The organism is Streptomyces sp. NPDC047525 (assembly GCF_040643025.1).
Classification (GTDB): Bacteria; Actinomycetota; Actinomycetes; order Streptomycetales; family Streptomycetaceae; genus Streptomyces; species Streptomyces durmitorensis.
Genome location: NZ_JBEYTL010000004.1, coordinates 284,424 through 396,866, shown reverse-complemented (window position 1 = coordinate 396,866; position 112,443 = coordinate 284,424). Strand labels below are relative to the sequence as shown.

The 112,443-nt window shown below is 70.9% G+C and carries 105 protein-coding genes and 2 riboswitches (1 of these 107 cut by a window edge); of the genes, 56 read left to right on the top strand and 49 right to left on the bottom strand.

What is annotated here, in order from left to right:
* Together ABZ833_RS14205 and ABZ833_RS14200 are read right to left on the bottom strand one after the other, a co-directional pair.
* Positions 1-980, bottom strand: the 5' portion of a protein-coding gene (locus tag ABZ833_RS14205) for an NAD(P)/FAD-dependent oxidoreductase (RefSeq protein ID WP_361045700.1). Its footprint begins 361 nt before the window's first position; only the first 980 of its 1,341 coding nucleotides appear in the window; its start codon is at positions 978-980; the stop codon falls past the left edge of the window.
* 257 nt (positions 981-1,237) lie between these two features.
* Positions 1,238-2,173 (bottom strand): TIGR01777 family oxidoreductase, encoded by a 936-nt coding sequence (locus tag ABZ833_RS14200; RefSeq protein ID WP_361045697.1) that lies wholly within the window; start codon positions 2,171-2,173, stop codon positions 1,238-1,240.
* A gap of 62 nt (positions 2,174-2,235) precedes the next feature.
* Here ABZ833_RS14200 and ABZ833_RS14195 point away from each other — a divergent pair, with 62 nt between their 5' ends.
* A complete protein-coding gene (locus tag ABZ833_RS14195; RefSeq protein ID WP_361045694.1) occupies positions 2,236-2,724 on the top strand; it encodes a GNAT family N-acetyltransferase in 489 nt (162 codons plus the stop codon).
* A gap of 119 nt (positions 2,725-2,843) precedes the next feature.
* Positions 2,844-4,019 (top strand): PP2C family protein-serine/threonine phosphatase, encoded by a 1,176-nt coding sequence (locus ABZ833_RS14190; protein WP_361045691.1) that lies wholly within the window; start codon positions 2,844-2,846, stop codon positions 4,017-4,019.
* A 53-nt stretch (positions 4,020-4,072) separates the two neighbouring features.
* Here the strand turns inward: ABZ833_RS14190 and ABZ833_RS14185 are convergent, their stop codons facing one another.
* A complete protein-coding gene (locus ABZ833_RS14185; protein WP_361045689.1) occupies positions 4,073-4,759 on the bottom strand; it encodes a TetR family transcriptional regulator in 687 nt (228 codons plus the stop codon).
* 144 nt (positions 4,760-4,903) lie between these two features.
* Here ABZ833_RS14185 and ABZ833_RS14180 point away from each other — a divergent pair, with 144 nt between their 5' ends.
* From ABZ833_RS14180 to ABZ833_RS14170, 3 genes are all read left to right on the top strand, one after another.
* A complete protein-coding gene (locus ABZ833_RS14180) occupies positions 4,904-5,689 on the top strand; it encodes an SDR family NAD(P)-dependent oxidoreductase (protein WP_361045686.1) in 786 nt (261 codons plus the stop codon).
* Positions 5,690-5,742: 53 nt separating this feature from the next.
* Positions 5,743-6,615 carry an SDR family NAD(P)-dependent oxidoreductase gene (locus ABZ833_RS14175; RefSeq protein WP_361045684.1) on the top strand — a complete coding sequence of 291 codons (873 nt, stop codon included), beginning with the start codon at positions 5,743-5,745 and terminating at the stop codon, positions 6,613-6,615.
* A gap of 84 nt (positions 6,616-6,699) precedes the next feature.
* Entirely contained in the window at positions 6,700-7,566 is an 867-nt protein-coding gene (locus tag ABZ833_RS14170) for a peptidoglycan recognition protein (protein ID WP_361045681.1), read from the top strand.
* Between the two features lie 87 nt (positions 7,567-7,653).
* On the opposite strand, the gene ABZ833_RS14165 is transcribed toward ABZ833_RS14170, so the two are convergent.
* On the bottom strand, positions 7,654-8,181 hold the full coding sequence (locus ABZ833_RS14165; protein WP_361046307.1) for a DUF4240 domain-containing protein: 528 nt from the start codon (positions 8,179-8,181) through the stop codon (positions 7,654-7,656).
* A gap of 199 nt (positions 8,182-8,380) precedes the next feature.
* Here ABZ833_RS14165 and ABZ833_RS14160 point away from each other — a divergent pair, with 199 nt between their 5' ends.
* Positions 8,381-9,340: an SDR family oxidoreductase gene (locus ABZ833_RS14160; protein WP_361045679.1), complete on the top strand. Its 960-nt coding sequence runs from the start codon at positions 8,381-8,383 to the stop codon at positions 9,338-9,340.
* Between the two features lie 49 nt (positions 9,341-9,389).
* A complete protein-coding gene (locus ABZ833_RS14155) occupies positions 9,390-10,361 on the top strand; it encodes a YafY family protein (RefSeq protein WP_361045677.1) in 972 nt (323 codons plus the stop codon).
* A gap of 71 nt (positions 10,362-10,432) precedes the next feature.
* Here the strand turns inward: ABZ833_RS14155 and aceE are convergent, their stop codons facing one another.
* From aceE to cobS, 6 genes are all read right to left on the bottom strand, one after another.
* Positions 10,433-13,138, bottom strand: coding sequence for a pyruvate dehydrogenase (acetyl-transferring), homodimeric type (aceE, locus tag ABZ833_RS14150; protein ID WP_361045674.1), 2,706 nt, complete (start codon positions 13,136-13,138; stop codon positions 10,433-10,435).
* A 313-nt stretch (positions 13,139-13,451) separates the two neighbouring features.
* The gene (locus ABZ833_RS14145) at positions 13,452-14,075 is read right to left on the bottom strand and encodes a GntR family transcriptional regulator (RefSeq protein WP_361045671.1); all 624 of its coding nucleotides are present in this window, start codon (positions 14,073-14,075) and stop codon (positions 13,452-13,454) included.
* Between the two features lie 137 nt (positions 14,076-14,212).
* Complete coding sequence (gene sucB, locus ABZ833_RS14140; RefSeq protein WP_361045668.1) at positions 14,213-15,994, bottom strand: 2-oxoglutarate dehydrogenase, E2 component, dihydrolipoamide succinyltransferase; 1,782 nt, start codon at positions 15,992-15,994, stop codon at positions 14,213-14,215.
* A gap of 62 nt (positions 15,995-16,056) precedes the next feature.
* Positions 16,057-17,445: a dihydrolipoyl dehydrogenase gene (gene lpdA / locus ABZ833_RS14135; RefSeq protein ID WP_361045666.1), complete on the bottom strand. Its 1,389-nt coding sequence runs from the start codon at positions 17,443-17,445 to the stop codon at positions 16,057-16,059.
* Positions 17,446-17,745: 300 nt separating this feature from the next.
* Positions 17,746-19,269 (bottom strand): leucyl aminopeptidase, encoded by a 1,524-nt coding sequence (locus ABZ833_RS14130; protein WP_361045664.1) that lies wholly within the window; start codon positions 19,267-19,269, stop codon positions 17,746-17,748.
* Positions 19,270-19,477: 208 nt separating this feature from the next.
* Positions 19,478-20,260, bottom strand: a complete 783-nt coding sequence (gene cobS, locus ABZ833_RS14125) for an adenosylcobinamide-GDP ribazoletransferase (RefSeq protein WP_361045662.1) — start codon at positions 20,258-20,260, stop codon at positions 19,478-19,480.
* Between the two features lie 67 nt (positions 20,261-20,327).
* Here cobS and ABZ833_RS14120 point away from each other — a divergent pair, with 67 nt between their 5' ends.
* Positions 20,328-21,086: a hypothetical protein gene (locus ABZ833_RS14120; RefSeq protein WP_361045660.1), complete on the top strand. Its 759-nt coding sequence runs from the start codon at positions 20,328-20,330 to the stop codon at positions 21,084-21,086.
* Here the strand turns inward: ABZ833_RS14120 and ABZ833_RS14115 are convergent.
* Genes ABZ833_RS14115 through cobT form a run of 3 tightly spaced genes read right to left on the bottom strand, consistent with a single transcriptional unit; the run spans position 21,032 to position 24,705 of the window.
* Positions 21,032-21,748 (bottom strand): hypothetical protein, encoded by a 717-nt coding sequence (locus ABZ833_RS14115; RefSeq protein WP_361045658.1) that lies wholly within the window; start codon positions 21,746-21,748, stop codon positions 21,032-21,034. The two genes, ABZ833_RS14120 and ABZ833_RS14115, sit on opposite strands and share 55 nt — an antisense overlap.
* Positions 21,745-23,493 carry a phosphatidylglycerol lysyltransferase domain-containing protein gene (locus ABZ833_RS14110; protein WP_361045656.1) on the bottom strand — a complete coding sequence of 583 codons (1,749 nt, stop codon included), beginning with the start codon at positions 23,491-23,493 and terminating at the stop codon, positions 21,745-21,747. The genes ABZ833_RS14115 and ABZ833_RS14110 overlap by 4 nt, the downstream gene beginning before the upstream one ends.
* A 60-nt stretch (positions 23,494-23,553) precedes the next feature.
* Positions 23,554-24,705 carry a nicotinate-nucleotide--dimethylbenzimidazole phosphoribosyltransferase gene (cobT, locus tag ABZ833_RS14105; protein WP_361045653.1) on the bottom strand — a complete coding sequence of 384 codons (1,152 nt, stop codon included), beginning with the start codon at positions 24,703-24,705 and terminating at the stop codon, positions 23,554-23,556.
* Between the two features lie 189 nt (positions 24,706-24,894).
* Between cobT and ABZ833_RS14100 the strand changes: the two genes are divergently transcribed.
* Positions 24,895-25,626, top strand: a complete 732-nt coding sequence (locus tag ABZ833_RS14100) for a class I SAM-dependent methyltransferase (protein ID WP_361045650.1) — start codon at positions 24,895-24,897, stop codon at positions 25,624-25,626.
* A gap of 16 nt (positions 25,627-25,642) precedes the next feature.
* Here ABZ833_RS14100 and ABZ833_RS14095 read toward each other — a convergent pair whose 3' ends face one another.
* On the bottom strand, positions 25,643-26,842 hold the full coding sequence (locus ABZ833_RS14095; RefSeq protein ID WP_361045648.1) for a bifunctional adenosylcobinamide kinase/adenosylcobinamide-phosphate guanylyltransferase: 1,200 nt from the start codon (positions 26,840-26,842) through the stop codon (positions 25,643-25,645).
* A gap of 90 nt (positions 26,843-26,932) precedes the next feature.
* Between ABZ833_RS14095 and ABZ833_RS14090 the strand changes: the two genes are divergently transcribed.
* Entirely contained in the window at positions 26,933-27,154 is a 222-nt protein-coding gene (locus ABZ833_RS14090; RefSeq protein WP_249590346.1) for a hypothetical protein, read from the top strand.
* Between the two features lie 71 nt (positions 27,155-27,225).
* Here the strand turns inward: ABZ833_RS14090 and ABZ833_RS14085 are convergent, their stop codons facing one another.
* The 3 genes from ABZ833_RS14085 to ABZ833_RS14075 all read right to left on the bottom strand — a co-directional run bounded on the left by ABZ833_RS14085 (position 27,226) and on the right by ABZ833_RS14075 (position 29,826).
* Positions 27,226-28,278 (bottom strand): trypsin-like peptidase domain-containing protein, encoded by a 1,053-nt coding sequence (locus tag ABZ833_RS14085; protein WP_361045644.1) that lies wholly within the window; start codon positions 28,276-28,278, stop codon positions 27,226-27,228.
* Positions 28,279-28,417: 139 nt separating this feature from the next.
* Positions 28,418-29,125 (bottom strand): class I SAM-dependent methyltransferase, encoded by a 708-nt coding sequence (locus ABZ833_RS14080; RefSeq protein WP_361045642.1) that lies wholly within the window; start codon positions 29,123-29,125, stop codon positions 28,418-28,420.
* 74 nt (positions 29,126-29,199) lie between these two features.
* Positions 29,200-29,826, bottom strand: coding sequence for a DUF3043 domain-containing protein (locus ABZ833_RS14075; protein ID WP_361045639.1), 627 nt, complete (start codon positions 29,824-29,826; stop codon positions 29,200-29,202).
* Between the two features lie 267 nt (positions 29,827-30,093).
* Here ABZ833_RS14075 and ABZ833_RS14070 point away from each other — a divergent pair, with 267 nt between their 5' ends.
* The 5 genes from ABZ833_RS14070 to ABZ833_RS14050 all read left to right on the top strand — a co-directional run bounded on the left by ABZ833_RS14070 (position 30,094) and on the right by ABZ833_RS14050 (position 36,594).
* The gene (locus tag ABZ833_RS14070) at positions 30,094-30,885 is read left to right on the top strand and encodes a PspA/IM30 family protein (protein ID WP_351159509.1); all 792 of its coding nucleotides are present in this window, start codon (positions 30,094-30,096) and stop codon (positions 30,883-30,885) included.
* 41 nt (positions 30,886-30,926) lie between these two features.
* Positions 30,927-31,205 carry a hypothetical protein gene (locus tag ABZ833_RS14065; RefSeq protein ID WP_361045637.1) on the top strand — a complete coding sequence of 93 codons (279 nt, stop codon included), beginning with the start codon at positions 30,927-30,929 and terminating at the stop codon, positions 31,203-31,205.
* A 177-nt stretch (positions 31,206-31,382) separates the two neighbouring features.
* Positions 31,383-32,624 (top strand): sensor histidine kinase, encoded by a 1,242-nt coding sequence (locus tag ABZ833_RS14060; protein WP_361045635.1) that lies wholly within the window; start codon positions 31,383-31,385, stop codon positions 32,622-32,624.
* On the top strand, positions 32,621-33,301 hold the full coding sequence (locus tag ABZ833_RS14055) for a response regulator transcription factor (RefSeq protein WP_249590352.1): 681 nt from the start codon (positions 32,621-32,623) through the stop codon (positions 33,299-33,301). The genes ABZ833_RS14060 and ABZ833_RS14055 overlap by 4 nt, the downstream gene beginning before the upstream one ends.
* 152 nt (positions 33,302-33,453) lie before the next feature.
* On the top strand, positions 33,454-36,594 hold the full coding sequence (locus ABZ833_RS14050) for an efflux RND transporter permease subunit (protein ID WP_361045631.1): 3,141 nt from the start codon (positions 33,454-33,456) through the stop codon (positions 36,592-36,594).
* 419 nt (positions 36,595-37,013) lie between these two features.
* Here ABZ833_RS14050 and nadA read toward each other — a convergent pair whose 3' ends face one another.
* Positions 37,014-38,201, bottom strand: coding sequence for a quinolinate synthase NadA (nadA, locus tag ABZ833_RS14045; RefSeq protein ID WP_361045629.1), 1,188 nt, complete (start codon positions 38,199-38,201; stop codon positions 37,014-37,016).
* A 308-nt stretch (positions 38,202-38,509) separates the two neighbouring features.
* On the opposite strand from nadA, the gene ABZ833_RS14040 reads away from it, so the two are divergent.
* A complete protein-coding gene (locus ABZ833_RS14040) occupies positions 38,510-38,866 on the top strand; it encodes an iron-sulfur cluster assembly accessory protein (protein ID WP_249590357.1) in 357 nt (118 codons plus the stop codon).
* Between the two features lie 62 nt (positions 38,867-38,928).
* On the opposite strand, the gene ABZ833_RS14035 is transcribed toward ABZ833_RS14040, so the two are convergent.
* Positions 38,929-40,440 (bottom strand): hypothetical protein, encoded by a 1,512-nt coding sequence (locus ABZ833_RS14035; protein ID WP_361045626.1) that lies wholly within the window; start codon positions 40,438-40,440, stop codon positions 38,929-38,931.
* 195 nt (positions 40,441-40,635) lie between these two features.
* The gene (locus ABZ833_RS14030) at positions 40,636-40,863 is read right to left on the bottom strand and encodes a hypothetical protein (protein WP_361046387.1); all 228 of its coding nucleotides are present in this window, start codon (positions 40,861-40,863) and stop codon (positions 40,636-40,638) included.
* A gap of 135 nt (positions 40,864-40,998) precedes the next feature.
* On the opposite strand from ABZ833_RS14030, the gene ABZ833_RS14025 reads away from it, so the two are divergent.
* Positions 40,999-41,973, top strand: a complete 975-nt coding sequence (locus ABZ833_RS14025; protein ID WP_361045623.1) for a carbohydrate kinase family protein — start codon at positions 40,999-41,001, stop codon at positions 41,971-41,973.
* On the opposite strand, the gene ABZ833_RS14020 is transcribed toward ABZ833_RS14025, so the two are convergent.
* Positions 41,974-43,353, bottom strand: coding sequence for an aminotransferase class V-fold PLP-dependent enzyme (locus tag ABZ833_RS14020; protein ID WP_361045621.1), 1,380 nt, complete (start codon positions 43,351-43,353; stop codon positions 41,974-41,976). It lies immediately after the preceding gene.
* Between the two features lie 345 nt (positions 43,354-43,698).
* On the opposite strand from ABZ833_RS14020, the gene coxB reads away from it, so the two are divergent.
* The 4 genes from coxB (at position 43,699) to ABZ833_RS14000 (ending at position 48,181) form a co-directional block, all read left to right on the top strand.
* Positions 43,699-44,661 carry a cytochrome c oxidase subunit II gene (gene coxB, locus ABZ833_RS14015; protein ID WP_361045618.1) on the top strand — a complete coding sequence of 321 codons (963 nt, stop codon included), beginning with the start codon at positions 43,699-43,701 and terminating at the stop codon, positions 44,659-44,661.
* On the top strand, positions 44,658-46,394 hold the full coding sequence (gene ctaD / locus ABZ833_RS14010; RefSeq protein ID WP_361045615.1) for a cytochrome c oxidase subunit I: 1,737 nt from the start codon (positions 44,658-44,660) through the stop codon (positions 46,392-46,394). Before coxB ends, ctaD begins: the two co-directional genes overlap by 4 nt.
* A complete protein-coding gene (locus tag ABZ833_RS14005; RefSeq protein ID WP_249590363.1) occupies positions 46,391-46,789 on the top strand; it encodes a cytochrome c oxidase subunit 4 in 399 nt (132 codons plus the stop codon). Before ctaD ends, ABZ833_RS14005 begins: the two co-directional genes overlap by 4 nt.
* A gap of 144 nt (positions 46,790-46,933) precedes the next feature.
* Positions 46,934-48,181 (top strand): Ig-like domain-containing protein, encoded by a 1,248-nt coding sequence (locus ABZ833_RS14000; protein ID WP_361045613.1) that lies wholly within the window; start codon positions 46,934-46,936, stop codon positions 48,179-48,181.
* A gap of 69 nt (positions 48,182-48,250) precedes the next feature.
* Here ABZ833_RS14000 and ABZ833_RS13995 read toward each other — a convergent pair whose 3' ends face one another.
* Positions 48,251-48,652 carry a hypothetical protein gene (locus tag ABZ833_RS13995; protein WP_249590365.1) on the bottom strand — a complete coding sequence of 134 codons (402 nt, stop codon included), beginning with the start codon at positions 48,650-48,652 and terminating at the stop codon, positions 48,251-48,253.
* Positions 48,653-48,831: 179 nt separating this feature from the next.
* Here ABZ833_RS13995 and ABZ833_RS13990 point away from each other — a divergent pair, with 179 nt between their 5' ends.
* The 6 genes from ABZ833_RS13990 to ABZ833_RS13965 all read left to right on the top strand — a co-directional run bounded on the left by ABZ833_RS13990 (position 48,832) and on the right by ABZ833_RS13965 (position 56,018).
* Positions 48,832-49,452: a heme-copper oxidase subunit III gene (locus ABZ833_RS13990; protein WP_249590366.1), complete on the top strand. Its 621-nt coding sequence runs from the start codon at positions 48,832-48,834 to the stop codon at positions 49,450-49,452.
* Positions 49,453-49,533: 81 nt separating this feature from the next.
* The gene (locus ABZ833_RS13985; protein ID WP_361045610.1) at positions 49,534-50,343 is read left to right on the top strand and encodes a c-type cytochrome; all 810 of its coding nucleotides are present in this window, start codon (positions 49,534-49,536) and stop codon (positions 50,341-50,343) included.
* Positions 50,340-51,395, top strand: a complete 1,056-nt coding sequence (locus tag ABZ833_RS13980; protein ID WP_361045606.1) for a Rieske 2Fe-2S domain-containing protein — start codon at positions 50,340-50,342, stop codon at positions 51,393-51,395. The genes ABZ833_RS13985 and ABZ833_RS13980 overlap by 4 nt, the downstream gene beginning before the upstream one ends.
* Positions 51,392-53,023 (top strand): cytochrome bc complex cytochrome b subunit, encoded by a 1,632-nt coding sequence (locus tag ABZ833_RS13975; protein ID WP_361045603.1) that lies wholly within the window; start codon positions 51,392-51,394, stop codon positions 53,021-53,023. Before ABZ833_RS13980 ends, ABZ833_RS13975 begins: the two co-directional genes overlap by 4 nt.
* 168 nt (positions 53,024-53,191) lie before the next feature.
* A complete protein-coding gene (trpD, locus tag ABZ833_RS13970) occupies positions 53,192-54,256 on the top strand; it encodes an anthranilate phosphoribosyltransferase (RefSeq protein WP_361045601.1) in 1,065 nt (354 codons plus the stop codon).
* A 74-nt stretch (positions 54,257-54,330) separates the two neighbouring features.
* A riboswitch (SAM riboswitch) is annotated at positions 54,331-54,447 on the top strand.
* 164 nt (positions 54,448-54,611) lie between these two features.
* Positions 54,612-56,018, top strand: a complete 1,407-nt coding sequence (locus ABZ833_RS13965) for an aminotransferase class V-fold PLP-dependent enzyme (RefSeq protein ID WP_361045598.1) — start codon at positions 54,612-54,614, stop codon at positions 56,016-56,018.
* Here the strand turns inward: ABZ833_RS13965 and ABZ833_RS13960 are convergent.
* From ABZ833_RS13960 to ABZ833_RS13930, 7 genes are all read right to left on the bottom strand, one after another.
* Positions 55,970-57,178 (bottom strand): glycerate kinase, encoded by a 1,209-nt coding sequence (locus tag ABZ833_RS13960; RefSeq protein ID WP_361045596.1) that lies wholly within the window; start codon positions 57,176-57,178, stop codon positions 55,970-55,972. The two genes, ABZ833_RS13965 and ABZ833_RS13960, sit on opposite strands and share 49 nt — an antisense overlap.
* Before the next feature lie 31 nt (positions 57,179-57,209).
* Positions 57,210-58,622 (bottom strand): SLC13 family permease, encoded by a 1,413-nt coding sequence (locus ABZ833_RS13955; RefSeq protein WP_361045593.1) that lies wholly within the window; start codon positions 58,620-58,622, stop codon positions 57,210-57,212.
* Positions 58,623-58,705: 83 nt separating this feature from the next.
* Complete coding sequence (locus tag ABZ833_RS13950) at positions 58,706-59,371, bottom strand: response regulator transcription factor (protein ID WP_361045590.1); 666 nt, start codon at positions 59,369-59,371, stop codon at positions 58,706-58,708.
* On the bottom strand, positions 59,368-60,747 hold the full coding sequence (locus ABZ833_RS13945; RefSeq protein ID WP_361046305.1) for an ATP-binding protein: 1,380 nt from the start codon (positions 60,745-60,747) through the stop codon (positions 59,368-59,370). The genes ABZ833_RS13950 and ABZ833_RS13945 overlap by 4 nt, the downstream gene beginning before the upstream one ends.
* A gap of 58 nt (positions 60,748-60,805) precedes the next feature.
* Entirely contained in the window at positions 60,806-61,141 is a 336-nt protein-coding gene (locus ABZ833_RS13940; protein WP_361045588.1) for a small secreted hydrophilic protein, read from the bottom strand.
* A gap of 115 nt (positions 61,142-61,256) precedes the next feature.
* Positions 61,257-61,538 carry an Lrp/AsnC ligand binding domain-containing protein gene (locus tag ABZ833_RS13935; RefSeq protein ID WP_361045586.1) on the bottom strand — a complete coding sequence of 94 codons (282 nt, stop codon included), beginning with the start codon at positions 61,536-61,538 and terminating at the stop codon, positions 61,257-61,259.
* A complete protein-coding gene (locus ABZ833_RS13930) occupies positions 61,535-62,266 on the bottom strand; it encodes a rhomboid family intramembrane serine protease (RefSeq protein WP_361045583.1) in 732 nt (243 codons plus the stop codon). The genes ABZ833_RS13935 and ABZ833_RS13930 overlap by 4 nt, the downstream gene beginning before the upstream one ends.
* A gap of 138 nt (positions 62,267-62,404) precedes the next feature.
* Between ABZ833_RS13930 and ABZ833_RS13925 the strand changes: the two genes are divergently transcribed.
* The 5 genes from ABZ833_RS13925 (at position 62,405) to ABZ833_RS13905 (ending at position 67,935) form a co-directional block, all read left to right on the top strand.
* On the top strand, positions 62,405-62,644 hold the full coding sequence (locus ABZ833_RS13925; RefSeq protein WP_160504588.1) for a hypothetical protein: 240 nt from the start codon (positions 62,405-62,407) through the stop codon (positions 62,642-62,644).
* A 34-nt stretch (positions 62,645-62,678) separates the two neighbouring features.
* On the top strand, positions 62,679-64,028 hold the full coding sequence (locus ABZ833_RS13920; protein ID WP_361045580.1) for an NYN domain-containing protein: 1,350 nt from the start codon (positions 62,679-62,681) through the stop codon (positions 64,026-64,028).
* 339 nt (positions 64,029-64,367) lie between these two features.
* Positions 64,368-65,399 (top strand): NlpC/P60 family protein, encoded by a 1,032-nt coding sequence (locus tag ABZ833_RS13915; RefSeq protein ID WP_361045577.1) that lies wholly within the window; start codon positions 64,368-64,370, stop codon positions 65,397-65,399.
* Positions 65,400-65,671: 272 nt separating this feature from the next.
* On the top strand, positions 65,672-66,700 hold the full coding sequence (locus ABZ833_RS13910; protein ID WP_249590380.1) for a C40 family peptidase: 1,029 nt from the start codon (positions 65,672-65,674) through the stop codon (positions 66,698-66,700).
* 38 nt (positions 66,701-66,738) lie between these two features.
* Complete coding sequence (locus ABZ833_RS13905; RefSeq protein ID WP_361045574.1) at positions 66,739-67,935, top strand: hypothetical protein; 1,197 nt, start codon at positions 66,739-66,741, stop codon at positions 67,933-67,935.
* Here the strand turns inward: ABZ833_RS13905 and ABZ833_RS13900 are convergent.
* Positions 67,892-69,160 (bottom strand): glycosyltransferase family 87 protein, encoded by a 1,269-nt coding sequence (locus tag ABZ833_RS13900; RefSeq protein ID WP_361045572.1) that lies wholly within the window; start codon positions 69,158-69,160, stop codon positions 67,892-67,894. The genes ABZ833_RS13905 and ABZ833_RS13900 overlap by 44 nt on opposite strands.
* A 114-nt stretch (positions 69,161-69,274) precedes the next feature.
* On the opposite strand from ABZ833_RS13900, the gene ABZ833_RS13895 reads away from it, so the two are divergent.
* Positions 69,275-70,417 carry a glycosyltransferase family 4 protein gene (locus ABZ833_RS13895; protein ID WP_361045569.1) on the top strand — a complete coding sequence of 381 codons (1,143 nt, stop codon included), beginning with the start codon at positions 69,275-69,277 and terminating at the stop codon, positions 70,415-70,417.
* Positions 70,418-70,586: 169 nt separating this feature from the next.
* Here ABZ833_RS13895 and ABZ833_RS13890 read toward each other — a convergent pair whose 3' ends face one another.
* Complete coding sequence (locus ABZ833_RS13890) at positions 70,587-72,383, bottom strand: AMP-dependent synthetase/ligase (RefSeq protein WP_361045566.1); 1,797 nt, start codon at positions 72,381-72,383, stop codon at positions 70,587-70,589.
* Between the two features lie 318 nt (positions 72,384-72,701).
* Here ABZ833_RS13890 and ABZ833_RS13885 point away from each other — a divergent pair, with 318 nt between their 5' ends.
* The 6 genes from ABZ833_RS13885 to ABZ833_RS13860 all read left to right on the top strand — a co-directional run bounded on the left by ABZ833_RS13885 (position 72,702) and on the right by ABZ833_RS13860 (position 77,632).
* Entirely contained in the window at positions 72,702-73,472 is a 771-nt protein-coding gene (locus ABZ833_RS13885; RefSeq protein WP_361045563.1) for a metallophosphoesterase, read from the top strand.
* Positions 73,473-73,562: 90 nt separating this feature from the next.
* Positions 73,563-74,006, top strand: coding sequence for an SRPBCC family protein (locus ABZ833_RS13880; protein ID WP_249590386.1), 444 nt, complete (start codon positions 73,563-73,565; stop codon positions 74,004-74,006).
* 78 nt (positions 74,007-74,084) lie between these two features.
* Complete coding sequence (locus ABZ833_RS13875; protein WP_361045560.1) at positions 74,085-75,230, top strand: ArsA-related P-loop ATPase; 1,146 nt, start codon at positions 74,085-74,087, stop codon at positions 75,228-75,230.
* 71 nt (positions 75,231-75,301) lie between these two features.
* Complete coding sequence (locus ABZ833_RS13870) at positions 75,302-75,772, top strand: DUF5304 domain-containing protein (protein WP_249590388.1); 471 nt, start codon at positions 75,302-75,304, stop codon at positions 75,770-75,772.
* Between the two features lie 54 nt (positions 75,773-75,826).
* Positions 75,827-76,768 (top strand): ROK family glucokinase, encoded by a 942-nt coding sequence (locus tag ABZ833_RS13865; protein ID WP_249590389.1) that lies wholly within the window; start codon positions 75,827-75,829, stop codon positions 76,766-76,768.
* Positions 76,769-76,876: 108 nt separating this feature from the next.
* Positions 76,877-77,632, top strand: a complete 756-nt coding sequence (locus ABZ833_RS13860; RefSeq protein ID WP_361045556.1) for an endonuclease/exonuclease/phosphatase family protein — start codon at positions 76,877-76,879, stop codon at positions 77,630-77,632.
* Between the two features lie 18 nt (positions 77,633-77,650).
* Here the strand turns inward: ABZ833_RS13860 and ABZ833_RS13855 are convergent, their stop codons facing one another.
* Together ABZ833_RS13855 and ABZ833_RS13850 are read right to left on the bottom strand one after the other, a co-directional pair.
* The gene (locus ABZ833_RS13855; RefSeq protein ID WP_361045554.1) at positions 77,651-78,271 is read right to left on the bottom strand and encodes a hypothetical protein; all 621 of its coding nucleotides are present in this window, start codon (positions 78,269-78,271) and stop codon (positions 77,651-77,653) included.
* The gene (locus ABZ833_RS13850; protein WP_361045551.1) at positions 78,264-79,043 is read right to left on the bottom strand and encodes an alpha/beta fold hydrolase; all 780 of its coding nucleotides are present in this window, start codon (positions 79,041-79,043) and stop codon (positions 78,264-78,266) included. Before ABZ833_RS13850 ends, ABZ833_RS13855 begins: the two co-directional genes overlap by 8 nt.
* 147 nt (positions 79,044-79,190) lie before the next feature.
* Between ABZ833_RS13850 and ABZ833_RS13845 the strand changes: the two genes are divergently transcribed.
* From ABZ833_RS13845 to ABZ833_RS13825, 5 genes are all read left to right on the top strand, one after another.
* The gene (locus ABZ833_RS13845; RefSeq protein ID WP_361046303.1) at positions 79,191-79,937 is read left to right on the top strand and encodes a lysophospholipid acyltransferase family protein; all 747 of its coding nucleotides are present in this window, start codon (positions 79,191-79,193) and stop codon (positions 79,935-79,937) included.
* Positions 79,938-80,004: 67 nt separating this feature from the next.
* Positions 80,005-81,282: a DUF5931 domain-containing protein gene (locus tag ABZ833_RS13840; protein ID WP_361045548.1), complete on the top strand. Its 1,278-nt coding sequence runs from the start codon at positions 80,005-80,007 to the stop codon at positions 81,280-81,282.
* Positions 81,279-81,962, top strand: a complete 684-nt coding sequence (locus ABZ833_RS13835; protein WP_249590394.1) for a response regulator transcription factor — start codon at positions 81,279-81,281, stop codon at positions 81,960-81,962. The genes ABZ833_RS13840 and ABZ833_RS13835 overlap by 4 nt, the downstream gene beginning before the upstream one ends.
* A gap of 132 nt (positions 81,963-82,094) precedes the next feature.
* Entirely contained in the window at positions 82,095-83,123 is a 1,029-nt protein-coding gene (locus ABZ833_RS13830) for a 6-phosphofructokinase (protein ID WP_249590395.1), read from the top strand.
* Between the two features lie 85 nt (positions 83,124-83,208).
* Positions 83,209-84,216 (top strand): 2-hydroxyacid dehydrogenase, encoded by a 1,008-nt coding sequence (locus tag ABZ833_RS13825; RefSeq protein ID WP_361045544.1) that lies wholly within the window; start codon positions 83,209-83,211, stop codon positions 84,214-84,216.
* Here ABZ833_RS13825 and ABZ833_RS13820 read toward each other — a convergent pair.
* The 3 genes from ABZ833_RS13820 to ABZ833_RS13810 form a co-directional block, all read right to left on the bottom strand.
* A complete protein-coding gene (locus ABZ833_RS13820; protein WP_361045542.1) occupies positions 84,213-86,063 on the bottom strand; it encodes an anthranilate synthase family protein in 1,851 nt (616 codons plus the stop codon). The genes ABZ833_RS13825 and ABZ833_RS13820 overlap by 4 nt on opposite strands.
* A gap of 110 nt (positions 86,064-86,173) precedes the next feature.
* Positions 86,174-86,230 (bottom strand): trp operon leader peptide, encoded by a 57-nt coding sequence (locus ABZ833_RS13815; protein WP_361046300.1) that lies wholly within the window; start codon positions 86,228-86,230, stop codon positions 86,174-86,176.
* Between the two features lie 10 nt (positions 86,231-86,240).
* A complete protein-coding gene (locus tag ABZ833_RS13810) occupies positions 86,241-86,828 on the bottom strand; it encodes a TetR/AcrR family transcriptional regulator (RefSeq protein WP_361045540.1) in 588 nt (195 codons plus the stop codon).
* Positions 86,829-86,879: 51 nt separating this feature from the next.
* On the opposite strand from ABZ833_RS13810, the gene ABZ833_RS13805 reads away from it, so the two are divergent.
* The 3 genes from ABZ833_RS13805 to ABZ833_RS13795 all read left to right on the top strand — a co-directional run bounded on the left by ABZ833_RS13805 (position 86,880) and on the right by ABZ833_RS13795 (position 89,585).
* Positions 86,880-87,809 (top strand): DUF2867 domain-containing protein, encoded by a 930-nt coding sequence (locus ABZ833_RS13805; RefSeq protein ID WP_361045538.1) that lies wholly within the window; start codon positions 86,880-86,882, stop codon positions 87,807-87,809.
* A 35-nt stretch (positions 87,810-87,844) separates the two neighbouring features.
* Positions 87,845-89,197, top strand: coding sequence for a class II 3-deoxy-7-phosphoheptulonate synthase (locus ABZ833_RS13800; protein WP_361045535.1), 1,353 nt, complete (start codon positions 87,845-87,847; stop codon positions 89,195-89,197).
* Between the two features lie 136 nt (positions 89,198-89,333).
* Positions 89,334-89,585 (top strand): (2Fe-2S)-binding protein, encoded by a 252-nt coding sequence (locus tag ABZ833_RS13795; protein WP_249590401.1) that lies wholly within the window; start codon positions 89,334-89,336, stop codon positions 89,583-89,585.
* 18 nt (positions 89,586-89,603) lie between these two features.
* Here the strand turns inward: ABZ833_RS13795 and bfr are convergent, their stop codons facing one another.
* On the bottom strand, positions 89,604-90,083 hold the full coding sequence (bfr, locus tag ABZ833_RS13790) for a bacterioferritin (RefSeq protein WP_160504564.1): 480 nt from the start codon (positions 90,081-90,083) through the stop codon (positions 89,604-89,606).
* A 174-nt stretch (positions 90,084-90,257) separates the two neighbouring features.
* Between bfr and ABZ833_RS13785 the strand changes: the two genes are divergently transcribed.
* The gene (locus ABZ833_RS13785) at positions 90,258-90,890 is read left to right on the top strand and encodes a sulfite oxidase-like oxidoreductase (RefSeq protein ID WP_361045532.1); all 633 of its coding nucleotides are present in this window, start codon (positions 90,258-90,260) and stop codon (positions 90,888-90,890) included.
* Between the two features lie 47 nt (positions 90,891-90,937).
* On the opposite strand, the gene ABZ833_RS13780 is transcribed toward ABZ833_RS13785, so the two are convergent.
* The 6 genes from ABZ833_RS13780 to thiO all read right to left on the bottom strand — a co-directional run bounded on the left by ABZ833_RS13780 (position 90,938) and on the right by thiO (position 96,828).
* Positions 90,938-91,486: a DUF4396 domain-containing protein gene (locus ABZ833_RS13780; protein WP_361045530.1), complete on the bottom strand. Its 549-nt coding sequence runs from the start codon at positions 91,484-91,486 to the stop codon at positions 90,938-90,940.
* Positions 91,487-91,575: 89 nt separating this feature from the next.
* Positions 91,576-92,475, bottom strand: a complete 900-nt coding sequence (locus ABZ833_RS13775) for a deoxyribonuclease IV (RefSeq protein ID WP_361045527.1) — start codon at positions 92,473-92,475, stop codon at positions 91,576-91,578.
* A 75-nt stretch (positions 92,476-92,550) separates the two neighbouring features.
* The gene (pknB, locus tag ABZ833_RS13770; RefSeq protein WP_361045525.1) at positions 92,551-94,524 is read right to left on the bottom strand and encodes a Stk1 family PASTA domain-containing Ser/Thr kinase; all 1,974 of its coding nucleotides are present in this window, start codon (positions 94,522-94,524) and stop codon (positions 92,551-92,553) included.
* A 91-nt stretch (positions 94,525-94,615) separates the two neighbouring features.
* The gene (locus ABZ833_RS13765; protein WP_361045523.1) at positions 94,616-95,410 is read right to left on the bottom strand and encodes a thiazole synthase; all 795 of its coding nucleotides are present in this window, start codon (positions 95,408-95,410) and stop codon (positions 94,616-94,618) included.
* 6 nt (positions 95,411-95,416) lie between these two features.
* A complete protein-coding gene (thiS, locus tag ABZ833_RS13760) occupies positions 95,417-95,635 on the bottom strand; it encodes a sulfur carrier protein ThiS (protein WP_361045521.1) in 219 nt (72 codons plus the stop codon).
* Positions 95,632-96,828: a glycine oxidase ThiO gene (thiO, locus tag ABZ833_RS13755; protein ID WP_361045519.1), complete on the bottom strand. Its 1,197-nt coding sequence runs from the start codon at positions 96,826-96,828 to the stop codon at positions 95,632-95,634. The genes thiS and thiO overlap by 4 nt, the downstream gene beginning before the upstream one ends.
* A riboswitch (TPP riboswitch) is annotated at positions 96,826-96,938 on the bottom strand. It overlaps the preceding gene by 3 nt.
* A 129-nt stretch (positions 96,939-97,067) precedes the next feature.
* Here thiO and ABZ833_RS13750 point away from each other — a divergent pair.
* The 5 genes from ABZ833_RS13750 (at position 97,068) to ABZ833_RS13730 (ending at position 101,387) form a co-directional block, all read left to right on the top strand.
* The gene (locus tag ABZ833_RS13750; protein WP_361045516.1) at positions 97,068-98,288 is read left to right on the top strand and encodes an FAD-dependent oxidoreductase; all 1,221 of its coding nucleotides are present in this window, start codon (positions 97,068-97,070) and stop codon (positions 98,286-98,288) included.
* Positions 98,289-98,342: 54 nt separating this feature from the next.
* Positions 98,343-98,708 (top strand): Rv2175c family DNA-binding protein, encoded by a 366-nt coding sequence (locus ABZ833_RS13745; protein ID WP_361045514.1) that lies wholly within the window; start codon positions 98,343-98,345, stop codon positions 98,706-98,708.
* An 88-nt stretch (positions 98,709-98,796) separates the two neighbouring features.
* On the top strand, positions 98,797-99,447 hold the full coding sequence (thiE, locus tag ABZ833_RS13740; RefSeq protein WP_361045512.1) for a thiamine phosphate synthase: 651 nt from the start codon (positions 98,797-98,799) through the stop codon (positions 99,445-99,447).
* Positions 99,448-99,536: 89 nt separating this feature from the next.
* Positions 99,537-100,457, top strand: coding sequence for a methylenetetrahydrofolate reductase [NAD(P)H] (gene metF / locus ABZ833_RS13735; RefSeq protein ID WP_361045509.1), 921 nt, complete (start codon positions 99,537-99,539; stop codon positions 100,455-100,457).
* A gap of 45 nt (positions 100,458-100,502) precedes the next feature.
* Positions 100,503-101,387 (top strand): hypothetical protein, encoded by an 885-nt coding sequence (locus ABZ833_RS13730; protein WP_361045507.1) that lies wholly within the window; start codon positions 100,503-100,505, stop codon positions 101,385-101,387.
* A gap of 34 nt (positions 101,388-101,421) precedes the next feature.
* On the opposite strand, the gene ABZ833_RS13725 is transcribed toward ABZ833_RS13730, so the two are convergent.
* The 5 genes from ABZ833_RS13725 to ABZ833_RS13705 all read right to left on the bottom strand — a co-directional run bounded on the left by ABZ833_RS13725 (position 101,422) and on the right by ABZ833_RS13705 (position 107,520).
* Positions 101,422-102,948, bottom strand: a complete 1,527-nt coding sequence (locus ABZ833_RS13725; protein ID WP_361045505.1) for an NAD(P)/FAD-dependent oxidoreductase — start codon at positions 102,946-102,948, stop codon at positions 101,422-101,424.
* Between the two features lie 45 nt (positions 102,949-102,993).
* Positions 102,994-103,608: a DUF4126 domain-containing protein gene (locus ABZ833_RS13720; RefSeq protein ID WP_249590415.1), complete on the bottom strand. Its 615-nt coding sequence runs from the start codon at positions 103,606-103,608 to the stop codon at positions 102,994-102,996.
* 405 nt (positions 103,609-104,013) lie between these two features.
* The gene (locus tag ABZ833_RS13715; protein ID WP_361045502.1) at positions 104,014-104,631 is read right to left on the bottom strand and encodes a TetR/AcrR family transcriptional regulator; all 618 of its coding nucleotides are present in this window, start codon (positions 104,629-104,631) and stop codon (positions 104,014-104,016) included.
* Positions 104,632-104,681: 50 nt separating this feature from the next.
* Positions 104,682-106,766 (bottom strand): YhgE/Pip domain-containing protein, encoded by a 2,085-nt coding sequence (locus ABZ833_RS13710; RefSeq protein ID WP_361045499.1) that lies wholly within the window; start codon positions 106,764-106,766, stop codon positions 104,682-104,684.
* The gene (locus ABZ833_RS13705) at positions 106,738-107,520 is read right to left on the bottom strand and encodes an ATP-binding cassette domain-containing protein (protein WP_361045497.1); all 783 of its coding nucleotides are present in this window, start codon (positions 107,518-107,520) and stop codon (positions 106,738-106,740) included. The genes ABZ833_RS13710 and ABZ833_RS13705 overlap by 29 nt, the downstream gene beginning before the upstream one ends.
* Before the next feature lie 161 nt (positions 107,521-107,681).
* Here ABZ833_RS13705 and ABZ833_RS13700 point away from each other — a divergent pair, with 161 nt between their 5' ends.
* From ABZ833_RS13700 to ABZ833_RS13690, 3 genes are all read left to right on the top strand, one after another.
* Entirely contained in the window at positions 107,682-108,209 is a 528-nt protein-coding gene (locus tag ABZ833_RS13700; RefSeq protein WP_249590419.1) for an SAV_6107 family HEPN domain-containing protein, read from the top strand.
* A gap of 136 nt (positions 108,210-108,345) precedes the next feature.
* On the top strand, positions 108,346-109,122 hold the full coding sequence (locus ABZ833_RS13695; protein ID WP_249590420.1) for a methyltransferase: 777 nt from the start codon (positions 108,346-108,348) through the stop codon (positions 109,120-109,122).
* 274 nt (positions 109,123-109,396) lie between these two features.
* The gene (locus tag ABZ833_RS13690) at positions 109,397-109,810 is read left to right on the top strand and encodes a DUF3040 domain-containing protein (protein ID WP_249590421.1); all 414 of its coding nucleotides are present in this window, start codon (positions 109,397-109,399) and stop codon (positions 109,808-109,810) included.
* A 153-nt stretch (positions 109,811-109,963) separates the two neighbouring features.
* On the opposite strand, the gene ABZ833_RS13685 is transcribed toward ABZ833_RS13690, so the two are convergent.
* Positions 109,964-112,396, bottom strand: coding sequence for a DUF3488 and transglutaminase-like domain-containing protein (locus tag ABZ833_RS13685; RefSeq protein ID WP_361045492.1), 2,433 nt, complete (start codon positions 112,394-112,396; stop codon positions 109,964-109,966).
* Between the last annotated feature and the right edge of the window lie 47 nt (positions 112,397-112,443).

Genomic DNA, 112,443 nt, shown 5'->3' with positions numbered 1-112,443 from the left:
CTGATCACGGCCGTGTGTGCGACCGGCCCCGAACGGTCGGCGTCGAGCAGCAGGGCGGGTTCGGCGAGCGGCGGCTCGGGGGCCGCGTGGTGCAGCACCGTCACCTGGTGGAAGGGAGGCACGCGCAGGCCGGGCAGCAGCTCGGCGGCGGCGCGCGCGTCGGTGGCCAACAGGACGGCGCGGCAGCTCACTTCGCCGTGCTCCGCGGTCGTGACCGAGGTCGTGGAGACGGCTGTGGCGCGTACGCCGGTGCGCACCGTGCCCGGTGGCAGCGCGGCCGAGAGGAGCTCGGGAAGCGCCTCGGCGCCGCCCTCCGGCAGGCACAGACGGCCGCGCGCGAAGGAGTGCAGGGCGAGGTCGGCGCACCGGCTCGACGTCGTCAGGTCCGGGTCGCACAGGAGTGCCGAGAGCAGCGGGCGCAGGAAGCCGTTGACGGTGCGCGCGGGCAGACCGCGGTCGAAGAGGGCTTGTGCCGCCGGGAGTTCGGGGCGGGCGAGGAGGCGCTGCGGGGGTGTCGCCGCGATCCTGGCGAGCGCCGCGCCGAGGCGGGCCTGGTCGAGCGCGCCGCCGAGAGGGGTGGTGCGGGGCGCGGTCCGAGCCGTGCGCGGACCCCTGGGGGCGCTTGCGAGGGCGCGTGCGGCGGTGAGTGCGCCCCTTGCGCGCCGGGGGCTCGTGGGCTCGACGGCGCGGTGGTGCCGGCCGTCGCTGTGCACCAGGACACCGGGCACGAAGGGCCGCAGTACGAGGGCGTCGAGCCCCGGTGTGTGGCGCAGCTCGGGATACGACGTGGTGAGCAGCTGCCCGATCCTGTCGAGCCGGAACCCGTCGACCTTCTCCGTCGACATGCGCCCGCCGACGTAAGGGGCGGCTTCCAGGACGACGGTCGTTACACCGGCACTGGTCAGCTGGTGGGCGGCGGAGAGTCCCGCGACCCCCGCTCCCACGATGACGACATCCGCATGGTGCGCAGGCTCTAGCACGGGCCCCTCCCCGGGGTTGCGCGGCTGCTGGGGACGTCATGCCCTCAACAGGGCTTCGGAATCACCGAGTTCCGCACGAGGGTAGGAGCCGAAACGTATCGAGGCAGTCGCGCATCGACCGAGCACGGTCGCACGCCGGTCGCACGGCGATCGCAGACGCGAAGAAGGCGATCGGAAGACGTCAGGGCAGATGTGCCGGGAGTGGTTTCGCGTTCACCGAAGCACTGTTCACCGCGGTGTCGGCCGCCGCGTGCCGTTCACCGCAACGCGGCGCGGATCGACTCCTCGATGCCCGGGAACGCGAACGAGAAGCCCGACTCCAGGAGCCGGGTCGGCAGGACCCGCTGGCTGCCGAGCACGTCACCGGACATCTCGCCGAGCACGACGCGCAGCGCGGGCCGCGGTGCCGTGAAGAGCGTGGGCCGGTGAAGCACCCGCCCCATCGCCGCCGTCACCTCACGGTTGGTGAGCGGATCGGGCGCCGTCAGGTTCACAGGACCCGACAGCGTCGGCGTGTCGAGCAGGTGCCGCAGCGCGGCCACCGCGTCGTGCAGCGAGATGTAGCTCCAGTACTGCCGGCCGTTGCCGAGGCGTCCGCCGAGCCCCGCCTTGAAGAGCGGGAACATCCGCGCCCAGGCCCCGCCCTCGCGCGCCACCACCAGGCCGTTGCGCGAGAAGACCGTGCGGACGCCCGCCTCATGCGCCGCGGCCGCCGCACCCTCCCACTCCACGCACAGGGAGGGCAGGAAGCCCTCTCCGGCAGGTGCGCTCTCGTCCACCGCGCGCTGACCGGTCTCTCCGTAGTAGCCGATCGCGCTCGCGCTCAGGAAGACGCGCGGCGGCTCGTCCAGCGAGGCCGCGGCCTCGGCGAGCGCGGAGGTGCCGAGCACCCTGCTGTCGCGGATCTCCTGCTTGTAGGCGGCCGTCCAGCGGCGATCGCCGATCCCGGCTCCCGCCAGGTTGACGAGCGCGTCACAGCCCGCGAGCCCCGCCATGTCGACGTAGCCCTCCTTGGGGTCCCATCGCACCTCGTGCTTCGTACGAGGTGTACGGCGCACGAGCCGCACCACCTCACGGCCGTCGTCGGTCAGGGCGCGGGTCAGGGCCGTCCCGATGAGGCCGGACGCGCCGGCCACGGCGATACGGGACGGCCGCGAGGACAGGGCTGACTGCTCGGGCTCGGTGGGCTCCATGACGCCATCCTGCCCCGGAAACCCGCCGTGAGGCGCGCGGCGCCCGTCGTACAGTGACGCGCATGCCGGACACGCACATACGTACCGCTCTGCCGGACGACGAAGAAGCCCTGGGCCGCATCGACCGCGTCACCTGGTCCACCCTGCACGCGGTGCAACCGGCTCCGCAGCTCCCGTACCCGCCGTTCTTCAGCGACCGCTTCGGCCCCCGCGACCACTTGGTCGCAGAGCTCGACGGCGTGGTGGTCGGCTACATACGGCTCGGTTTTCCCACCTCCCTCCTCGCCAACGCCCACGTGCGCCAGATCCTGGGCTTCGCCGTCGCGGACGAGGCGCGCGGCAAGGGAGTGGGCCGCCGGCTCGTCAGGGCCGCGGTGGAGGAGGCCCGCCGCCAGGGCGCGCGGCGCGTCACGCTGCGGGTGCTCGGCCACAACACCCCCGCCCGGACGCTCTACGCCTCCGAGGGCTTCGTGGTCGAGGGGGTGCTGCCGGGCGAGTTCTTCCTCGACGGCGCGTACGTGGACGACGTGCTGATGGGACGCGTGCTCTGACCGTCCCGGGCCCGCGATGACCCCCGCCCGGGGTTCGGCACCCGACGGACCGGCCCGGCGTGCGGTGGGCACGCGCGCGTAGGAGCGTGGGAAGGCCGACCGGAGGGAGGAGCGAACCGATGTTCAGGGTCGCTGCTGCCAGTCGGCGGGACCGGGAGGAGCCGGGCTGGCTGCGCGGCGCGCCGAGGCCACGCTGGGTGCGCTGGCCCCCGCCCGTGCTCCTGGCCGTCATGTGCGTCATCCAGCTGGCCACCCCGGAGACGGTCGACCTCAGCTTCCTGCTCGCCGCCGTGCCACCGCTTGCCGCGCTGTCGTACGGCGCCTCCGCCACGGCCCTCTTCGGCGGCGCCGTGGTGCTGCTGCTCGCCCTGCCGGACGTCGGACTCGGCCGCCCCGGGGACAGCGATCTGCTGACGGTCGCCTTCGTGGCGCTCCTGAGCATCCTGTTCGCCTGGGTACGCAGTCGGCGCGACGCCCAGCTCGTCACCGTCCGCACCGTCGCGGAGGCCGCCCAGTTCGCCGTCCTCCCTCCGCTGCCCGAGCGCGTGGGCCCGGTGCGCTGCGCGGGCCTCTACCGCGCCGCACAGGGCGGGACGCTGGTCGGCGGCGATCTCTTCGACGTACGCAAGGGCCCCTGTGGCGTACGGGCGCTGGTGGGCGATGTGCAGGGGCACGGTCTCGCGGCCGTCGGGACCGTTGCCGCGCTGCTCGGCGCCTTCCGGGAGGCGGTGCTCGACCAGCCCGATCTGGAGGGGGTGGCCGCCCGCCTCGACCGGCGCCTGGTGGTCGACTCCGAGGAGGCCGAGCACGCCGAACTCTTTGCCACCGCCGTGCTCCTGGAGTTCCGGGAGGACGCCCCCGAGCTGCGGATCGTCTCCTGCGGCCACCCGCCCCCGCTGCTGCTGCGCGGGGGAGCCGTCGAGGAGCTCGCCGTGGCGCCGGGCGCTCCGCTGGGCCTGGGAATCGCCGGTGTCGCCCCGCCCGAAGAGGTGACGGTGGGCCTGAAGCCCGGCGACCGGCTGCTCGTGGTGACCGACGGCGTGACCGAGGCGCGGGACGCGTCCGGCGCCTTCTACCCGCTGGCCGAGCGCCTCTCGGTGCTCTGCGCCGACCTGCTGGACGACCCGGCGGCCATGACGTCCGCGGTGTGGAGGGACCTGATGCGGTTCTCCGGCGGGGTCGGGGACGACGTGGCGCTGCTGGCGTTCTCGCTGGACCTGGGGCTCGATCTGCGGCTGGAGCGGGGGCCGGAGCTGGATCCGGAGCTGGATCCGGAGCCGGATCCGGGGACGTAGCGGGGTACTGCGGGGGAGTGGGGGCGCTGCGGGAGCGGGAGGGGGTGCTCGCCTCAGCGGTCGGCGCGCCGGGCGTGCAGGAGCCGGAGCCCGCCCGTGAGTTCGCGCAGACAGCGCACCGCCAGGACGGCGGGCGAACCGGGCCCCTCGGCGGGCGCGTCCGTGGCGGCCCAGGTCTCCAGGGCCAGGCGGATGGCGTCCGTGGCCGCCGCGGCGGCCAGGCGCACGTCCAGCGCGTCGGCGTCGTCCCCGGCCAGGCGGGCGAGCACGGGCACGAGCTGCTCCTCGGACTCCTGGTTCACGCGGTACCAGACGGCGCGCAGCGCCGGATCGTCCTGCGCGGCGCGCAGCAGGCCGCGGGTCCACTCCAGGGACTCGGCCGCGCGGTCGTCCGCCGCGGTCAGTGCGTCCGCGATGGACCGCTCCAGGGCCGTCGGCACTCCGGCGGCCGGGTCGAGGCCCGCCAGGTGGGCCCGCCACTCGGCGGCGCCCCCGGCGAGGAGCGGCGCGACTGCGTCCTGCTTGTTGCGGAAGTACCGGTAGAAGGTGCGCAGCGCCACTCCGGCCCGGCCTGCGATCTCCTCGGCCGTGGTGCCGTCCGGGCCGCGCTCGGCGAAGAGTTCGGCCGCGGCGCGGGCGATGTCGAGCTGCGTGGCCGCTTTGCGGCGCTCGGTCAGCGACGGCGGCGGTGACTGCGGTGACTGCGGTGACTGCGGTGACTGCGACGGGTGGGTGCTCACGTTCGCAGCCTACGCGCGATTCTCACCCTGATACATGAATTGTCGGCATGGCAAAACGTGCCAGAGAGGCGTACATTGAAATCAGACCGGGAAGGCCGGGTCCATGGGCGGATCCGGGAGCCCGGAGTTGATCGGAGGCATTTCATGAACCGCTACGCAGGCCGTCGTGCACTCATCACCGGCGGTGGCTCGGGCATCGGGCAGGCCACCGTCCTGCGGATCCTGGAGGAGGGCGGCAAGGTCGTGGCCGCCGACGTCAGCGAGGCGGGCCTGAAGGACACCTCCGAGAAGGCGGGCGCGGCGGCCGACCGTCTCACCACCCTCGTGGTCGACATCGCGGACGAGACCTCGGTGCGCGAGGGCGTCGCCACCGCCGTCACCGCGCTCGGCGGCCTGGACGTCCTGGTGAACGCGGCGGGCGTGCTCCGCTCCTCGCACACGCACGAGACCAGCCTGGATTCCTTCAACCGCGTCATCCAGGTCAACCTGGTCGGTACGTTCCTGGTGATCCGCGAGGCGATCCCCGCGCTGCTCGACGGCGACGACGCCGCCGTCGTCAACTTCAGCTCCACCTCCGCGACGTTCGCCCACCCGTACATGGCGGCGTACGCGGCGAGCAAGGGCGGCATCCAGTCCATGACGCACGCGCTGGCCGCCGAGTACGGCAAGCAGGGCATCCGCTTCAACTCCGTCCAGCCCGGCTCCATATCCAGCGGCATGACCGACGGCAGCGGCGCCAGCAAGCAGAGCGTCGGCCCCGGCCTGCCCGAGGACGCCGACATGAGCCTCTTCATGAAGCTGGCCCCGGCCATCGGCCAGGGCTTCGCGGGACCGGAGTCCGTGGCCTCTGTGGTCGCCCTGCTCGGCTCGCAGGACGGCAAGTTCATCACCGGCACCGAGGTCCGGGTCGACGGCGGCACCCACTTCTGACAGACAGACGAGGACGCCGTCCGGGACAGGGCGCCGCCCGAGAGGAGAGCAGCATGAGCAACGCAGGCCAGACCTTCGCGGGCCAGACCTTCGCAGGCCGGACCTTCGCGGGCAAGGTCGTCGTCATCACCGGTGCGTCGGCGGGCATCGGATCGGGATTCGCCCGGCACGCGGCGGCCCTTGGCATGAGGCTGGTCCTCGCGGACATAGCCGCCGACCGCCTCTCGGCCCTGGCCGAGGAGTTGCGCGCCGCCGGGGCCGAGGTCGAGCCGGTCGTGACGGACGTGTCCGACCCGCTCTCGGTCGACGCCCTCGCCGACCGTGCCTATGCCCGCTTCGGCACCGTCGACATGCTGATCAACAACGCCGGGATCATGGCCATGGGCTACTCCTGGGAGATCCCCGCCGAGCGCTGGGACGCCGCCCTGCGGATCAACATCGGCGGCTATGTGAACGGCATACGCTCCTTCGTGCCGCGCCTGCTTGAGCAGCCGACGCGCAGCTGGGTGCTCAACGTGTCCTCGGTGGGCGGACTGCTGCCGAGCCCGCTGATAGCGCCGTACAGCGTGACCAAGTTCGGGACACTCGCGCTCACCGAGTCCCTCGCCCACGAGATGCGGATGAAGCAGGCGCCGGTGCAGGTCTCGGTCGTGCTGCCGGACTCGGTCAAGAGCGAGATATTCAGGGCCGCGCTGCCGGGGGACGGCACACCGCCGGAGATAGCGGAGTTCAACGAACAGCTCCAGCAGCGCGCCGACACCCAGGGGATCACGCCCGAGGAGCACGCCCGCCGTGTCTTCGAGCAGGCCGCGGAGGGCGGTTACTGGATCACTCCGCAGCCCGAGATGATCGACGCGGCGCTCCAGCCGCGCACGGACATGATCCTTTCCCGGACGAACCCGGGGCTCGGCCTGGGCGGGGTCTGACCGCGGCCCGGGGAGAGCTGCTCAGGTTCAGCCGAGTGGCGGACCACGGTCGCGGGCGGTGCGGGTGGGCCGGAGAGTCGGACCATGCGTGTCTTCCGTGGGATGTCCGCGGCGCGCGTGCCGTCGGCGGTGCGTGCGGTGCTGTGCTGTGTCCCCGGTGCCGTGGCCGTAGGGCTTCTGCTGATGTGTGCGCTGTTCGCCGGGCCCGGGGCTTCGGGGGCGCCGGGGCGGGCGGGTGACGGCCCGGTGGCGTTCGCCGGGCTCGGTGAGCGGGCAGGCGTGACCGGGCGGCACCCCATGATGCCGGCGGCCGCGGCGCCGGTGCGGCGGGCCGTGGGGCATCCCGCGGCGCAGCCTCGCGTCGTGCCGCGCGCCCAGTGGCTGGCCGGTGCGGTGCGGGAGCCGCCTCCGGCCCGGTATGCCGACCGGGTCCAGGCGGTGTTCGTGCACCACACGGACTCCCCGAACAGCTACGACTGCACCGATACGCCGCGCATCATCCGTTATCTGTACGCAGGCCAGGTCGAGGGCAGACAGTGGGACGACATCGGCTACAACTTCCTCGTCGACCGGTGCGGGACCGTCTACGAAGGGCGTGCGGGCGGCATCGACCGGGCCGTGGTCGGCGCGCACACGCAGGGCTTCAACCGGGAGTCGGTGGGGATCGCGGCGATCGGGACGTTCACGGCGGGGGTTCCCGTTCCCCGGGCGATGACCGATGCCGTGGCGGCCCTCGCCGCATGGAAGCTCGGGCTCTCGGACGTGGACCCGCGCTCCACGGTGGGGCTGGTCTCCTCGCACAGCCTCAGCAAGTACCCGGCGGGCACGAGCGGGCATTTCAGCGCGGTGTCCGGGCACAACGACGGCTACTACACGCACTGCCCGGGAGCGGCACTGACGGCGGCGCTCCCCGCGATCAGGCAGGCGGCCGCACGGCTGCAGAACCGGTAGCGAACCGGCAGGAGAGGCGGAATGAGCACCCCGTGGGCCCGTGCCTCAGTCGACTGGACCCGTGTCTCGGTCGACCGGGCCCGTGCCTCAGTCGACGGCCCCGCCGAAGCGTTCCCACAGCTTGGGGTAGCGCTGGGACATCGCCGCCTCGTCCTCGAAGTCCAGCGGCGTCCCCTCCGGTTCCTGAGGGGCGGGAGCGATGCCGAGGTCGGGGGTGACGACGCCGGTGAGCTGCTCGTAGGCCTCGTCCGCCGCGTAGCCCAGCTCCTCGCCGTCGCCGTCGATCTCCTCGTCGAAGTCGTCGAGGAGATCCGCGAGCGAGTCGGGGTCGTGCAGGGCCCCCTCGAAGACCTCACGCCCCTGGCCGATCAGCCAGCAGCGGAAGTAGTCGAAGGCGTCGTCGCTCGCGCCGCCGAGGATGACCCAGGAAGCTCCCCAGAGGTCCCAGCGGTACGCACGGTTGTAGCGGGCCTCGAAGTGACGGGCGAAGTCGAGCACCATGTCCGGCTCGAGCTCCAGCAGCCTCTCGGTGAGCAGGTCGGCGTGGTCCTCGGGGTCGCCCTCGGCGGCCACGCGGGTGCGGTCCACGATCTCCCAGAACTCCGTCTCGTCCATCACGGGACAAGCATCGGTCCTGGGGGGTGGGTACGCACGCGGAGTGCGGCGGATGCGGCTGTGTCGTTATGCGTGCACATGCCCGTGGAAAACCCGACAGCAGGTGTCGGCATTGGGTGGCAGCCTCGAAGACATGAGCAGCGACAGCGACAGGGACAGAGATATGAGCGGCGACAGGGACAGGGAGACGGGCAGGGACATGGACAGCACCCACGACGCACTGGCTCAGCCACTGGCGGGAAAGGTCGCCCTCGTCGCCGGTGCCACCCGCGGCGCGGGCCGGGCCATGGCTGTGGAGCTGGGCCGCGCCGGAGCCACCGTGTACGCGACGGGACGTACGACCCGCGCGCACACCAGCGAGGTCGGCCGCACCACGGAGACCATCGAGGAGACCGCGGAGCTGATCACCGCCGCGGGCCGTGAGGCGGGCGGAGCCGGCACGGGAATCGCCGTACCGACCGATCATCTGGAGCCCGAGCAGGTCGAGGCCCTCGTCGAGCGCATCGACCGCGAGCAGGGCCGCCTCGACATCCTGGTCAACGACATCTGGGGCGGCGACGTCCACGTCGAGTGGGACAAGAAGATGTGGGAGCACGACCTCGACAAGGGGCTGCGCCTGATGCGCCTCGGCATCGAGACCCACATCGTCACCAGCCGGTACGCGCTCCCGCTGCTCATCAAGAACCCCGGCGGCCTGGTCGTCGAGGTCACCGACGGGACCGAGGAGTACAACGGCCCCAACTACCGCAAGCCCTTCTACTACGACCTCGCCAAGGCGGCCCCGCTGCGGATGGCGAAGGGCCTGGCCGAGGAGCTCGGGGAGTGCGGCTGCACGGCGCTCTGTCTGACCCCCGGCTGGCTGCGCTCCGAGGCGATGCTCGATACGCACTTCAAGGTGACCGAGGAGAACTGGCTCGACGGCCGTGAGCAGAACCCGCACTTCGCGATCTCCGAGACCCCGACGTTCGTGGGCCGGGCCCTGGTCGCGCTCGCCGCCGACCCCGAAGTGGCCCGCTGGAACGGGGCATCGCTCTCCAGCGGCGGCCTCGCCAAGGAGTACGGCTTCACGGACGTCGACGGTTCGGCGCCGGACGCCTGGCGCTACATCGCGGAGGTCGAGCAGAAGGGCAAGCCGGCGGATGTGACGGGCTACCGCTAGTCACTCCGACGAGCACGGGCGGGCCACCGGCTAGCGGCATCATGGGGGCATGCGCGCTGCACGCCTCATCAAGATGGTGCTTCTGCTCCAGGCCCGCCCCTCCATGACCGCCGCCGAGCTCGCGGGCGAGCTCGACGTGTCCGAGCGGACCATCACGCGGGACGCCCAGGCGCTTTCGGAGGCCGGGGTCCCGGTCTACGCGGACCGGGGCCGCACCGGTGGCTACCGCCTCATCGGCGGCTACCGCACCCGCCTCACCGGGCTCGGACGCAGCGAGGCGGAGGCGCTGTTCCTGTCCGGAGTCCCGGGCGCACTGCGGGAGATGGGCCTGGAGGATGCCTCGTCCGCGGCCCGTCTGAAGGTGTCGGCGGCCCTGATGCCCTCCCTCCGGGACGCCTCGCAGAACGCCTCGCAGCGGTTCCACCTGGACGCGCCGGGGTGGTTCCAGGAGACTCCGGCGCCCGAGCTGCTGCCCCCGCTCGCGGACGCGGTCTGGGACGACCGGCGCGTCACCGCCCGCTACCGGCGCCAGGACGCCGAGGTGGAAAGGGAGCTGGAGCCCTACGGCCTCGTGCTCAAGGCGGGCGTCTGGTATCTGTGCGCGCGGGTTCCCGACACGGGTTCGTTCCGGGTGTACCGCATCGACCGCTTCACCGCGATCGCCACCGGCGAGGACCGCTTCGTACGCGACGAGGAGTTCGACCTGCCGGGCTTCTGGGAGGAACGGGCCGCGCAGTTCGCGCGGGCCATCCTGCGGTCCGAGGTCGTGCTGCGGCTCTCCGAGGCGGGCGTACGACAGCTCCCGTACGCCACTGACGCCGTCTCGGTGCGTGAGGCGCTGGAGGAGGCGAGCGAGCCGGACGACCAGGGCTGGGTGACGCTCACCCTGCCCGTGGAGAACGAGACGGTCGCGTACACCCAGCTCATGTCACTGGGCCCGGAGGTGGAGGTCCTGGAGCCGACGACACTCAGAGAGCGGTTCGCGGAAGCGGCAACGCAAATGGCCAGCCGCTACAAGTAACCCCCCCCGTAAACGAAAGCGGGCCCCCACCACCCGGTAGGGACCCGCATCAAGCCGAAGGCAACAGACGGCTACAGACCGTACTTGGCCCGAGCCTCCTTCACCGCGGCAGCGGGAACCTCGCCCCGCCGCGCCAGCTGCGCGAGAGCGGCCACGACGATCGACTCGGCGTCGATGCCGAAGTGGCGACGCGCCGCGTCACGCGTGTCGGAGAGGCCGAAGCCGTCCGCGCCGAGGGACGAGTAGTCCTGTTCGACCCACTGCGCGATCTGGTCCGGCACCTGCCGCATGTAGTCGGAGACCGCGAGCACCGGGCCCTGCGCACCCTCAAGTGCCGTACGCACGTAGGGAGTGCGCTCCTCGCCGCGCAGGATCGCCTCGTCCGCCTCGAGGGCGTCGCGGCGCAGCTCGGTCCAGGAGGTCGCGGACCACACGTCGGCGGCCACGCCCCACTCCTCGGCGAGCATCTTCTGCGCGGCCAGGGTCCAGTGGATGGCCGTGCCCGAACCGATCAGCTGGATGCGCGAGGCGTTGGCGGCGGGGGAGTGGCCCGCCGTCTCGGCCGTGTTGAAGCGGTAGAGGCCCTTGACGATGCCCTCGTCGACACCCGCGGGCTTCGCGGGCTGCGGCATCGGCTCGTTGTAGACGGTGAGGTAGTAGAAGACGTTCTGGTCCTCACCGGGGGCCGCCTCGCCGTACATCCGGCGCAGACCGTCCTTGACGATCGCCGCGACCTCGTAGGCGAACGCGGGGTCGTACGACATGGCGGCGGGGTTCGTCGCGGCGATCACCGGCGAGTGGCCGTCCGCGTGCTGGAGACCCTCACCCGTCAGCGTCGTACGCCCTGCGGTGGCGCCGACGAGGAAGCCGCGGCCGAGCTGGTCGCCGAGCTGCCACATCTGGTCGGCCGTGCGCTGCCAGCCGAACATCGAGTAGAAGATGTAGAACGGGATCATGGCTTCGCCGTGCGTCGCGTACGACGACGACGCGGCGATGAAGTCCGCCATCGAACCGGCCTCGGTGATCCCCTCGTTGAGGATCTGGCCGTCCTTGGCCTCGCGGTAGTACATCAGCTGGTCGCGGTCGACCGGCTCGTACGTCTGGCCCTTGGGCGAGTAGATGCCGAGCGACGGGAAGAGCGACTCCATGCCGAAGGTGCGCGCCTCGTCGGGGACGATCGGCACCCAGCGCTTGCCGGTCTCCTTGTCGCGGATCAGGTCCTTGACGAGGCGTACGAAGGCCATGGTCGTCGCCATCGACTGCGAGCCCGAGCCCTTGTCGAAGGAGGCGAACGACTTGTCGGCCGGGGCGGGCAGCGGCGCGAGCGGCTGCGTGCGGCGGGCCGGGGCCGGGCCGCCGAGCGCGGCACGGCGCTCCTGGAGGTAGCGGACCTCGGGGGAGTCGGCGCCGGGGTGGCCGTAGGGCACCTGGCCGTCGACGAAGTCGCTGTCCGAGATCGGCAGCTCCAGGAGGTCGCGCATGTCCTTGAACTCGTCCACCGTGAGCTTCTTCATCTGGTGGTTGGCGTTCTTGGACTCGAAGCCCTTGCCGAGCGTGAAGCCCTTGACCGTCTGCGCGAGGATCACGGTCGGCGCGCCCTTGTGGGTGAGCGCCGCACGGTAGGCCGCGTAGACCTTGCGGGCCTCGTGGCCGCCGCGCGAGAGGTGGAAGCACTCGCTGATCTTGTCGTCGCTCAGCAGCTTGCCCAGCTCGACGAGCGCGGGCTCGGAGCCGAAGAAGTGCTCACGGATGTAGGCGGCGTCGCGCGTCGCGTACGTCTGGAACTGCGCGTCCGGCACCTCGCGCAGGCGGCGGACCAGGGCGCCGTTGGTGTCGAGCTGGAACAGCTCGTCCCAGGCGTTGCCCCACAGGACCTTGATGACGTTCCAGCCGGCGCCGCGGAACTGGGCCTCCAGCTCCTGGACCACGCGGAAGTTGGCGCGGACCGGGCCGTCGAGGCGCTGCAGGTTGCAGTTGATGACGTACGTGAGGTTGTCGAGACCCTCACGGGCGGCGAGCGCGAGGGCTGCCGTCGACTCGGGCTCGTCCATCTCGCCGTCACCGAGGAACGCCCACACGTGCGAGGCGGAGACGTCCTTGATGTTGCGGTTGGTGAGATAGCGGTTGAAGCGCGCCTGGTAGATCGCCGACAGCGGGCCGAGGCCCATCGATACGGTCGGGAACTCCCAGAGCCAGGGCAGACGGCGCGGGTGCGGGTAGGACGGCAGGCCGTTGCCACCCGCTTCCTGGCGGAAGTTGTCGAGCTGCGCCTCGTTCAGACGGCCGTCGAGGAAGGCGCGGGCATAGATGCCGGGGGAGGCGTGGCCCTGGATGTAGAGCTGGTCGCCGGAGCCGGCGGCCTCCCCGGACTCCTTGCCCTTGAAGAAGTGGTTGAAGCCGGTCTCGTACAGCCAGGCGGCGGAGGCGAAGGTGGCGATGTGGCCGCCGACGCCGTGTTTGCTGCCCCGGGTCACCATCGCGGCCGCGTTCCAGCGGTTCCACGCGGCGATCCGCTGCTCCATCGCCTCGTCGCCCTCGACGGCCGGCTCGGCGGAGGTGGGGATGGTGTTGACGTAATCGGTCTCAAGGAGCTTGGGCAGCGCCAGGCCCGCGCCCTCGGCGCGCTCCAGCGTTCGCCGCATCAGGTACGCGGCTCGGTGCGGCCCGGCCGCCTGGGTAACGGCGTCCAGGGAGGCCTGCCATTCGGCGGTCTCCTCGGGGTCGCGGTCCGGGAGCTGGTCGAGCTCGCTCGGCTGGATTGCGGAGGGGTCGGTCATGTCGCCGCCTTCCTGAGTCGGAGGGGGTCCCCTGTTCGGTAAGGGGTGGGGGTGCCCTAGGTCTTTGGCAGGACAGGGCGTGAGGCTCTGGTACGGAGTCGTTGTGCGGCTCCGCCAGAACCCCGTCGGAGACTCTAACTCCGTGATCGATGATCGATCAAAGGGTTGAAGGCGAAAACTCCTTCATATTCAGAAAGTAGGCATCCGGTGCCAACAAAACGGGCACGCGGTGCCTTCGATTTAAAGGATCGATGCAGGTGAGAGCACGTATGAGCGCCCTCGTGCTCCTACGGTGCCCGGTGCCACGGGAGCGTCAGGGGCGGGGCGCGCAGCCCAGGACGTGGGCCTTCACCAGCTCCGCGATCGCGGGATCGCGCCGCCGGAAGGCCGAGACGAGGGCCTCGTGCTCCTCCGCGTACGACTGCTGCACCGTCCCGAGCCACCGGATCGAAAGGGCGGTGAAGACCTCGATGCCGAGGCCCTCCCAGGTGTGCAGCAGCACGGAGTTGTCCGCGGCCCGCACCAACTCCCGGTGGAAACCGACCGTGTGCCGCACCTGAGAGGTGCCGTCGGCGGCACGGTCCGCCTCGTACAGGGCGGCGACATGGGGTTCGAGGGCCGAGCAGTCCTCGGCCAGGCTCTCGGCCGCGAGTTCGGCGGCGATGGCCTCCAGGCCCGCGCGGACGGGATAGCTCTCTTCCAGGTCCGCCGCGGTCAAGTTCCGTACGCGGACGCCCTTGTTGGGCGCGGACTCGATGAGCCGCAGCGTCTCCAGCTCCCGCAGGGCCTCCCGTACGGGTGTCTGCGAGACCTCGAGCTCCACGGCGATCCGCCGCTCCACGATCCGCTCGCCCGGCTGCCAGCGCCCGCTGACGATCCCCTCCACGATGTGCTCGCGGATCTGTTCGCGCAGCGAGTGAACGACGGGCGCGGTCATGTGGGCTCCTCCGGCGGGGGCAGCGCCCCCAGGGCGTTGTGACCCCTAGACAATACGGCGACGCCCCCGCTCGGAAACCACCGAACGGGGGCGTACGCGCTGATGAGACGAGTCTTACAGCCCTACGGGCCGCAGAACTACAGGCCGAGCTCGACCTCGAACTCGCCGGCCTCGAGGATCGCCTTGACCGTGGTCAGGTAGCGGGCAGCGTCCGCGCCGTCCACCAGACGGTGGTCGTAGGAGAGCGACAGGTACGTCATGTCACGGACGGCGATGGTCTCGCCGAGGTCCGGGTGGTTGATGACGACCGGGCGCTTGACCGTGGCACCGATGCCGAGGATGGCGGCCTGGTTCGGCGGCACGATGACCGTGTCGAACAGGGCACCGCGCGAGCCGGTGTTGGAGACCGTGAAGGTGGCACCGGACATGTCGTCCGGGGTGAGGCCACCGCCACGGGCCTTGCCGGCCAGCTCGGCGGTCTTCTTGGAGATACCGGCGATGTTCAGGTCGCCCGCACCCTTGATGACCGGCGTCATCAGACCCTTCTCGGCGTCAACGGCGATGCCGATGTTCTCCGAGTCGAAGTACGTGATGGTGCCTTCGTCGTCGTTGATCCGGGCGTTGACGACCGGGTGGGCCTTCAGCGCCTGGGCGGCGGCCTTGACGAAGAACGGCATCGGGGAGAGCTTGACGCCCTCACGGGCCGCGAACGAGTCCTTCGCCTTGGCGCGCAGCTTCATCAGCTTCGTGATGTCGACCTCGACGACCGAGGTCAGCTGGGCCTGCGAGTGCAGCGCCTTCATCATGTTGTCGCCGATGACCTTGCGCATGCGGGTCATCTTGACCGTCTGGCCGCGCAGCGGGGACGCCTCGATGGCCGGGGCCTTCGAAGCGGCCGGGGCCGCGGCGGCAGCCGGAGCCGGAGCGGTCTTCTTGGCCTCGGCGGCCGCGATGACGTCCTGCTTGCGGATGCGGCCACCGACGCCGGTGCCCTTGACGTCCGAGAGGCTCACGCCGTGCTCGTTGGCCAGCTTGCGGACCAGCGGCGTGACGTACGCGCCGTCGTCGGCCGGGGAGGCCGGTGCGGCGGGCGCCGACGGGGCCGGGGCGGCGGGCTGAGCCGGAGCGGGCGCCGGAGCAGCCGGGGCGGCCGGAGCCGCGGGCTGAGCCGGAGCCGGAGCGGCAGCGGCGGGCGCCGCCGGGGCTGCGGGAGCCGCGGCGGGGGCGGCCGGGGCCGCGGGAGCCGCCGGAGCAGCGGCCGGAGCGGCCGGGGCAGCCGGAGCGGCAGCGGCCGGAGCCGCACCGGGAGCGCCGATGACGGCGAGCTTGGCGCCGACCTCGGCGGTCTCGTCCTCGCCCACGACGATCTCGAGCAGCACGCCCGCGGTCGGGGAGGGGATCTCGGTGTCGACCTTGTCCGTGGAGACCTCGAGCAGGGGCTCGTCCTCCGCGACCTCCTCGCCGACCTCCTTCAGCCAACGAGTGACGGTGCCCTCGGTGACCGACTCGCCCAGGGCGGGCAGCGTGACGTCGGTACCGGAGGCGCCACCGGCCGGCGCGGCCGGGGCGGCAGGCGCCTCGGCGGCGGGAGCCGGAGCCGCGGGGGCCTCGGCGGCCGGGGCCGGAGCCTCGGCCTGAGCGGGCTCGGCGGCCGGGGCGGACTCGGCGGCGGGGGCACCGCTGCCGTCGTCGATGACGGCCAGCTCGGCGCCGACCTCGACGGTCTCGTCCTCGGCGACCTTGATGGAGGCCAGGATGCCGGCGGCCGGGGAGGGGATCTCGGTGTCGACCTTGTCGGTCGAGACCTCGAGCAGCGGCTCGTCGGCCTCGACGCGCTCGCCCTCGGCCTTCAGCCAACGGGTGACAGTGCCCTCGGTGACGCTCTCGCCGAGCGCCGGAAGGGATACGGAAACCGCCATGGTTTCAGTTGCTCCTTACGAATTGCGGAAGTCTGTGGTCGTCGCGCCCGATGACTGAAGGGTCAGTCGTGGGAGTGGAGAGGCTTGCCTGCGAGGGCCAGGTGAGCCTCGCCCATCGCCTCGTTCTGCGTGGGGTGGGCGTGGATGAGCTGGGCGACCTCGGCCGGCAGCGCTTCCCAGTTGTAGATGAGCTGGGCTTCGCCGACCTGCTCGCCCATGCGGTCGCCGACCATGTGGACGCCGACCACGGCACCGTCCTTGACCTGGACGAGCTTGATCTCGCCCGCGGTCTTGAGGATCTTGCTCTTGCCGTTGCCCGCCAGGCTGTACTTGAGGGCGACGACCTTGTCCGCGCCGTAGATCTCCTTGGCCTTGGCCTCGGTGATGCCCACGGAGGCGACCTCGGGGTGGCAGTACGTCACCTTCGGCACGCCGTCGTAGTCGATCGGGACGGTCTTGAGACCGGCCAGGCGCTCCGCCACCAGGATGCCCTCGGCGAAGCCGACGTGCGCGAGCTGGAGGGTCGGCACCAGGTCGCCCACGGCGGAGATCGTCGGGACGTTGGTCTGCATGTACTCGTCGACGAGGACGTAGCCGCGGTCCATCGCGACGCCCTGCTCCTCGTAGCCGAGGCCCTGCGAGACGGGGCCGCGGCCGATGGCGACGAGGAGAACCTCGGCGTCGAAGGTCTTGCCGTCGGCGAGGGTCACGCGGACGCCGTCCTGCGTGTACTCGGCCTTCTCGAAGAAGGTGCCGAGGTTGAACTTGATGCCGCGCTTGCGGAACGCGCGCTCAAGAAGCTTCGAGGAGTTCTCGTCCTCGACCGGCACGAGGTGCTTGAGGCCCTCGACGACGGTGACCTCGGACCCGAAGGACTTCCACGCCGAGGCGAACTCGACGCCGATGACGCCGCCGCCCAGGATGATCGCGGACTTCGGCACGCGGTCCATGACCAGCGCGTGGTCCGAGGAGATGATGCGGTTGCCGTCGATCTCCAGGCCCGGCAGCGACTTCGGCACGGAGCCGGTCGCGAGGAGCACGTGGCGGCCCTGGACGCGCTGGCCGTTCACGTCCACCGAGGTCGGGGACGAGAGCTTGCCCTCACCCTCGATGTACGTCACCTTGCGCGAGGCGATGAGTCCCTGCAGGCCCTTGTAGAGGCCCGAGATCACGTCGTCCTTGTACTTGTGGACGGCCGCCATGTCGATGCCCTCGAAGGTGGCCTTCACGCCGAACTGGTCGGCCTCGCGTGCCTGGTCGGCGATCTCGCCGGCGTGCAGCAGCGCCTTCGTCGGGATGCAGCCGTTGTGCAGGCAGGTGCCGCCGACCTTGCCCTTCTCGATCAGGGCGACGTCCAGGCCCAACTGCGACGCGCGCAGTGCCGCGGCGTAACCGCCGCTACCGCCGCCGAGGATCACTAGGTCGAAAACGGTGCTGGCGTCGTTCGCCACGTCACGTCCTCCATGCATGTGCGCCGTACGCCGGTCGGCGATGACCGGTCGGCGGCTGGTATCGGCCGCTCTTGTTTCGGCCCTGTGGTGGGGGCCCTGTCCTGCCGAGAACCCATCTTCGCACTTGTCGGCGGGAGGTGGGACGGCGGGCCGGGCTGTGAGACGTCTGATTCGCCACGTCGGGGCGTTACCCAGGCGTATGAACGTACGGATTTCGTTGAGGGCGAAATCAGACATGTGCAGACCGGGGCCCGGACATCTGGACGTCCGGGCCCCGGTCTGCGTACGAACGATCTGCCGTCAGCCGAGGTCGCCCGCGGCCGTGCGCTCCGCGAGGCGGACCAGGGTGCGGACCGCGGTGCCGGTGCCGCCCTTGGGCGTGTAGCCGAACGGGCCGCCCTCGTTGAAGGCCGGGCCCGCGATGTCCAGGTGCGCCCAGGTGATGCCCTCGCCGACGAACTCCTGGAGGAAGAGACCGGCCACCAGACCGCCGCCCATGCGCTCGCCCATGTTGGCGATGTCGGCGGTGGGGGAGTCCATGCCCTTCTTCAGGTGCTCGGGCAGCGGCATCGGCCAGGAGGGCTCGCCCGCTTCCTCGGAGGCGTCGTGGATCGCGGCGCGGAACGCGTCGTCGTTGGCCATGATGCCGAAGGTGCGGCTGCCGAGCGCCATCATCATGGCGCCGGTCAGCGTCGCCACGTCGACGATCGCGTCGGGCTCGTCCTCGGAGGCCTTGGCGATCGCGTCGGCCAGGACCAGACGGCCCTCGGCGTCCGTGTTGAGCACCTCGACGGTCTTGCCGCTGTACATGCGCAGGACGTCGCCGGGGCGGGTCGCCGAGCCGGACGGCATGTTCTCGGCGAGCGCCAGCCAGCCGGTGACGTTCACCTCGAGGCCCAGGCGGGCGGCCGAGACGACGGCGGCGAAGACGGCCGCGGCACCGGCCATGTCGCACTTCATGGTCTCGTTGTGACCGGCGGGCTTCAGCGAGATGCCGCCCGAGTCGTACGTGATGCCCTTGCCGACGAAGGCGAGGTGCTTCTTCGCCTTGGACGACGTGTACGAGAGCTTGACCAGGCGCGGCGGCGCGTCCGAGCCGACGCCGACGCCGAGGATGCCGCCGAAGCCGCCCTTGGTGAGCGCCTTCTCGTCCAGGACCTGGACCTTGATGCCGTGCTCCTTGGCGGCCGCGGTGGCGACCGCCGCGAAGGCCTCGGGGTTCAGGTCGTTCGGCGGGGTGTTGACCAGGTCGCGGGCGCGGTTGAGCTCCTCGGCCACGGCGGTGGCGCGCTCGACGGCGGCCTTGTACGCCTTGTCGCGGGGCTTGCCGCCGAGCAGGGCGACCTCGCCGAGCGGGCCCTTGGCGTCCTTGCCCTTGGCGGAACCATTTTCCTTGTACGCGTCGAAGGAGTACGCGCCCAGCAGGGCGCCCTCGGCGATCGCGCCGGTGTCCTCGGCGTCCTCTGCGGGCAGCGCGAACGCGGCCTTCTTCGAGCCGGACAGGGCGCGCGCGGCGGTACCGGCGGCGCGGCGCAGGGCGTCGGTGCCGTACGTCTCGTCCTTCTCCGGCACCGTGCCGAGGCCGACCGCGAGGACGACCGGAGCCTTGAAGCCGGAGGGCGCAGGCAGCTTCGTCACCTCGCCCTCGCCGCCGGTGGCGCCGAGGGTCTCCAGGACGGACGCGAGCTTGCCGTCGTACGCCTTGTCCACGGATTCGGCGCCGGGCGCGACAACCGGGCCCTTGGCGCCCTTGGCGACGCCGACGACGATCGCGTCGACACGGAGGCCGGACGCGGCGGCGGTGCTGAGAGTCAGAGCAGTCACGGTGGTGAATTCTCGCTTCCGTTGAGTTCCTTGGCCGATGGGGTGGGTCGACCCGCCCGGCGCCAGCCTAGAACGGGCCGGAAAGGCACCGAACATGAGCCTACGCGCGTCGCGCCCATTCGATCGTGTCGGTCGAGATTCATCCGAACGCGTCGCCGCATTTATGTTTCAACGCGGCATGGGGTGATGCGATTACGGGCGACGCGGTTCAGCCGAGGGCCAGGACGACCAGGGCCGCCGTGGCCGCGGTCTCGGCGAGCGCGCCGAAGACGTCGCCGGTGATGCCTCCGAAACGGCGGACACAGTGCCGCAGGAGGAGTTCGGCGGCGCAGACCGCGAGGACGACGGCCGCCGCGTACTGCACGGTCTCGTACGCCCCGAAGGGCACGGCGGCGAGCGCGGCCACCACGGTGACGAGCGCCGCCGCGAGCAGGGCGGCGCCCCGGGGAACCGTCCCGGCCACCGCCGCCCCGAGCCCCTCGGGGCGGGCCGGGGGGACGCCCTTGCGGGCGGCCAGGGTGAGGGCGAGGCGCGCGGCGGCCGCCGAGACGGCCGCGGCGAGTGCGCCCCGGATCCATGAGGCCTCGTACAGCTGGAAGAGGACGGCCACCTGGGCGAGCAGGGCGAAGAGCAGCGTGATGACGCCGAAGGGGCCGACGTCGGACTGCTTCATGATCTGGAGCGCCTGCTCGGCGGGTCGGGCGCTGCCGAGGCCGTCGGCGGTGTCGGCGAGGCCGTCGAGGTGGAGGCCGCGGGTCAGCGCCGCGGGGACGGCGGCGCTCGCCACGGCTGCCAGGAGGGGGCCTGCGCCCAGGGCCATGAGCGCGGCGCCGAGTGCGGCCGCGCAGAGGCCGATCACCAGGCCCGCGAGGGGAGCGCAGAGCATCCCGCTGCGGGCGGCCTCGCGGTCCCAGCGGGTGACTCTGACCGGGAGCGCGGTGAGGGTGCCGAAGGCGAAGCGGAGGCCGTCGGCGGGGGAGGATCGGGGCACCGCGGAAGGTTACCCCGCAGGCTCTTCCCGCCCTGCGGAACCCGGTACGGCACCGCAGGATGGGCCCATGGGTGACTGGTGGTACCGGAACATCGTGGAGCCGGGAAAGCTCCCGCTCCTGCTGGCCCTGCTCTCCTTCGTGGGCTGCTTCCTCGTCACCCGCACCATCACCCGCCTCATCCGCGCGGGCAAGGGCCCCTTCCGGAACATCAGCTCGGGCGACGTCCACATCCACCACGTGGTGCCCGGCATCTTCCTGATGCTCGTCGGCGGATTCTGGGCGGTCGCGGCCGGCAGCCACAGCCTCGGCGCGATGTTCGCGGCGGTCATCTTCGGCATCGGCGCCGGTCTCGTGCTCGACGAGTTCGCGCTGATCCTCTACCTCGACGACGTCTACTGGAGCGAGCAGGGCCGCAAGAGCGTCGAGGTCGTGATGCTGACGACGGCCCTGGTGGTGCTCATCCTCACCGGGTTCACCCCGTTCGGGGTGAACGACCTGACGCCCGAGGAGCGGAGCAACCGCGCGGGCCTGGCCCTGAACGTCGCCGTCAACTGCTGCTTCGCCCTGATCGCCCTCGCCAAGGGCAAGCTCCAGACGGCCCTGATCGGCATGGTCGTCCCGCTGGTCGCCCTGGTGGGCGCGATCCGCCTCGCCCGCCCGGGATCGGCCTGGTCCAGGCGCTTCTACCGCAACCGGCACCGCACCCGTGCACGGGCGGCCCTGCGCGCCTACCACCACGACCGCCGCTGGGCAGGCCCACGCCGCAGGGTTCAGGACTGGATCGGCGGCAAACCCGACCCGGAGCTGGCGCGCCCACGCCGCTGAAGCACCGCCGAGCAGGCGCACAGGACCAGCACCGCCGCGATCGCCGCCAGGTGCTCCTTGCCCGCGAGGTTGTTCTTGACGAACACCTCGACGACCATCACGGCGATCACGAGCCCCGCCGTGAACCAGGCCCGGTAGCGCCAGCACACGTAGACCGCGAGCCCGACCACCGCGGCGGAAGGACCGGTGTCGACGACCTGCGCGTCGGACGCGGGGAGCCCCAGCGGGTTGCCGGGACCCCACTCGATGCCTACGCGCGCGTAGAGCGTGCCCGCGAGGGTGGCCGCGTAGCCGATGACGAGCGTGCGCCACCAGCCGATACAGATCTCCGCGATGCCGAACACCAGCAGGATCTGGGCGAGCGCGCCCCAGACGGGCAGGTCGAGCGCCGGTACGAAGAGCGAGAGCGGGGTGCGCAGCAGGGCGAGCCAGAGCGGGTCCTCGGCCCGTACGGAGCCGATGTTCTGCACGAACTGATAGCCCCAGGACTGGTTCTGCACGAACTGCAAGAGGGCGGTCAGGCAGACGGCGGCCAGCGTCATGGGCGCCGCACGCCACCGCCGCTCCGCGATGCCGTCGCGCACGGTGGCGTACAGCGGCCCCCACTCGGTGCGCGCCAGACGGGTCAGGCGGGTCAGACGGCCTGTGGCCAGGGAGCTCATCGTCGGGACTCCAGATGCTTGCGGTGCAACCACTTCGGCAGGCCCGGCGCCTCCAGGAAGCCCTCCGCGCGGGCCGACGCGATGCCGATGCGCGGCAGGTCGCCGCTCTTCTCGAAGAGAAGGAAGCGCGGCTCCCAGATCGGGCGGTACTTCGCGTTGGCGCGGTACAGCGACTCGATCTGCCACCACCGCGAGAAGAAGGTGAGCAGCGAGCGCCACAGCCGCAGGACCGGGCCCGCGCCGAGCCGCGAGCCACGCTCGAAGACCGACCTGAACATCGCGAAGTTGAGCGAGACCTGAGTGATCCTGATCTCGGCGGCGCGCTGGAGCAGTTCGATGACCATGAACTCCATCAGGCCGTTCTCCGAGTCGCGGTCACGGCGCATCAGGTCGAGCGAGAGCCCGCGCGGGCCCCACGGAACGAAGGAGAGCACCGCCCTCAACTCCCCTTCCCCATCGGTGCATTCGAGCATCACGCACCGCCCGTCCGTAGGGTCGCCGAGCCGCCCGAGCGCCATGGAGAAGCCGCGCTCGGTGGCCCCGTCGCGCCAGTCGTCGGCCCGCTCGAGGAGGTAGGCCATCTCGTCGGCGGGGATGTCCTCGTGACGGCGGATCCGCACCTCGTAACCGGCTCGTTTGACCCGGTTGTACGCCTGGCGGACCGTCCGCATGGCCCGCCCCTCCATCGTGAACTCGGCCGTCTCGACGATGGCTTCGTCGCCCAGTTCGAGCGCGTCGAGGCCGTGCCGGGCGTAGATCGTGCCCGCCTCCTCGCTCGCGCCCATCACGGCGGGGATCCAGCCGTGCACGCGGGCGTCGGCGAGCCAGGGCTCGATGGCGCCGGGCCAGGCCTCGGGATCCCCGATCGGATCACCGGAGGCCAGCGAGACGCCCCCGATCACCCGGTAGGCGACCGCGGCCTTGCCGCTCGGCGACCAGACGACGCTCTTCTCGCGGCGCAGCGCGAAGTAGCCGAGCGAGTCGCGCTCGCCGTACTTGTCGAGGAGCCCGTGCAGCTTGCGCTCGTCGTCCTCGGTGAGCGGGTCGACCGCCTTGCGCGAGCGGAACGCGGCGTACAGGACGGCAAGGAGGAGCAGCGTGCTGAGCACGTTGATGGAGACGTTGACCCAGCCGGGCGTGGTGATGCCCTCGAACCGCTTGTCGTCGGCGGCCAGCGAGACCAGGCGCATCGTGCCGTAGCGCCAGCGGTCGAGGAAGGTCGAACGGAACTCGTCGTGCGCGCGGTTGGTGACGGTGACCAGGAACGCGGCGATCAGCGAGGTCACCAGGAGTCCGCCGACGGCGACGGCCGCGGCGAGCTTCGGATTGGAGCGGTCGCCCTTGGCGTAGAACTCCCGGCGCCCGACGATCAGCGCGGCGACGAACGCGGCGGTCAGTACGAGAGAGATCCAGTTCTGCGCGTACCTGCGGATCTCCGGGAAGATCATCGCGAACGCGAAGAGGAGTAGAAAGAGCCCGCTGAGCACGAGGTTGAGGATCCAGGCAGCGCGTTTGCGGCGGCGCATCGTGATCGCCAGGAACATCGTGAAGGCGCCGGACGCGAAGCCGGCGGTCAGCAGATACGGCGTGAAGTAGTTCTCGGTGTTGTGCCGCCGCAGATCCTGTCCCAGGGAGACCCAGACCGCGCTCAGAAAGTTGATGAAGGTGACGGCGCGGAGGTACCAGACACTGAAGGCCGCGGCGAGACGCTGACGGCGCCCGGCAGCAGATTGCTCATCTCCCATGAAAAGGGATCATATGGGGCATGCCGGGCCGTCTTCGGCTGTGACCAGCCGCGCCGTCGCCTACTCCGCTTCGGGCGCCGCCGTCCCGAGCTTGTTCTCGGCCTTGTTCTCGGCCTCGGCGTCGGCCGGGGACTCCGGCTCGGCCTCGGGCTGCGGCTCGGGTTCCGGCTTCCGCTCGGGCAGTTCGGCGGAGAGCGCCGCCGCGGCCCGCACCAGCGGCAGCGCGAGCAGCGCCCCCAGGCCCTCGCCCACCTGCACGCCCTGCTCGAGTACGGGGTCGAGTGCCATCCGGTCCAGGGCCTTGGCCTGCGCGGGCTCCCCGCTGTTGTGCCCCGCGAGCCACCAGTCCGGCGCCCGGAAGGCGACCCGCTGGGCCACGAGCGCCGCGGCCGACGCCACGACGCCGTCCAGGATGACCGGCGTACGCCGCACCGCGCACTGCAGCAGGAACCCGGTCATGGCGGCGATGTCCGCACCGCCCACCGCCGCGAGCAGCTCCAGCTGATCCCCGAGCACGGGCCGCGCCCGCCGCAGGGAGTCCCGGACCGCCGCGCACTTGCGCATCCACGCGAGGTCGTCGATCGGCGCGCCGCCCCGGCCGGTCACCACGGACGCGTCGGTCCCGCACAGCGCGGCGACCAGCGTCGCCGCGGGCGTCGTGCCGCCGACGCTCACGTCGCCGAGCACGATCAGGTCGGTGCCGGAGTCCGCCTCCTCGTCGGCGACGGCCATCCCGGCCCGCACCGCGGCCTCGGCCTCGTCGGCCGTCAGGGCGTCCTCGATGTCGACGCGCCCGGAGCCGCGCCGCACCCGGTGCCCCGCGACCTCCGCGGGCAGCTCGGCCGGGTCGCAGTCCAGGGCCATGTCGACGACCCGGACGGGCACGTCGAGGCGGCGCGCGAGGACGGAGACGGGGCTCGCACCGGAGAGCACGGCACGGACGAGGTCGGCCGCACTGCCCGCGGGCCGCGCGGAGACGTCGAGTCCCGCGACCCCGTGGTCACCCGCGAAGAGGATCACGCGCGGCCGCTCGATCGGCTTGACCGGCACCGAGGACTGGGCCGCGGACAGCCATTCGCTCAGCTCGTCCAGGCGGCCGAGCGCCCCGGGCGGCACGCTCTGCCGTTCCCTGCGCTCTTCGGCGTCACGGCGCACCCCGCCGTCGGGCCGCTCGATCAGGTCGGTGAAGTCGTCGAGATTCAGCGAGCTCATTCGCCGAACAGTACCGGCAGGGCCTGACCTCGGTTCGGACGGCCCGGCAGCAGGCATCCCCCCGCGCGCGGCACCGCGGAACGCGGCACCTCCACGGTGTCGTTGCGCCGGTGCTGATGATCCTTTACGTACCGTTTGGGGCGGTTGTCGTGTCGCTCGTACCGTCCGACGAAGGAGCCCGCCACGCCCATGGACGCCGCCAAGGCCGCAGCCGCCCAGGCCGAGAAGATCTTCGCCGTCCCGAACTCCACCCGCCGCCACCAGGCACGGGCGCGGGCGATGGGCCGGTTCATCGAGCCCGAGAGCTGGCTGGACATCGACACCGGGCACGGGCACTTCCCCGCCGTCGCCCAGCAGGTGCACCCGTACACCGCCTTCGACGGCCTCGACCTCACCGAGCGCGTGACGGAGGGCCGCAGGGCGGGCCGCGTGGAGGAGGCCCACCGCGGGCTCCTCACCGACCTGGCGCCCAGGCTCGCGGGGCGCTACGACGCGCTGAGCATGTTCCACTACCTGGAGCGCAGCGCCGATCCGCGCATCGAACTCATCGCCGCCCGCACGGTGTTGCGGCCCGGCGGCCATCTGATGATCGAGGTCCCCGTCCCGGAGAGCCGGTACGCCAGGCTGCTGGGCAAGGGGTGGCTCCGCGCCGAGCCCTACCACCGCATCCCGCTCGCCGCCCTCCGCCACGAGCTGGAGAGCCTCGGCTACACCGTCGTGGCCACCGACCGGCGCGAGCCGCACATCCCCTTCGACCTGACCGCGGGCCTCGCCTTCGCCCTCGGCCGCGTCCGGGCCGCGGCCCGCGTCGCGGCCCCGCTCCTCGCCGCGGCGGCCCTGGCCGACCGGATCCTCGCCCCCGTGGTCAGCCGCACCCGGTTCTCCAACGCCTACCGGGTCATCGCGAGGCGGAACCCCTGATGCGTGAGGCCCCGGCTCAGCCCCGCAGGACGAGCGCCTGGCCCGCCACGACGAACAGCACGTGCTCGCACTCCGTCGCGAACGCCGCGTTCAGACGCCCCAGTTCATCGCGGTAGCGGCGGCCCGAAGCGGTCGCGGGGACGATGCCGGAGCCGACCTCGTTCGACACGGCGACGACCGTGCGCCGGGTCGCGCGCACCGCGTCCGTGAGCTCGGCGACCCGCTTGCGCAGCGCCCGCTCGCCGCCGCCCGCCCATTCGTCGTCGTCCCACGCGTTCACCTCGTCCATGGCGTACGTCAGCCACAGCGACAGGCAGTCGATGAGCAGGGGAGGGCCGTTCTCGGCGAGCAGCGGCACGAGGTCGCAGGTCTCGGCGGTGCTCCACGACCCGGGCCGCCGTTCGCGGTGGGCGCTCACCCGGTTCGCCCACTCGGAGTCGCCGTTCCTGGTCCCGCCCGTGGCCACGTAGAGCACCTCGGGGAAGGCCTCCAGGCGCCGCTCGGCCTCCACCGACTTCCCGGACCGCGCACCGCCGAGCACGAGCGTGCGGCGCGGCACGTCCGGTACGTCCTCATAGGCGCCGACCACCAGCGTCGTCCCGTCCGGCACGGCCCGCGCACCGGCGGCGGCCAGCCTGCGGGTCAGCTCCGCGCCCGGCGGCACCTCGTGGCCCAGATGGACGGCGACGACATCAGTGGTCGGCCCGATCGCACCCGCCGCCCGCAGCCGCGCGAGCCCGTCGGGGCGCCCGACGACATCGGCGAGGACCATCTCGTACGCGGGATGCCCGTCCGGCAGCCCGGAGGGCGCACCGTCCGGCGGCAGGTACAGGAGCCGCTCCCCGTCGGGGCCCACCACCTCGTATCCCGTGCCGGGGTGGTCCATCGCCACCGCGCGCACCCGGTGTCCGGTGAGCAGCGCGAGCTCCCGGCCGTCGGGCACCCGGCCCGGCTGCGGAAGTCCTGCCGGTACCTCCACCGAGGGGCCGTCGTGCGGATGGGAGAGCAGGACCTGGCGTACGCCGCCGAGCGAGTGCCCGGAGCGGGCGGCCGCGAAGGCGGCGCCAGGGGTGAGGTCCAGGAGCAGGACGCCGTCCACCAGAAGCGCGGTGGCGGCGCGTGCGGCGCCGCCGAGCGCGGTCGCGCAGGCCGCGCAGGGGCAGCCGGGACGGGGCAGGCCTTCGGGATCGCCGGTGCCGAGCAGAGTCAGTTCCACAGGAAGATCCTCCCGCGTCGCCGCGAGCGCCGCTCGCCCGGCTAGGCTTCAAGCGGCTTCACACAGCTGTCGGACCATCGGGAGGCTGGCATGGCGGCATGGACGTGGCGGTTCGAGAAGACGGACGGGACGGAGGTCCAGCCCGCTCTGACGCCCGAGGAGTTCACGACTCAGGGGGACGCGGAGTCGTGGGTCGGCGAGTACTGGAAAGAACTCGCCGAAGGCGGCGCCGACCAGGTGTCGCTCTTCGAGGACACGAACAAGATCTATGGGCCGATGAGCCTGCACGCGGAGGACGCGGCGCAAGGTTGAGCGACGCCTGAACGTGAGGGGGTGGCCGCAGCAGCGGCCACCCCCTCACGGCGTGTCACGACATGCCGTGCCTAGATCTCGCCCAGCGTGACGTCGGCGGTCTTCTCGGAGCCGTCCCTCACGTACGTCACCTGCGTCTTGTCGCCCGGCTTCTCCCCGGCGAGCGCCTCGGAGAGCGAGGTGATCGTGGTGAGCTCGGTGTCGCCCAGCTTGGTGATGATGTCGCCGGGCTCGATGCCCGCCTCGGCCGCAGCGCCGTCCTTCTGCGCCTCGACGACGGCGACGCCCGCGGGCTTGTAGTCGTCACCCAGGACCGTGCGTCCCGTGATGCCGAGGGCGGCCCGGCCCGAGTCGGTGACCTTGCCGTCCTTGACGATCTGGTCGGCGACGGTCTTCACCATCGAGGACGGGATCGCGAACCCGATGCCGGGCGCCGCGCTGTCGCCCATGTTCGGGTCGGTCGCGGCGAGCGTCGGAATGCCGATGACCTCGCTGTCGAGGGTGACCAGGGCGCCGCCGCTGTTGCCCGGGTTGATCGCGGCGGACGTCTGCACCATGTTCGCGATGGTGGCCCCGGTCGCACCCTCGGAGCGGCCCTCGCTGACGGTCCTGCCGGTGGCGGAGATGATGCCCTGCGTGACGCTGGAGGACAGGCCGAGCGGCGAACCCATGGCGAGCACGATCTGCCCGACCTCGGCCTTCGTGGAGTCCGCGAACTTCGCGGCCTTGAGTCCGCTCGGCGGGTTGTCGATCTTGATGACGGCGAGGTCCTGCTCGGGGTAGGAGGCGACCAGCTTCGCGGTGAGCGCCTGCTCCCCGGTGGCCGTCGTGACCTTGAAGGTCTCTTCCTTGCCCACGACGTGGGCGTTGGTGACGACATGTCCCTTGTCGTCGTAGACGACGCCGGAGCCAAGGCTCTCGGAGGCATCGATCTGGACGACCGACGGCAGGACGTCCTTGATCACCTGCTGATAGTCGTCCTGCAGGTCGCTGTCCGCCATGGGCGCGGCCTGGGTGGTGGATTCACCGGAGTCCCCGGAGCCGGAACTGGAGCATCCGCTCACGAGAAGCCCGGCGGCGATGAGGGCGGCGGCGGTGACGGTACGGGTACGCGAGACAGTCATGTCCCGAGTGTCACGTTGGCCCCGATATGCCGCCCTGAGTTAGAGGGCCGATCAGGGGGCGCCGGTGGGTCCCACCCAATCCGCTGCGGGGCAATCGGGTGGGTGGGCGGGAAACATCCGCCGCGAAGCGGCGGTCCAATCAGTCCCGCACGCCGCAGACGTGCAGCAACGCGGCCACCCGCCGATAGGGATCCGTACGCCCGGCCCGCTCCTCGGCGGCAAGCAACGCCGCCAACTCCCCGTCCTCCGGCGGAACCGCATCGTCCGCCGCCTGGTCGGTGAAGACCCGCACGCCGTACCAGGCGTGCAGCGGCGCGGCGATCCCCGCCAGCGAGGCGGAAACCGCGTCGAGCCGGTCCGCACGCGCCTGCAGCCCGATCCGGTTGCGGTACACGGTGGAGTCGAAGGCGGCCATCGCCCCCGGCCAGTCCCCGGCGAGCCCCGGCCGCATGGCCAGCGCGTCCGCGTTCCGGACGAGGAGGGAGAGCAGCCCTCCGGGAGCCAGCATCCGGGCGAGGCCCGCGAGCAGCGCGTCCGGCTCCTCGACGTACATCAGTACGCCGTGGCAGAGCACGACGTCGAAGCTGCCCGGCAGGAAATGCACCCCGGTCTCGCGCCCGTCGCCCTCGACGATGCGCACCCGCCCCTGGATCCCCTCCGGCTCGGAGCCGAGCGCGGCACGCGCCGCGGCCACCATCGCCGGATCCTGCTCGACGCCCGTCACCTTGTGCCCGGCACGGGCGAGCCGCAGGGCCTGCGTGCCCTGGCCCATGCCCACGTCGAGCACCCGCAGCCGCTGCCCCACGGGGAAGCGCCCGGCTATCTGCTCGTCGAGCTGCCGGGTCACCAGCTCCTGCCGTACGGCATTGCGCAGGCCGCCCAGCTTCTCTAGCCACGCGGCCGCCCCGCCGGCGAAACCGCTCAGGGCCGCTCTCCGCGCTTGACCTGCGGCTTCGGCAGCCTCAGGCGGCGCATCTGGAGCGTACGCATCAGGGCGTACGCGACCGCGCCCTTCTTGCTCTCGCTCGGGAAGCGCTCGTTCAGGCGCTTCTTCAGGCGGACCGCCGTCGTCACCGAGTCCACGATGATCAGGACGATCACGAAGAGCCACAGCAGCAGAGCGATATTCTGCAGCTGCGGAATCCGGACCATGCTCAGTACGAGGATGATCACGGCGAGCGGCAGGAAGAACTCGGCGATGCAGAACCGCGAGTCGACGAAGTCGCGCGCGAACTTGCGCACGGGGCCCTTGTCGCGGGCGGGCAGATAGCGCTCGTCACCGCTGGCGAGCGCCTGACGCTGCTTGTCCATCTGGACGCGGCGTTCACTGCGCTGCCGCTTGGCCGCCTCCTTGCGCGTCACAGGCGTGTTGGCCACGCTGCGGCGCTGGGTCTGGGCCTCACTGCGCTTGGGCGTGGGGCGGCCCTTCGGGGCCTGCGGGTCACGGGGCTGCTGGGAGTCGGTCACCGGGGCCTTGCTCGCCGGGGCCTTCTCGTCCTTGGATCGGCTACGGAACACAAAACCCAAGGGTACGGGGTGCGGACGCATGGACCCCCGCCCGATGGGGAACGATCCGGCAACACCGGGCGTCTTGATTGTGTGCCTAAGGGGACGTTCCGTGTGGTTTACAAGCGGTTTTCGGGCGGTTCCCGGGGGTGCACCTACTCCCTACGCCTGAGCCCGGCCGGACACAGTCGTCCTTGGGGATGAGCGCATCCGCACGCGAACAGTGCGGTAATGGATGCAGGGCCCGTACTGTGGGTTCTGAGCAGTACCTGGAGCTGGAAGTCCGTCAGAAGGGGGCGCGCGAAGCCCATGAGCGGTGTCATGAAGCGTATGGGGATGATCTTCCGCGCGAAGGCGAACAAGGCCCTTGACCGGGCCGAGGACCCGCGCGAAACCCTCGATTACTCGTACCAGAAGCAGCTCGAGCTGCTGCAGAAGGTGCGCCGCGGTGTCGCCGATGTGGCGACCTCGCGCAAGCGCCTCGAGCTGCAGCTGAGCCAGCTCCAGAAGCAGTCCTCCACCCTTGAGGACCAGGGCCGCAAGGCCCTCGCCCTCGGCCGTGAGGACCTGGCCCGCGAGGCGCTCTCGCGCCGTGCGGCCCTGCAGCAGCAGGTGACCGACCTGGAGACGCAGCACCAGACGCTCCAGGGCGAGGAGGAGAAGCTCACCCTCGCGGCGCAGCGCCTCCAGGCCAAGGTCGACGCCTTCCGTACGAAGAAGGAGACGATCAAGGCCACGTACACCGCGGCCCAGGCGCAGACCCGGATCGGCGAGGCCTTCTCCGGCATCTCCGAGGAGATGGGCGACGTCGGCATGGCGATCCAGCGCGCCGAGGACAAGACCGCGCAGCTCCAGGCGCGGGCCGGCGCGATCGACGAGCTCCTGGCCTCCGGCGCGCTCGACGACTCCTCCGGGCTCGCCAAGGACGACATCCAGTCCGAGCTGGATCGCCTCTCCGGTGGTACTGATGTAGAGCTGGAACTGCAGCGGATGAAGGCCGAGCTGGCCGGCGGCTCGACGTCGAAGCAGGCCATCGAGCCGGGTCAGGGACAGCCCCAGGCCCAGCAGCCGCAGGACACCCCGCGCTTCGACAAGCAGTAGCAGCCCTACGCACTACACCGCTCACGTCCGAGGAGGGCGACATGATCGTACGGATCATGGGGGAGGGGCAGGTGAAGCTGGCCGACAGCCACTTCGCCGAACTGAACAAGCTGGACGACGAGTTGCTCGAGGAGATCGAGAGCGGTGACGAGTCCGGCTTCCGCAGGACGCTGGGCGCGTTGCTGGACAAGGTCCGGGAGCTGGGTGAACCCCTCCCGGACGACGCCCTCGAACCCTCCGAGCTGATCCTCCCCGCACCGGACGCGACGCTGGACGAGGTCCGCGAAATGCTGAGCGACGACGGCCTGATCCCGGGCTAGTCGCGGCCCGGATCGGATGCGGGGCAATCGGGTGGGTAGGCGGGAAAGATCCGGCGCGAAGCGTCGGGACAGGACGCCCAGGGAGACGGAGCTCAGCCGGAACAAGGGCAACGCCCCGCAGGGGCGAGCCGTTCAGACAGGTCCCCGCAGCCCGCAGGGCCCCGTACCGTTTAAGGCGTGACCACTCTCGTGCGAGGCCGCTGTTGGGCCAAGGCGCACCCCCTGGCTGTGGACGCCGCCCTCGCGGCAGCCGTCCTCGTGTGCATGGTCAGCGGTTCGTTCGTCGAGCCGTACGGACATGGCGACGGCCCCAGTTGGGGCACGCGCACCCCGGGCGTGCTCAGCCTCGTCCTGATGCTGTTCGGTGCCGTCGCGCTGGTCTTCCGCCGCCGCGCCCCCTGGATCGTGCTCGCCGCGACCTGCACCTTCTCCGTCATCGATCTGATCACCGGAGAGTTCCGCGGCACCGTCGTGATGAGCGCGGTCATCGCTCTCTACACCGTCGCCGCCACCACCAACCGCCCCACCACCTGGCGCGTCGGCGTGGTCACCATCACCGGGCTCACCGGAGTCGCGATGCTGACGGGCCCCCTGCCCTGGTACGCCCAGGAGAACATCGGCATCTTCGCCTGGACCGGCATGGCCGCGGCGGCCGGTGACGCAGTCCGCAGCCGCCGCGCCTTCGTGGACGCCATACGCGAGCGTGCCGAACGCGCGGAACGCACCCGCGAGGAGGAGGCCCGGCGCCGCGTCGCCGAGGAACGGCTGCGCATCGCCCGCGACCTGCACGACGTGGTCGCCCACCACATCGCCCTGGTCAACGTCCAGGCGGGCGTGGCGGCCCACGTCATGGACAAGCGGCCCGACCAGGCCAAGGAAGCCCTCTCCCACGTGCGCGACGCGAGCCGCTCCGCTCTCAACGAACTGCGCGCCACCGTCGGCCTGTTGCGCCAGACCGGCGACCCCGAGGCGCCCACCGAACCCGCACCGGGCCTGGCCCGCCTCGAAGATCTCGTCGACACCTTCCGGCACGCCGGGCTCCCCGTGGAAGTGGCCGTCAGCGACGACGCGACGGAGCTGCCCGCCGGAGTCGACCTGGCCGCCTACCGCATCATCCAGGAGGCCCTCACGAACGTGCAGAAGCACGCGGGGACGGGCGCCAAGGCAGAGGTCAGCGTCATCCGCGTGGGGCCGAACGCCGAGCTCACCATCCTGGACGACGGAGGGGGCGAGAAGCGGGAGCACAGCGGCGAGAACGACGGCGGCGGGCACGGCCTCATCGGCATGCGCGAGCGCGTCAGCGCCCTGGGCGGCCGCTGCACCGCCGGACCCCGCTACGGCGGCGGCTTCCGCGTCCATGCGATCCTGCCCGTCACGGCAACGCCGGTCACCCCGGCAGAGGGAGGGACCACCGCGTGACGATCCGGGTGCTGCTCGCCGACGACCAGGCACTGCTGCGCAGCGCGTTCAGGGTGCTCGTCGACTCCGAGCCCGACATGGAGGTCGTCGCCGAGGCGTCGGACGGCGCGGAGGCCGTCGAACTGGCCGCGTCACGGGCCGCCGACGTCGTCCTGATGGACATCCGCATGCCCGGCATGGACGGCCTCGCCGCCACCCGGCTGATCAGCGCGGACCCCGCCCTGGCCCACGTACGCGTGGTCATGCTGACGACCTTCGAGGTCGACGAGTACGTGGTGCAGTCGCTGCGCGCCGGCGCCTCCGGCTTCCTCGGCAAGGGCGCGGAGCCGGACGAGCTGCTCGGCGCGATCCGGATCGCGGCCGCGGGCGACGCGCTGCTCTCCCCGGCGGCCACGAAGGGCCTGATCGCCAAGTTCCTCGCGCAGGGCGACAGCTCGGACGGTGACGGCGGGGCGCGCGCGGAGCGGCTCGGCGCGCTCACCGGGCGCGAGCGCGAGGTCCTCGTCCAGGTCGCGGGCGGGCATTCGAACGACGAGATCGCCGAGCGGCTCGAGGTCAGCCCGCTCACGGTGAAGACCCATGTGAACCGCGCGATGGCGAAGCTGGGCGCGCGTGACCGGGCGCAACTCGTCGTCATTGCCTACGAATCGGGCCTGGTACGTCCAAGGGTGGAGTGACCGCGGGGCGGGACGTACTGCGCCCGCAGTATGCGCCGCATAAGAACGGGTCCACGGTCGGACGATTCCTGCCCTGGACATGGCAGATCGTGTAGGGGGCACCGGCCTGCCGGTGCCCGTTCCTGCGCAGTACGCCACAGAGAGAGACCACCATGTCCTGGCTGTCCCGGTTCAGCCTCGCCCAACGGGCCCTTGTCGGGCTGATATCGATCATCGCGCTCGTCTTCGGCGCGATCGCGATCCCTCAGCTCAAGCAGCAGCTGCTGCCCTCCATCGAACTGCCGATGGTGTCCGTCCTGGCCCCGTATCAGGGCGCGTCCCCCGATGTGGTCGAAAAGCAGGTCGTCGAACCCCTCGAGTCCTCCATCGACGCGGTCGACGGCATCACCGGCATCACCTCCACGGCGAGCGAGGGCAACGCCGTGATCATGGCCCAGTTCGACTACGGCAGCGGCTCCAAGCAGCTCGTCGCCGACGTCCAGCAGGCCGTGAACCGCTCCCGTGCCGAACTCCCCGACGACGTCGACCCGCAGGTCATCGCGGGCTCCACGGACGACATCCCGACCGTGGTCCTCTCCGTCACCTCCGACAAGGACCAGCAGGCGCTCTCCGACCAGCTCGACCGCACCGTCGTCCCCGCCATGGAGGACATCGACGGCGTCGGCCAGGTCACCGTCGACGGTGTGCGCGACCTCCAGGTCGACGTCACCCCCGACGACAGGAAGCTGGCCAAGGCGGGCCTGACCCCGGCCGCGCTCGGCCAGGCGCTCCAGGCCGGCGGCGCCACGCTCCCCGCGGGCTCCTTCGACGAGGACGGCAAGAACCGCACCGTCCAGGTCGGCGGCGGCTACACCTCCCTGAAGCAGATCCAGGACCTGATGGTCACCCCCGAGGCCAAGCCGGGGGAGCGGCCGGGCAAGCCGGTGCGCCTCAGTGACGTCGCCACGGTGAAGCAGCAGCCGTCGGAGGCCACCTCCATCACGCGGACGAACGGCAGGCCCAGCCTCGCCGTCGCGATCACGATGGACCAGGACGGCAGCGCCGTCGCCATCTCCGACGCGGTCAAGGACAAGCTGCCCGACCTGCGCAAGGACCTGGGCGCGGGCTCCGACCTGACGGTCGCGAGCGACCAGGGCCCGGCTGTCTCCAAGTCCATCGACGGCCTCACCACCGAGGGCGCCCTCGGCCTGGTCTTCGCGGTCCTCGTCATCCTGGTCTTCCTGGCGTCGATCCGCTCGACGCTGGTCACCGCGGTCTCCATCCCGCTCTCGGTCGTCCTCGCCCTGATCGTGCTGTGGACGAGGGACCTCTCCCTCAACATGCTCACGCTCGGCGCGCTGACCATCGCCATCGGCCGAGTCGTCGACGACTCGATCGTGGTCCTGGAGAACATCAAGCGCCACCTCGGATACGGCGAGGAGCGCGAGGCCGCGATCATCAAGGCGGTCAAGGAGGTCGCGGGCGCCGTGACGTCCTCGACCCTGACGACCGTCGCGGTCTTCCTGCCGATCGGCCTGGTCGGCGGCATGGTGGGCGAGCTCTTCGGCTCCTTCTCGCTGACGGTCACGGCGGCGCTCCTGGCGTCCCTGCTCGTCTCGCTGACCGTCGTGCCGGTCCTGTCGTACTGGTTCCTGCGTCCCCCCAAGGACGTTCGCGGCGCCGACCCGGAGGAGGCCCGCCGCAAGGCCGAGGAGAAGGAGGCGAAGAGCAGGCTCCAGCGCTTCTACGTCCCCGTCCTGCGCTTCGCGACGCGGCGCCGCTTCACCAGCCTCGTCATCGCGATCGTGATCCTCGTGGGCACGTTCGGCATGGCACCGCTCCTGAAGACCAACTTCTTCGACCAGGGCGAGCAGGAAGTCCTGACCATCAAGCAGGAGTTGAAGCCGGGCACCAGCCTGGCGGCGTCCGACGCGTCGGCCAAGAAGGTCGAGAAGATGCTCGACGGCCTGGACGAGATCAAGGACTACCAGGTCACGGTCGGCTCGTCCGGCTTCATGGCGGCGTTCGGCGGCAGTACGGACACCAACCAGGCGTCCTACACCCTGACGCTCAAGGACAAGTCCTCGTACGACAAGACGCAGGACAAGGTCGAGGAGGAGCTCGGCAAGCTCTCCGGCATCGGCCAGACGTCCATCGCGGCCGGTGACGGCTTCGGCAGCCAGGACCTGAGCGTGGTCGTCAAGGCCGCCGACGGCGCTGTGCTGCGCAAGGCGTCCGACGAGGTCCGCGACGAGGTCGCGAAGATCGACGACGTCACGGACGTCCAGAGCGACCTCTCGCAGAGCATCCCGAGGATCTCGGTCAAGGCCAACTCCAAGGCCGCCGCGGCCGGTTTCAACGACACCACCCTCGGCCAGGCCGTCGCCCAGGCAGTCCGCGGCACCGAGAGCGGCAAGGCGATCCTGGACGACACCGAGCGCGACATCGTGGTGAAGTCGGCGCAGCCCGCGAAGACGCTCGCCCAGCTGCGCAAGCTGAACCTCGGCGCCGCGAAGCTCGGCGACATCGCCGACGTCAAGCTGGTCGACGGTCCGGTCTCGATGACCCGCATCGACGGCTCGCGCGCCGCGACGATCACCGCGAAGCCCACCGGCGAGAACACCGGCGCCGTCAGCGCGGACCTCACCAAGAAGCTCGACGCGCTGAAGCTGCCGGACGGCGCCACGGCGTCCATCGGCGGTGTCTCCGAGGACCAGGACGAGGCGTTCGCCTCGCTCGGCCTCGCGATGCTCGCGGCGATCGCGATCGTCTTCATGCTCCTCGTGGCGACGTTCCGCTCGCTCGTCCAGCCGCTGATCCTGCTGGTCTCGATCCCGTTCGCGGCCACGGGCGCGATCGGACTCCTGATCGCCACCGACACCCCGATGGGTGTCCCGGCGATGATCGGCATGCTGATGCTGATCGGCATCGTGGTGACGAACGCGATCGTCCTGATCGACCTGATCAACCAGTACCGCAGGCAGGGTCACGGTGTCGTCGAGGCAGTCGTCGAGGGTGGCCGCCACCGCCTGCGCCCGATCCTCATGACGGCCCTGGCGACGATCTTCGCCCTGCTCCCGATGGCCCTCGGCATCACGGGCGAGGGCGGCTTCATCGCCCAGCCGCTCGCGGTGGTGGTCATCGGCGGCCTGATCACGTCGACGCTCCTCACGCTCCTCCTGGTCCCGACGCTGTACGCGATGGTGGAACTCCGCAAGGAGCGTCGCCGCGCGAAGCGCGAGACGAAGCGGGCGAAGAAGGCGGGCGTTCAGCCCGAGCACGCGTCCGAGGACGTGGAGCCCGCCCAGGTCTAGAGCGGCTTCCCACCACACCGAAGCTGCAGGCCGAGCGCTGGCCAAGGCGCCCAGCATCACTGACGACGGGGTGCCCCTCAAGCAGAGGGGCACCCCGTCCGCGTACGCCCACTGCAAGTGCCAGCACGGCAGCCCCACTGCACAGCGTCATCCCGGCGAACAGCGGCACCGCGGTGGAACACCACGGCCAGGAGCACCAGGCAGAGCACCGTCGTGAGCAGCCCCGCCGGAGAAGGCGACGGAGGTGAAGGCGAGCGTGTAGTCCACGTACGCCCGATCGCCCAGGACCGCACGGACCGAAGCCGCCACCACGACCGTCAGTGTCACGAGCAACGACACCCCGGCGAGCACCCAGAACACCGGTAAGGGGCACCCGCAATGGCGGGTGCCCCTTACCGCAGAAGAACAAGCAAGCGGCCCTACGGCAGCGCCAGCATCCGCTCCAGCGCCAGCTTCGCGAACTGCTCGGTCTCGCGGTCGACCTCGATCTGGTTGACCAGCTTGCCCTCGGCGAGGGACTCGAGCGCCCAGACCAGGTGCGGCAGGTCGATCCGGTTCATGGTCGAGCAGAAGCAGACCGTCTTGTCGAGGAAGACGATCTCCTTGTCATCGGCCGCGAAACGGTTCGCCAGGCGGCGTACGAGATTCAGCTCGGTCCCGATCGCCCACTTGGAACCGGCGGGGGCCGCCTCCAGGGTCTGGATGATGTGCTCGGTGGAGCCCACGTAGTCCGCCGCGGCCACGACCTCGTGCTTGCACTCGGGGTGCACCAGGACGTTGACGCCGGGGATCCGCGCGCGCACGTCCTCCACGGACTCCAGCGAGAAGCGCCCGTGCACCGAGCAGTGCCCGCGCCACAGGATCATCTTCGCGTCCCGCAGCTGCTCGACGGTCAGGCCGCCGTTCGGCTTGTGCGGGTTGTAGAGGACGCAGTCGTCGAGCGAGAAGCCCATGTCGCGGACCGCGGTGTTGCGCCCGAGGTGCTGGTCGGGAAGGAAGAGCACCTTCTCGCCCTGCTCATAGGCCCACTCCAGGGCGCGCTTGGCATTGGACGAGGTGCAGATCGTCCCGCCGTGCTTGCCGGTGAAGGCCTTGATGTCGGCCGACGAGTTCATGTACGAGACGGGCACGACCTGCTCGGCTATCCCGGCCTCGGCCAGCACGTCCCAGCACTCCGCGACCTGCTCGGCGGTGGCCATGTCGGCCATCGAGCAGCCGGCGGCCAGGTCGGGCAGGACGACCTTCTGGTCGTCGGTGGTCAGGATGTCCGCGGACTCGGCCATGAAGTGCACGCCGCAGAAGACGATGTACTCGGCCTCCGGCTTGGCGGCCGCGTCCTTGGCCAGCTTGAAGGAGTCGCCGGTGACATCCGCGAACTGGATGACCTCGTCGCGCTGGTAGTGGTGGCCGAGCACGAAGACCTTGTCGCCGAGCTTCTCCTTGGCGGCACGGGCGCGCTCGACCAGGTCGGGGTCGGAGGGTGACGGCAGATCGCCGGGGCACTCCACGCCGCGCTCGCTCTTGGGGTCGGCCTCGCGGCCGAGCAGCAGCAGGGCGAGCGGCGTCGGCTGGACGTCGAGGTCCACGGGGGACTGGGCGGTGGTCACGAGACACGCACCCTTTCTTCGAAATTAATGAGCGCGGCGACAGCCGCTCCAGTGGAGCCGGTGCTTGCACCGGGGGCTTTTCGTCTAATTGACGTTATCTATCATAGCTGCTTCACGTCAGTTTGACGACGGCCATAGTGTCGATGTGACGCGTTCGCCTTCGACGGGCCGATGCCCCACGAGGCGGCATGTGCGAGCATGAAGGGACCGACAGCCGAGAGACACAGCGCTCGGCCCGGAATGAATCCGCGGCCCCGCCGGTTGCAACCGTCGGCAAGCAGTCTCCGTACAACCCGGGAGAGAAGCAGATGTCCGTATCGGACGAGACCACCACCGTGAGCGACGGCATCCTCCTGTCCGACGCCGCCGCGGGCAAGGTCAAGGGCCTTCTTGAGCAGGAGGGCCGGGACGACCTGGCGCTGCGCGTCGCCGTTCAGCCCGGCGGCTGCTCCGGCCTTCGCTACCAGCTGTTCTTCGACGAGCGCTCGCTCGACGGCGACGTCGTCAAGGACTTCGACGGCGTCAAGGTCGTCACCGACCGGATGAGCGCTCCCTACCTGGGCGGCGCCTCCATCGACTTCGTCGACACCATCGAGAAGCAGGGCTTCACGATCGACAACCCGAACGCCACGGGCTCCTGCGCCTGCGGCGACTCGTTCAGCTAAATCCGTACATACGAAGGCGGCCCCCGAAGAACCTCGGGGGCCGCCTTCGTATGGCTGGGGAGCTACTTGCGCGGCACCGTCGCGCCGCCGTCCGCGTCCACGACCTTGCGGTCGCCCAGCGGCTTGTCCAGGGTCACGGTCTCCGTGAACTCCTTGGCGATCATGATGCAGACCTCGCCCTTCTTGTGGGTCTCGGTCACCTTCACGCGCACGCTGCCCTTGCTCTCGTCGGCCGACGCCGAGTAGTCACTGCAGGCGCCGCCCCAGAAGTGCACCGTCAGGGACTTGCCGTCCGCGCTGTAGGACTCCACGTGCAGGGGCGGGTCCTGCTGACCCGTGCCCGGCTTCTCGGTGGGCGTCGCAGTGGGGGACGGCGTGCTCGGCGAGGTGAGGAACTTCGGTTCCACCGCCGGATGCGTCACCGTGAAGGAGTCCTTCGCGCCCTGCGGCTTCACGTCGAACAGCCAGGCGGGCACGAGCGTCTGGCGCCCGTCCACGAAGTGCACGGCGAGCCCGAACGTGGCGTCCTTCACCGTGACCGGCTGCGGCTTCGGAGGCGCGGACGAGGGTTCCTCGCAGGGCGCCTTCGTCTGGTCGCCCGCGGGGCCGCCCGAGCCTTCCGAGCTGTCCGCCGTGTCGCCGTCGGCGTTCGGCACCGCCGACGCGCAGCCGCCGATGCCTACGCGGCCGTCGCCGCCGCCCGACTTGTTGAGCTGCTCCAGGGTCTCGCCGGCGCTGATCACCGGGTACGTGTCACCCTTCTCCGGCGCCTTCAACTGGCCGCTGCCGCCGACCACTTGGCCGTCCGAGCCGACCTGGATGCCGGTCGACCAGCCGTACGTCGGGAGTCCGCCCACCTTCGGGTCGGCGTTCACCACCCGTACGCCGCCCATGAGTTGGCGGGCGTCCAGCTTCGCCTCGTCCTGGCCCACGGCCTTCAGGACCGGCGCCGCGGCCTTCTTCGCCGCGCTCTCGCCGACCGCGTCACCCTCGCCGTTCGGCGCGGCGGACGACTCCGAACAGGCCTTGCCCTTCTGGCAGTTGTCGCCGCCACCGGTGGCGTACCGCGAGAACGTCCAGGTGCCCGGTGCCTGCTTGGTCACCTCCAGAGAGGGCCCGGAGCCGTCCTTGGTGGGGCCGATCTTCCAGGCGCCGCCTTGCGAGGTGGGCTTCCCCGTGACGCCGAGCGCCTTGGCGAGATCGATGACCTGGTCCTGGCCGACGGTGCCCCGCGCCTGGTAGACGGGCGCCGACTCGGGGCCGCCGGGCAGCTTGCCCTCGGCGCGGTAGGTGGCGCCGTTCGGGTCGGGCTCTCCCGGGGCGATGCCCTCGTTGCCGCCTTCCTGCCGGTCGCCGTCCGTGTGTCCGTCGAGGGCGAGCGGCGGGGGAGTGCCGCCGTCGCCGACTGGAGAACTGCCGTTGCCGTTGCCGCCGCTGCCGCCTGACGCGGTCGCGGCGAAGTAGGCCCCGCCGCCGCCGACGAGCAGCACCGTGGCCGCCACCGACGCGACGGCGAGGCGGGAACGCCGCCGGTGCTGCTCGGCCGCGTCGTTACCGGATCGCTCGGTGCTCACCGCATCGCTCCTTCGACTGCACTGCTGTCCCTGGAGACCCGTGCGTGGGCCTCGTTCGTATTCCGCGTCCCCTTTACGGGGGACAGCGGTGGGACGCAGCGGGGGAGCGCGCGGTTCCCTCGGCGCGCGCCGATACCCCTGGGCCGGTGCGCGGACCGGCCCTCGTCTCGGTCGCGGCTACGCGGTCGCCGCTGCTCAGTCGCCGTACTCGGACATGCCGTCGATCAGCCGGGCGGAGGCGGGCGGGACGCTGATCCCGTGGATCAGCGCGGGCGACACCGGGGCGGGCCGGGCGGCCGCCGGGGTCACCCAGTGCGGGGCCATGCGGGCGCAGTCGCCTCGCAGGGTCTCCATGTTCTCCGGGGGCTCGGAGGGCAGCTCGACGGGACGTGCGGTGACGACATGCTTCGAGATAACGGCCATATCCGCACCGTACGCATCGCACACCTCGCGAAAAAAGACCTACTAACGGGTAGTTTGGCCTCTTCAGCGAGGGTGCCCTGACCCGGTAGCGTGAACTGTCAATCCCTTGCCTCTCCTCCACAGGAGCATGCCGTCGTGCGTATCGCAGTCACCGGCTCCATCGCCACCGACCACCTGATGACCTTCCCCGGCCGCTTCGCCGACCAACTGGTCGCGGATCAGCTGCACACGGTTTCTCTCTCTTTCCTGGTCGACGCCCTAGACGTACGCAGGGGAGGCGTCGCCGCCAACATCTGCTTCGGCATGGGCCAGCTCGGCACCGACCCGGTCCTGGTCGGAGCCGCGGGCTCGGACTTCGGCGAGTACCGCGCCTGGCTCGACCGGCACGGCGTGGACACGGCATCGGTCCGCATCTCCGAGACGCTGCACACGGCCCGCTTCGTGTGCACCACGGACGCCGACCACAACCAGATCGGCTCGTTCTACACGGGTGCGATGAGCGAGGCCCGCCTGATCGAACTGAAGACCGTGGCCGACCGCGTGGGCGGTCTCGACCTGGTCCTCATCGGTGCGGACGACCCCGAGGCGATGATGCGCCACACCGAGGAGTGCCGGACGCGGAAGATCCCCTTCGCCGCGGACTTCTCCCAGCAGATCGCGCGCATGGACGGCGACGAGATCCGCACGCTCCTCGACGGCTCCACGTACCTCTTCTCGAACGAGTACGAGAAGGGGCTCATCGAGTCCAAGACCGGCTGGACCGACGCGGAGATCCTCTCCAAGGTCGGCCACCGCGTGACGACCCTCGGCTCGCGCGGCGTGCGCATCGAGTCCACGGGCCAGGACCCGATCGAGGTCGGCGTCCCCGAGGAAGAGGCGAAGGTCGAGCCGACCGGCGTCGGCGACGCCTTCCGCGCCGGGTTCCTGTCGGGCCTGGCCTGGGGCGTCTCCCACGAGCGCGCGGCACAGGTCGGCTGCATGCTCGCCACCCTGGTCATCGAGACCGTCGGCACGCAGGAGTACGAGCTCCAGCGCAGCAACTTCATGGACCGCTTCACCAAGGCGTACGGCCATGAGGCCGCGTCCGAGGTCCAGGCCCACCTGGTCTAGTCAGGAGCTCCGGCGGACCACATAGGCACGGCCGTGGTCCGCCGGCTCCTCGCCCACGTACTCCTGGCCCCGCATCTCGCACCACGCCGGGATGTCGAGCCGCGCCGCCTCGTCGTCCGCGAGGACCGTGACGGTGCCGCCCACCGGCACGTCCCCGATGACCTTCGCGAGCTCGATGACGGGGAGCGGGCAGCGCTTGCCGAGCGCGTCGACGACGAGGGAAGCGGATTGCGCACCCGACGCCGGTGCCACCGGAGCGCCCAGTTGTTCGCGCACCCCGGCCACCACGCCCGGCAGCACGTCCAGAAAACGCTCGACGTCAGCTTCCTGCGTCCCCCGTGGGAGTGACACCCGGACGTTGCCCTCGCTCAGTACGCCCATCGCCTTCAGGACGTGGCTGGGGGTCAGCGTCGAGCTGGTGCAGGAGGAGCCGGAGGAGACCGAGAACCCGGCCCGGTCCAGCTCGTGCAGCACGGTCTCCCCGTCGACGTAGAGACACGAGAAGGTCACCAGGTGGGGCAGCCGCCGCACCGGGTCGCCCACCACCTCCACGTCCGGCACAAGGCCCGGCACCCGCGCCCGGATCCGCTCCGTCAACTCCCGCAGCCGTGCGCCCTCCTCGGCTGCCTCGGCCTGCACGGCGCGCAGCGAGGCCGCGGCGGCGACCACCGCCGGGATGTTCTCGAAGCCCGGGGCGCGCCCCGACTCCCGCTCGTCGGCCGGGCCTTGCGGGGCGAACCGCACCCCCTTGCGCACGACGAGCAGCCCCACGCCCGCGGGCCCGCCCCACTTGTGGGCACTCGCGGCGAGCAGCGACCACTCCCCGCCCACCCGGCCCCACGGCAGCGACTGCGCCGCGTCCACCAGGAGCGGTACCCCGGCGGCGCGACACGCCGAAGCGACATCGGCCACCGGCTGCTCCGTGCCCACCTCGTGGTTGGCGGACTGGAGGCAGGCGAGCGCCGTGTCGGGGCGCAGGGCAGCGGCGTACGAGGCCGACGGCACCGCTCCGGAGCGGTCCACCGGGACCTCCGTCACCGTCCCCCCGTCGGCTTCGAGGGCCGCCGCCGCATGGAGCACCGAAGAGTGTTCGACCGCCGACACCACCAGATGCCGCCCGACACGCCGACGCCCCGCGAGCGCCCCGGCGATCCCGGAGTGCACGGACCGGGTGCCGGAAGAGGTGAAGGAGAGCTCGTCGGGGCGGCAGCCCACCGCGTCGGCGGCGGCCTCCCGTGCGGCATCGAGCAGCAGCCGGGCCCGCCGCCCCTCGCGATAGAGCCGCGCAGGATCGGCCCACCCCTCGTCCAGCGAGGCCTGCAGGGCCTGCCGGGCCACGGGGTGGAGGGGAGCGGAGGAGGCGACGTCGAAGTAGGACACGGGGCAACGCTAGAGCGTGCGCCCCGGTAGGCACCCCGGGGGAGCGCCCCGAAGGGGCGCGAGGAACTGCGCGACGAGCCACGACGGACCCGCGGCCGCGGACCGGGAGATTCCGCCGAGCTGCCGGGCGCCCCGACCCCCCGTCAGAAAGGGGTGGACGGCGGGGGGTCCCACCCTTCGGAGTGACCCGCGGCGCGTTAGGCACCCTCCCCGCGCGACCCCAAATAGCGTCCAGTAAGGTTTGGCCCGCATAAACATCCAAACCCCTGCCCGCCGCAGGGCGGCGACCGACCACCGAGAAGGCCGCAGCCGAAGCGCGGGCCGAGACTCTCGGGAAGGCGCTACGTGAGTCCCAACGGCTCCGACCGCTCGTCGCGGCGCCCGATGCGGCGGAAGCTGCCGCAGGTGCTGACTGCGGGCCTGATCCTTGCAACCGCCACCGGTTGCACATACAAGGACTTTCCCCGCCTTGGTATGCCCACCCCCGTAACGGAAGAGGCTCCGCGGATCCTCTCCCTCTGGCAGGGCTCGTGGGCGGCAGCGCTCGCCACGGGCGTGCTGGTCTGGGGTCTGATCCTGTGGAGTGTCATCTTCCACCGGCGCAGCCGCACCAAGGTGGAGGTACCTCCGCAGACGCGTTACAACATGCCCATCGAGGCGCTCTACACGGTGGTGCCTCTCATCATCGTCTCGGTGCTCTTCTACTTCACGGCCCGTGATGAGACGAAGCTCCTCGCTCTCGAGGACAAGCCCGCCCACACGGTCAACGTGGTCGGCTACCAGTGGAGCTGGGGCTTCAACTACATCGAGGACGTGCCGGGTTCCAACAAGGACGACGCGAAGACGGCCAAGGAGCTGGAGGCCATCCCGGACAAGTTCCGCGATGCGTTCCCGTCCAACGCCGGCGGCGTCTACGACGTCGGTACGCCCGGCCAGCGGAACCCGCAGAACGGCAACCCCGGTCCGACCCTCTGGCTCCCCAAGGGCGAGAAGGTCCGCTTCGTGCTGACTTCGCGTGACGTCATCCACTCCTTCTGGGTGGTGCCGTTCCTCATGAAGCAGGACGTCATCCCGGGCCACACCAACGCCTTCGAGGTGACTCCCAACAAGGAGGGCACCTTCATGGGCAAGTGCGCCGAGCTCTGCGGTGTCGACCACTCCCGGATGCTCTTCAACGTGAAGGTCGTTTCCCCCGAGCGCTACCAGAAGCACCTCGAGGACCTCGCGAAGAAGAACCAGACCGGATACATCCCGGCCGGCATCGAGCAGACGAGCCACGAGAAGAACCGGGAGACGAACAACCTGTGAGCATCCTCAACGAACCTCAGGGTGCCGCGGCAGCAGAAGACTCGTACGAGAACGAGCTGCCGGTACGGCGCAAGCAGCCGGGCAATGTGGTGATCAAGTGGTTGACCACCACCGACCACAAGACGATCGGCACGCTCTACCTGGTCACGTCGTTCGCGTTCTTCTGCATCGGCGGAGTGATGGCGCTCTTCATGCGCGCCGAACTCGCCCGCCCCGGTTCGCAGCTCATGTCGAACGAGCAGTTCAACCAGGCGTTCACGATGCACGGCACGATCATGCTGCTGATGTTCGCGACGCCGCTGTTCGCCGGATTCGCGAACTGGATCATGCCGCTGCAGATCGGCGCGCCCGACGTGGCGTTCCCGCGGCTGAACATGTTCGCGTACTGGCTGTACCTCTTCGGCTCGCTCATCGCGGTGGCCGGCTTCCTCACCCCGCAGGGTGCGGCTGACTTCGGCTGGTTCGCCTACTCCCCGCTGTCGGACGCCGTCCGCTCGCCGGGCATCGGCGCCGACATGTGGATCATGGGTCTGGCCTTCTCCGGCTTCGGCACGATCCTCGGCTCGGTCAACTTCATCACCACGATCATCTGCATGCGCGCTCCTGGCATGACGATGTTCCGGATGCCGATCTTCGTGTGGAACGTCCTGCTGACCGCGGTTCTGGTCCTGCTGGCCTTCCCGGTTCTGGCCGCCGCGCTGTTCGCCCTGGAGGCGGACCGTAAATTCGGTGCCCATATCTTCGACGCGTCCAATGGCGGCGCGCTGCTATGGCAACACCTCTTCTGGTTCTTCGGCCATCCAGAGGTGTACATCATCGCGTTGCCATTCTTCGGAATCATTTCCGAAGTCATCCCGGTCTTCTCCCGGAAGCCGATGTTCGGCTACATGGGCCTGATCGGCGCGACGATCGCCATCGCGGGTCTCTCCGTGACCGTGTGGGCGCACCACATGTACGTCACCGGTGGCGTGCTCCTACCGTTCTTCTCCTTCATGACGTTCTTGATCGCCGTACCGACAGGCGTGAAGTTCTTCAACTGGATCGGAACGATGTGGAAGGGCTCACTGAGTTTCGAGACACCGATGCTCTGGGCCGTCGGCTTCCTGATCACCTTCACCTTCGGTGGTCTGACCGGCGTCATCCTGGCCTCGCCGCCGATGGACTTCCACGTCTCGGACTCGTACTTCGTGGTCGCGCACTTCCACTACGTCGTCTTCGGCACCGTGGTCTTCGCGATGTTCTCCGGATTCCACTTCTGGTGGCCGAAGTTCACCGGCAAGATGCTGGACGAGCGGCTCGGCAAGATCACCTTCTGGACGCTGTTCATCGGCTTCCACGGCACGTTCCTGGTGCAGCACTGGCTGGGCGCCGAGGGCATGCCGCGTCGTTACGCGGACTACCTCGCGGCCGACGGTTTCACCGCTCTGAACACGATCTCGACGATCGCCTCGTTCCTGCTGGGTCTGTCGATCCTGCCGTTCTTCTACAACATCTGGAAGACCGCCAAGTACGGGAAGAAGATCGAGGTCGACGACCCGTGGGGCTACGGCCGCTCGCTCGAGTGGGCGACGTCCTGCCCGCCGCCGCGGCACAACTTCCTCACCCTGCCGCGGATCCGTTCCGAATCCCCGGCGTTCGACCTGCATCACCCTGAGATCGCGGCTCTCGACCAGCTCGAGAACAGCGGCCACGGTGACAAGGCGCTCGCGGGCGGCAAGGAGGCCGGCAAGTGAAGGTCCAAGGCAAGATGTTCATCTGGCTGAGCGTCTTCGTGCTCGCCATGGCGATCGTCTACGGCTGGTGGTCCAAGGAGCCGGCCGGTACGACCGCGCTGTTCCTGGCCTTCGGCCTGTGCATCATGATCGGCTACTACCTGGCCTTCACGGCCCGGCGTGTCGACGCGGCCGCACAGGACAACAAGGAGGCCGACGTAGCGGACGAGGCCGGCGAGGTGGGCTTCTTCAGCCCGCACAGCTGGCAGCCGCTCTCGCTGGCCATCGGTGGCGCGCTCGCCTTCATGGGAGTCGTCTTCGGCTGGTGGCTGCTGTACTTCTCGTTCCCGATCCTGATGATCGGCCTCTTCGGCTGGGTCTTCGAGTACTACCGGGGCGAGAACCAGACCCAGTGAGTCTGTGATCTCCCGCTTCACCGAAGGGCCCGGACACTCCGTCAGGAGTGTCCGGGCCCTTCGGCGTGTCGCGCTTGACACCGCTCGACACTCGTACGGGTCACTCGGCGCGCCAGAGCCGATGAACCTTCATACCGTGTGTTCATGAGCCACTCACCGCGAATCCGCACGGTACTGAGCTGCACCATGCTGGTGGCCGCCCTCGGGGTGGGAACCACGGCGTGCGGCAGCTCCGACGGCCATCCGCTCTCGGCGAAGCCGTACGACGCGGCAGGCCAGATCGCCTTCAACAGCCCGGCGGGCAGCCAGAAGGCGGATCCGGACAAGCCCTTGGAGGTCACCGCCCAGGGCGAGGACGGGCGCATCACCGATGTGACGGCCACCGACGCGATGGGGCGGTACGTGGCCGGTGAACTCGCCGCCGACGGCGCCCGTTGGCACAGCACGGCGCCCCTCGCGGCCGGCGCGCACTACACGGTGCGGGTGAGCACCGAGGACGAGGAAGGGTCGCCGGGCCGCAAGGTCATGAACTTCGACACAGGCGCCCCGGTCAAGAAGAAGCGCCTCGACGTCACCTTCGGCCCCGACTCGGGCAAGTACGGCGTCGGCCAGCCCGTCACGGCCAAGCTCAGCGCCAAGGTGAAGGACAAGAAGGCGCGGGCCATCGTGGAGCGCGCGCTGAAGGTCGACACGCAGCCCGCCACGAACGGCGCCTGGCACTGGGTGGACAGCAAGACGCTGCACTACCGCCCCAAGGAGTACTGGCCCACCGGCGCGACCATCAACGTACGGAGCAACCTCGAGGGCATCAAGGTCCGCGACAGGCTCTGGGGCGGCGACGCCAAGCCGCTGAAGCTGACCATCGGCGACCGCATCGAGGCCGTGACGGACGCGGGGTCGCACTACATGACGGTCTACCGCAACGGCGAGGAGATCAACTCCATGCCGGTGACGACGGGCAAGCCCGGCTACTCCACGCGCAACGGCGTCAAGGTGGTGCTGGGCAAGGAGTACTCCGTACGTATGACCAGTGCCAGCATCGGCGCATCGGACTTCTACGACAAGATGGTCTACTACGCGACGCGGGTCACCGACTCCGGTGAGTACGTGCACGCCGCGCCCTGGTCGGTCGGCTCGCAGGGCTATGCGAACACCAGCCACGGCTGCACCGGCATGAGCACCGGCGACGCCGCCTGGTTCTACGAGACCGTCCGCCAGGGCGACATCGTGAAGGTCGTCAACAGCTATGGCGCGGACATGGATCCGTTCGGCAACGGCTTCGGCGACTGGAACGTCGACTGGAAGGACTGGCGGGACGGCAGCGCCCTGCTGGGCGGCGCCAAGGAAGGCCCCACGGCCCTCGACGCGGCCCGGCTGCGGCCGCAGGTCTAGCAGCTCCGCAGAGAGCACAGAACAGCACAGAAGGCCCCGTGCCGAGGCGCGGGGCCTTCTGTCGTGCCGTCAGGCCTGGACGGCCAGCCTGTCGCGCAGCAGAGCGGCCAGGGAGTCCGCGAACTCGACCGGGTCGACCGGAAGGGTCACGGCGGCCTCCGCGCGGCTCCAGGTGGCCAGCCAGGCGTCCTGCGGGCGTCCCATGAGCAGGAGCACGGGCGGGCAGTGGAAGATCTCGTCCTTGAGCTGACGGCAGACCCCCATGCCGCCGACGGGCGTGGCCTCGCCGTCCAGGACGCAGACGTCGATGCCGCCCCGGTCGAGTTCCTTCAGCACGGCAGGCAGCGTCGCGCACTCGATGAACTCGACCGCGGGAACGTCCGCCGCCGGCCTGCGTCCGGTGGCCAACCGGACCTGCTCGCGGGTGCTCGCGTTGTCGCTGTAGACCAGCACCGTGGCGGTCGGCTGCATTGTTCCTCCGCTTCGTTGAGGGGCTCTCGGCCAGGGGCCGATGCGCGGATGCTACTCCTCCGGACACCCCGTCAACAGCGGTTCGGACAGCCCTTCGATGGGCCATACGGGCAGGACACACCCCGCAGACACTCCGAACGGCACCCCCCGGGGTGAGGGCGGGATAAGCGACCGACATAATGTCGGTCGTGGCGACAGCAACGACAGTAGATACCGGGCACGCGCACCCGCCGGTCAATCGGCCGAACCTCACCAGCGTCGGAACCATCATTTGGCTGAGTTCCGAGCTGATGTTCTTCGCGGCCCTCTTCGCGATGTACTTCACCCTGCGATCGGTGACAGGACCTGAGCACTGGAAGGAAATGGCGTCCGCGCTGAACTTCCCGTTCTCGGCGACGAACACCACGATCCTGGTGCTCTCCTCCCTCACCTGTCAGCTCGGCGTCTTCGCCGCCGAGCGTGGTGACGTGAAGAAGCTCCGGATGTGGTTCATCGTCACCTTCATCATGGGTGCGGTCTTTATCGGCGGTCAGGTGTACGAGTACACCGAGCTGGTCAAGCACGAGGGCCTCTCGCTCTCGTCCGACCCGTACGGCTCGGTCTTCTACCTGACCACCGGCTTCCACGGCATGCATGTGACAGGCGGTCTGATCGCCTTCCTGCTGGTCCTCGGCAGGACGTATGCGGCCAGGAAGTTCACTCATGAGCAGGCGACCGCAGCCATCGTCGTGTCCTACTACTGGCACTTCGTCGATGTTGTCTGGATCGGTCTCTTTGCCACGATCTACATGATCAAGTAAACGGGTCCGGGCCCAGCCGGGCCCGACGTCCGACTCATTCCAGAAGCATCGACGCTGAAGATCCTGACACCGGGGTAATCCGTGAAAAAGCTCTCCGCACGACGACGCCACCCGTTGGCGGCGGTCGTCGTCCTACTCCTCGCGCTGGCGGCCACCGGGGGGCTGTACGCCGCGTTCGCACCCGCGGACAAGGCGCAGGCCGACGACACCGCCCAGTCCCTCGCCATCGACGAGGGCAAGAAGCTGTACTCCGTGGGCTGCTCCAGCTGCCACGGAACCGGCGGTCAGGGGTCCTCCGACGGTCCTAGCCTGGTGGGCGTCGGCGCAGCCGCCGTCGACTTCCAGGTCAGCACCGGCCGTATGCCGCTGCAGCAGCCGGGCGCCCAGGCGCCGAAGAAGAAGGCCATCTACAACCAGGCCCAGATCGACCAGCTCGCGGCGTACATCGCCTCGCTGGGCGCGGGCCCGACCATCCCCACCGAGAAGCAGTACAGCCCGGACGGGGCGGACATCGCCAAGGGTGGCGAGCTGTTCCGCACCAACTGCGCGCAGTGCCACAACTTCACCGGTGAGGGCGGCGCGTTGACGAAGGGCAAGTTCGCTCCTTCGTTGGAGGATGTCTCCCCGAAGCACATCTACGAGGCCATGCAGACCGGCCCGCAGAACATGCCGTCCTTCCCCGACACGATCATGCCGGAGAAGAACAAAAAGGACATCATCGCGTACCTCGACGCGGTCAACGGCGAGCAGACCGAGAGCCCTGGCGGTCTGAAGCTGGGTGGCCTGGGTCCGGTCAGTGAAGGCCTGTTCGGCTGGATCTTCGGTCTCGGCTCGCTGATCGCGGTCGCCGTGTGGGTCGCCGCTCGGACCGCAAAGGCCAAGAAGTCATGAGTAGCCAAGAGAAATCAGAAGAGAACCTGCCCAGCGTGCAGGAGACCGAGCACGGCTCGGTGGCGGTCGCGGACGAGAACCCGTTCGCCGACCCGGGGCTTCCGCCCCACGAGCATCGTGTCCAGGACATCGACGAGCGGGCCGCCAGGCGTTCCGAGCGTGCGGTCGCCTTCCTGTTCACGCTCTCGATGCTCGCCACGATCGGCTTCATCGCCTCGTTCGTGTCGTTCCCGGTCGACAAGCGTGTCTACATCTTCCCGATCGGGCACATCAGCGCGCTGAACTTCTCCCTGGGCATGACCCTGGGTCTCGCGCTCTTCTGCATCGGCGCGGGCGCGGTCCACTGGGCCCGCACCCTGATGTCCGACGTGGAGGTCGCCGACGAGCGGCACCCCATCGAGGCCGAGCCCGAGGTCAAGGCCAAGGTCATGGCCGACTTCAAGGCCGGTGCCGCGGAGTCGCAGTTCGGCCGGCGCAAGCTGATCCGCAACACGATGTTCGGCGCGCTGGCCATGGTGCCGCTCTCCGGCGTCGTCCTGCTGCGCGACCTCGGTCCGCTGCCCGAGGACAAGCTGCGGCACACGCTGTGGTCCAAGGGCAAGCTGCTCGTGAACATGAACACGAACGAGCCGCTGCGCCCGTCGGACGTCCAGGTCGGTTCGCTGACCTTCGCCAAGCCCGAGGGCCTGGAGGAGCACGACCACGACTTCCAGAAGGAGATCGCCAAGGCGGCCCTGATGATCGTCCGGATCCAGCCGGAGAACATCAAGGACAAGCAGGAGCTCGAGTGGTCGCACGAAGGTGTCGTCGCGTACTCGAAGATCTGCACCCACGTCGGTTGCCCGATCTCCCTGTACGAGCAGCAGACGCACCACGTCCTCTGCCCGTGCCACCAGTCCACCTTCGACCTCTCCGACGGTGCCCGAGTGATCTTCGGCCCCGCCGGTCACGCGCTGCCGCAGCTGCGGATCCGCGTGAACGAAGAGGGCTACCTCGAGGCGCTCGGCGACTTCGCTGAGCCTGTCGGTCCTGCATTCTGGGAGCGCGGATGAGCACTACGACGACTGATACGCGCAAGAAGGAGGCGCCCGCCGGTGAGCGGGTCGCCGACTGGGCAGACGGCCGCCTGGGGATCTACTCCCTGGCCAAGGCCAACATGCGCAAGATCTTCCCGGACCACTGGTCCTTCATGCTCGGTGAGATCTGCCTCTACAGCTTCATCATCATCATCCTCACGGGTGTGTACCTGACCCTGTTCTTCCACCCGTCGATGAACGAGGTGGAGTACCACGGCAGCTACATCCCGCTGCAGGGCCAGCTGATGTCCGAGGCGTTCAACTCGACCATGCACATCAGCTTCGATGTGCGCGGTGGTCTGCTGATCCGGCAGATCCACCACTGGGCGGCGCTGATCTTCCTCGCGGCGATGTTCGTGCACATGATGCGCGTCTTCTTCACGGGTGCCTTCCGCAAGCCCCGCGAGGTCAACTGGGTCTTCGGGTTCCTGCTGTTCGTCCTGGGCATGTTCACCGGCTTCACCGGTTACTCGCTCCCTGACGACCTGCTCTCCGGTACCGGTGTGCGCTTCATGCAGGGCGCCGTCCTGTCCGTGCCGATCGTGGGCACGTACCTGTCGATGTTCCTGTTCGGCGGGGAGTTCCCCGGCGGCGACTTCGTGGCCCGGTTCTACTCGGTGCACATCCTGCTGCTGCCGGGCATCATGCTCGGCCTCGTGGTGGCCCACCTGATCCTGGTCTTCTACCACAAGCACACGCAGTTCGCGGGCCCCGGCAAGACGAACAAGAACGTCGTCGGCATGCCGCTGCTCCCGGTCTACATGGCGAAGGCCGGAGGGTTCTTCTTCCTGGTCTTCGGCGTGATCGCGGCGATCTCGGCGATCGCCACGATCAACCCGATCTGGGCGCTCGGTCCCTACCGTCCCGACCAGGTCTCCACCGGAGCCCAGCCCGACTGGTACATGGGCTTCTCCGAGGGCCTGATCCGTGTCATGCCGGGCTGGGAGATCAACGCCTGGGGTCACACGCTCGTCCTGGGCGTGTTCATCCCGCTGGTCATCTTCCCGCTGGTCCTGGTCGCGATCGCGGTCTATCCGTTCATCGAGTCCTGGGTCACCGGCGACAAGCGCGAGCACCACATCCTGGACCGCCCGCGCAACGTCCCGACCCGTACGGCCTTCGGTGTCGCGTGGATCACCTGGTACTTCGTGCTGCTCGTCGGTGGTGGAAACGACCTCTGGGCCACGCACTTCCACCTGTCGATCAACTCGATCACCTGGTTCGTGCGCATCGCCTTCTTCGTGGCACCGGTCCTCGCCTTCATCGCCACCAAGCGGATCTGCCTGGGTCTGCAGCGGCGCGACAAGGAGAAGGTCCTGCACGGCCGCGAGTCGGGCATCATCAAGCGCCTGCCGCACGGTGAGTTCATCGAGGTCCACGAGCCGCTCAACCAGGAGCAGCTGCACACGCTCACCGCGCACGAGCAGTACGCGCCGGTCGAGATCGGCCCCTCGGTCGACGAGAACGGCGTCGAGCGCAAGGTGACCGGTTCGCAGAAGCTCCGGGCCAAGCTCAGCAAGGGCTACTACGGGGAGGACAACCAGATCCCCAAGCCCACCACCGAGGAGTACAAGGAGATCACGAGCGGCCACGGCCACCACTGATCCTCCGAACGCTCCGACGTTCTGACCCAAGGTCGCCACGGCGAGAGCCCCGTCCCCTGCATCCAGTGCATGGACGGGGCTCTTTGCCGTCCCCCGGGCTGGATAAGGTGGTCCCGTCCCCATGTACAGGGATGCCTTCTTCCTACGCTGACGAACCCAGGAGCGGCTATGAGCGCTGTGACCCCCGCAGGAGGCAATACCGCGGCGGCCCGTTCCTGGCCGGGTGTGCTGAACGGCCTGCTCGACGGGACCGACCAGAGCGCCGACGACACGGCCTGGGCGATGGACCGCATCATGCGGGGCGAGGCCACCGACGCGCAGATCGCCGGCTTCGTCGTGGCGCTGCGGGCCAAGGGCGAGACCGTGGAGGAGATCTCCGGCCTCGTCCGCACCATGTACGAGCACGCGAATGTGATCGAGGTGCCGGGGCGGACCGTCGACATCGTCGGCACGGGCGGTGACGGCGCCAAGACCGTCAACATCTCCACGATGTCCGCGATCGTCATCGCCGGCGCGGGCGCCAAGGTCGTCAAGCACGGCAACCGCGCCGCGTCGTCGGCCAGCGGCGCCTCCGACGTGCTGGAGAAGCTCGGCGTGAATCTCGAGCTCACCCCCCGGCGGGTCGTCGAGGTCGCGGAGGAGGCGGGGATCACCTTCTGCTTCGCGGTGAAGTTCCACCCGGCGCTGCGGTACGCGGGCGGTGCGCGCAGCCAGTTGGGGATCAGGACCGTGTTCAACCTCCTGGGTCCGCTCACCAACCCGGCCCGGGTGCGCTCTCAGGCCGTCGGCGTCGCCGACGCACGGATGGCGCCGATCGTGGCCGGGGTCTTCGCCGAGCGCGGGCACTCCTCCCTCGTGTTCCGCGGTGACGACGGCCTCGACGAGCTGACGACCACGGCGACCTCCCGGGTCTGGGTCGTGCGGGACGGCGCGGTGCGCGAGGAGTCCTTCGACCCGCGTGACGTCGGCATCGACCTCGTCCCCGTGGAGGCGCTGCGGGGCGCCGACGCCTCGTACAACGCCGAGGTGGCGCTGCGCCTCCTGGACGGCGAGACCGGGCCCGTGCGGGACGCGGTGCTGCTCAACTCGGCGGCGGCCCTGGTGGCCCTCTCGCCGGGCGAGGGGAGCCTCGTGGAGCAGATCCGCGCGGGCATCGCGCAGGCGGCCGAGTCGATCGACTCCGGGGCCGCGAAGAAGGCCCTTGAGCGCTGGGTGTCGGCCAGCAACAGGTGAATGTGGCGCACACCGCAGTCCGGATCCCGGACTGCGGTGGGCACCGGGAAGATCGTGTGGCAAGATGCTGCGCAGGTCATGAGTGACAGCGATTAGGCCCCGGCTCGCTGTCCGGCAACCCTCCGTCCGTGGCGGGGTGCCCCGGGTGAAGACCAGGCCGTGGACAGCAAGGTCCATGGCAAGCGCGGACCCCTGCGAACCCTGGGGTCCTGGTCCTCAAGGGAGCAGTCTCGTGAGCAAGCGAATGCGATAGGGCTTTCCGGCCCCTTTTCCGCACCCCCTTTTCTCTTCATCACTGCAGCGCCGTGACGGCGCCCTTGCAGTGAACTCGCCTGCCTTCCCACGGGAGTTCGCCATGTCCGCACGCACCGTCGCCACCACCACCGACTCCGCTGCCGCCTCCGCCGAGTCCGCCGACCCCTGCTGTGCCGCGCCGCTGCCGGTGCTCGGCCGTGACGTCACCGTGCCGCTCGTCACCGGCGGCGAGGTGACCTACGCGGCGCTCGACTACGCGGCGAGCGCCCCCGCGCTGCAGCGGGTGTGGGACGACGTGGCCGCGTACGCGCCGTACTACGGCAGCGTGCACCGCGGTGCCGGGTACCTCTCGCAGCTCTCCACCGACCTCTTCGAGAACAGCCGCGTCACCGTCGCCGAGTTCCTCGGCTGCCGCGAGGACGACCAGGTCGTCTTCACGCGCTCGACCACCGACTCGCTGGGCCTCCTCGCCGCGGCCCTCCCGGCCGACTGCCAGGTCTTCGTCTTCGAGACCGAGCACCACGCCTCGCTCCTGCCCTGGCGCGACGCCCGCGTGACGTACCTGAACGCGCCGCGCACCGCCGACCAGGCCGTCGCCACCCTGGAGCGCGCCCTCGCCGACCGCGACCCCTACGGGCCCGCCCTGGTCTGCGTGACCGGCGCGTCGAACGTCACCGGTGAGCTGTGGCCGGTCAAGGAGCTGGCCGCCGCGGCCCACGCGCACGGCGCCCGCATCGTCCTGGACGCCGCGCAGCTCGCGCCCCACCACCCGGTCTCCATCGACGAGCTCGACGTCGACTGGGTCGCGTTCTCCGGTCACAAGCTGTACGCGCCCTTCGGCTCGGGCGTCCTCGCGGGCCGCTCCGACTGGCTGCGGGCCGCCGAGCCGTACCTCGCGGGCGGCGGCGCGTCGCGGAAGGTCGCACGGCGCAGCGACGGCGGCGTGGACGTCGAGTGGCACGACACCGCCGCGCGGCACGAGGCCGGTTCGCCGAACGTCATCGGCGTGTACTCGATCGCCTCCGCCTGCAAGGCGCTGACCGAGGCGGGCTTCGACGAGCTCGTCGCCCGTGAGCGCCACCTCATCGCGAAGGTCCGCGAGGGCCTCGCCGACGTGCCCGCCGTGAAGGTGCTCTCGCTCTTCGGCGACGACGCGCCGCGCGTCGGCGTCATCTCCTTCGTCGTCGACGGCTGGAACAGCTCGCACTTCGCCGCCGCGCTCTCCGCCGAGTACGGCATCGGCGTACGCGACGGTCTCTTCTGCGCCCACCCGCTGGTGCGCACCCTGCTCGGCAGTGACCCGCAGACCCAGGGCGAGTGCGGTGCCCCCGAGGCCGCGCCCGGCGAGAAGTCGCTGAACGCGATCCGCGTGAGCTTCGGCGCGGGCACCCCGGACGAGCACGTGGAGCGTTTCGTGCGCGCCGTCAGGGAGCTCGTGGCGGACGGCGCGCGCTGGAACTACCGCACGGAGGACGGGCGTTGCGTCCCGGACACCACGGCCGCCTGAGCCTTGGGCCTGCCCTTCAGGCGTGAGCCCAGCACGATCATCCGCAGGGCCCGCTCGGTCGCGTCGGTGAGGAATTCGCCGCCCCGGCCGAGCGCCTCGGTGAGCGAGACCGGCGCGGGCAGGATCGCGCTGTAGGCGTCCACGCCCTCCGCCCGTACGTGGTGTGCGCCCTGGCCGATCGTGCCCGCGAGGACCAGGACCGGGCGGCCGAACCGCTTGGCGCGCCGGGCCACTTCGGCGGGGATCTTGCCGCGTGGCGTCTGGTGGTCCAGGGCGCCCTCGGCCGTGACGACGAGGTCGGCGCGGGCCAGGCGCGCGTCCAGGTCCAGGTGGTCGAGCAGGACGTCGAAGCGGGGCAGGAGCTGGGCGCCCAGAGCTGCGAGACCGGCTCCCAGGCCTCCGGAGGCGCCCGTTCCGGGGCCTTGGGAGAGGTCCGTCGTGACGTGCAGGTCGCGGGTCAGGATGTGCGCCCAGTGTTCAAGGGCCGCCGCGAGCTGTTCGACCTGGGTGGGGGTCGCGCCCTTCTGGGGGCCGAAGACGCGGGCGACGCCGCGCTCGCCGGTCAGGACGTTGAAGGGGTTGCAGGCGACGCGGATCTCGGTGTCCTTCAGGCGGGGGTCGAGGCCCGAGGGGTCGATCCGACTCAGGCGGCTCAACTCCCGCCCGCCGCGCGGAAGTTCCCAGCCGTCCGCGTCCAGGAGCCGGGCCCCGAGCGCCTGGAGGGCCCCCGCGCCCCCGTCCGACGTGCCGGAGTCGCCGCAGCCGACCAGGATGCGGCGGGCGCCTGTGTCGAGCGCGGCGCCGATCAGCTCGCCGACGCCGTACGTCGTCGTGGCGCCCGGGTCGCGCAGATCGCGCGGGACCAGCGAGAGCCCGGCCACCGCGGCCATCTCCACGACGGCGGTGCCGGAGGGGAGCAGCGCGAAGTGCGTGCCGATCCGCTGGCCGACCGGACCGGTGGCGGGCAGTGCGACCAGGCGGCCGCCGCCCGTGGTGGCCAGGGCGCGCGCGGTGCCCTCGCCGCCGTCCACCAGGGGGATCAGGTCGGTCTGTGCGTGCGGGACGACACGGCGTACTCCTTCGGCGATGGCCTCGGCCGCGGACTGCGCGGACAGGGACTCCTTGAAGCCGCTGGGGGCGATGGCGAAACGGGTCAGCATGGCGGTCTCCAGAGTGGATTCAAGGGCGGGTTCAGCGGATGGGCACGCCGAGCAGCGGCCAGAGCGCGACGGCGAAGAGCAGGACGAGCGCGGCGGTCAGCGGCGCGAGGACCGCGGAGAGGCGCAGCAGGTCGCGCGGGGCGTAGGTGGGGGTGCCGGGGATGTCGGCGAAGAGCGTGACGGGCTTCGCGGACGCGGGCAGGGTGTGGCAGAAGCCGGCGGCCGCGGTGGAGGCCAGGGCGGCGGCGACCGGGTTGACGCCCGCGCCGACGGCCGCCGCGACCACCAGCGGGACCAGGACGGAGGAGCGGGCCGAGCGGGACTGCAGGACCAGGTGCGCGGCCGTGCTGACCGCCACGACGACGATCAGGAAGAGCCAGGGCGGCACATCCAGCGGGACCCCGCCGACCAGCCACTTCGCCGCCCCCGATTCGGCGAGCGCGACCCCCATCGCCATGGTCGCGGCCATGAAGAGCAGCAGCGACCACGGCACCGTCTTCAGCGCGTCCTTCAGGCGTACGGTGCCAAGGGCGGGGGACGAGGCGACGACCGCGCCGATCAACGCGACGACGGCGGGCGGCACTTGGTGGAGCGGTTCGCTGCACCAGAGGGCGACGACCGTGGCGAGCAGGAGGGCGCAGCGGGTCTCGGCCGGCTCCCAGGCTCCGGTCACCGGCTGCTCGCTGTGCTCCTGCAGCTGCTCGACGGTGATGTGGACCGGGCCCTTGCGGTCGGCCCGCCGTGTCGTCGTCAACAGGACGGCCTCCGCCGCCAGATGGGACGAGGCGATGGCGAGCGGCAGGCCGAGCAGCATCCACTGCGTGAAGCCGATCCGCTCCCCGGTGGCCTCCCACAGGACGGACACCGTGATCAGATGCGCGCCCGCGCCGATCAGGGTCGCGACCGCGGAGAGCAGGATGACGGTCGGGAAGAGCAGGGCGAGCATCACCACCAGGCGCCTGCGGTCGGCCAGGACCTTGGCGAGGGCGAGGAAGACGGGCAGGGCGAGCGCGGCGCGGCCGGACGTGGCGGGCACCGCGAAGGCTGTGACGACCAGGGCGGCCGTCGTCAGATGCGTCAACTGCCGTACGCTGCGCGCCCCGCTGACGAGGAAGGCCGCGGCCCGGCCCGCGAGTCCGCTGCGGGCCACCGCGGCGGCGAGCACGAAGGCGCAGATCAGCAGCCAGACGGTCTCGTCACCGAGGGTGCCGAAGAGCGTGTCGCTGCTGATCACCCCGGTCGCGGTGAGCGCGAGTCCGGCGCCGAGTGCGATGTACGTGTCGTCGATCGGCGTACCGATCCACGCACAGGTCGCGAGCGCGAACACGGCGAGAGTGAGCCGCGCGTCTGCGCTCAGACCGGGGAAGTTGCCGGGCACCACCAGCAGCGCACACAGGCTCAGCGCGATGCACAGGGTGATGGCTTGGCGGGGATTCAGGGTCACACGAGAAGCCTCGGGCCCGGCCGTGAGCCCTCAATGAGCCGCGGATGAAGGAAAGTTCACCCGTGCGGGCCAGGTCCCAGAGGTCACGCCGGCAGTCGGTACCCCATGCCGCGCACCGTATCGACCCGTTCGGCGCCCAGCTTCTTGCGCAGCGCCCGTACGTACACGTCCACGATGTTGGACCCGGGGTCGAAGTCGTAGCCCCACACGTGCGACAGGATCTGCTCCCGCGAGAGCACCTGACCCGGATGGCGCAGGAAGAGTTCGAGCAGCACGAACTCACGTGCCGTCAGATCCACCGTCCGCTCGCCCGAACGCGCCCTGCGCGTGCGCAGATCCAGCGTGAGCTCCCCGCTGCGCAGCACCGTCACCTCCGGCGCCCGCGCGGCCGTACGCAGCCGCAGGCGCACCCGCGCGAGCAGCTCCTCGAAGCGGAACGGCTTGGTCATCCAGTCGTCGGCGCCGCCTTCGAGGCCCGCCACCGTGTCCCGTACCGAGTCGCGTGCCGTGAGCACGATGACCGGTGTGGACACGCGGGCCTCGCGCAGCTGCCGCAGGACCGTGAAGCCGTCCTTGCCGGGCAGCCCGATGTCCAGGACGACCAGGTCGAAGCTGCCGGTCAGGGCGTAGTCGTAGGCCGCTTCGCCGTCGCCTACGACGCTGGTGGTGAAGCCGTTGGAGCGCAGGCCCTTCTCGACGAAGGAGGCGATGCGCTCCTCGTCCTCGACGATGAGAATCCGGTTGTTCATGGCTGTCCTGGCTCCTGTTCCCGCAGTACGAGTACGAAGGTGGCGCCGCCGGAGCCCGCTGCCGTGGGCCGCAGTTCGACCCGGCCGCCGTGCCCTTCGGCGATCGCCCGCACGATGGCGAGGCCGAGCCCCGCACCGGTGGCGCGGGCGCCGCGGCGTGCGGTGCCGCGCCGGAACCGCTCGAAGATCACCGCGGCGTCCTGCGCCTGGACGCCGGGCCCGCTGTCGGCGACGTACAGCTCGATCCGGCCCGCCGCGCTGCGCGAGCCGATGCCGATGCGCTGGCCGGGGACCGTGTGCTGGACGGCGTTCTGGGCGAGCTGCACCATCGCCTGAGTGATGCGCTGAGGGTCGAGGGCGCTCTCGCCGTCGGCCACTTCGGCCAGCTTCCAGTCGCGGTCGCCGAGCGCCCGCGCCTTGACGAAGACGTCCGCGGTCAGCTCGGCGAGCTGGACCGGCTCCGGGGTGACGAAGTCGGGGCGCTCGGCCTTGGCGAGGAGGAGGAGGTCCTCGACGATGCGGCTCATCCGGTCGAGCTCCTCCATCACGATCCGGACCGTCTCCTCGCGCTCTCCCGGATCGTCGCCCATCAGCTCCAGATGGCCGCGCACGATGGTGATGGGCGTGCGCAGCTCGTGCCCGGCGTCGTCGACGAACTCGCGCTGCGCGGCGAACGCGCGCTCCAGACGGTCGAGCATGCCGTTGAACGTCTCGGCGAGCGCGGCGATGTCGTCCCGCCCCTGGACGGGGATGCGCTGGGTCAGATCCTGTTCGGTGAGCTGGGCGGCGGTCGTGCGCACCAGGCGTACGGGCTTGAGGATGCGCCCGGCGACGGCCCAGCCGATGCCCGTCGTCATCAGGAGCGCGACCCCGGAGATGGCGAGCAGCATGGTGAACACGTCGCCCGCCTTGGCCTGTTCGCCCGCCGGATGGAAGGCCACGACGAACGCCGCCGCCGGATGTCCCGCGCTCGCCGCGATCTCCACCTTCGCCCAGCGGACCTCGCCGCGGTCGCGGTGCAGCGTGCCGGTCGCGTCAGGGGACTCGAAGACCGTGCGCAGGGCTGCGGTGTCCTCGGCGAGCGGATGGCCGATCCGGGTCTCGCGTGACTGCTCCTTCTTCGCGGGCGCCTTGCCGGGGCGGCCGACCAGGCCGAGGAGTTCCTCGTCGGGGTCGGCGTACTGCCGGGACAGGAAGAGCCGCAGGAGCGGGTCGGGCGCGGTGAACTTCTCGCCCGTGTGCGGATCGACCCCTTCGCGGGCGAGGTTGGTGAACTCCGCGGTCTCCTGGGCGAGCAGCCGGTCGATGCGGTGGTCGACGTCGCGCAGCAGGACGGAGCGCGTGGTGGCCGCGACGGCGGTGAGCGCGACGGCCATCACCACGAGCAGCCAGAGCAGGATGCGGACACGGGCGGATATCCAGCGGTGCGGGCGCTCAGCCGTCGTCACCGGGGCCGTCGTCGTCGTTGTCGCCCTGGCCGCTGCCTTCGTTGCCGTCGTCGTCGTTGTCATCGCCCGAGGAATTCTCGCTCACCGGCGGCGGGGACACCGTCTCGTCGCTCGGCGTCGGTCGCGGGGTGGTGGGCTTCGATGACGGTGAGGAGGGCGCTGACGGCGAGGACGACGAGGACGGCGAGCCGCTCTCCAGCTCCACCTTGGGCGGGGCCTTGGGAGGCTCGGGGCTGTCGGTCAGGGCGTAGCTGGTCGCGGCGATGCCGAGCGGGATCGCCACGACGGCGGCCAGGGCCGCCATGCGGTGGGAGAAGACCATGCGTGCGAGCGTGCGGGGCGCAGTGCGTGAGCAGCATGAGCCGCAGATGAAGAAACCCTCATCCGGCGTCCGGGCGCGGACGCCTACGCGTCGGGCCGGGCCGGGCGTGGACGGCCTAGGAGTCGAGGCCGATCGCGAACGCCGCTTCCAGGTCGTGCTGCGAGTACGTGCGGAACGCGACGTGCGTGTCCGTCCCCTCCACGCCCGGGATCTTGCTGATCTTGCCGGGGATGACGTCGGCCAGGTCGTCGTGGCGCCCGACGCGCACCATGGCGATCAGGTCGTACGTACCGGTCACGGAGAAGACCTCGCTGACACAGTCGAGGGCGGCGATCGACTCGGCGATCTCCGGGATCCGGTCCACGCTGGTCTTGATGAGCACGATCGCGGTGATCACGGCTGACTGTCTCCCTCTGTGGCCGGTGCTGGCCTCTTCACTCTAGCCGTCCTGCCATAGCGCACCCATGCGTAGAGAAAGCCCAGCGAGAAGCCCACGAGATGGGCCAGATACGCGACACCGGGCCCCTGGCCGCCCTGCAGCGCGGCCAGCCACTGGAGCGCCACCCAGAACGGCAGCACCACCCACGCCGGGAAGCGCAGCGGCAGGAAGAAGAGGAACGGGAAGAGACTGGTGACGCGCGCCTTGGGGAAGAGGCGCAGAAAGGCCCCGAGCACCGCGGAGATCGCCCCCGACGCGCCCACCAGGGTCTGGTCGGATCCCGCGTGCGCGACCGCGTAGGCGAACAGGGCGAGATAGCCGCAGCCGAGGTAGAAGAGCGCGAACTGGAGGTGCCCCATCCGCTCCTCGGCCATCGCCCCGAAGACGTAGAGGAAGAGCATGTTGCCCAGGAGGTGCAGCCAGCTGCCGTGCACGAAGAGGGCGGTGGCCGGGGCGAGCAAGGGCCGCAGCGCCCCGCTGAACAGCTCGGAGGGGACCACGCCCCAGCGCTCGAAGTAGGCCTGCTGGGCGGCGAGCAGCTCGTCGCCCGTGCCGTACACCGGATTGAACCCGGACACCGGGGAGATCAGGAAGACCAGAGAGCAGGCGGCGATCAGGCCGTACGTCACCGGGGCCGACTGCCCCCTGAGCATTCGGCCCGCCGTCGTACCCCATGTCTTGATCATGAACAGAGCATGACGTAAGCGCAGCAAACCGTACAGACCGCCCCGCCGCGTGGGAGGCCGCCGCATGGAGACCCTTACAGGCCTTAGGGTTACGGGCACCACGCACCATGGAATTCCGAAGGAAAGCGAACAGCCACGATGACGGTTCCCCTGCCGACCGACACCACCAGGTGGCGCTGCCAGCTCTGCGGCAACCTCACGCGTTTCGACGTGACCCGCTCGTCGAAGGTCGTCGAATATGTGCACCTCGACCTGGCCGGTGAGTCGAACGTCGAGGAACGTGAGGTGGTCAGTGAGACCATCGAGTCGGTGCGCTGCCGCTGGTGCAATGCGGTGGACCAGGTGGAACTCGTGGACAGGCCGGGCGCCGGCTCCTGAGGGAGCGGGCCCCGCACAGGTAGTGGGGTGACGGATGGTGGAGAGCGCAAGCGGGGAGCCGGACGACGGCACCGCTGAGGTGCTCGACCGTCCGCTGCCCGACGGAGTGCGCCGGCGGGTCGTCCAGATCGTCTCGGACGGCTTCGGCGGCCTCACGGTCAGCGAACTGCCCGCACAGCTGAGGCAGTACGCCCGCTTCACGCCGACGCGGCGCACGAAGTTCGCGGGCAACGCCATGGCGACCGCCCTGGAGGGCGACCCGCTCTTCCGGCAGCGCATCGGCGAACGTCTCAGAGAGGCGCAGCCCGAGCTCACCGGCGCCCTGGACGCGGGTTCACCACCCCCGGCCGCGGACCCCCTCGACGTGGCGGCCGCGGCCTATGTGCTGCGTCCCACCGGCTGGGTGAAGCTGGTGACCGCCGCGGGCGAGGAGGCCCTGCGGGCGGACGCCGAGCGCGTCGACGACGAGACGCGGGCGGAGCTCGAACGGCTGCGCGAGGAGCTTGCGGCGGCCCGCGGCCACACGAAGGCCGAGACCGAACGGCTGCGCACGGAGCTGGAGTCGGCGAAGAAGGAAGCCGAATCGATGCATCGCAAGCTGCGCGGCGCCCTCAGCGACGTCAAGCGCGGCGAGGCGGCCCTGCGCAAGGCCGCCGCCGAGTCCGATGCCGCGCGGGCCGAGGGTCAGGCGCAGTTGTCCGCCGCCGAGAGCGAGGCCCGGCGGCTCAAGGCGCGGCTCAGCGAGACCGAGGCCGCCCTGGAGGCCAGCCGCAGGGCGGCGCGCGAGGGCCGCAGCGTCGAGGACATGCGGGTGCGGCTGCTGCTCGACACGGTCCTTGAGTCCGCCCAGGGGCTGCGCCGTGAACTGGCCCTGCCGCCCGTCTCCGTGCGGCCCGCCGAGACCGTGGACGCCGTCGAGCCGGGGCGCATGACCCCGAAGGACATCGCCGCCCGCGCGCTCTCCGAGAACGACCCGGCGATCATCGACCAGCTGCTCGCGCTGCCGCAGGCGCACATGGTCGTGGACGGCTACAACGTCACCAAGACCGGCTATCCGACGATGCCCCTGGAGAAGCAGCGGCTGCGGCTGCTCGGCTCGCTCTCCCAGCTCGCCGCGCAGACCGGCGCCGAGATGACCTGCGTCTTCGACGGGGCCGAACTCGCCGCGCCCGTGCTGCTCGCGCCGCCGCGCGGGGTGCGGGTGCTGTTCTCGAAGGCCGGCGTCACCGCGGACGAACTGATCCGCCAGCTGGTGCGCGCGGAGCCTCCGGGGCGCCCTGTGGTGGTCGTGTCGACCGACCGCGAAGTGGCCGACGGGATCGCGAAGGCGGGGGCGCGCCCGGTTGCTTCGGCCGTCCTCCTGAAGCGGCTTTCGCGCGGCTGACGCAGGCCGCTTCCGCATGGCTGACGCAGCCCACTTCCGCATGGCTGACGTACGTCGCTTTCATCGCCAAAGGGCGCGCAAGTAACTCCTGTTCCCTATGCCCGAATTGGGGCGTCGGCTACGCGACGTAGCGTCAATTGATCATCACTGCCTGTGCGTTATCGGTAAAATATGCGCCCCGCACCCCGCTTTTTGGCGGTCAGGATTTGAACTGATCACAAGAAGGTCACTAGGGTCTCGCCTCGAACCTCCGCTCGGTTGATCACCCATCCGGGGTGACAGCGGTGGTACCCGCCCGCCGGATCTCGGCAGGCGGCTGGAGGAGAAGGAGCCGCCTTCGTGGCGTCCCACCGCCGACCCAAGCAGCCGAGCCGCGCGCGGGTGACCGTGCTCACCGCGACCGCCGCCGCTGCCGTCGCACTCACCTCCCAGGCGGCCAACGCGACGCCGAGTGAGAAGCCGAGCAAGGACGAGGTCAAGTCCAAGGTCGACAAGCTCTACGAGGACGCGGGCCGGGCCACCGACCGGTACAACGGCGCCAAGGAGAAGCAGGAGAAGCTCGAGAAGGAGATCGGCGAGCTTCAGGACAAGGTCGCCCGCGGCCAGGAGGACCTCAACGACCTGCGCGGCGGCCTCGGTTCGATGGCCAGCGCGCAGTACCGCTCCGGCGGCCTCGACCCCTCCGTCCAGCTCTTCCTCTCGGCCGACCCGGACGACTACCTCGACAAGGCGTCGACCATGGACCAGCTGAGCGGTCAGCAGGTCGAGGCGCTCAAGAAGGTCCAGGAGAAGCAGCGGACCCTCGCGCAGGAGCGCAAGGAGGCTTCCGACAAGCTCAAGGACCTCGCCGACACGCGCAAGGAACTGGGCAAGAAGAAGAAGGAAGTCCAGAGCAAGCTCGGCGAGGCCCAGCAGCTGCTCAATACCCTCACCGCCAAGGAGAAGCAGGCCCTCGCCGCCAAGGAGACCCGCGCGAGCCGCGACGCCGGCGACCGTGTGGACCTAGGCAAGGAGGTGCCGGCCTCGCAGCGCGGCCAGGCCGCCCTGAGCGCCGCCGCCACGCAGATCGGCAAGCCCTACGTCTCCGGCGGCAGCGGCCCCAACTCCTACGACTGCTCCGGCCTCACGCAGTGGGCGTACAACCAGGCCGGTGTGCAGATCACCCGGACCACGTACACCCAGCAGAACGACGGCACGAAGATCGGCCGGGGCGAGCTGAAGCCCGGCGACCTGGTGTTCTTCAACAGCCTCGCGCACGTCGGCTTCTACGCGGGCAACGGCCAGGTGCTCCACGCCCCCAAGCCGGGTGCCGTGGTGCGCTACGAGTCGATGTCCACCATCGGCTCCTTCCAGTTCGGCGTCCGCATCTGACGCTCCCCGGCCGGGGTTCACCCCCGGACGTCCGCATCTGAAACGACCGGAGTGCCGCCCAAACGGGCGAATTACGGCAACTCCCGCTGACCCCGCGCCCCGTCGGTGACCTGCGTCTCCGGCGGGGCGTCACGTTGTGTGCACGGCCGGGTCTTTGGCCGTGACGTGGTCCCACGGCTACTGTCGCGCGCATTCCCCCGACGGATCGGGGGGACTTTCCCCCGGTTCGTCCTTCGTCCGGGGGTCCGTCAGCGGAGGGAGAGCGGCTTCCCGTGGGGTCCCATCGTCGTCCCGCGCTGTCCGGCCTGGACCGGAGCACGCGCGTAACCGTCCTGTCAGCCGCCGCGGCAACCGCCGCGGCCGCCCTCGCCGCCACACCGGCGGGCGCCGCACCGCAGGACACCCCGGCCACCACCAAGGCCAAGGTGGACCGCCTCTTCGAGCAGGCCGAGAAGGCCACCGAGGCGTACAACAAGGCCGACGAGCGCGCGGACACGCTGCGCAAGCAGGTCGAGCGGGCCAAGGACAGCGTCGCCCGCGGCCAGGAGCGCATCAACACCATGCGCGGCGCGCTCGGTTCGCTCGCCGGGGCGCAGTACCGCTCGGGCGGCATCGACCCCTCCCTCGCCCTGGTGCTCTCCTCCGACCCGGACGCCTATCTGGACAAGGCGGCGGCCCTCGACCGCATCAGCGCCCGGCAGGCCGGTGAGCTCACCGATCTGCAGAAGGCCCAGCGCAGCCTCGCCCAGGAGCGCACGGAGGCCGGGCACAAGCTCTCCGAGCTGGAGAAGAGCCGCACCGCGGTGGCCCGCCACAAGCGGAGCGTCGAGCACAAGCTCGCCAAGGCGCGCAAGCTGCTCAACTCCCTGTCCGCGCAGGACCGGGAGGGGTACGACAGGGCTTCGCGCTCCGGACGCGACGACATGCCGGACCTCGGGGGCGCCGCGCCGTCCTCCTCGCGGGCCGCTGCCGCCATCGCCGCGGCCCGCTCTGCCGTCGGCAAGCCCTACGTGTGGGGCGCCAACGGTCCGTCTGGCTTCGACTGTTCGGGCCTCACGCAGTGGTCGTACGCACAGGCGGGCGTCGGCCTGCCGCGCACCTCGCAGGCCCAGCGGTACGCGGGGCGCCAGGTGCCCATGTCCCAGGCGCAGCCCGGTGACCTCGTGGCCTACCGCGACGACGCAAGCCACATCGGGATGTACATGGGCAACGGCCAGGTCGTGCACGCGCCCTACCCCGGAGCGCCCGTGCGCTACGACCCGGTCGGCATGATGCCGGTGTCGTCGGTGACGCGGATCTGACCGTCCGCCCGCGGCCCGCTGCCCGTACGATCTGAAACGTGGCTGGTCGCGGGCGTGGGTCGTGGGTCCTTGGAATCTGTGTCGCCCTGCTCGTCGGGTGCGGCGGTCCTTCGGCGCCCGATGCCGCGCCCTCGGACGTGCGCAGGATGCTCGACCGGCGCGCGGACGCGGTGCTCGACCGGGACGCGAAGGCGTACCGCGCGACGGGCCGCGATACCGAGGCCGACGAGGCCTGGGACAACCTGCGCGACGTGCCGCTCGATTCCTGGCAGTACCGCCTGACGGGCTTCGAGCGCAGCGGCACGCGGGCCACGGCCACCGCGGACCTGCGGTACCGCATCAAGGGCTACGACAGCGAGCCGCTCACCACCTCGCGCACGCTCACGCTCCAGGAGCGCGACGGAGGGTGGTACGTCGCCGCTGAGCGCCCCGCCAAGAAGGCCACGCAGCAACTCTGGGACCAGGGGCCCGTCACGTCCGTACGGGGCACTCACAGCCTCGTCCTCGGCGTCGGGCGCAGCGAGCGGGACAGGACGACCCTGCGCGAGTACGCGGACCTCGCCGACCGCGCGGTTCCCCTGGTGCGCGGCGCCTGGCCGGGGAAGTGGCCGCAGCGGGTCGTCGTCCTGGTGCCCAAGTCCCTGGACGGCATGGCGGGGCTGCTCGGGTCGCCCGCTTCCGGGTATCAGGGGATCGCGGCGGTGACCACGGGCGAGGCGGGCGGCTCCGGGTCCGCGCCCGCCGACCGGATCATCGTCAACCCCGAGGCGTACGGAGTGCTCGGCGACTTCGGCAAGCAGGTCGTCCTCACGCACGAGACGACCCATGTCGCCACCCGCGCGCACACCTCGCAGGCGACCCCGCTGTGGCTCTCCGAAGGCTTCGCCGACTGGGTGGGCTACCGCGGCACGGGCCGCACCGCCGCACAGGCCGCCCCCGAACTGCGCCGCGCCGTCCAGCGGGAGCAGCTGCCCGGCGCGCTCCCCGAGGACGACGCGTTCGGCTTCAGCGGGGACGCGGGGAAGCTGGCCCAGGCGTACGAAGGGTCGTGGCTGGCCTGCCGGATGATCGCCGACCAGTGGGGCGAGGAGAACCTGACGGGCTTCTACGAAGCGGTCGGCGCGCACAAGAAGCGGCCGGGTGCGGTGGAGGACGCGCTCAGGGACGTCCTGGACACCACCCCGGAGGACTTCACGGCGCGCTGGCGTACGTATCTGCGCGCGGAGCTCGGCTGACGTCCGCGGACGCCGACGCGCGCTCACGGCCCCGGGGTTCGGACACCGTCTGCCGCCACAGGTTCCGGCAGGCGATCAGGGCCGCCGCGACGAGCAGACCGTTGCGTACGAAGAGCAGCGCGATGCCCAGCGGATCGCTCGCCACCACGTGCGAGAACCAGATCGGGAACTCCAGGAACGTGACGAACGTGGCCGCGAGCACCAGGCGCGCGGGCAGCACCATGCGGCTCGCACGGAACGCCATGCACACGGCGGCGACCCCGACCAGCCACAGGAGGTACTGCGGGCTGATCACCCGGCTCGTCGCGGTGAACAGCAGTACGGCGACGAAGGCCGCGTCCGCGACCGTGCTCGCCGACCAGGCACGCGCGCGAAGCCGCCACACGAGCAGCCAGCACAGGGCCGCCACGGAGAGCCCCTGGGCCACCGTGCTGACCAGCGGGACGTACGGGCCGAGGAACTCCACCGAGCCGTAGTTGAGCTGCACCTCGCCCTGCCAGCCGAGGTGGCGTGCGACGTGGAAGACGAGCGCGCCGAGCGACTCGACCTCGGTGCCGCGGTCGCGCTGGAAGGTCAGGAAGGCCAGCGCGCCGGGCATCGTCACCAGGAAGGCGAGGGTCAGGCCGAGGGCGGTGGCGGCCGCCGCGCTCCAGGAGCTCCGGGTGGCACGCGCGCGTGGCGTGCCGATGAGCAGCAGGGCGGGCCACACCTTGAGCAGCGCGCCGAACCCCGCGAGCGCCCCCATCGTGCGGGGATGCCGTGCCCCGGCGAGCAGCGAGGCCACCGCGACGGCCGTGACCATCACGTCGTAACGGGCGTACACGGTCGGCCCGAGCAGCGCCACGCCCACGACCCACACCCAGGCCCCCCTCAGGGACTTGCCGGGCCGCAGGCCCGCGTACAGGAGCAGCCCGCAGACGAGCGCGTCGGCGAGGAGGGCGAGCACGAAGAAGGCCGTGGCGTAGCCGAGGAAGGGCAGCAGGCCGGGGGAGAGGATCGCCAGGGCGGCGGCGGGCGGGTACTGCCAGGTGACGTCGTCGAGCGGGAAGGTGCCGGTGCGCAGGACCTCGTACCAGCCCTGGTAGATGACGGAGACGTCGCTGGTCACGTCGGGGCCCGGCGCGGTGAGCACCTTGAGGACACAGAGCAGAAGCACGGTCCTGGTCAAGGCCCAGACGGTCAGGATCCGCACCACGCGCACCACGCCCCTTTTCGGATACTTCATTGTGGTTCGGTGCATCATGATGCCGGGCGCGGCCGCGAATGGGCCAAGAGGCGGGGCCGGTCGAGGGGCGAGGCCGTTCCACGCCTTCGCGGGCTTTCGGTACTGTCGGCGACGATGCACAAGACCCTGATCGTCACGAACGACTTCCCGCCCAGGCCCGGTGGCATCCAGGCGTTCCTGCACAACATGGCGCTGCGCCTGGACCCCGAACAGCTCGTCGTCTACGCCTCCACGTGGAAGCGGGGGCGCGAGGGCGCCGATGCGACGGCCGCCTTCGACGCCGAGCAGCCCTTCAAGGTCGTACGCGACCCCACGACGATGCTGCTCCCGACCCCGCGCGTCACGCGGCGCGCGGTCTCGCTCCTGCGGGAACACGGCTGTGAGTCGGTGTGGTTCGGGGCGGCGGCGCCGCTGGGTCTGATGAGCCCGGCGCTGCGGAAGGCGGGCGCGAGGCGTCTTGTCGCCACGACGCACGGGCACGAGGCGGGCTGGGCCCAGCTGCCCGCGTCACGCCAACTGCTCCGCCGCATCGGCGATTCGACGGACACGATCACCTATCTGGGTGAGTACACGCGCTCGCGCATCGCCGCGGCGCTGAGCCCCGCGGCGGCCGGGCGGATGGTCCAACTGCCGCCCGGCGTCGACGAGAAGACCTTCCACCCCGGCTCCGGCGGGGACGCCGTGCGGGCCCGGCTCGGTCTGACGGACCGCCCGGTCGTGGTGTGCGTCTCGCGTCTGGTGCCGCGCAAGGGACAGGACACGCTGATCCTGGCCATGCCGAGGATTCTGGCGGCGGCGCCTGAAGCGGTGCTCCTGATCGTCGGGGGTGGCCCCTACGAGAAGGAGCTGCGGAAGCTGGCCGCCGAGACCCGGGTCTCGGACTCGGTTCGCTTCACCGGGGCGGTGCCCTGGGAGGAACTCCCCGCGCACTACGGCGCGGGGGACGTCTTCGCCATGCCGTGCAGGACCCGGCGGGGCGGCCTTGACGTGGAGGGCCTAGGGATCGTCTACCTGGAGGCTTCGGCGACCGGCCTCCCGGTCGTGGCCGGGGACTCCGGCGGGGCGCCGGACGCGGTGCTCGACGGTGAGACGGGCTGGGTCGTCCGGGGCGGCTCCCCGGAGGAGGCCGCGGACCGGATCGTCACCCTGCTCGGCGATGCGGAGTTGCGGCAGCGCATGGGGGAGCGGGGCCGGGAGTGGGTGGAGGAGCGGTGGCGCTGGGATCTCCTGGCGGAGAGGCTGCGGGAGCTGCTGTAGCGCCTGGCGGGGTGCCGCTTGGGGCTGTCGTGCGACTGACTGCCGTCATCGGCTGAGCGCGCAGTTCCCCGCGCCCCGTCAGGGGCGCGGGGAACTGCGCGAGCAACCACATGTGACCGGCAGCCGCGAGAGAACAGGGCCCCCACGGCGAGTGGGCGCCCCGCCAACGCTACCCGCGGTAAATCGCCTCGATCTCGTCCGCGTAGTCCTTCGCCACCACATTCCGCTTCAGCTTCAGCGAAGGCGTCAGGTGACCCGACTCCTCCGTGAACTGCGAGGCGAGGACACGGAACTTGCGGACCGACTCCGCCTTGGAGACCGCCGCGTTGCCGTCGTCCACCGCGCTCTGGATCTCCGCGAGGAAGTCCGCGTCCTCCCGCAGGGAAGCCGCCGTGGAGTCCGCGGGCTTCCCGTGGTCCAGGGCCCAGCGGCCCACGAACTCGTCGTCCACCGTGACGAGCGCGCCCACGAAGGGCCGGCCGTCGCCCACGACCATGCACTCCGCGACAAGGGCGTGCGCGCGGATGCGGTCCTCGATCACCGCGGGGGCGACGTTCTTGCCGCCCGCCGTCACGATGATCTCCTTCTTGCGGCCGGTGATCCGGAGGTAGCCGTCCTCGTCGAGCGTGCCGATGTCGCCCGTGTGGAACCAGCCGTCGGCGAGCGCCTCTTCGGTTGCGCCCTCGTTGTTCCAGTACTCCGTGAACAGGTGCTCGCCGTGCAGCAGCACCTCGCCGTCGTCGGCGATCCGGACGACCGAGCCGGGCAGCGGCTGGCCGACCGTGCCGATCTTCTGGCGGTCCCAGGGGTTGAAGGCCGTGGCCGCACACGACTCGGTGAGGCCGTAGCCCTCGAGGACCGTGAAGCCGATACCGCGGAAGAAGTGGCCGAGGCGCTCGCCGAGCGGCGCGCCGCCCGAGATCGCGTACTCGCCGCGACCGCCGAGGACGGCCCGCAGCTTGCTGTAGACCAGCTTGTCGAACGTCTTGTACTTGATCTTCAGGCCGAGCGAGGGGCCGCTCGGGGTGTCGAGCGCGCGGCTGTACGCGATCGCCGTGTCCGCGGCCTTGTCGAAGATCTTGCCCTTGCCGTCGGCCTGCGCCTTGGCGCGCGCAGAGTTGTAGACCTTCTCGAAGACGCGCGGGACGCCCAGGATCATGGTCGGCCGGAACGACGCCAGCTCGTCCGTGAGGTTCTTGACGTCCGGCGCGTGGCCCAGCTTGATCGGCGCCATCAGCGCGGCGACCTCGACCAGGCGCCCGAAGACATGCGCGACGGGAAGGAAGAGGAGGACGGAGCACTCACCGGTACGGAACAGCGGCTTCAGGCGCTCCACCACGTTCCCGCACTCGGCGAAGAAGCTGCGGTGCGTGAGGACACAGCCCTTGGGGCGGCCCGTGGTGCCCGAGGTGTAGACGATGGTGGCCGGGTCGTCGGCGCCCGCGACCGCGCTGCGCTCGTCGACGGTCTCCTCGGAGACGTCGGCGCCCGCGCGGTTCAGCTCGGCGACGCCGCCGCGGTCGATCTGCCAGACGTTGACCAGGTCGGGAAGGCGGTCGCGCACGGAGTCGACGGCGGCGCTGTGCGCGTCGAGCTCCACGATGATGGCCACGGCGCCGGAGTCGCCGAGGATCCACTGGATCTGCTCGGCCGAGCTCGTCTCGTACACCGGCACGGTGACCGCGCCCGCGCTCCAGATCGCGAAGTCGAGGAGCGTCCACTCGTAGCGGGTGCGGGACATCAGGGCGACGCGGTCGCCGGGGCGCACTCCGGAGGCGATGAGCCCCTTCGCTGCGGCGCGCACCTCGACGAGGAATGTCTTGGCGTTGACGTCCTGCCAGGTGCCGTTCACCTTGCGGCCGATGACGGCGACATCCGGGTGCTGCGCGGCATTTCTGCGGACGATGTCGGTCAGGTTGCCGTCCGCAGGGACCTCGTACAGGGCCGGAAGGCTGAACTCGCGCAAGACTGCTGCTCCTACATAGGGCGCCGGCGCCACGACGTTGTGCGATGCGACGGTGCGGTCCAAGATCGGGCAGGTGCTCCGTGGAAATGGGGGGAAAGAAGGCTGGAGCACTACTGGACTGCCCGGACGTTACCCATGGGTATGGCTTGTTCGGTAGGGGGTCCGGGCCAGATGTTCGGTGCGTCACACGACGTTGTGGTCTGAACCGCACAGTACGCCACGCCATTCCCGACTCGGAAGTAACCGCAGGTCCGCCCCCTTCTCCATGCTTCTCGGGGCCTCTACCCACGTTTGCCCGCTCGTTCTAGGGTGATCGGCATGCCAGGTTTCCGGGTCAATGTGGTCAGTGACGTGCACGGCAACACAAAGGATCTCGCCCGCGCGGGCGAGGGAGCCGACGCGCTCATCTGTCTCGGCGACCTGGTGCTCTTCCTCGACTACGCCGACCACTCGCGCGGCATCTTCCCCGACCTCTTCGGCGAGGAGAACGCCGACCGCCTCGTCGAGCTGCGCACCGCGCGCCGATTCGACGAGGCCAGGGACTTCGGCGCCCGGCTGTGGGCGGGGATGGACCGCGGTCCTGCCATCGAGGGGGCGGTGCGCAAGCAGTACGCCGAGATGTTCGCCGCCTTCCCCACGCCGACGTACGCCACGTACGGCAATGTCGACATACCGACCCTCTGGTCCGAGTACGCGGGCCCCGGCACCACCGTCCTGGACGGTGGACGGGCCGAGATCGGCGGCCGGGTCTTCGGCTTCGTCGGCGGCGGCCTGCGCACGCCCATGCGGACGCCCTACGAGATCAGCGACGAGGAGTACGCGGCCAAGGTCGAGGCCGTCGGCGAGGTCGACGTGCTCTGCACGCACATCCCGCCGGACGTCCCCGAGCTCGTGTACGACACCGTCGCGCGCCGCTTCGAGCGAGGCAGCCGGGCACTGCTCGCGGCCATTCACAAGACCCGCCCGAGGTACGCACTTTTCGGCCACGTCCATCAACCACTGACGCGGCGGATGAGGATCGGGGCGACCGAGTGTGTGAACGTGGGGCACTTCGCGAGCTCGGGCAGGCCGTGGGCCCTGGAGTGGTGACGGTCGGCCACTTCGTGCGCGGTAGCCTTCACGCGTCACACACGTAGACACCACCCCCTGTACCGGACCGCATCTGGAGGAGCCACAGCGATGGCGGAACACACCAGCTCGAGCATCACGATCGAGGCGGCACCGGCCGAGGTGATGGGAGTGATCGCCGACTTCGCGCGCTACCCGGACTGGACGGGTGAGGTGAAGGAGGCCGAGGTCCTCGACACCGACGACCAGGGCCGCGCCAAGCAGGTCCGCCTCGTCATGGACGCGGGCGCGATCAAGGACGACCAGACGCTCGGCTACACGTGGACCGGCGAGAACGAGGTCAGCTGGACCCTCGTCAAGTCGCAGATGCTGCGCTCGCTCGACGGGTCGTACCTCCTGAAGCCGTCGGGGACCGGCACGGAGGTCACGTACAAGCTGATCGTCGACGTCAAGATCCCCATGCTCGGGATGATCAAGCGCAAGGCGGAGAAGGTCATCATCGACCGGGCGCTGGCGGGCCTGAAGAAGCGAGTGGAGTCGGGTCCTCAGGACTGACCACTGCGGAGTAGCGGGTGGGTGGGCGGGAAAGATCGCCGCGAAGCGGCGGCCCGAACTCACGTACCGTTCACCCTTATGCGCACCCTCCTCATCACCGGCCCCGGCGGCTCCGGCCGAACCACAGTCGCCGCGGCCACCGCGCTGTCCGCAGCCCGCGAGGGCAACCGCAGAGTTCTCCTGATCTCCGCCGACCGAGGCATCGGTGAGGTACTCGGCGGCGAAGAGCAAGGCCTCACCGTCCGGCGGCTGACCCCCGGCGACGAGTTCCGTGACGACCTCCTCGCCCTGCAGCAGCGCGCCGGATCCGCGCTCGACCTGCTCGGTGCCGGACGCCTCGAAGGCGAGGAGCTCACCCCGCTGCCCGGCAGCGACGAGCTGGCCCTGCTGCGCGCCCTGCGCGACGCGGGGCAGGGCGCGTACGACACCGTGGTCGTGGACCTGCCCCCGGCGCCCCGCGCCCTCGCGGTCCTCGCCCTCCCCGAGCAGCTGCGCCGCTACCTGCGCAGGCTCCTTCCGGCCGAGCGGCAGGCGGCCCGCGCCCTGCGGCCCATGCTCGGCCGTATCGCGGGCGTCCCGATGCCCGCGTCCTGGCTGTACGAGACCGCGGCCCGCTGGGACATCGAACTCGCCGCCGCGCAGGCCGTGATCGAGGACCCGGGCACGACCGTCCGCCTGGTCGCCGAGCCGGGACCCGCGGGCGCCGACGCCGTGCGCGCCGCCGCCACCGGCCTCGCCCTGCAGGGCCTGCGCACCGACGCCCTGGCCGCCAACCGCGTCCTGCCCGACGACTCCGCCGGCACGTGGCTCTCCGGGCTCGTCGCCCAGCAGCGCAAGACGCTGGCCGAGTGGGAAGAGACGTACGGGGAGAGCCTCGGCCCGCTCCCGCACCTGGGGCGCGATCCGCGCGGCGCCGACGACCTGGCCGCCCTCGGGGTGCCCGCCCCCGCCGCGGCACCCGAGCCCGTGCAGTGGCCCGTCCTCGACGCCCTCGCCGACGACGGCGTACTGGTCTGGCACATCCCGCTCCCCGGAGTCGTACGCGAAGAGCTCGGCCTGATCCGGCGCGGCGACGAACTGGTCGTCACCGCAGGCCCCTTCCGGCGCATCGTCACCCTGCCCTCCGCCCTGCGCCGCTGCACCGTCGCGGGCGCCGGACTGCGCGACGGCGAGCTGCGCGTGCGGTTCACGCCCGACCCGGATCTGTGGCCGCAGACACGGTGAACGGGCAACCGCCGTTCGGGTAACGTCGAGAGTACGAATCCATAGCCGCCCTCCGCAGGAGTCTGTCCGTCATGAGCGATGCCACCGAGCGCGAAGTTCCCGAACCCGAAGCGGCCGACACCGACGCCGACGCGTGGGAGAAGGCGTGCGCCGAGGACCTCGCGGCGGAGAAGGCCCGACGCCGTGCCCAGTACGGAACGCCGCCCGGATCGGCCGCCGAGGAGCTGCGCAAGCTCGTCGACGCCGTCTCGGAGAAGCTGACCGGACTCCAGGGGCCGCTGCTCGGCGCGGTCGCGCAGGGCGCCGTCGAGCAGACCGTGAAGCAGGTCGTCCAGCAGGCGAAGGCCGCCGTCGAACCGGTCATCGAGCGCAATCCCGACGTCTTCGACCACCTCGCCGCCGCGGGCGGTGAACTGCTCGCCGCCTACCGCTCCGCGGTCGAGGGCCAGGAGGGCCGCTGGACCCGCGGGAGCGACGCGGCGAAGGGCCCGGACCCGCGCGACGAGGGCCCCGGTCCCGCGGAACACATCGACCTGGACTGACTACCCCTCGGGTACGGTTGCCCATAGCGGGGCTCGACCGAAACTGAGGGACACATGGGACTCACCATCGGCGTCGATATCGGCGGCACAAAGATCGCGGCCGGAGTGGTCGACGAAGAGGGCACCATTCTCGACACCCACAAGGTGCCCACGCCGCCGACCGCCGAAGGCATCGTGGACGCGATCTGTGCCGCCGTGTCCGGGGCCGGCAAGGGGAACGACGTGGAGGCCGTCGGCATCGGCGCCGCCGGTTACGTCGACGACAAGCGCGCCACCGTTCTCTTCGCACCGAACATCGACTGGCGCCACGAGCCGCTCAAGGACAAGGTCGAGCAGCGGGTCGGACTGCCGGTCGTCGTCGAGAACGACGCGAACGCCGCGGCCTGGGGCGAGTACCGCTTCGGCGCGGGCCAGGGCCACGAGGACGTCATCGTCATCACGCTGGGCACGGGCCTCGGCGGCGGCGTCATCATCGGCAACAAACTCCGGCGCGGGCGCTTCGGCGTGGCCGCCGAATTCGGGCACATCCGGGTCGTCCCGGACGGGCTCCTCTGCGGTTGCGGCAGCCAGGGCTGCTGGGAGCAGTACGCGTCGGGGCGCGCCCTCGTCCGGTACGGACAGCAGCGGGCCAACGCGACGCCGGAGGCCGCGGAGATCCTCCTCGGGCTCGGCGACGGCACGGTCGAAGGCATCCAGGGCAAGCACATCAGCGAGGCGGCGCGCCAGGGCGACCCGGTCGCCGTCGACTCCTACCGCGAGCTGGCCCGTTGGGCCGGAGCGGGCCTTGCCGACCTGGCCTCGCTCTTCGACCCCTCCGCGTTCATCGTGGGCGGCGGGCTCTCCGACGAGGGCGAGCTGGTGCTCGACCCGATCCGGAAGTCCTTCCGGCGGTGGCTCATCGGCGGGCAGTGGCGTCCGCATGCGCAGGTGCTGGCAGCGCAGCTGGGCAACAAGGCGGGGCTCGTGGGTGCCGCCGACCTTGCTCGGCAGGGCTAGTCGCTCCTCGGCGGTTCTTGTCGGCGCCCGTCGTCCCCTGCGGGGATGGCGGGCGCCGTGCTTTGTCGGTGCCCGCCGTGGGATGGTCCACCGGCTATCTTGATCCCCATGGTGACGCTCCCCAACTCCCGGACCGAAGACGACGGTTCAGCCGTGGTCCGGGTGCTCAGTTACAACATCCGGTCCATGCGGGACGACACCGACGCGCTGGCCCGGGTCATCGCCGCGTGCGCGCCCGACCTCGTACTCGTCCAGGAAGCGCCCCGCTTCTTCCGGTGGCGCAAGAAGCTGGCGCGGCTCGCCCGCGCCGCCGATCTGGTGATGCTCTCGGGCGGCGCCACCGCCTCGGGGCCCGCTCTGCTCTGCTCGCTGCGGGCCACCGTCGAGCGGACCGAGGACGTGCTGCTTCCGCTGACGCCCGGCCTGCACCGGCGCGGCTTCGCGACCGCTGTCGTGCGGTTCGGTGGCGCCAGGCTCGGCGTCCTGAGCTGTCATCTGAGCCTGCAGACCGACGAGCGGTACGCACAGGGCGGGATGCTGCTCGACCGCCTCGCCGGGATGGGCGTGGAGCACGCCGTCGCGGGCGGTGACCTCAATGACCGGCCCAAGGGGCGCACGTTCCGCAGGCTCGCAACGGAGCTGCGGGACTGCTGGGCGACCGCGCCCTGGGGCGGCGAGAACACCTCGACGCCGGGGGACCCGCACCAGCGCATCGACGCGATCTTCGCGACGGCCGGGGTCGAGGTCATCGGCTGCGGTGTGCCGTGGGAGCTCGACGGGGTGAGCGAGGCGGATCTGCGGGCGGCCACCGACCATCTGCCGGTGCTCGCCGCCCTCAGGATCCCCGCAGCCGAGAGGCCCTAGACCCCTAGCCCCTAGCCCCTAGACCACCGCGCCGCGGCCCGGGTCCTCGTCCTCTTCGTCGTCACCCTTCATCCGCGACACCAGCGTGCCGAAGCCGCCGAGGAAGCCGCCGATGCTGAGCGTCGTCAGCCACCACGTCATCTGCCAGCCGAGCAGCACCGCGAGCAGAAGCAGCAGCGGGCCGCCGAGCACGGCGAGCCAGGCGAACTTCGCCATGACGTCCGCGGCAGGCAGCGGCGGCGGCTCCGGCGGGACGAAGTGGCCCTCGTCGTCCTCGCCCAGGTCGTCGTCCGACGCCTCGGGGGCGTCGTAGTCACGCGGGCCGCCGACGCCGGGGGCGAAGGAGACGGAGCCGCCCAGCGTCTTCTTGGACCCGGAGTCGTCCGGGTCGTCGGGGGCGGTGGCGTCCTTGGCCGCGGCGTCCGGAGTGCCGTTCGTCTCCGGTTCGAGCAGTGCCAGGTCCTCGATGGACTTGAACGGCTTGGCGCCCGGCGGGTCCGCCGGTTCCTGGCCGTACCCCGCGACGATCGCCTGCCAGGCCGCGTCCTCGTCAAGGGGCAGGCCCTCGGAGGGCTCCTGCCTCTTCTCGGGCTCGCGGCTCTCGTCGCCGTCGGGTTCGATTCGGTCCTGCTCAGCCACCGGTGGCCGTCCCTTCCTTACCGACACTGGGGGCGAGCCGGCCGATGAACGCGTAGCTCTCCTCGAAGATCCGGTCCGCATCGTGGTCCAACGTCGCGACGTGGTAGCTCTGTTCCAGGATGGTCTCGGTGACGTCCGTGGACGACACCCGGCTGAGGATCCTGGCCGAGTCGGCGGGCGGCACCACATGGTCCTGCGGGCTGTGCAGGAGCAGCAACGGCTGGGTCACCTGCGGCAGTTCACGGTCGAGCCGCTGGAAGAACCGGCGCATCGAGTGCGCCGCGTGCAGCGGCACCCGGTCGTAACCGATCTCTTCCGAGCCCTCGAGGGCGATGTCGCTGGCGATGCCCTTGATCGTGGGCACAAGATGCCGGGCGAGCGGCAGCGCGTGCGCGGCCAGGCCGTGCACCTTGTTCGCCGGGTTCACCAGGACGATGCCCCGCACCTCGTCGCCGTGCCTGGCGGCGAGACGCAGCGTGAGCGCGCCGCCCATGGAGAGGCCGAGGACGAAGACCTCCGTGCACCGCTCGAGGAGCGCGCGCAGCTCCCGCTCCACCTCCGCGTACCAGTCCTGCCAGCCGGTGACCTGGAGGTCCTCCCAGCGCGTGCCGTGCCCGGGCAGCAGCGGGAGCGAGACGGTCAGGCCGCGGTCCGCGAGGTACTCGGCCCAGGGGCGCAGGGACTGCGGGGAACCGGTGAAGCCGTGACAGAGGAGGACGCCGACCTCGCCGCCCTCGTGGCGGTACGGCTCGGCTCCGGGGAGGACCGGCACTTCGGTCTCCTTCGTGAGATGTGGAGGAGTACTTCACCGTACGCGACCGGACTGACACCGACCAGGGTCGTCGGGCCCTTTGGAGCTACTGCGGGTTAAGGTCTGATCCACACACAACAGGAGGCACACGGTTTGATCTACGGCGCAATGAAGGTCGCCATCGGAGGGCCGCTGAAGCTCGGCTTCAGGCCCTGGGTGGAAGGCCTTGAGAACGTACCCGCCGAGGGACCGGCCATCCTGGCGAGCAACCATCTCTCCTTCTCGGACTCCTTCTTCCTGCCCGCGGTCCTCGACCGCAAGGTCACCTTCATCGCGAAGGCGGAGTACTTCACGTCTCCGGGCGTGAAGGGCAAGCTCACGGCGGCCTTCTTCAAGGGCGTGGGCCAGCTGCCCGTGGACCGCTCCGGCGGACGCGGCGCGGGCGAGGCCGCCATCAAGAGCGGCATCGAGGTACTGGAGCGCGGCGAGCTCTTCGGCATCTACCCGGAAGGCACGCGTTCGCCCGACGGGAGGCTCTACCGTGGCAAGCCCGGCGGCCTCGCGCGCGTGGCCCTCGCCACCGGGGCGCCCGTGCTCCCCGTGGCGATGATCGACACCGAGAAGATCCAGCCGCCCGGCAAGGTGGTGCCGAAGCTGATGCGGCCCGGCATCAAGATCGGCAAGCCGCTCGACTTCAGCCGGTACCACGGCATGGATCACGACCGGTTCGTCCTGCGGGCGGTGACCGACGAGGTCATGTACGAGATCATGAAGCTTTCCGGCCAGGAGTACGTCGACGTGTACGCGACCGCTGCGAAGCGACAGCTCACGGAGGCGGCGAAGGCCGAGAAGGAAGCGGAGAAGAAGGCGGAGAAAGCGGCCGCGGCGGCCGAGAAGGAACGGTCCGGCGCGTAATCGCGTCGCTGCACAGGGGAGCCGGGCGCCAGGGGGGCGCCACGGGGCGGCCCAAGGGGTGGGGGACATGACCAAGCGCGTGCGCGTCATGAGGATGTCGGTCGAGCAGCCGCTGTGGCGCGCTCTGACCGGCTACCGCGTGCTGACGATGCTGTACGCGATCGGCCTCTTCGTGGCCGCGCACGAGAAGTTCGACCGCCCCTGGGTGGCCGTCGCGTTCTACGTGGTGCTCGCGGGCTGGACCCTCGGCACGCTGCCGAAGGTCGCGAACGCGGCGAGCTGCACCAAGCGGTTCCTGGTCATCGACCTGACCATCGCCCTGGTCGGGATCCTCCTGACGCCGGTCGCCGACTCGCACCAGCGGATCGTCCACGACGGCCCGACGCTGCCGTCGATATGGACGGCGGGCGCGGTCCTCGCGTTCGCGATCAAGGGCGGCTGGCGGTGGGCGGCCTTCGCCTCCGCGCTCGTCGGCGTCGCCAACATCGCGCAGCGCGGCAGGCCCACCCAGGACACGCTCCACAACGTCCTGCTCGTCTGCATCGCGTCCATCGCCATCGGTTACGTCGTCGAGGTGGCCCGCGCCTCCGAGCGCACCCTCGCCCGAGCCCTGGAGATCGAGGCCGCCACCCGCGAGCGTGAGCGCCTCGCCCGCGACATCCACGACAGCGTGCTCCAGGTCCTCGCGATGGTGCAGCGGCGCGGCAGCGCGCTCGGCGGCGAGGCGGCGGAGCTCGGCAGGATGGCGGGGGAGCAGGAGGTCGCGCTGCGCACGCTGGTGGCGGGCGGCCTGGTCCGGACGTCGCACGAGTCGGAGGACGTCTCGCTCGGGGCCGTCGTCCGCGCGGTGGAGGAGCCCGAAGAGGATGAAGCCGCCGAGGGTGAGCCCTGTGACCTGCGGTCGCTGCTCTTCCCGTACGCGGGCGCGAAGGTGACCGTCTCGGAGCCCGGCGCTCCGGTCGCCCTCGCGCCGAAGTCCGCGCGGGAACTGGCCGCCGCGGTGGGCGCCGCCCTGGACAACGTCCACCGGCACGCTGGCCCGGACGCCGGTGCCTGGATCCTCGTCGAGGACGAGCCCGACGCCGTGATCGTGACGGTGCGGGACGACGGCCCCGGCATCCCCGAGGGCCGTCTCGCGGAGGCGGAGGGGGAGGGGCGGCTCGGTGTCGCCCTGTCGATCCGGGGGCGCCTGCGGGACATCGGGGGCACGGCCGAGCTGATCTCGGTGCCGGGCCAGGGCACGGAAGTGGAACTGAGGGTCCCGCGGACCGCCGAGAACTCGGCGGCCCCGGCGGACTCACCGAACGTACGCAGCACACGGGGGAAGGCAGGAAAGGAACGATGAGCGAGCAGCAACAGCAGGACGGCACCGTCAGGGTCATGGTGGTCGACGACCACCCGATGTGGCGGGACGCGGTCGCCCGCGACCTCGCGGAGGCCGGTTTCGACGTGGTCGCCACCGCGGGCGACGGCGAGCAGGCCGTGCGGCGCGCACAGGCCGCGGCGCCCGACGTCCTCGTACTCGACCTGAACCTGCCCCTGAAGCCGGGCGTCCAGGTCTGCAAGGAACTCGTCGGCGCCAACCCGGCCCTGCGCGTCCTGGTCCTCTCGGCCAGCGGCGAGCACGCCGACGTCCTGGAGGCGGTCAAGTCCGGCGCCACCGGCTATCTCCTGAAGTCGGCGTCCACCGCGGAGCTGACCGACGCGGTGCGCCGCACGGCCGTCGGCGACACGGTCTTCACGCCGGGCCTGGCGGGCCTCGTCCTCGGCGAGTACCGCCGTCTTGCCTCCGATCCGGCGCCCGGAACGCCGGACGAGCCGAAGGCCCCGCAGCTCACCGACCGCGAGACCGAGGTGCTCCGGCTCGTCGCCAAGGGGCTGAGCTACAAGCAGATCGCCGAGCGCCTGGTCATCTCGCACCGCACCGTGCAGAACCACGTGCAGAACACCCTGGGCAAGCTCCAGCTGCACAACCGCGTGGAGCTCGTGCGGTACGCGATCGAGCGCGGTCTTGACGACGCCTGACCCTCATATGGGTGAACCCGCATGATCAACTGCCCTGTACCGGCCAGGAATTGACCGTCCGCACCGTCCCTGAGTGACCTGGATCACCATTAGCGTGACTCGCATCAGGTCACTCAGTGAAGGGACTTTTCCATGCGGGTCGGAGTACTGACCGGAGGCGGCGACTGCCCCGGGCTCAACGCCGTCATCCGGGGCGTCGTCCGCAAGGGCGTGCAGGAGTACGGCTATGACTTCGTCGGCTTCCGGGACGGCTGGCGCGGTCCACTGGAGGGCGACACCGTCCAGCTCGACATTCCGGCCGTGCGGGGCATCCTGCCCCGCGGCGGCACCATCCTCGGATCCTCGCGCACCAACCCGCTCAAGGCGGAGAACGGCGTCCGCCGGATCAAGGAGAACCTCGCCAAGTACGAGGTCGAATCCCTCATCGCGATCGGCGGCGAGGACACCCTCGGCGTCGCGGCGCGGCTCACCGACGAGTACGGCATCAATGTCGTCGGCGTACCGAAGACCATCGACAACGACCTCTCCGCCACGGACTACACCTTCGGCTTCGACACCGCGGTGGGCATCGCCACCGAGGCGATCGACCGGCTGCACACGACCGCCGAGTCGCACATGCGGGTCCTGGTGGTCGAGGTCATGGGGCGGCACGCGGGATGGATCGCGCTGCACTCCGGGCTCGCCGGGGGCGCGAACGTCATCCTCATCCCCGAGCAGCGCTTCGACGTCGACCAGGTGTGTGCCTGGGTGACCTCGCGGTTCAAGGCGTCGTACGCGCCGATCGTCGTCGTCGCGGAAGGGGCCATGCCCAAGGACGGCGAGATGGTCCTCAAGGACGGGACGCAGGACTCCTTCGGGCATGTGCGGCTCTCGGGCGTGGGGGAGTGGCTGGCCAAGGAGATCGAGGGGCGCACGGGCAAGGAGGCGCGGACCACCGTTCTCGGGCACGTCCAGCGCGGCGGGACGCCCAGCGCCTTCGACCGCTGGCTGGCCACGCGCTTCGGACTGCACGCGATCGACGCCGTGCGGGACGGCGACTTCGGGAAGATGGTCGCGCTGCAGGGCACGGACATCGTGCGGGTCCCGATCGCCGAGGCGACGGCGCGTCTGAAGACGGTGGATCCGAAGCTGTACTCCGAGGTCGGGGTCTTCTTCGGCTGATCCGCGGTGGGCGGGTGCCCTCCCCCCGGCACCCGCCCCCGTTTCCCGCAGTGCCGTCCCGCCCCGTCCTCCCTAGACTCGCCCCATGGAAATCCTCGCCTTCGGTGTGCAGGCAGACGAGAAGCCGCTGATCGAGAAGGCCTTCGAGGGCCACCACGACGTCCGCTGCCTGGACGTCTTCCTCTCCGAGGACACCGCTCCCATCGCCGCCGGCTACGAGATCATTTCCACCAGCGTCAACGCCGATCTCGGCAACCGCGTCCTGCAGACCCTCGCCGCGGGCGGGACGCAGATGATCGCCCAGCGTTCGACCGGGTTCAACAACATCGATCTCCAGGTCGCCGAACGCCTCGGGTTCACCATCGCCCGCGTCTCGTACTACTCGCCGTACTCCGTCGCCGAGTTCGCCTGGACCCTGGCGATGGCCGTCAACCGCCGCATCGTCCGCGCCAGCAACCGCACCCGCGACTTCGACTTCAGGCTGGACGGCCTGATGGGCCGGGACCTGCGGGGCCGCACGGTCGGCGTGCTCGGCACCGGGAAGATCGGCGAGGCGTTCACCCGGATCGCGCACGGCTTCGGCATGAATCTGCTCGGCTGGGACGTCGCGGAGAACCCCGCCTGCGTCGAGCTCGGCATGAAGTACGTCGCCAAGGAGCAGCTCTTCGCCGACGCCGACCTCATCAGCCTGCACGTGCCGCTGCTCCCCGCCACGCAGCACATCATCGGCGTCGACGCGCTGCGCATGATGAAGGACGACGTGATCCTGGTGAACTCCAGCCGCGGCGGCCTGATCGACACCGACGCCCTGGTCTCGGAGCTGCGGACGGGGCGCTTCACGGGCGTCGGGCTCGACGTGTACGAGGCGGAGGCCGGGCTCTTCTTCCTCGACAAGTCGCTCGAAGCCATCGAGGACGACACCCTGGCCCGCCTGGTGACGTTCCCGAACGTCGTGGTCACCTCGCACCAGGCGTACTACACCGTGGACGCGGTCGGCCAGATCATCGACACCACGGTGCAGAACGTCCTGGACTACAAGGAGGGCCGCCGCAGCGAGAACGTGCTGGTCCCGGCGGCCCCCGACCCTGCCTAGACCAGTACGCCGGACAGCAGTTCCCGCACGATCGCCGTCCCGCGCAGCGAGAGCACCGACTCCGGGTGGAACTGGACGCCCGCGAAACCGAGCCCCCGCAGCGCGTGCACTTCCCCCGTGGCCGTGTCCCTGCTGACCTCGATGCCGTGCGCCGCCAGCTCCAGGGACATCTCCTCGTCGCAGTGGGCCACGAAGCTGTTGTAGAAGCCGACCGTCTCGGGGCGTCCGAACAGGTCGATCCGCGTCTGGGCGCCCTGGTACGGGACCTCCTTGCGGACGATCTCCAGGCCGAGCTCGGCGGCCAGGAGCTCATGGCCGAGGCAGACGCCGAGGACGCCGTGGCGGTGCTCGCGGATCACCTCGGCGGTCAGCGAGCGCAGGAAGGTCATCTTCGGGTCGTCGGGGTCCGCCGGGTCGCCGGGGCCGGGACCGAGGACCAGCGGGCCCTCGTGCTTCCGGACCGTCTCCCGGAGCCCCGGCTCGTCGTAGCGGCGTACGGAGACCGTGAGGCCGGACGAGCGCAGCAGATGCGCGAGCATCGCCGTGAACGTGTCCTCGCCGTCGATCACCAGGGCGTGCCCGGACAGCTCGGTGGTCTGCTCCTGCATCCGCAGCCAGAACGGCGCGAGCCCGGCCCGCCGGCCGTCGAGCGCCGCCCGCACCCGCGGGTCGTCGGCAAGGGCGGGGCGTACGCGCTCGTCGCGGGGCCTGCCGGGACGTACCCCGAGGGCGGCGAGCACGCCGGCTGCCTTCGCGTGCGTCTCGGCCACCTCGCTCGCGGGGTCCGAGCCGCGCACCAGCGTCGCGCCGACCGGGACGCGCAGATGGCCGTCCGCGGAGATGTCGGCGGTGCGGATCAGGATGGGGGAGTCGAGGGTCTGCGCGCCGCCCGCGTCGCGGCCGATGAGGGCGAGGGCCCCCGCGTAGTAGCCGCGCCCGCCCGCCTCGTGGCGCTCGATGACGCGGCAGGCGTTCTGCACGGGCGAGCCGGTGACGGTCGCCGCGAACATCGTCTCCTTCAGGACCTCACGCGCGTCGAGCGACGACTTGCCCCGCAACTCGTACTCGGTGTGCGCGAGATGGGCCATCTCCTTGAGCCGCGGCCCGACGACGACCCCGCCCATGTCGCCGACGGTGCACATCATCTTGAGCTCCTCGTCGACGACCATCGACAGCTCCTCGGTCTCCTTGCCGTCGGCGAGGAAGCCGAGCAGATCGTCCGCCGTGGGGCCATCGGCCGGGTAGCGGTACGTCCCGCTGATCGGGTTCATGACGACCGTCCCGCCGGACATCCGCACATGCACCTCGGGGCTCGCCCCGACCAGGGTCCGGTCCCCGGTGTGCACGACGTACGTCCAGTAGGCGCCCCGCTCGCCCACGAGCAGCCTGCGGAAGAGGGCCAGGGCGTCCGCCCTGCCGAAGCCGGGGATCTCGCCCTCGTACGTCCGGCGGATGACGAAGTTCGCGCCCTCGCCCCGCCCGATCTCCTCGCGCAGGACGCGCCCGACGATGTCCGCGTACGCGTCGTCGGCCACGTCGAAGGCACCGCCCTCGACCCGCACGTCGTGGGCGGGCAGCGCCGACAGGGCCTCGGAGAGCGGGAGTTCGTACGTCTCGTCGGGGGTCAGGACCGTGAGCGGCGTGCCGTCGTCGCGTACGTCGAATCCGCGCTCCCTGATCTGCCGGAAGGGGATCAGGGCGAGGCCCTCGTCGGGGATGTCGGCGAGCCGGTCGTACGTGCCGACGGCGCCGATGAGGACCTCCACCGTGTCGTGGTCACGGCCGGGGGTGCGGCGGCGCAGGACGGCGAAGGGGCGGTCGTCGGACAGGAGGTCTGTCAGGTGCATCGGTGTGGTTCCTTCTCACTCGGAGAGGAACGGCCCCGGCCTCGCGGAGGTCCGGAAAACACTGAAGGCCGCCCCTCGGGCGGCCTTCGCGAGTCTCGAAACGCGCAGAATCAGTGGGCCGCCGGATGAGCGGGCCACCACCAGTTTCGGTTCGTCTGCGCGTGCATGTCCCGCACCCTAGCGCATCATCAGGACGTCCAGGGCCTCGTCGAGATACGCGCCGAACTCGTCGGCCGGGGGCAGCGCCGAGGGCACCGCGTGCCCGAGCTGCGCGTGCCCCAGATAGACCGTGTACGCCAGCAGCCCGCGCCGTCGCGCCTCCGCTTCGGGGAAGCCGAGCCCGGCGAAGAGCTCGGCGACGTACGCCACGCGCCGCTCGGTCACGCGGAGCAGGACCTCGGCGACCTGGGGGTGCGACGCGGTCGCGAGGAGGGCGATCTCCAGGGGGTCGGACGTGGCCGACGCGATGGCCACGGCGAAGAGCAGGCGGACGCGTTCGCGGGGGTCGGGCTCGGCCTCGACCTCCTGGATCGTCTCCTCGGTGTTGATCTGTGCCCAGCGGTTCAGGGCGGCCTCGATGAGCGCGGCACGGTTGGCGAAGTGCCAGTAGAAGCTCCCCTTGGTGGTGCCGAGCCGGACGGCCAGGGGCTCCACGGCGACGGCCGCGAGCCCGCCCTCGCCGATCGCGGTGAGGGCGGCGTCCGCCCAGTCCTGAGCGGTGAGACGGGGCTTCGCCGCGGGCTTCTTCTGCTGCCGTTGCACCATGTCCGTACGGTACCGTATGGTCGACCATACGCCAGCGTATGGAGGTGCGCGATGAGCACGGTACTCAACGAACACGAGCGTGTGATTGAGGCTCCGGCGGAGGTGGTGGGCGCCCTGCTGGACCGGCTCTCCGCCGATGACGACCCGATCTTCCCGACGCCTGCCTGGGCGCCGATGCTCTTCGACCGCCCGCTCGGCGTGGGCGCGACCGGCGGCCACGGCCCGGTCCGCTACGGCGTCACGGAGTACGAGCCGGGGCGCCGCGTGCGCTTCGCCTTCACCCCGCCGGACAACGGCTTCCACGAGTTGACCGTCGAGCCGATGGGGGAGGAGCGCTGTCGCGTCCGCCATGTCCTGGAGACCGAGCCGCGCGGCCGCGACCGCCTGCTGTGGCCCGCCGTCGTCCGGCCCCTGCACGACACGATCATCGAAGAGGTCTTCGACAACATCGAGCGGGCGGCGACGGACGGCTGCGCCCGTCCCGTGCGGTGGTCGCCCAGGGTGCGGCTCTGCAACCGGCTCATGTGGAGCCGCCCGGAGACGGTCGGGACGCCGGAGTCCGCCCACCTCATCCGCACCGCCGTCGACCGCCCCGGCTACGAGGACGCGTACCGCATGGAGCTGCTCCCGGGGCAGCCGCGCGACCCGGAGGCCTGGACCGGCATCCTGCGCGATGCCTTCCCCGTCCTCGCCCGCGAGGGCGACGAGCTGCTCCTGGAGGTGGACACCGCGGGCCTGACGGCGCGCGCCTCGATCCTGGTCGACGGCCGGCACGTCACGCTGAGCACCGCCGCGCGGGCCGACACGCTGCGCGGCCGGATCTACTGGGGCGTGGTCAGGCGCGTCCACCCCTTCATGGCCCGCACGATGCTGCGCCGCACGCACCGCAGGCTCGCCCTGGCGGCACCGCACGCGGGCGAGCGGGAGACCGGACGTCGGCGCTCCGCCGTGTCTGCTCCGTCTCACTTGGTGAGCGGGTGAATGGACGGCAGACATCACCCCGTAATGTTGTGGGGGTGACCGTGAACGCTAAGACCACCCCCACCGGTGGCAACACCTGGCGAGACCTTCCCGCGGCGCAGCAGCCTGAGTACCCCGATGCCGAGGCTCTGCGCGATGTGATCGCGGAGCTCGAGTCGTATCCGCCGCTCGTCTTCGCGGGCGAGTGCGACCAGCTGCGCGCCCGACTGGCCTCCGTCGCCAAGGGAGAGGCGTTCCTGCTTCAGGGCGGCGACTGCGCCGAGGCCTTCGACGCCGTGTCCGCCGACCAGATCCGCAACAAGCTGAAGACGCTGCTCCAGATGGGCGCCGTCCTCACGTACGCGGCCTCCGTGCCCGTCGTGAAGGTCGGCCGCATCGCGGGGCAGTACTCGAAGCCGCGCTCCAAGGGCACCGAGACCCGCGACAGCGTGACCCTGCCGACGTACCGCGGCGACTCGGTCAACGGCTTCGACTTCGACGAGAAGTCCCGCGTCCCGGACCCCGAGCGCCTGAAGCGGATGTACAACGCGTCCGCGTCGACGCTCAACCTGGTGCGCGCCTTCACCACCGGCGGGTACGCCGACCTGCGCCAGGTGCACGCCTGGAACCAGGACTTCGTGAAGTCGTCCCCCTCGGGCCAGCGCTACGAACAGCTGGCGCGCGAGATCGACAACGCGCTCAACTTCATGCGCGCCTGCGGGACGGACCCGGAGGAGTTCAAGACCGTCGAGTTCTACGCCTCGCACGAGGCGCTGCTCCTCGACTACGAGTCGGCCCTCACCCGCGTGGACTCGCGCACCGGGCGGCTCTACGACACCTCGGGCCACATGGTCTGGATCGGTGAGCGCACCCGTCAACTGGACGGCGCGCACATCGAGTTCGCCTCCAAGGTGCGCAACCCGATCGGCATCAAGCTCGGCCCGACGACGACCACGGAGGAGGCGCTGCAGTACATCGAGCGCCTCGACCCGGACCGCGAGCCCGGCCGTCTGACCTTCATCGTCCGCATGGGCGCCGACAAGGTCCGCGACAAGCTCCCCGAGCTGGTCGAGAAGGTCACCGCGTCCGGCGCGACCGTCGCCTGGGTCACCGACCCGATGCACGGCAACACCTTCGAGGCGGCATCCGGTCACAAGACCCGCCGCTTCGACGACGTGCTCGACGAGGTCAAGGGCTTCTTCGAGGTCCACAAGGGCCTGGGCACGCACCCGGGCGGCATCCACGTCGAGCTCACCGGTGACGACGTCACCGAGTGCGTGGGCGGCGGCGACGAGATCTTCGTCGACGACCTGCACCAGCGCTACGAGACGGCCTGCGACCCGCGCCTGAACCGCAGCCAGTCCCTGGACCTGGCGTTCCTGGTGGCGGAGATGTACCGCGACCAGTAGGTATTCCCGCAAGACGCGAAGGTGGGGCACGGATCCATGTGATCCGTGCCCCACTGGCGTATCGGGGGCTTTTGTGGACCCGGGGTCGTGGGTAAGGTTAGGTTAGCCTCACCGATTAATCGGGACGGCGCCGCCGATGAATCCTGTCCGGGAGGTGAACCGCGTGTACGTCTGCAACTGCTTCGGGGTCACCGAGGCGCAGGTGAAGCAGCACGCGGCCGACGGCGCCTGCACACCCCGCCAGATAGCGTCCGCCAGCAAGGCGGGCACCGACTGCGGTTCGTGTGTACGGAGCATTCAGGCGCTCCTGGGCCGGGGCACGTGCCCCCGCAGGGAGCTCGCCGACCAGGGTCAGCCTGTCCTCACCGGCCTGGACGAGGCCGCCTAGCAGCTCTCTCGGCCCGGGTCAGCTCTCCGGCTGCTCGATGAGCTGCGAGATGTAGAGCGGCTCGCCCAGCTTCTCGACCAGTTCGAGCTGGGTGTCGAGATAGTCGATGTGGTGCTCCTCGTCCTCGAGGATCGACTCGAAGATATTCGCGGAAGTGATGTCTCCCTTGCCGCGCATCACCTCGATCCCGCGCTTGAGGCGGTCGATCGCCTCCGCCTCGATCTGCCGGTCGGCCTGGAACATCTCCGTGACGGTCTGACCCACGCGCACGTGGAAGAGCCGCTGATAATTGGGCAGGCCGTCGAGGAAGAGAATCCGGTCGGTCAGGATCTCCGCGTGCTTCATCTCGTCGATCGACTCGGACCGGGTGTACTTCGCGAGCTTGGGCCAGCCGAAGTTCTCCTGCATCTTGGCGTGGAGAAAGTACTGGTTGATCGCCGTGAGCTCGGCGGTCAGCTGCTCGTTGAGAAATTCGATGACCTCGGGGTCGCCCTGCATCGCAGAGGCTCCTTCCACGTGGTAACTGGGCAGGTTCCGCGCATCCTTGCACCGGTGTGAGTGACCGTCCAGTAAGTGCACGCTTAGTAGGAGTTGCCCCAATCAACGGCTGACCAGCCCCTGTCGGCGGACTCCTGGTCACGTCCACCTACCCAGGTCTGTCAGGATGGACGCATGGGTCAGTCGGCGGATCGCGCATCTCGGGAAGCAGTGGAGCCGGAGCTTCCACCGGGGCAGCGACTCCAGCGGGGCTGGCCGGTCACCCACTACGGCCCGGTGCCGAAGTTCCGCCCGGAGCGCTGGGAGTTCAGGGTCTTCGGGGCCACCGCCGACGGGGACAAGCACTGCTGGACGCACGAGGAGTTCTCGGCGCTTCCGTACGCCACCGTGGTCGGCGATCTGCACTGCGTCACGAAGTTCAGCATGCTCGGCGCCGAATGGGGCGGTGTGCCCGCGCGTGCACTGCTCGAGATCGCGCCGCCCGCGCCCGACGCCACCCACGTGATGGTCTGGGCCGAGTACGGCTTCAGCTCGAATCTGCGGATGGCCGACTTCATGGACGAGCGCACGATTTTCGCCACCCACAAAGGGGGCGAGCTGCTGACCGCCGAGCACGGTTTCCCGCTGCGGCTCGTGGTGCCCCACCTCTACGCGTGGAAGGGCCCCAAGTGGGTCCGCGGTGTTGAGTACATGACCGCCGACCGCCGCGGCTTCTGGGAGGAGCGCGGCTATCACAACGTCGGCGACCCCTGGACCGAGCAGCGCTACTCGTACCAGGAAGAGCCCGGGGACGGCCCCGAGCTCTAGTCCCGCGTTCTGCTGTTCTGCCTGGTCAGTGTCTGGTCGGTGCCTGGTCAGTGGTGGTACTGGTGGACCACGGCGTGGCCCTTGCCGCGGCCGATCATCCACTTGTTGACCGGGGTGGTGATCACGAAAGCGGCGGCCAGGGCGATGGCGAGGATCCACCAGAACATGGGGTCCGAGAGGTGGGCGTCCATCGCTCCCGGCCAGAGTGCGATCACGCCGTTGTCGATGAGCTCCATCACCGCGATGGACAGGGTGTCCGCGGCGAGCGCGACCCGGAACGCCGTCCTGAAGTCGACGCCCGCCTTGAGGATGCCGCGCAGGGTCAGGGCGTATCCGAAGAAGAACGCCAGGATGATCGCCAGGATCATCGTCTGCATGTTGCCCCAGCCGAGCGCGGTGCCGATGACCATGCCGAGGACCTCGCCGATGGCGCACCCGGTGAGGCAGTGCAGGGTCGCCTGGGCCGCCATCCGCCAGCTGACCTTGCCCAGGCCGTGGTGCCCCTCGTGGGCGTGGTGCGCGTGCTCGGGGCCGTGTTCGTGCTCGGGGCCGTGGTGCGCGTGCTCGGCATGAGTGTCGTGGTGGCCGTGCTGCATGAGAGTCCCCCAACGTCGGATATCGGTGCCTGCCGCCTGGCAAGAACCGTATACCCCTAGGGGGTATTCCTCAAGAGTCTCCGGGGTCCCTAGACGCTCCTGAGCTCCTTCAGCCGTGCCACGTCCGCCGCGTGACCTTCCTTGCCGCCGGGTGTCTCGATGATCAGCGGTACGTTCGCGGTCGCGGGGTGGAGCATGAGCTCGCGGAAGGGCTCCTCGCCGATGTGGCCGGTGCCGATGTTCTCGTGGCGGTCCTTGTGGGCGCCGACGACGTCCTTGGAGTCGTTGGCGTGCACCAGCTTCAGGCGGCCCTCGCCGACGGTGTCGACCAGGAGGTCCAGCGTCTGCTTCATGCCGCTCGGCCCGGTCAGATCGTGGCCCGCGGCGAAGATGTGGCAGGTGTCCAGGCAGACGCCCAGCTTCGGGTGGGCGTCGAGGGCGTCGAAGTACGGGCCGAAGTCCCAGGTGCGTGAGCAGAGAGAGAAGCCCTGGCCCGCGGTCGACTCCAGGAGGAGGTAGGGGTCGTCGTCGTGCGTCAGCTCGTCGAGCAGCGGCAGCATCCGGTCGCGCACCTGCTTCAGAGCGACGGCGCGGTCCCGGCCGCCGGTCGCCGAGCCGGTGTGCACGACGACGCCGAGCGCGCCGATCTCGCGGGCCCGGCGCAGCGAGTGGCGCAGGGACTCCACGGACTTCTCCGCGGTCGCCTCGGTGTGCGAGCCGAAGTTGATGAGATAGGGCGCGTGGACGTACGCGGGGATGTTCTCGGCGGCGCAGGCGGCGCGGAACTCCTCGTCCTGCTTCGGGTTGCCGGGCGGGGTCGCCCAGCCGCGCGGGTTGGCCACGAATACCTGGACGGCCTCGGCACCCAGCTCCCGGGCGTACGAAAGCCCTACGGAGGCGAGGCCGCCGGCGACGGGGACGTGGCCGCCGACGGGATTGCGGGACAACGTGCTGCGGGACAAGGTGCTGGGGGACTTGTTGCTGCTCACGCGCTCAAGGGTGGCATGGGCGCGTGAGCGTCCCGTCAGCGGATCGAGGCATCAACGCGTCGAGGCATCAACGGCTCAGCGGATCTCGATGGTGACCGTGGATCCCTTGGGCGCCTCGTCGCCGCCCTCCACCGACTGGCCCTTGACCGTGTCCCCGAAGATGCCGAGCAGTCCGCGGTCCTCGTCGACCTCGAAGCCCGCGTCCTGAAGCTTCTGCGTGGCGTCGTCGACGCTCATGCCCTCGACGTCCGGGACCTCGATCATCTCCGGGCCCTTGGAGAGCGTCAGCGTGACCGTGTCACCCTCGGCGAGCCGCTTCTGGCCCTCCCGGGGGGACTGGTCGACGACCGTGCCCTTGTCCTCGTCGGAGTAGACCCGCTTCGTCTCGGTCCTGACCTTGAGGCCCAGGTCCTCGAGCTCGGCGGTCGCGTCGGCCTGGGAGTCGCCCGTCACGTCGGGGACCTCGACCTCGGGGCCCTTGCTGACGACCACCGCGATGGCGGAGCCCGCCTTGCGCTTGGTGCCCGACTGCGGGTCCGTGCTGATCACGGAGCCCCTGCGCACCTCGTCGCTGAAGGCCCTGGTCGTCATCCCGGGAGCGAGCCCGACGTCCTTGAGCTTGTTCTTGGCCGCGGCCAGCGGGGTGCCCTTGAGGCTCGGGACCTTCACGATCTCGGGGCCCCTCGAGACGGTCAGCGTCACGCTGCCGTTGTCACGGATGCGCTCACCCGCCCCGGGGTCGGTGGCCATGACCGTGCCGCGCTTGTCGGTGTCGCTGTACGCGCGCTTGACGTCCTTCACGTCGAGTCCGGCTTCGCCGAGGCGCTTCTTGGCCGCGGCCTCGGTCTTCGCCAGGAGCGGCGGGACCTTCGTGAACTGGCCGGAGTTGATGTACCAGACGCCCGCGCCGAGCCCGAGCGCGAGCAGGACGGCGGCCACGACCACCATCATGCGGCGGCGCGGATTGGGGCCTCGCCTGCGGTCGGGGGCGGTCGGCGGCGCCGGCGGAGGCGTCTGCAGGATGCTCGTGCGGTTGAGCTGGTCCTGGCGGCTGTGCTGGTCCTGCTGATTCTGGTCGCCGTCCGTGGGGAGCGGCAGCTGCACGGACCGCACCGCGCGCGGGATCACGCTCGTACGGTCGTCGGAGTTGTCGTGTCCGTGCTCCGCCGTGTGCGCCTGCGGCGGCACCGCGTCCAGCTGCTCCAGGGAGAGCGCGGCCCGCGCCTCCCTGGCCTGCCCGAGGAGCGCCACCGCGTCGTGCGGGCGGACCTCGGGGTTGCGGGCGGTGGCGGACGCGACCAGCTCGTCGAGCTCGACGGCGAGCCCCGGAACCACCGCCGACGGGGGCGGCACGTCCTCGTGGAGGTGTTGGTAGAGCACCTGGGCGGGCGATTCGCCGGAGTGCGGCTTGGCGCCGGTCAGCATTTCGTAGAGCACGACCCCGCACGCGTACACATCCACACGCGTGTCGGCCGTGCCGTGCTCTATCTGCTCGGGGGCGAGATAGGAGACCGTGCCCAGGACCGTGCCCGTCGTGTTCGTGACGGTGTCCACCGCGCGCACGAGCCCGAAGTCGGCGACCTTGACCCGGCCGTCATCCCCTATGAGGACGTTCTCCGGCTTCATGTCGCGGTGCACGAACCCGGCGCGGTGCGCGGCGCCGAGCGCGGCGAGGACCGGCTCCAGGATGTCGAGGGCCGCGCGCGGCTGCAGGGCGCCGCGCTCGCGGAGCACGTCACGCAGGGTGCATCCCGCGATGTACTCCATGGCCAGATAGACGTACGCGCCGTCTGCGCCCTGGTCGTACACCCCCACCACGTTCGGGTGGGAGAGCCGGGCGATCGACTTCGCCTCGCGGATGAAGCGGTCGACGAAGGAGACGTCGGCGGCAAGCGTCGGGTGCATCACCTTGAGCGCGAGCACGCGGTCGAGGCGGGTGTCCACGGCCCGGTAGACCGTGGCCATCCCGCCCACCGCGATCCGCCCGTCCACGCGATAGCGGCCGTCGAGCACCTGCCCGACGAGCGGGTCCTGAAGGGTCGTGTCCACGCAGGGAGTCTACGAGCCACCGCCGACACGGTTGCCCGCCCGGGTTGGCTCGGGGCCCGACTGCAGCCGAGCTGTGACAGGCACGCGACGCTCAGAACGCGGGCCGCTCCGGATCGAGCCGGGCCATGCCCTGCGCGGGCGACGACGCCTCGGCGAAGTGCCGCCGGGGGATCCGCCCGGCCCGGTACGCGAGGCGCCCCGCCTCGACCCCGTGCCGCATGCCCTCGGCCATGAGGACGGGCTCCTGCGCACGCGTCACGGCCGAGGCGAGCATCACACCCGCGCACCCCAGCTCCATGGCGAGCGTGGCGTCGGACGCCGTCCCCGCCCCCGCGTCCAGGATCACCGGCACGCTCGCGCGTTCGACGATCAGCTGGAAGTTGTGCGGGTTCCGGATGCCGAGCCCGGAGCCGATGGGGGAGCCGAGCGGCATGATCGCCGCGCAGCCCACGTCCTCCAGTTTCCGGGCCAGGACCGGGTCGTCGTTCGTGTACGGAAGGACCGTGAAGCCGTCGTCGACCAGGGTCTCGGCGGCGTCGATCAGCTCGATCGGGTCGGGGAGCAGCGTGCGCTCGTCCGCGATGACCTCCAGCTTGATCAGGTCGGTGCCGAGCGCCTCGCGCGCGAGCCGGGCGGTCAGGACGGCCTCGCCCGCGGTGAAGCAGCCCGCGGTGTTCGGAAGGACCCGGATGCCGAGCCGGTCCAGGACGGAGAGGACCGAGCCCTGCACGCCGGGGTCGAGACGGCGCATCGCGACCGTCGTCAGCTCCGTCCCGGAGGCGGTCAGGGACCGTTCGAGCACGTCCAGGCTCGGCGCACCGCCCGTACCCATGATCAGGCGTGAGGAAAGGGTGAGCCCGCCGATGACGAAGGGGTCGTCTGCCATGTCGGTTCAGCCTCCTTGGACGGCGGTGAGGACCTCGACGCGGTCCCCTTCGGTGAGCGGGGTGGTGGACCACTGGGTGCGCGGTACGACGGTTTCGTTGAGCGCGGCGGCGACCCCGGAGGGGGCCGCGGTGAGGGTGGCGACGAGGGCTTCGAGCGTGGTGCCCGCGGCCACATCGCGTGCCTCTCCGTTGACGGAGACGGCGGTAACGGCTGAGAGAGTCATGCGGGCTGCTCCATGAAGCGCTGCGTGAGGGGATCGCGGACGAAGCGCTCGGGGGTGAACCCCCGCGCCTCGTCGGGCAGTTCACCGGTGGTCAGGGCGTGCGCCATGACGTCGCCGGTGACGGGCGTCAGGAGGACGCCGTTGCGGTAGTGGCCGGTGGCCAGCTGGAGGCCGGGCAGCGCGGTCGGGCCGAGCAGCGGCGCGTTGTCGGGTGAGCCGGGGCGCAGGCCCGCGCGGGTCTCGGTCAGCGGCAGTTCCGTGATGCCGGGTACGAGCTCGTGGGCGTCCCGAAGCAGCTCGTACACGCCGCCCGCGGTGACCGTCGTGTCCCAGCCGAGCTCCTCGCTGGTCGCGCCGACGACGAGCTCGCCGTTCTCGCGCGGCACGAGATAGACGTGGCTGCCGCGCACGACGGCGCGCACGGTGCGGCTCAGGAACGGCGCGTACCGCTCGGGCACCGTGAGCCGGAGCACCTGCCCCTTCACGGGGCGCACGGGCGGCACAGCGCCCTCGGGGACCCCGGAGAGGCGCCCGCTGAGGCTGCCCGCCGCGAGCACGGTCTGACCGGCGTCCAGGGCGGTGCCGTCGGCGAGGACGACTCCGGTGGCCCGGTCGCCGGTGACCGTGAGGCGCTCGGCCCACGCGCGGTGGAAGACGACGCCCGCCCGCTCGCAGGCCACGAGAAGCGCTGCGGCGAGCCTGCGCGGGTCGACCTGGTGATCGCCGTCGACGCGAAGGCCGCCCCGGACACCCGGCGCGAGCATCGGTTCCAGGCGGCGGCACTCGCGCCCGCTCAGCCACTCCGAGGCGAGCCCCGACTGCTGCTGGAGGGCGTGCAGCTCCCGCAGATGGGCGCGGTCGTCGGAGTCGAGCGCGACGGCGAGCGTGCCGCACGCGCGGTAGCCGAGATCCCGGCCGCTCGCCTCCGTCAGCTCGGCCGCGAACTCCGGATAGCGCCGCGCGGAGGCCAGATTCAGGCCGAGCAGCGTCTGCTCGCCGTAGTGCAGCTCGGTGACGGCGGCCAGCATGCCCGCGGCCACCTGCGCCGCGCCGCCGCCCGGCTCGGGGTCCACGACCGCGGTGGACAGGCCGCGCTGCGCCGCCCGCCAGGCCGTGACCAGGCCGATGATGCCGCCCCCGACGACCACGACGTCGGTCGTGCGGGTCGTACGGGGTGGTGTACGTGAATGCATGGGCGTCCAGCCCCTCCCTTCGCCGGCATGACCCGGATCAGGTTCGTACGGTCGGAGGCCGTCCAGCCTCCCTCTCAGCCCGGTGCGTCCGGGCTCCCGCGAGTGCTCTGCACGGCCACCCTAGCCCCTGGCGCCCGGCGGCAGTAGGGGAGCTGTCCGGGTATGGGCGGTGACGGTGTGTCAGAGATCTCCCCGTCGCACCCTGAGGCGCGCGTCGCCCGCCGTCCTACAGTGATCGGGTGAGTGAGCAGCGGAGGCACGAAGAGCGCCGGGTCGTCATCGTCGGCGCGGGGATGGCGGGGGTGCAGACCGCCGTGGCCCTGCGCGAGCGGGGGTTCGCCGGTGCGGTCACCCTGATCGGCGCGGAACCCCACCAGCCGTACGACAGGCCACCGCTGTCCAAGGCCGTGCTGCTCGGCAAGGCGGAGGGCTCCGCCTTCGACATCGACTTCGAGGCGCTCGGCATCGAGCTGAGCCTGGGCCACGAGGTCACGGGCGTGCGCCCCGACGACCACGAACTGGACACCGAGCGGGGCCCCGTCCCGTACGACGCCCTTGTCATCGCCACCGGCGCCCAGCCGATCCTGCTGCCTGGCGCCTCCGGAATCCCCGGCGTCCATCTGCTGCGCACCCTCGACGACGCCGAGCGGCTGCGGCCCGTGCTCGCCGAGCAGCACCGGATCGTGGTCGTCGGCGCGGGCTGGATCGGCGCCGAGTTCGCGACCGCCGCCCGTGAGGCGGGCTGCTCCGTCACTGTCGTCGAGGCCGCCGAGCGGCCGCTCGCGGGGGCCCTTCCCGCGGAGGTCGCGGCGCCGATGACGTCCTGGTACGCCGATTCCGGGGCCGAACTGCGCACCCACGCGCGCGTGGAGCGCGTCGAGCCCGGCAGCGTCCTCCTGGACGACGGCACCCGGCTGCCCGCGGACGCGGTCGTCGTCGGCATCGGCGCACGCCCCGCCACGGACTGGCTCGCGGGCTCCGGCATCACCCTGGGCGCTCACCGGGAGATCCTGGCCGACGACCACCTTCGGACGTCGCAGCCCGATGTGTACGCGGTCGGCGACTGCTCCTCCTTCCCTTCGGGACGGTATGGCGAGCGCCTCCTGGTGCACCACTGGGACAACGCCCTCCAGGGCCCGCGCACGGTGGCGGCGAACATCATCGGCGAGACCCCTTCGGCGTACGACCCCGTCCCGTACTTCTGGTCCGAGCAGTTCGGCCGCTTCGTCCAGTACGCCGGACACCACGCGTCCGCCGACGAGCTGGTGTGGCGCGGCGACCCCTCGGGCGCGGCCTGGACCGTGTGCTGGCTCCGAGGGGGCGCCCTGGTCGCCGTGCTCGCGGTGGGCCGCCCCAGGGACCTGGCGCAGGGCCGCAAGCTGATCGAGGCGGGCGCCCGGCTCTCCCCCGACCTGGCGTCGGACCCCGCGCTGCCGCTGAAGAAGACCGTGCTGCCGTGACCGGAGGGACCCGCTGCCCGGCCGCTGTCGGTGCCCGGAGATACGCTTGACCCCGTGACCGAGATTGACGCAAAGACTGATGCTCTCGTCCCCGAGTGGCTCCACCTCCCCGACATCGCAGAAATGCTCGACGTCGAGGTGACGCGTGTGCGCCAGCTGGTCAAGGAGGGCCAGCTGATCGCCGTGCGCCGTGGTGAGAACCGCGCGCTCGCGGTGCCGGCCGCCTTCATCGACGGCGACAAGATCGTCAAGGGCCTCACCGGCACCCTGACGCTCCTGAGGGACGACGGCTTCTCCGACGAAGAAATGCTGGAGTGGCTCTTCACTCCTGACGAGACCCTGCCCGGCACCCCCGCGCAGGCTCTGAGCGAGAATCGCGGCACGGAGGTGAAGCGTCGCGCCCAGGCGCTCGCCGTCTGACCGACACGGAAAACCGTTGCGTACGGGCCGCGCGTCCCCCGTGGACACGCGGCCCGTGGGCCACCGACAACCCCGGGGGGACATCTCCATGGCCATCAAGCCTGCCCGCGAGCAGCTCGCGGACGCCCGCCTCTACCTGTGCGTGGACGCCCGCAAGCGCCAGGGAGACCTCCCCGAGTTCCTCGACGCCGTCCTCGGCGGCGGTGTCGACATCGTGCAGCTGCGGGACAAGGGCATGGAGGCGGCCGAGGAGCTCGAACACCTCCAGGTCTTCGCCGACGCCGCCCGCAGGCACGGCAAGCTCCTCGCGGTGAACGACCGCGCGGACGTCGCGCACGCCATCGGCGCCGACGTCCTTCACCTGGGCCAGGGCGACCTGCCGGTGCCCGCGGCCCGCCGCGTCCTGGGCGACGACGTGCTCATCGGCCGCTCCACGCATGCCGACGCCGAGGCCGCCGCCGCGGCGACGCAGGACGGCGTGGACTACTTCTGCACGGGACCCTGCTGGCCGACCCCCACCAAGCCGGGCCGGCACGCTCCGGGGCTCGACCTCGTCCGGTACACGGCCTCGCTCGGCACGGACCGCCCGTGGTTCGCCATCGGCGGCATCGACGCGGGCAACCTCGACGAGGTGCTCGAAGCGGGCGCCCGCCGCGTCGTCGTCGTGCGGGCGATCACCGAGGCGGACGATCCGGCGGCCGCGGCGGCCGACTTCGCGAAGCGGCTGCGTTCGGCCTGATCGGCGATCTTCGGCCAACCTCCGGGGACGGTGTCCGCAGGTTGGACGGAGATTGGCCGGTAGCGGTACCCCGTCGCTAACCTGCCCGTATGGCCCTAGGCACTGCTTCCACCAGATCTGATCGCGCACGCACCGTGCGCGACATGCTCGCGACCGGCAAGACGACGTACTCGTTCGAGTTCTCGGCGCCGAAGACCCCGAAGGGCGAGCGGAACCTGTGGAACGCCCTGCGCAGGGTCGAGGCGGTGGCCCCCAGCTTCGTCTCCGTGACGTACGGAGCGGGCGGCTCGACGCGTGCGGGCACGGTCAAGGAGACGGAGCAGATCGTCGCCGACTCGACGCTCACGCCGGTCGCCCACCTGACCGCGGTCGACCACTCCGTGGCCGAACTGCGCAACATCATCGGGCAGTACGCGGACGCCGGCATCAGGAACATGCTCGCGGTCCGCGGCGACCCGCCCGGCGACCCCCTCGCCGACTGGGTCAAGCACCCCAAGGGCCTTGAGTACGCCGCCGAACTGGTCCAGCTGATCAAGGAGTCGGGCGACTTCTGCGTGGGCGTCGCGGCCTTCCCCGCGATGCATCCGCGCTCGGCCGACTGGGACACCGACGTCCGGCACTTCGTCGACAAGTGCCGCGCGGGCGCCGACTACGCGATCACACAGATGTTCTTCTACCCGGAGGAGTATCTGCGCCTTCGCGACCGGGTCGAGGCCGCGGGCTGTTCGACGCCGATCATCCCCGAGATCATGCCGGTGACGAACGTGCGCATGCTGGAGCGGCTGCCCCAGCTCAGCAACGCTTCCTTCCCGCCCGCGCTCAAAGAGCGCATCCTCACAGCCAAAGACGATCCGGCGGCTGTACGCTCCATTGGCATCGAGTTCGCGACGGAGTTCTGCGCGCGGTTGCTGGCCGAGGGTGTCCCGGGGCTGCACTTCATCACGCTCAACAACTCCACGGCGACTCTGGAAATCTACGAGAATCTGGGCCTGCATCACCCGCAGGCCTGACCGGCCGTACCCCTGAGGGCGGCGGCCGCGGGGAGAGGGGCGTACATGGGCTGGACGGTCCTCTACATCGCGTTCGGATGCGTCGCGCTGTGGCTGCTCGGCGAGGTGCTGCTGCAGTACAAGGCGCGGCTGCGCTGGCGGCTGCTCGCCTTCGGCGGCTTCCTCGGCGTGGTCATCGGCGTGCTGCTGCCGTCGGTGGTCGTCATCGGGATCGGCGCGATCGCCTTCGCCACGGGACAGACGTACGTGACGCTGTCGTTCCGTCGCGGCTTCTCGACCGGCTGGGCGCTCGGCGGCCAGCCCGGCCTGAGCAAGCGCCGCAAGACGACGCCGCGGGGCGGTGCGGAGGCCTCCCAGGACCCGACGCTCCAGGTCTCCGACCTCGAGTACGAGCAGGCGGGCCCGGCAGGGCCGCCGCCCGAGACCGCCCCCGGCACCGGGGTCTACGCGCCGGAGCCGCTGCCCGACGACACCGGGCAGTACGGCATCTACAGCGACACGGCGTACGACCAGCAGCAGTCCGCCACCGCGGACAGCGGCTACGGCTACGACACGTACGCCGCCGCGGGCTATGACCCCCAGCAGCCGTACGCGTACGGCGAGACGGGCCAGCAGCAGTACGCCGCGTACTCCGACCCGTACATCGGGACGCAGACGTACGGCGGCCAGCAGAGCTACGACACGTACGGCGACCAGCAGCAGTACGCCCCCTATCCCGCCGCTCCCGCCGCCGATCCGTACGGCACCGGGGCCGGGACGTACAACGAGACGCCGCCCGGCGGGGTCTGGGTGCCCCAGCAGCGCAGCGTCGAGGACCCCTACGGCCAGTACGGCGGCGAACTCCCACCGGAGCAGCCGTACCCCTACCAGGGCGACCAGTCCCAGGGGAACGGTTACGACGCGGGGTACAACGAGCAGTACCGGTACTGATCAGCGGGAGCGTCGGCTCACCGCGAGCCCCGGTTCACTGCGAGCCCCGGAAGTCCGGTCCCTCCACGATCAGTCCGGCCACCAGCGTGCCCGACATGCCCGCGTGCGGAAGCCCGCCGCCCGGGTGCGCCCAGCCGCCGGCCGCGAAGAGCCCCGGCAGGCGCGTGCTGTTGGCCGGGTGCAGCAGCCGGCCGTCGCCCGCCGCGAGGGACGGGGGCGGGACCGCGCCGCCGTCGGCGCCGGTGGCCCGCGCGATGTCGGCGGGGGTGCGGACCTCGTGCCACAGCAGGCGCTCCCGCAGCCCGGGCACCACGGCATCGGCACGGTCGAGCAGGCGCTCCACGTCCGCTTCGGCGACCTCCGTGTGCGCGGGCACCGTGGCCGTCAGCGTGACCGCCTCATGCCCCGCGTCGGGCGTGAGCGCCGGGTCATCCGGGCGCAGCACCGTGAGGGTGGGGGCGGCGGGCAGTCCGGGACGGTCCCCGAAGAGCCGGTCGAGCTCGTCCCGGCGGTCGGGTGTGTGAAGCACCGTCCGGTGAGGCGTGCCCTCGGGCCTCGCGCCGCGCAGCGCGAGGAGGACCATGAGGCGGCTGGGCAGTCCGGACCGGGCCTGCACTTCACCCTCCGCCCGTATGTTCACACCGGATGCGCCGGACATGCCGGATACACCGGACAGCAAGCCGTCCAGTGCGCCCGGCGCGAGCCCGGCGACCACGAAGTCCGCCTCTTCCGCCGTCCCGTCCGCGAGCTCGACGCCCGCCGCCCGGCCGTCCTTCTCGATGATCCGGACGACGGGGGAGTCGAACGCGAACGCGACCCGCCGGTCCAGACACCGCTCGTACACGGCGGTCGCGAGTGCGCGCATCCCGCCGCGCACGGACCATGCGCCGAAGGTGTGTTCCAGGTAGGGCAGGACGGCCGCGCTCGCCGGGGTCGCCCGGGGGTCGAGGCCGCACGCGAGGGCGTACTGCTCGAGGAGCGCGAGGAGCCGTGCGTCGCCGCCCAGTTCGAGCTCGCCAACCTCGGTGAGGGTGCTCGCGCGCCGCTCGCGCCGCAGGAGGCGCTTGTGCGGCACCGAGGGATAGGGCTCGCGGTCGGCGAGGACCTGCCAGTTCGGCCAGAGCGGCTCTTCCAGGAGGGGGCGCCGGGTGCGGTCCCATGCCTCACGGGCGCGGTTCATGTACGCCGACCAGGCGGCGCCCGCACCGGTGCCGAGCGCCGCGTCGAGGGCCTCGCCCACGCCCGCGCGTGAGGCGTTCGGCAGGTCGGCCGCCGTGCCGTCTGCGAAGACGTGCCGCACGGCGGGCTCCACCTGGGACAGCTCGACGCATTTCTCCAGCGGCTCCTTGCCCGTCTTCACGAACAGGTCGCGATAGACGGCGGGGAGATGCAGGAGCCCGGGGCCCGTGTCGAAGACGAAGCCGTCCCGCTCCACGCTGCCGAGCGCGCCGCCGTACGTACCCGACCGCTCGTGCACCACCACTCGGTGGCCCGCGACGGCCAGCCGGGCGGCGGCCGCCATCGCGCCCATCCCGGCGCCGATCACCACAATCCGTGCCATGCCAGGGACTTTATCGGCCACCACTGACAGTCACGCCGGGAGCCCTCAGTCCGGCGGCCGGCCCGCGTGCGCCGCGAGCCTTCTCTCCTCGCGCCGCTGTGCCCTGCGCCGCAGGAACCGCCGGATCCGCGAGACCAGGAAGTACAGCAGGATCAGGCCGAGCACCAGCAGCACCGCCGCGATGATCGCGGCCGCCTCCGGATAGAACATCGCGAAGCTGACGATCCCGCCGACCCCGAGATCCTCCGCCGTGCTCACGATGACGTTGCTGAACGGCTCCGGCGAGGTGTTGATCGCCATCCGCGTCCCGGCCTTCACGCAGTGGCTGGCCAGCGCGGTCGAACCGCCCACCGCCCCCGCCGCCAGGTCGGGCAGTGAACCGCTCTGGCCCGCGAGCAGCGCACCCACCACGGCGCCGGACACCGGCCGGATCACGGTGTGCACGGTGTCCCACACCGAGTCCACGTAAGGGATCTTGTCGGCGACGGCCTCGCAGGCGAAGAGGACCCCGGCGACGATCAGCACATCAGGACGCTGCAGCGACTCGGGCACCTCGTCGGTGATCCCGGTCGCGCCGAAGACGCCGAGCAGAAGGACCACGGCGTACGCGTTGATCCCGCTGGCCCAGCCGCTGGTGAAGACCAGGGGGAGTACGGACACGGACGCGATCGTAACCAGTAGGGAACGTTCCGGCCTGGGGATGAGCACCCAGGTCTGAGTATCCGTACCTAGTGATGGAGATGAGTATCAGCGCGGATGGGTCCCGACCTGCGCAGACGGAAGAGTGAGGGACACGGAGAGGGGCGCAGCGCCCGTACCGCCGACACGGGGCGGCGGAACGGCGCGGCGCCCTTAACCGCTCCTCCCACCCCGCCGAAGGTGGGAGCGAGACACGGGGTGACGGGCGGCGGCCCGGGGATGACCACCCGGGGGGCCGAACGGGGGAACGCGGGGGACACGGGGGAACGCGGGGGAACGCAAAAGGCGCCGGTCCGGTGCCGCCTGGAGATCAGGAGGCACCGGACCGGCACCTTTTCGCGCGCGGCGCGGGCGCGCCGGGAGGGCTCAGCGCCCTCCGCTCACCCGGCCCTGCAGCAGTCGCGAGAGCGCCGAGTGGACGTCGTCGAGGGAGCGCTCCGGCTGGAAGGCCTGCCAGTCGAGCGCGGCCACCAGGACCATCCCGACGAGCGCGGCGGCCGTCAGGGGGATGTCGATCTCCTCGCTGAGCTCGCCGTTCTGCACGCCGGCCCGCAGGACGTCCTCGACGACGGCGACCGCCTGCTGCCTGACCACCATCAGGGTGGACTGCCAGGCGCGGTTGGTGCGCCACAGCTCGGCCACGTACAGCTGGGTGAAGGCGGGGTAGCGGTCGATGAAGACCAGGCCCGCCCTGATCATCGCGTCCAGCGCGTCGACCTGCGTGCCGCCGCTGCCCGCCGCCTTCTCGGCCGCCTCCTTCAGGGAGGCGGTGAGCAGCCCGACGCCGTGCCGAAGCAGCTCTTCGAAGAGGACCGATTTGCTCGCGAAGTTGTAGTAGACCGTGCCCTTCGCGACCCCGGCCCGCTCGGCGATCTCGTCGACCGTCGTGGCCGAGAAACCCTGCTCCGCGATGAGGGTGACGGCGGCCTCGTAGAGCTTCTGCCGGGTGGCCTCACGCCGGGTGCTGGTTGCGCTGCTGTCCATGGGCCTGATTCTCACAGGTCTTGCCGCCCGCACAGGCTCGGTTCCGGGTCTCACAGGCTCAGCTCCGGGTGCAGCCGGTCCAGGGTCCACACCTGCTTGCGGCGCGCGGAGAGCGCGGTGAGCGCCAGGGCGCCCGCGGTGAAGGCCGTGAGGACCACGCACGCCTGCCACACGGGGCCGAGACCGCCGCCCGTGATGAGCCTGCGCAGGGCGTCGACGACGTAACTCATCGGCAGGAAGGGGTGGATCGCGCCGAAGAACGACGGACTCGTCTGGACGGGGTACGTGCCGCCCGCCGAGGTCAGCTGGAGCATCAGGGCCGCGAGGACGAGGATCCGCCCGGCCGCCCCGAAGCGCGCGTTCAGCCACTGCACGATCGCCGCGAAGCAGCACGTCACCAGGCAGAGGAAGCCCACCGTCCCGGCCGCACGCGTCATCTGCAGGCCAAGGCCCCAGTGCAGGACCGACATCAGGGCCCCTGTCTGGAGCACGCCGAGTGCGGCGACCGGCAGCCAGCCCGCGAACGCGATCCGCCAGGCGGAGGCGCCCGCGGCGAGCGCGCGCCGGTTGAGCGGCTGGATCAGCATGTACGCCACCATCGCGCCGACCCACAGGGACAGCGGGATGAAGTACGGGGCGAAGCCCGTGCCGTAGTTGGGCGCCTTGTGCATCGACTGGGAGGCGAGCTGCACCGGGTCGGCCATGACGTCGGTGCGCTGGTCGCGGTCCTTCTTGTCGTAGTCGGGGATCTTCTTGACGCCGTCGTGCAGCCCGCCGGACAGCTTCTCGGAGCCGTCGGCCAGCTTGAACATGCCGCCCTTGAGGTCACTCGCGCCCGTCTTGAGCTTGCCGACGCCCGCGTCCAGGTCCGTGGCGCCGGTCTTGGCGGTGCCGAGGCCGGTGTGCAGCTTCTTGGCGCCCTTGGCGACCTTCCCCGCGCCCGTGTTGAGGTCGTTGATCTGGGTGACGGCCTTGTCGAGGTCCTCGTTGAGGTGCGGCGCGCGGTCGGCGAGCTTCTGGGACTTCTTCTCCAGCGTGGTCAGGTGCCTCTTGAGCTTCTTGACGTCGCTGTCCTGGTCCTTGATCACGGTGTTCATGTCGTCCGCGATGGTCGACACGTTCTCCGCGGCCGTCTTGGCCTTCTTGAGCTGCGGGCAGCCCGGGTCGGGGACCGGGAGGTTCTCGCAGCGCTCCGTGTAGAGGCCGCCGATGATCTCGGACCCCTTCTTGGCGTCCTCGGCCGCCCCGGGTGCGAGCTTGACCCAGGTGTCCAGGTTGCCCCGCAGGGCCTTGGAGGAGTCGGCGACGAGCTGGGCCGTGTCCCCGATGGTCTTGCCGTTGTCCTTCAGGAAGGGCCGCACCTGGTCCGCGGTGCCGTTGACCTTGTCGGCCAGCTTCTGGGTGCCGTCCGAGACCTTCTTCGAACCGCTCTGGAGGTCACCGGCGCCCTTGTCGAGCTTCTTGATGCCCCCTGCCAGGTCGCTGCTGCCGTCCTTGGCGTCCTTGAGGCCGGTCACGAGCTTCTTCGAGCCCTTCTTGGCCTCTCCGATGCCGCTGTCGAGCTTGTCGGCACCCTTGGCGGCCTTCTCGGTCGCCCCGTGGATGTCGGAGAACGAGATGAAGATCTTGTCGAGGAAGGAGCGCGACGCCTTGGTGGAGGCCGCCGTGCGCACCTCGGAGAAGACCGTCCGGGAGATCTGCCCGACGATGTAGTTGTTGGCGTCGTTCGTACGGACCCGAAGAGCGCCCGTCTCGGGGGAGTCCCCCGAACTGGACGCGATGCGCTTGCTGAAGTCGGCCGGCATCGTCAGGGACAGGTAGTACGTCCCGTCCTCGACGCCCTTGCGCGCCTCGGCGGAGCTCACCTCGTGCCAGTCGAAGGTCTTGCTGTCCTCGAGCCCGTCGACGATGCCGTCGCCCACCGCGAGCTTCTTGCCCGCGGCCGTGGCTCCCCTGTCGTCGTTGACGAGCGCCACGGGGATGCGGTCGAGACGGCCGTACGGGTCCCAGAACGAGCACAGGTACAGCGCGCCGTACAGCAGGGGCAGCAGCAGGAGCGCGGCGAGGGCCGCGCGCGGCAGCTTCCCCCTGCCGAAGCGCCTGAGCTCAAGAGCGGCCAGCTTCGGCGAGCGCATCCGCCGTCTCCTTGTCGTCGTCGTTCGAGTCGGCCGATTCGGCGGGCTTGTGGGCCGTGGACACGGCGACCGCGTCCTCGGGTGCTTCGCTGCACACGGCGACGACGGTGGTGCCGCTCTGTGCGAGGGACCTCAACAGGGCCCAGGCCTCGCCCCGTTCGGCCTCCGACAGCTTGAGGTCGACGTCGTCGACGCCCAGCAGCCGGGGCCGCCCGATCAGGGCGAGCGCCACGGAGAGCCGCAGCGCCTCCAGGCGCTCCAGGTCACGTACGGAGGTCCGGCGCCCCTTGGGCAGCGACTCCGTGTCGAGCCCGGCCGCGGTCAGCGCGGTGTCGATCCGCAGCCGTGCCTCGCTCGCCCGCTCGGCCCGCGGCCTCAGCAGACCCCGCAGGGATCCGCCGAACCGCCGCTCCAGAAGCGCCCGTTCGTGCAGATGCTCGGCCACGGTCAGCGCCGGATCGAGATCCGTCACGCCGGGCACGGGCCCGAGCGCACTGATCCGGCGCACGGCGGCGAGCTGCTTGGGCAGCTGGAAGCCCCCCACGGAAGCCTCGCCCTCCGTGGGGCGCATCCGCCCGGTGAGTGCGAGCAGCAGACAGGTCCGGCCCGACCCCGAAGGCCCTTCGACCGCGATCAGCGACCCGGGGCCGGCCTCGACACCGACCCCGCGGAACGCCCAGCCCCGCGGTCCCTCGAGCCCGAACCCCCGCGCTGTGACGGCGGCTCCCCGCGCGCCGTCGCTTGGCCCGTCCACAGTTCCCCCTCGCACCCTCTTTTGAACTGACTGGTCAGTGCAAAAACTAGCCCGAACCCGCGATCGAGGCAAAAGTGCAGGTCAGAGCCGATTGTCAGTGGCGTACTCCACGATGGGCACATACGGCCACCACGCCGTTACGCGACGACAGGAGGTTCGTCATGGCCAGCACTTCCGCAGCAGCCGCACGTCGGCACCGCCCCGTCGGCCCTGCCCCTGTAGCCACCGGCCCCGCGAGCGACGTCCACCCCGTCCTGCGCCGGGCCACGGCCCCGCCCGCCGCACTCGAACTGCTCGCCCAGGCCCGCGCCGGCATCGACGAGGCCGCGCACCTGGAGACTCCCAACGAGCGCTATGCCACGGCCCATCTCGCGGCCCTGCGCACCGCGGCCGCGGTCCTCGCCGCCCGCGGCCGCCCCGAGACGACCACGCGACGCAGGCAGCGGATCCGGAGCGCCTGGGAAGTGCTCCCCGAGATAGCGCCCGAACTGACCGAGTGGAGCGCCCTGTTCGCCTCCGGCGCGCCGCGCAGGGCCCGCGCGGAGGCGGGCATACAGGGCGCGGCCACCGTCCGGGACGCGGACGATCTGCTGCGTGACGTGGCGATGTTCTTACGCATCGTCGAGCGGATGCTGGTGCTGCAGCCGGTGCTGCCCCAGCCCAGGCAGGAGCCGCCGGACGCGAGCTGAGACGGGTGACGGGGCAGTGGGCCGAAGGCAATAGGGTGGGAGCGCCCGCACCCTCCTTCCTGCGGCAAGAGCAGGCGGAGGGAACCCCCTAGCTCCGCCGCGGACATGCGGTGGACGCGCCGAGGAGTCAACTGCCGTGTCGGACCCGATGCGCCCCCGCGCTTCTCTCCGTACCGCCGTGGTCTGGGAGGTCCTGAAGGACGCTCTCGACCGCCGGGTCAAGGCCACGGGCCGGGAGTCACACTCCCTCGACGTGCTCGACACCGGAGGCGGCAGCGGCAACTTCGCCGTGCCCGTCGCCCGCCTCGGCCACCGTGTCACGGTCGTCGACCCGAGCCCGAACGCCCTCTTCGCGCTGGAGCGCAGGGCCGCCGAGGCAGGCGTCGCGGACCGGGTGCGCGGCGTCCAGGGCGACGTACACGGCCTCTTCGACGTCGTGGAGCGCGCCGGGTTCGACGCCGTCCTGTGTCACGGCGTCCTGGAGTACGTGGACGACCCCGCCGAGGGCGTGCGCAACGCGGTCAGCGCGCTGCGCCCCTCCGGCACCCTCAGCCTGCTCGCCGCCGGCCTCGGCGGAGCCGTGCTCGCCAGGGCGCTCGCCGGGCACTTCACCGAGGCCAGGCAGGCGCTCGGCGACCCGGCGGGACGCTGGGGCGACGGCGACCCCGTGCCCCGGCGCTTCACCGCCGAGCAGCTCACCGATCTGGTCGAGGGCACGGGCATCAGGGTCGACGCGGTGCACGGCGTGCGGGTCTTCGCGGACCTGGTTCCCGGCGTCCTCGTGGACACCGAGCCCGGCGCCCTGGAGGCCCTCCTCAAGCTGGAGGCGGCCGCCGCTGAGCTCGCCGCCTTCCACTCCGTGGCCACCCAGCTCCATGTGCTGGGTGAGACCCGGGATGCCGACGAGGCCTGACGCCGGCCGTGGCTGCCTCGCTGATCAGCGACGCAGCCGCACATGGAGTACGGCACACACCCCCCGAACGGGCTATGGGCGCCGTATGATCGAGGCAGACCGTCCGGCATGCCGGACCGGCCGCTGGGGAATGCACGCTTCAGCGAGCCGGAGCGGCAGGGTGGTCCGGTTTGGCGAAGTTGGCGCAGAGGGGCGGGTTTCACGGGGGCGATTCCCTGCCTATCCTGAAGGGGACCCCCGGTCGCCCCGGCGACTGCACGATGAGGAGGACTCCGTGCCGCTCTCGGAGCACGAGCAGCGCATGCTCGAGCAGATGGAGCGAGCGCTGTACGCCGAAGATCCCAAGTTCGCGACAGCGCTCGAGGGAAGCGGGCTGCGTACGTACACCCGGCGACGGGTCTACCAAGCGGTCGCGGGCTTCCTTGTAGGTATCGCCCTTCTCATGGCCGGAATGGTCGCCCAGCAGATCTGGGTGAGCGTGGTGGGATTCCTCGTCATGCTGGGATGTGCGGTGCTCGCCGTCACCGGATGGCGCAAAGCGCCGAAGCCAGGTGAACAACCGGCCGCAGGCACGCCCACGGCACCGGGCGCAGCCCCGGCCGCCCGTCGGCAGACCAGGCAGCGCCGGTCGATGATGGACCGGATCGAGCAGCGTTGGCAGCGCCGCCGCGACGAACAGGGCCAATGAGTTTCTAGCTCTTCAGCAGAGCGCACGAACACGCGTACACGAGCATGCGTAAGGGGTGACCGCCCAGGCGGTCACCCCTTACGCATGTCCTCTTTCGCAGGTCTTCGCAGGTCTTCGCAGTCCTCGGGCCCCCTCCCGGAGGGGGCCCCGGCCTCAGCCCTCCTGCTGCGACGGCTGCGACGGCCGCGAAGGCCTCCGCAGCGCTGTCCACCGCTTCGCGATCCGCTCGGACCACCGCTCCTTGAGCGCCGTCCCGCGGTCCGAGACCGCCCACACCACCCGTGCGGCCGAACGCGGGGCAAGCGTTGCCCGCAGCCGTGCCGGACGGCCCGCCGTGGCCCGCAGACCGTCACAGACGCGGTGCACGTCGTCGGCCAGACCGGCCGCGGGCTGGGGCCGTGGCGCGTAGAGCACCTGCTCGACCGCGGCAGCCAGCCGATGGACGGACTCCGCGGGCGCCGCGGCGAGCTGTCCGATGCGGACGATCCGGGCCGCGGCCTTGCGCGGGGTCTGCGACTCGTCCGGCCTGATCCCGTGGTCCCAGGCCGTGTCGGTCACTTCGAGCCAGGCGGCAAGGGTCCGTGCCGCCGCGTCCGCCTCGGTACGGCCGGGGGAGCCCAGGCGCACCGCGCGGATCCGCTTGCGCCACAGCATCGGCAGCAAGGGCACGCCGAGCACCACGAGCGCCCCCAGGGCCACGAGCACGATCATGCCGATCGGCGGTCCTTCGCCGCCCGAACCGCCGGCGATCGCCGGGGCCGAGCTCGCGCAGCCGCCCTGCCGCTGCTGGTCGGGCGGGCAGCTCGCCGAGGCCGACGGCACGTCGGACGGCGCCGACGACGAGGTCGGCTCCGGCGACGACGGGTCGCTCGCACCGTCGGACGGGGTGTCCGGGCGGGTGTAGTCCGGCACCGTGCCGCGGTTCGGGGTCGGTTCGAAGCGGGTCCAGCCCACGCCCTCGAAGTACAGCTCGGGCCAGGCGTGCGCGTCCCGCAGGCCGACCGACATCGAACCGTCCGCCTGCGCGGCACCGGGCGTGAAGCCCACCGCGACGCGCGCCGGGATGTCCAGCGTCCGCGCCATCGAGGCCATCGCGAAGGAGAAGTGGACGCAGAAGCCTTCCTTCTGCTCCAGGAAGCGGGCGATCGCCGCCGGACCGCTGCCGGCACGCACCTGCGTGTTGTACGTGAAGCCGCCCTTCGAGGCGAACCAGTCCTGGAGCTTGACTGCCTTCTCGTAGTCGTTCGAGGTGCCCTTGGTGATCTGGCGGGCCTCGGACGCGACCACGGACGGCAGGGTGTCGGGCACCTTGGTGAACTCTTCCGCGATCTGCCGGGGCGGCGCGGACGCGTCGGCGAGCTGCTCGGCGGTCGGCTGCACGACGAGGCTCTTGACCTCGTACTGCGCGCCGCGCGTCGTCTGGCCGCGGTCACCGACCAGGGCGCGCCCCACCGGCTCGTACCGCCAGCGGCCGTTGATCTTCACCTCGCTCGCCGGGTAGGGCATCGGCAGCCAGTTCTGCGCGTAGTTCCCGGCGGCCGAGATGTTCGTCTGGATCTCGCTGCGCGGGACGTCGGGGTAGAGACCGGGCGGGTCCTCCAGGCGCGGCGGTACGTCCTCGATGCTGCGGACGGTGGTCTTCCAGGTCGTGCCGTCGAACTGGTCGAGGGAGACGATCCGCAGGTAGAGGTTCTCGGTCTCCTTGGCGTTCGTCTTGTACGAGATGACCTCGCGGTCGTCCGGTTCGTTCAGGCTGTCCTGGAGCGCGACCAGCGGATTCACCGCGGAGATCGTGCCGCCACCGCCGGAACCCGAGCCTCCGGCGCCGCCGGAACCGTCGAGGAGACCGCCGTCCAGGGCGGGCAGCGCGAGCGGCACCACCAGGGCGATGCCCAGCGCGACCGCGCCGATGCGCCGCCCCGTGCGGACCGGTGCGATGGCGCCGCTGTCGCTCTCAAGGCCTCCCGAGATCCGTCCGGGCGCGCGCGCCGCGCCCCCGAAGACCCGCCCCCACTGGGAGAGCCGGTCCCGGCCCTCGGCGAGGAGCAGCAGCAGATACCCGGCGGCCGCGAGCAGGAACCACAGCCACCCCGCCCCGTCCCCGGAGAGCCCCGCGGCGACGGAGTACAGCGCGAGCAGCGGAAGACCCGCGGGCGCCGCCGTACGGAACGTCACCGCGAGGGCGTCCACCGCGAGGCCGATCACCAGGACGCCGCCGACCAGCATCAGCCGGATGCCGTCACTGAGCGGCGCCGGGATCGCGTACTGCCCGACGTCGTTGCCGCCCGCCTCGAGCAGCATCCCGAACTCCCGGAACACGTCGGGCCCGGGGATCACCCCGCCGATCGCCTGTCCGCGGGCGAACACCAGCGTCAGGAGCAGCAGGGTCACCAGCGCCTGCACCGCGACCGTGACCGGCCGGGCCAGCGGGACCCGCCGGGTGAGCGCGCCCACGCCGCTCTGCAGCGCGAGCAGGATCGCCGCCTGGACGAACCACGTCGCCGGATCGACGAGCGGCAGCAGCGCACCCGATGCCATCAGCGTGGCCGCCGTGGCACAGAGCGCGAGTCGCGCGCGCCCACTCATGAACGTCCCCCTGTTGTCGTGCCTGTGGTCCCGCCGGACGGGCCGCC

What these genes read in the sequence shown, in the direction of transcription:
- ABZ833_RS14200 (WP_361045697.1), bottom strand. Translation starts at nt 2,173, where the DNA reads ATGGAGCCCACCGAGCCCGAGCAGTCAGCCCTGTCCTCGCGGCCGTCC.
- ABZ833_RS14195 (WP_361045694.1), top strand. Translation starts at nt 2,236, where the DNA reads ATGCCGGACACGCACATACGTACCGCTCTGCCGGACGACGAAGAAGCC.
- ABZ833_RS14190 (WP_361045691.1), top strand. Translation starts at nt 2,844, where the DNA reads ATGTTCAGGGTCGCTGCTGCCAGTCGGCGGGACCGGGAGGAGCCGGGC.
- ABZ833_RS14180 (WP_361045686.1), top strand. Translation starts at nt 4,904, where the DNA reads ATGAACCGCTACGCAGGCCGTCGTGCACTCATCACCGGCGGTGGCTCG.
- ABZ833_RS14175 (WP_361045684.1), top strand. Translation starts at nt 5,743, where the DNA reads ATGAGCAACGCAGGCCAGACCTTCGCGGGCCAGACCTTCGCAGGCCGG.
- ABZ833_RS14170 (WP_361045681.1), top strand. Translation starts at nt 6,700, where the DNA reads ATGCGTGTCTTCCGTGGGATGTCCGCGGCGCGCGTGCCGTCGGCGGTG.
- ABZ833_RS14165 (WP_361046307.1), bottom strand. Translation starts at nt 8,181, where the DNA reads ATGGACGAGACGGAGTTCTGGGAGATCGTGGACCGCACCCGCGTGGCC.
- ABZ833_RS14160 (WP_361045679.1), top strand. Translation starts at nt 8,381, where the DNA reads ATGGACAGCACCCACGACGCACTGGCTCAGCCACTGGCGGGAAAGGTC.
- ABZ833_RS14155 (WP_361045677.1), top strand. Translation starts at nt 9,390, where the DNA reads ATGCGCGCTGCACGCCTCATCAAGATGGTGCTTCTGCTCCAGGCCCGC.
- aceE (WP_361045674.1), bottom strand. Translation starts at nt 13,138, where the DNA reads ATGACCGACCCCTCCGCAATCCAGCCGAGCGAGCTCGACCAGCTCCCG.
- ABZ833_RS14145 (WP_361045671.1), bottom strand. Translation starts at nt 14,075, where the DNA reads ATGACCGCGCCCGTCGTTCACTCGCTGCGCGAACAGATCCGCGAGCAC.
- sucB (WP_361045668.1), bottom strand. Translation starts at nt 15,994, where the DNA reads ATGGCGGTTTCCGTATCCCTTCCGGCGCTCGGCGAGAGCGTCACCGAG.
- ABZ833_RS14120 (WP_361045660.1), top strand. Translation starts at nt 20,328, where the DNA reads ATGGGTGACTGGTGGTACCGGAACATCGTGGAGCCGGGAAAGCTCCCG.
- ABZ833_RS14115 (WP_361045658.1), bottom strand. Translation starts at nt 21,748, where the DNA reads ATGAGCTCCCTGGCCACAGGCCGTCTGACCCGCCTGACCCGTCTGGCG.
- ABZ833_RS14110 (WP_361045656.1), bottom strand. Translation starts at nt 23,493, where the DNA reads ATGGGAGATGAGCAATCTGCTGCCGGGCGCCGTCAGCGTCTCGCCGCG.
- cobT (WP_361045653.1), bottom strand. Translation starts at nt 24,705, where the DNA reads ATGAGCTCGCTGAATCTCGACGACTTCACCGACCTGATCGAGCGGCCC.
- ABZ833_RS14100 (WP_361045650.1), top strand. Translation starts at nt 24,895, where the DNA reads ATGGACGCCGCCAAGGCCGCAGCCGCCCAGGCCGAGAAGATCTTCGCC.
- ABZ833_RS14090 (WP_249590346.1), top strand. Translation starts at nt 26,933, where the DNA reads ATGGCGGCATGGACGTGGCGGTTCGAGAAGACGGACGGGACGGAGGTC.
- ABZ833_RS14085 (WP_361045644.1), bottom strand. Translation starts at nt 28,278, where the DNA reads ATGACTGTCTCGCGTACCCGTACCGTCACCGCCGCCGCCCTCATCGCC.
- ABZ833_RS14075 (WP_361045639.1), bottom strand. Translation starts at nt 29,826, where the DNA reads ATGCGTCCGCACCCCGTACCCTTGGGTTTTGTGTTCCGTAGCCGATCC.
- ABZ833_RS14070 (WP_351159509.1), top strand. Translation starts at nt 30,094, where the DNA reads ATGAGCGGTGTCATGAAGCGTATGGGGATGATCTTCCGCGCGAAGGCG.
- ABZ833_RS14065 (WP_361045637.1), top strand. Translation starts at nt 30,927, where the DNA reads ATGATCGTACGGATCATGGGGGAGGGGCAGGTGAAGCTGGCCGACAGC.
- ABZ833_RS14050 (WP_361045631.1), top strand. Translation starts at nt 33,454, where the DNA reads ATGTCCTGGCTGTCCCGGTTCAGCCTCGCCCAACGGGCCCTTGTCGGG.
- ABZ833_RS14040 (WP_249590357.1), top strand. Translation starts at nt 38,510, where the DNA reads ATGTCCGTATCGGACGAGACCACCACCGTGAGCGACGGCATCCTCCTG.
- ABZ833_RS14030 (WP_361046387.1), bottom strand. Translation starts at nt 40,863, where the DNA reads ATGGCCGTTATCTCGAAGCATGTCGTCACCGCACGTCCCGTCGAGCTG.
- ABZ833_RS14000 (WP_361045613.1), top strand. Translation starts at nt 46,934, where the DNA reads ATGAGCCACTCACCGCGAATCCGCACGGTACTGAGCTGCACCATGCTG.
- ABZ833_RS13995 (WP_249590365.1), bottom strand. Translation starts at nt 48,652, where the DNA reads ATGCAGCCGACCGCCACGGTGCTGGTCTACAGCGACAACGCGAGCACC.
- ABZ833_RS13990 (WP_249590366.1), top strand. Translation starts at nt 48,832, where the DNA reads ATGTCGGTCGTGGCGACAGCAACGACAGTAGATACCGGGCACGCGCAC.
- ABZ833_RS13980 (WP_361045606.1), top strand. Translation starts at nt 50,340, where the DNA reads ATGAGTAGCCAAGAGAAATCAGAAGAGAACCTGCCCAGCGTGCAGGAG.
- ABZ833_RS13975 (WP_361045603.1), top strand. Translation starts at nt 51,392, where the DNA reads ATGAGCACTACGACGACTGATACGCGCAAGAAGGAGGCGCCCGCCGGT.
- trpD (WP_361045601.1), top strand. Translation starts at nt 53,192, where the DNA reads ATGAGCGCTGTGACCCCCGCAGGAGGCAATACCGCGGCGGCCCGTTCC.
- ABZ833_RS13965 (WP_361045598.1), top strand. Translation starts at nt 54,612, where the DNA reads ATGTCCGCACGCACCGTCGCCACCACCACCGACTCCGCTGCCGCCTCC.
- ABZ833_RS13960 (WP_361045596.1), bottom strand. Translation starts at nt 57,178, where the DNA reads ATGCTGACCCGTTTCGCCATCGCCCCCAGCGGCTTCAAGGAGTCCCTG.
- ABZ833_RS13950 (WP_361045590.1), bottom strand. Translation starts at nt 59,371, where the DNA reads ATGAACAACCGGATTCTCATCGTCGAGGACGAGGAGCGCATCGCCTCC.
- ABZ833_RS13945 (WP_361046305.1), bottom strand. Translation starts at nt 60,747, where the DNA reads ATGGCCGTCGCGCTCACCGCCGTCGCGGCCACCACGCGCTCCGTCCTG.
- ABZ833_RS13940 (WP_361045588.1), bottom strand. Translation starts at nt 61,141, where the DNA reads ATGGTCTTCTCCCACCGCATGGCGGCCCTGGCCGCCGTCGTGGCGATC.
- ABZ833_RS13930 (WP_361045583.1), bottom strand. Translation starts at nt 62,266, where the DNA reads ATGATCAAGACATGGGGTACGACGGCGGGCCGAATGCTCAGGGGGCAG.
- ABZ833_RS13925 (WP_160504588.1), top strand. Translation starts at nt 62,405, where the DNA reads ATGACGGTTCCCCTGCCGACCGACACCACCAGGTGGCGCTGCCAGCTC.
- ABZ833_RS13920 (WP_361045580.1), top strand. Translation starts at nt 62,679, where the DNA reads ATGGTGGAGAGCGCAAGCGGGGAGCCGGACGACGGCACCGCTGAGGTG.
- ABZ833_RS13900 (WP_361045572.1), bottom strand. Translation starts at nt 69,160, where the DNA reads ATGAAGTATCCGAAAAGGGGCGTGGTGCGCGTGGTGCGGATCCTGACC.
- ABZ833_RS13895 (WP_361045569.1), top strand. Translation starts at nt 69,275, where the DNA reads ATGCACAAGACCCTGATCGTCACGAACGACTTCCCGCCCAGGCCCGGT.
- ABZ833_RS13885 (WP_361045563.1), top strand. Translation starts at nt 72,702, where the DNA reads ATGCCAGGTTTCCGGGTCAATGTGGTCAGTGACGTGCACGGCAACACA.
- ABZ833_RS13880 (WP_249590386.1), top strand. Translation starts at nt 73,563, where the DNA reads ATGGCGGAACACACCAGCTCGAGCATCACGATCGAGGCGGCACCGGCC.
- ABZ833_RS13875 (WP_361045560.1), top strand. Translation starts at nt 74,085, where the DNA reads ATGCGCACCCTCCTCATCACCGGCCCCGGCGGCTCCGGCCGAACCACA.
- ABZ833_RS13870 (WP_249590388.1), top strand. Translation starts at nt 75,302, where the DNA reads ATGAGCGATGCCACCGAGCGCGAAGTTCCCGAACCCGAAGCGGCCGAC.
- ABZ833_RS13865 (WP_249590389.1), top strand. Translation starts at nt 75,827, where the DNA reads ATGGGACTCACCATCGGCGTCGATATCGGCGGCACAAAGATCGCGGCC.
- ABZ833_RS13860 (WP_361045556.1), top strand. Translation starts at nt 76,877, where the DNA reads ATGGTGACGCTCCCCAACTCCCGGACCGAAGACGACGGTTCAGCCGTG.
- ABZ833_RS13845 (WP_361046303.1), top strand. Translation starts at nt 79,191, where the DNA reads ATGAAGGTCGCCATCGGAGGGCCGCTGAAGCTCGGCTTCAGGCCCTGG.
- ABZ833_RS13840 (WP_361045548.1), top strand. Translation starts at nt 80,005, where the DNA reads ATGACCAAGCGCGTGCGCGTCATGAGGATGTCGGTCGAGCAGCCGCTG.
- ABZ833_RS13835 (WP_249590394.1), top strand. Translation starts at nt 81,279, where the DNA reads ATGAGCGAGCAGCAACAGCAGGACGGCACCGTCAGGGTCATGGTGGTC.
- ABZ833_RS13830 (WP_249590395.1), top strand. Translation starts at nt 82,095, where the DNA reads ATGCGGGTCGGAGTACTGACCGGAGGCGGCGACTGCCCCGGGCTCAAC.
- ABZ833_RS13825 (WP_361045544.1), top strand. Translation starts at nt 83,209, where the DNA reads ATGGAAATCCTCGCCTTCGGTGTGCAGGCAGACGAGAAGCCGCTGATC.
- ABZ833_RS13820 (WP_361045542.1), bottom strand. Translation starts at nt 86,063, where the DNA reads ATGCACCTGACAGACCTCCTGTCCGACGACCGCCCCTTCGCCGTCCTG.
- ABZ833_RS13810 (WP_361045540.1), bottom strand. Translation starts at nt 86,828, where the DNA reads ATGGTGCAACGGCAGCAGAAGAAGCCCGCGGCGAAGCCCCGTCTCACC.
- ABZ833_RS13805 (WP_361045538.1), top strand. Translation starts at nt 86,880, where the DNA reads ATGAGCACGGTACTCAACGAACACGAGCGTGTGATTGAGGCTCCGGCG.
- ABZ833_RS13795 (WP_249590401.1), top strand. Translation starts at nt 89,334, where the DNA reads ATGAATCCTGTCCGGGAGGTGAACCGCGTGTACGTCTGCAACTGCTTC.
- bfr (WP_160504564.1), bottom strand. Translation starts at nt 90,083, where the DNA reads ATGCAGGGCGACCCCGAGGTCATCGAATTTCTCAACGAGCAGCTGACC.
- ABZ833_RS13785 (WP_361045532.1), top strand. Translation starts at nt 90,258, where the DNA reads ATGGGTCAGTCGGCGGATCGCGCATCTCGGGAAGCAGTGGAGCCGGAG.
- ABZ833_RS13780 (WP_361045530.1), bottom strand. Translation starts at nt 91,486, where the DNA reads ATGCAGCACGGCCACCACGACACTCATGCCGAGCACGCGCACCACGGC.
- ABZ833_RS13765 (WP_361045523.1), bottom strand. Translation starts at nt 95,410, where the DNA reads ATGGCAGACGACCCCTTCGTCATCGGCGGGCTCACCCTTTCCTCACGC.
- thiS (WP_361045521.1), bottom strand. Translation starts at nt 95,635, where the DNA reads ATGACTCTCTCAGCCGTTACCGCCGTCTCCGTCAACGGAGAGGCACGC.
- thiO (WP_361045519.1), bottom strand. Translation starts at nt 96,828, where the DNA reads ATGCATTCACGTACACCACCCCGTACGACCCGCACGACCGACGTCGTG.
- thiE (WP_361045512.1), top strand. Translation starts at nt 98,797, where the DNA reads ATGGCCATCAAGCCTGCCCGCGAGCAGCTCGCGGACGCCCGCCTCTAC.
- metF (WP_361045509.1), top strand. Translation starts at nt 99,537, where the DNA reads ATGGCCCTAGGCACTGCTTCCACCAGATCTGATCGCGCACGCACCGTG.
- ABZ833_RS13730 (WP_361045507.1), top strand. Translation starts at nt 100,503, where the DNA reads ATGGGCTGGACGGTCCTCTACATCGCGTTCGGATGCGTCGCGCTGTGG.
- ABZ833_RS13725 (WP_361045505.1), bottom strand. Translation starts at nt 102,948, where the DNA reads ATGGCACGGATTGTGGTGATCGGCGCCGGGATGGGCGCGATGGCGGCC.
- ABZ833_RS13715 (WP_361045502.1), bottom strand. Translation starts at nt 104,631, where the DNA reads ATGGACAGCAGCGCAACCAGCACCCGGCGTGAGGCCACCCGGCAGAAG.
- ABZ833_RS13710 (WP_361045499.1), bottom strand. Translation starts at nt 106,766, where the DNA reads ATGCGCTCGCCGAAGCTGGCCGCTCTTGAGCTCAGGCGCTTCGGCAGG.
- ABZ833_RS13700 (WP_249590419.1), top strand. Translation starts at nt 107,682, where the DNA reads ATGGCCAGCACTTCCGCAGCAGCCGCACGTCGGCACCGCCCCGTCGGC.
- ABZ833_RS13685 (WP_361045492.1), bottom strand. Translation starts at nt 112,396, where the DNA reads ATGAGTGGGCGCGCGCGACTCGCGCTCTGTGCCACGGCGGCCACGCTG.